Raw genomic sequence first — 86,982 nt, forward strand, 5'->3', positions numbered from 1 at the left:
AAGCCCGCTTCTCCGAGCGTGAGTGCGCGGGCAAGCTCGACGATATCGCCCGTAACCGGCAACTCGCAGAGGAGCAGCTTGCACGCATCGAAAGCGAAAGCCGCACCCGCGAGGCTGAGCTTGAAGCGACCGATGACCGCCGGGGTACCGAGGCCCTGCACACGGCGCTCGAACTGCGCACCCGCCGCGAGGCAGCGTTGGCCGCGCGGCGCGACGCGCTGGCCGATGCGGCCGCCGCCCTGAAGCAGGTGGAGGAGGCGCGCCTGCGCACCGAACACGAGGCTGCACCGATCCGCAGCCGCGTGGCCGAGTTGCGTCTGGCCCTGCAGGCCGCCGAGCTGTCGGTGCAGCAGTTCGAGGAGCGCCTGATCGAGGTGAAGGCGGATGAAGCCGCACTCACGCCCCTGCTTCAGGAGGGGCCGAGGGAAGGCAGTCTGCAGCGTGAGCTTGCCCGGCTTGCACGCGAGATCGCTGAACTGGGCGCGGTGAATCTGGCTGCGCTGGACGAGTTGAAGAGTGCAGCGGAACGCAAGGGCTACCTCGATGCTCAGACCGAAGACCTGCTGCAGGCGATCGACACGCTTGAAGATGCGATCCGTCGCATCGACAGGGAAACGCGCGAGCAGTTGCAGGAGACCTACAATACGGTCAATCGGCAGTTTGCGGCGCTGTTCCCGCAGCTGTTCGGCGGCGGACGGGCGGAGCTGGTGCTGACCGGCGAGGAGATTCTCGACGCGGGCATCCAGATCGTGGCGCAACCGCCGGGCAAGAAGAACGCGTCCATCCACCTGCTGTCGGGGGGCGAAAAGGCGCTGACCGCGATTGCGCTGGTGTTCTCGATGTTCCAGCTCAACCCGGCGCCCTTCTGCATGCTTGACGAGGTGGATGCGCCGCTGGACGATACGAACACCGAGCGCTATGCGAACATGGTCAAGCGCATGTCATCGCAGACGCAGTTCATCTTCATCAGTCACAGCAAGATCACGATGGAGTATGCACAGCAGCTTGTGGGGGTGACGATGCAGGAACAGGGCGTTTCGCGCGTCGTGGAAGTGGATATCGAAGAGGCGCTGCGCCTGGCCGATCCGGTCGCGGCGTAGGGCATACGGGGCAAGACGGAGTCTTTCGGAAAACTCATGGACAGCGAACTTCAGATCGCGCTGGTTGCAGTCGGAATCGGCGCGGTGGTACTGGTGGTCGGCTACAACAAGTGGCAGGAGCGCAAGCACCAGCGCAACGCCGAGCGCGCCTTCAGGTCGGAGCACCGCGATGTGCTGCTCGAGCCGCGCGCCGACGCGGAGGGTGGGGGCGGGTCGGCGCGCCGGGAGCCCGGCGAGTTCCGCGTGGACAGCGAGTCGGACAATGCTGCGCGGCGCGTCAGTGAAGCGCCCTTGCGACGCAGCGTGCCCGACCTGCCGCGTCTGCTGGACGCTCGCGCAGATTGCGTGATCCGGCTCGAGACGATCGAAGCGCTGGACGTTTCGCGCGTCTGGAACGAACAGATCGCCCAGCTCGCGGGCCTGAGCAAGCCGGTGCGCTGGTTCGGCTTCAAGGACACCGAGAACCTCTGGCAGCAGCTCGGCCCTGACAGCGAAGGCACGTGCAACTGGTTCTGTGCGGCGCTCCAGCTCGTGGACCGGCATGGATCGATCGGTGAAACCGACTTCATGCGCTTTACCGGCGGCGTGCAGCGCGTGGCGGATGCCTTGATGGCGCTCCCGCCGGGTTTGCCGCCGCGGGCCGAAACCCTGAAGCACGCCGCTGAGCTCGACCGCTTCTGCGCGGATGTGGATGTGCAGATCGGCGTGAATATCGTCGCCCGCGACGGCCAGTTCGAAGGCGGTGAGATCCGGCGCCAGGCGGAACGCCTCGGCCTGACCCTGGGCGAGGATGGCTGCTTCCATGCGATCGACGGCACCAGCAGCCAGTTCATGCTTGCGAACCTCGACGCCGGGCTGTTCTCGCGCGACAACCTCGACAAGCTTGTCACGCCCGGCATCACGCTGGTGATCGACGTCCCGCGCGTCGCGCACGGCGCCCAGGTCTTCGAGCGCATGATGCACACCGCGAACGAGCTCGCGCGCGCGCTCGACGGCGATGTGGTCGATGACAACCGCGCGCCTTTCGGTACGGATGCGGCAGCGCTGATCCGGGTGCAGATCGAGCAGTTTCAGGCACGCATGGCCGAGTCCGATCTTCCCGCGGGCAGTCCGCTCGCGCAGCGCCTGTTCTCGCACTGATGGATCTCTTCGATCAGGCATCGGGCGCCAGCGAGGGCGACCCGGAAGCGCGTGCGGCCACACTGCGGGCGGAGATCGCGCGCCACGACCACGCCTATTACGTGCTGGATGCACCGACCATTCCGGATGCGGAGTATGACCGCCTGTTCCGCGAATTGCAGGCGCTGGAGGCTGCGCATCCAGCGCTGCGCACGCCCGACTCGCCGACGGTGCGCGTGGGGGGCAAGCCGCTGGCACAGTTCCCCCCGGTGCGCCATCGCGTGCCGATGCTGTCGATCCGCACCGAGACGGACACCGAGGCGAGCGGCGCCTTCAGCTTCGACGCGCGGGTGCGGAGCGCGCTCAAGCTCGAGGATGCGAATCCGCCAGTGGAATACGCAGCCGAACTGAAGTTCGACGGCCTCGCGATCAGCCTGCGCTACGAGCAGGGCCTGCTGGTGCAGGCGACCACGCGGGGGGATGGTGAGACCGGAGAGGATGTCACCAGCAACGTGCGCACGATGAAGGCTGTCCCCTTGCGCCTGCGCGGCGAGGCGCCGCCGGTGCTCGAGGTCCGTGGCGAGGTCTACATGCGCCGCGTGGATTTCGAGCGCCTGAATGCACGCCAGGCAGAGGCCGGCGAGAAGACCTTCGTCAACCCGCGCAACGCTGCCGCAGGCAGCATCCGCCAGCTCGACCCCGCCATCGCTGCGCGCCGTCCCTTGTCCTTCTACGCCTACGGCCTGGGGGATGTGGAGGGCTGGCAGGTACCCGACACCCACGCCGGCGTGCTCGACGCGATCGCCGACTTCGGGCTGCCGGTGTGCGCGCACCGTGCAGTGGTGCAGGGTGCGCAGGGGCTGGCGGATTTCCACGCCCGCATCGCCGGGTTGCGCGACAGCCTGCCCTTCGACATCGACGGCGTGGTGTACAAGGTCAACGCGCGTGCGCTGCAGCAGCAGCTGGGTTTTGTTACTCGTGAACCGCGCTGGGCGGTGGCGCACAAGTACCCGGCGCAGGAAGCGGTGACGCTGCTGCGCGATATCGAAGTGCAGGTCGGTCGCACCGGGGCGCTGACCCCTGTGGCGCGACTCGAACCCGTGTTTGTTGGCGGGGTGACGGTCACGAATGCCACCTTGCACAATCAGGACGAGATCGATCGCAAGGATGTGCGCATCGGTGACTGGGTCATCGTGCGCCGTGCCGGTGACGTGATCCCCGAGGTGGTTGCGCCGGTGGTGGAGCGGCGCACGGCCGAGTTGCCACGCTTCGTACTGCTCGAGCGCTTTCCCGTCTGTCCGGTATGCGGCTCGCACGTCGTACGAGGCGAGGACGAGGCGGTGGCGCGTTGTACCGGGGGACTGTTCTGTCCTGCGCAGCGCAAGCAGGCCTTGCTGCATTTCGCGGGGCGTCGCGCGATGGACATCGAGGGCCTCGGCGACAAGCTCGTCGATCAGCTGGTCGATGCGGCGATCGTCAAGACGCCGGTCGATCTCTACCGGCTGGGCGTGCTCGCGCTGGCCAACCTGGAGCGCATGGGCGAGAAGTCGGCACAGAACCTGCTCGCGGCGATCGAGAAGAGCCGTGCGACGACGCTCGCGCGCTTCATCTTCGCGCTCGGCATCCGCAACGTGGGCGAGGCGACCGCACGCGATCTGGCACGGCATTTCGGCAAGCTGGACGCCCTGATGGCGGCCGACCTCGATGCCTTGCAGCGGGTGCCGGATGTGGGCCCCATCGTGGCGAATGCGATCGCCGCGTTCTTCGCCGAGCCGCATAACCGCGAGGTCATCGAGCAGCTGCGCGCTGCGGGCCTGCACTGGGAAGAGGGCGAGCCCGCCGTGGCCGCTGCGGGTGCGCTGGCCGGCAAGACCTTCGTGCTGACCGGTACGCTGCCGACGCTGACGCGGGACGAGGCCAAGGCGCTGATCGAGGCGCGCGGCGGCAAGGTCGCGGGCTCCGTCTCGAAGAAGACGCACTACGTGGTGGCTGGTGCGGAGGCCGGCTCGAAGCTCGACAAGGCGCAGGCGCTCGGGGTCGCGATCCTCGAAGAGGACGGCTTGCTGCGGCTGCTGAGCGAATCGGATACAAACGGTGGATGCGCACCGGCGCGGACGGGCGCATGATGGCGCCCGCTGCGTTGCGGCATCCTTTCAATCTGGGAGAGCAATAAGAAATGAAGAAGGTCACCAAGGCAGTGTTTCCGGTTGCCGGCATGGGCACGCGCTTCCTGCCCGCCACCAAGGCGAGCCCGAAGGAGATGCTGCCGATCGTGGACAAGCCGCTGATCCAGTACGCGGTCGAGGAGGCCGTGGCGGCGGGCATCACCGACATGATCTTCATCACCGGGCGCACCAAGCGCTCGATCGAGGACCACTTCGACAAGGCCTACGAGCTTGAGACCGAGCTCGAGGCGCGCGGCAAGAAGGAGTTGCTCGACATCGTGCGCAAGACGGTGCCGAAGGGTGTCAACTGCATCTACATCCGCCAGTCGGAAGCGCTCGGCCTTGGCCACGCGGTGATGTGCGCCAGCCATGTGGTGAGCGACGAGGCCTTTGCGGTGATCCTCGCGGACGACCTGCTCGACAACAAGGACAAGACGCCGGTACTGAAGCAGATGGTGGATGTTTACAACTATCACCGCTGTTCGGTGCTCGGCACCATGAACGTGCCCCGCGAGGAAACCCGCAGCTACGGCATCGTCAGCACCGAGTCCGACAAGGGGCAGGTGCAGCGTATGACCGGCATCGTCGAGAAGCCGAAGCCCGAGGATGCACCGACGACGCAGGCGGTCGTCGGACGCTACATCCTGACCCCGCGCATCTTCGACCACATCCGCGCGCTGAAGCCGGGTGCCGGCGGCGAATACCAGCTCACCGATGCAATCGCCTCGCTGCTGAAGGAGGAGGCGGTGCTGGCCTATCAGTTCGACGGTGTCCGCTACGACTGTGGCTCCAAGCTCGGCTACCTGAAGGCGACGATCGAGTTCGGCCTGCGCCATCCCGAGACCGGCGCGGAGTTCGCGCAGTACCTGAGCGGCCGCTTCGGCGCGGAAACGGGCGGCGGCAAGAAGAAGTAAGCGCGGGGGGCTTTCGCAGGTTCTTGGCGGACAAGGCCGCTTCTGCGCCAGAGTCCCCAGTCCGGTGGGGGTTTTCGCGGGCCTGCCCGCGAATGAATGCGCCGCTCGCTCCGATCTGCATGTAGATGGAGCGGAGCATTCGCGATGACTGGAAAGAAGAGGCCCCGGCGGGACAATCCCGGCGGGGCCTCGGCGCATTCGGTGCGGGTGCAGGGCTTGGGCGCTGCACCCGATGGCGGGCGATCCGGCTCAGGCGGCCTTGGCCGCGCGCTTGCGGTCGGTTTCCTTGAGGTGGCGCTTGCGCAGGCGGATGTTCTTGGGCGTGATCTCGACCAGTTCGTCGTCGGCGATGAACTCGATCGCGGACTCGAGGGTGAGTGCGATCGGCGTGATCAGGCGCACGGCTTCGTCGGTGCCGGAGGCGCGCACGTTGGTGAGCTGCTTGCCCTTGATCGGGTTGACGACGAGGTCGTTGTCGCGTGTGTGGATGCCGATGATCATGCCTTCGTACAGCGCTTCGCCCGGGCTCACGAACATGCGGCCACGGTCCTGCAGGTTCCACAGCGCGTAGGCCACCGCCTCGCCGTCGTTCTGCGAGATCAGTACGCCGTTGCGGCGCTCGGCCATCGGGCCGGCCATCGGGCCGTAGTCATCGAAGACGTGGCTGGCGAGGCCGGTGCCGCGCGTCATGGTGAGGAACTCACCCTGGAAGCCGATCAGGCCGCGGGCCGGAATGCGGTACTCGAGGCGCACGCGGCCCTTGCCGTCCGGTTGCATGTCCTGCAGCTCGCCACGGCGACGGCCAAGTTCTTCCATCACGCCGCCCTGGTGGTCTTCCTCGACGTCGACGGTGAGCATCTCGTAGGGCTCGCATTTCACCCCGTCGATTTCCTTGTACACCACGCGCGGGCGGCCCACAGCGAGCTCGTAGCCTTCGCGGCGCATGTTCTCGAGCAGGATGGTGAGGTGCAGTTCGCCCCGGCCGGAAACCTCGAACACATCCGAGTCGCCGGTGTAGTTCACGCGCAGGGCGACGTTCTTGAGCAGTTCCTTTTCCAGGCGCTCGCGGATCTGGCGGCTGGTGACGTACTTGCCTTCACGGCCGGCGAGCGGCGAGGTGTTGACCATGAAGTTCATCGTCAGCGTGGGCTCGTCGACCGCGATCGGCGTCATGCCCTCGAGGCAATCGGGGTCGCAGAGGGTAACGCCGATGTTGACCTGCTGAATGCCCGCGATCAGCACGATGTCGCCAGCTTCGGCCATCTCGGAGGGTTTGCGCTCCAGGCCTTCGAAGGTAAGGATCTGGCTGACCTTGCCCTTGCCGCGGTTCTCTTCGCCGTACATGACGACGACTTCCTGGTTGGGACGCACGCGGCCGCGCTTGATGCGGCCGATCCCGAGCTGACCCATGTAGGTCGAGTAGTCGAGCGAGCAGACCTGGATCTGCAGCGGACCGCTGGCGTCGACTTCCGGTGCAGGCACGTGCTCGAGGATGGCCTCGAACAGCGGGCGCATGTCCTTCCGCTCATCGCCCTCGTTGATCACCGCGAAGCCATTGAGGCCCGAGGCGTAGATCACCGGGAAGTCGAGCTGCTCCTCGGTGGCGCCGAGCTTGTCGAACAGGTCGAAGGTGTGGTTGATCACCCAGTCCGGGCGCGCCCCCGGACGGTCGATCTTGTTGATGACGACGATCGGCTTCAGGCCCAGCGCAAGTGCCTTGCGGGTCACGAAGCGGGTTTGCGGCATCGGACCTTCGACCGCGTCGACGAGCAGCAGCACGCTGTCGACCATCGACAGCACGCGCTCCACCTCGCCGCCGAAGTCCGCGTGGCCCGGGGTGTCGACGATGTTGATGTGGGTGTCGCCGTACTGGATTGCACAGTTCTTCGACAGGATGGTGATGCCACGTTCCTTCTCGATGTCACCCGAGTCCATGACGCGTTCTGCGACCTGCTGGTTATCGCGGAAGGTGCCGGACTGGCGCAGGAGCTGGTCGACGAGGGTGGTCTTGCCATGATCGACGTGGGCGATGATGGCGATGTTGCGAATGGCGCGGGACATGGAGGAGGGCGTGGGAAGTCTTTGAAAGGGCGAGGATTCTACCATGACGCACCGCAGCGCAACACGAAATCTCGAGGTCGCCTGTCCGCATGTTAAGATCCCGCGCCCGAATCTGAGAGGTCATCGAATGCTTGCGATCATTGGCGGTAGCGGACTCACACAGCTGTCGAACATGGAGATCGAGCGCCGGGAGGTCGCACGCACACCCTTCGGCGAGCCTTCCGGCGCGCTTGTATTCGGGCGTATGTGCGGCGACGAGGTGGTGTTTCTGGCGCGTCACGGCTATGGCCACACGATTCCGCCCCACCTCGTGAATTACCGCGCCAACATCTGGGCGCTGAAGGAAGCGGGCGTCACTGGCGTGGTGTCGGTCGCGTCGGTTGGCAGCATCCGCATCGACCTGCCACCCGGAACGCTGCTCGTGCCGCATCAGATCATCGACTACACCTGGGGGCGCGCAAGCACCTTCTTCGAAGGCGGCGACAGCCCCGTGCGCCACATCGATTTCACCCACCCCTACGATGACGCCTTGCGCCAGCGTCTGCTTGCGGCCATCCAGGCGGCAGGCGAGGCGGCCGTGGATGGGGGCGTGTATGCGACAACGCAGGGTCCGCGTCTGGAGACTGCCGCCGAGATCGATCGTTTCGAGCGCGACGGTGCGGACATCGTGGGCATGACCGGCATGCCCGAGGCCTCTCTGGCGCGGGAGCTCGATCTGCCGTATGCCGCGATCGGCGTGGTGGTCAATTATGCTGCGGGCCGTTCCGCAAGCGAGCACGGCATCCACTTCGATGACATCGAGCTCGTGCTGCAGGAATCGATGGTGCGGGTGCGCAACGTACTCGAGTGCCTGTGCAAAGTGTGAGGGTGAAAAAGATGAAGCGTCTCGAGAGCGCGTTCGAGCACGTGCTGTTCACCAGCCGGTGGCTGATGGCGCCAGTTTATTTCGGCCTGGTGCTGGCGATGGTGCTGCTGCTGGTGAAGTTCACCAAAGAGCTCTATGGATTGTTCGCCCACATCTGGTCCGCGACGGGCGGAGAGCTGATCATCGGCGTGCTTTCGCTGGTGGATGTGGCGCTGATCATGAATCTGCTGGTGATCATCATCTTCAGCGGTTACGAGAACTTCGTCTCGAAGATGGAGGATCTGCACTCGCATCGTGATCGCCCCGAGTGGATGGGCCACATCGGGTTTTCCGACCTCAAGCTCAAGCTCATCGGTTCGATCGTGGCGATCTCCGGGATCGAGCTGCTCAAGGCCTTCATGAACGCGCACAACCTGACCGACCGTCAACTCGGCTGGATGGTCGGTATCCATGTGACCTTCCTGTTCTCGGGGCTGTTGTACGCCGCCATGGACAGGCTGTCGGGGAAAGGGCACTGAAGCGCGGGTGCGCGCAGGCCTGCCCGCCGTTCAGATCTGCAGACGGTCGAGCAACTCGCGCTCGATCCTGAGCACCTGCGCATCCTGTGCGAGCACCTGCCCGGTGAGCAGGAAGGTGTCTTCCACGCGCTCGCCCAGGGTCGCGATCTTCGCAGTGTGCAGGCGGATGCCGTGATCGGCCAGCACCCCGGCTACGTCGAAGAGCAGGCCTGGCCGGTCGGCCGCGGTCAGTGAAAGCACGTAGTGACGCCCGGCCTCGTCGGGCAGGATGCTGACCTGGGGCGTGATCGGGAAGTGCTTGACCTGACGTGACATGCGCCCGCGTGAGGGACGCTCGGGAAGGCCGGGTTTCTGCAGGCGAGCGCAGAGTTCGTGCTCGATCAGGGTGACGATGTCTCGGTACGCGGCCTGCTGGCCCGGGTCCTGGAGCATGAAGCTGTCCAGCGCGTAGCCGTGGCGCGTGGTGTGCACCTTGGCGTCCAGGATCGTGAAGCCCATGCGACCGAAGAAGCCGGTCAGGCGTACGAAGAGATCCTTCTGGTCGCGGGTGAACACCATCACCTGCACGCCATCTTCGCCCTCGGCGACGCGCGCCTTGACCACCGGCTCGTTGGCGTCGCAGCGGTAATAGAGCACGCGCGTGTGCCAGGCGATCTCTTCCGCCGAGTGGCGCATGAAGTACACCGGGTCCAGTCTGGACCAGAGCGCTTCTTCGACGCCCGGCCGCAGGCCGTGAAAACGCAGCTGCCGGCGCGCATCTTCGAGGCGGTCGTCCAGTCCGAGCGCTTCCTGCGGTGTGGCGCCGCGCAGCAGGCGCCGCGTGGCGAAGAAGAGATCTTCCAGCAGTTTGCCCTTCCAGCCGTTCCAGACCTTGGGGCTGGTGCCGCGCACATCGGCGTGGGTGAGCAGGTAGAGCGCGATCAGGCGGCGCTCATTCGCCACCGTGTCGGCAAAGCGGCGGATCACCTCCGGGTCGGACGTGTCTTCCTTTTGTGCCACGTGCGACATCGTGAGATGGTGTTCGACCAGCCACACCACCAGTTTGGTGTCTTCCTCGGTCAGGCGGTGCTGCACGCAGAACTCGCGTGCATCGGCCATGCCTAGCTTGGAGTGGTCGCCCCCGCGGCCTTTGGCGATGTCATGGAACAGTGCGGCGACATAGAGCAGCCAGTGGCGCTCGAAGCCCATGATCAAACGGGTCATCAGCGGGTACTCGTGCGCATGCTCGCCCATCGTGAAGCGGCGCATGTTGCGCAGAACCATGAGGATGTGCTGATCGACGGTATAGACGTGGAACAGGTCGTGCTGCATCTGACCGACGATGCGCCGCCACGCGGGGATGTAGCGCGAGAGGATGCCGTACTCGTTCATGCGCCGGAATGCATGCAGCACGCCGCGCTTCTGCTGCAGAATCTGCAGGAACAGCGCCTGGTTTTCCGTGTTATTGCGGAATGCGGCATTGACCCGCTTGCGGTTCGACCATAGTGCCCGCAGCGTGCGCGCTGTCATGCCCTTGAGCTCGGAGCGCTGCTCAAGCAGCAGGAAGCATTCGAGCAGCGCCGAGGGGTGACGTTCGAACACGTCTTCCTCGCGCAGGTCGAGCAGTTCCCGCACTGCCTGGAAGCGAGGATTGATCACGATCGCGGCGCCGCGGTCGGGGCAGATCTCGCTGCCGTAGTTCTGCAGCAGCAAGGTGTTGAGCTGAAGCACCATCTTCGCGTTGACGTAGTAGCGCTGCATCAGCACTTCGGACGCCCGCCGCACCGCGGTGGCTTCGATGCCGAGGATGCGCGCGATCTTCTCCTGGTGGTCGAAGAGCAGGCGATCCTCGGCGCGCCCCGCGAGATGGTGCAGGCGGATACGGAGATGCTGCAGGAAGCGCTCGGCGTTGCGCAGCTCGCTTGCCTCGCCGCCGGTGATCAGGCGTCGGCGTGCGAGCTCCCGCCAGTTGCGCCCCAGGCCTGCGGCACGGGCGATCCAGCCCAGCATCTGGATGTCGCGCAGGCCGCCAGGACTTTCCTTGCAGTTGGGCTCAAGTGCGTAGGGCGTGTCGTTGAAACGTGCGTAACGCTGCTCCTGCTCGAGCAGCTTGGCCTTGAAGAAGGCACGCACGTCGAGACTCTCGCGGTAGCGACGCTCGAGCAAGGCGAAGAGTTGCGCGCTGCCGGTGATCAGCCTCGCCTCCAGCAGGCTGGTCTGCACCGTGATGTCGTCGGCCGCCGTGCTCAGGCATTCCTCTACCGTACGCACAGCGTGACCGATCTCCAGCCCCATGTCCCACAAGGCGCCGACCAGGGCGGAGAGCTTGCCCTGCATGGCTGCGTCCGGCGGTTCCTGCAGCAGTATCAGTACGTCTACGTCCGAGGCCGGGAAAAGCTCCCCGCGACCATACCCGCCGACTGCGACCACCGCGGCCTCGGTGGGCATGCCGCAGGCGGTCCAGAGCGCAGCGAGCTCACGGTCGACCAGTTCGGCACGGCCCTGCAGCAGGTTCGCCGTGTGCGGGTGTTCCTCATACGCGGCGCGCAGGGCTGCCATGCCCTCGGCAATCCTCTGCCGGGCAGCGGGGATGTGGTCCGGCAAGGGGCAGGTTGCGGTGTCGTTCATTCGGCTCGGTCGCCCGGCGTCTCTCAGGCGAAGCGTTCGGCAACCAGTGCGGGTGGAGGCGGGCATTTCTCGGACAGGGTCAGCACCTCGACGCCGGTTTCGGTGACCACGACCGTGTGCTCCCACTGTGCCGAAAGGCTGCGATCCTTGGTGACGATGGTCCAGCCGTCGGGGAGCTCGGAGATCGCCGCCTTGCCGGCGTTGATCATCGGCTCGATGGTGAAGATCATGCCGGGTTTGAGCTCGGGCCCGGTGCCGGCCTTGCCGTAGTGGAGTACCTGCGGATCCTCGTGGAACTTGCGGCCGATGCCGTGGCCGCAGAACTCCCGCACGACCGAGAAGCCGTTTCCTTCGGCGTGCTTCTGGATCACCGCGCCGATGTCGCCGAGTCGTCCGCCCGGTTTGACCGCGGCGATACCGAGCCACATGCATTCGTAGGTGATCTGGCTCAGCCGGCGGGCGATGATGCTCGCAGCGTTCGCTCCGCCCACGAGGAACATCCGGCTGGTGTCACCATGGAAGCCGTCCTTGATCACGGTGATGTCGAGGTTGACGATGTCGCCCTTCTTCAGCGCCTTGTCGCTCGGCACGCCATGGCAGACCTGGTGGTTGATCGAGGTGCAGATTGACTTGGGGTAGGGTGTATAGCCCGGGGGGGCATAATTCAGCGGCGCGGGCACGGTCCCTTGCACGTTCACCATGTAGTCATGGCACAGGCGGTCGAGCTCCGCTGTCGTGACGCCGGGCGCGACATGGGGCTCGATGTAGTCGAGTACCTCGGCCGCCAGCCGGCAGGCGACGCGCATTTTCTCGATCTCTTCTTCGGTCTTGATGACGATGCTCATTCGATGGTCTTCTGTTGCGGGGGCTGGAAGGTGTCTAGGCTAGCGCAAGCCACCCTTCCGCGGCAAACATCCATCCTGGAACATGTTGAGCGCAGCTTGCGACGCGTGCTAGTATCGCGGGCTTGTCTGCTTGGGCAGGCAAAATCCGCACGTCCTGCGGCAAAGGGGTCCGTACGGTGTGTGTCCGTCCTGGTGACGGCATGCTTCGGACGGCAGGAACTGCAGCGCCATGTTTGCACCCGCTCGGGTGTGGATGGGCTCGGCATCCGCAGGGCGGAGGTTCAACCCTTCGAAAACTTGGAGTATCAAATGTCCGTAACGATGCGTCAGATGCTGGAAGCCGGCGTCCACTTCGGTCACCAGACCCGCTTCTGGAATCCGCGCATGGCCCCTTTCATTTTCGGCCAGCGCAACAAGATCCACATCGTCAACCTCGAGAAGACGATGGTGAAGTACAACGAAGCCATGGACTTCGTGCGCAAGCTCGCGGCCAACCGCGGCAACATCATGTTCGTCAGCACCAAGCGTCAGGCGCGCGAGATCATCGCCGAGGAAGCGCAGCGCGCCGGCATGCCCTATGTTGACGAGCGCTGGCTCGGCGGCATGCTGACCAACTTCAAGACCGTCAAGCAGTCGATCAAGCGTCTGAAGGAAGTCGAGGCGATGATGGAAGACGGCTCGATCGAGCGTCTGTCCAAGCGTGAAGCGCTGACCGTTCGCCGCGAACTCGAGAAACTGCAGAAGTCGATCGGCGGCATCAAGGAAATGGGCGGTCTGCCGGACGCACTGTTCATCATCGACGTCGGCTATCACAAGATCGCCATCACCGAAGCGCAGAAGCTCGGGATCCCGGTCGTGGCCGTGGTCGACACGAACCACTCGCCCGAGGGTGTGGATTACATCATCCCGGGTAACGACGACTCCTCGCGTGCCATCCGTCTGTACGCCCGTGGCGTAGCCGATGCCGTGCTGCAGGGCCGCAGCCAGGTGCTGCAGGAAATCGTCGATGCCGGCGGCGACGAGTTCGTCGAGGTCGAGGAAGAAGGCGCGCAAGAGCAGGCCTGATCCTCAGCGAAGGGGGCCCGAGGGGCCCCTTTTGCAATCCGGGTGGTGGGCGCGGCCGGCGACATGCCAGCTGTAACCCGCCCCGGAAAGAATTCAGGCTTCCGCGCCCGGGTCATGTGCCCGTGCGGGGCGGTAGCCGCAACCCGAACGTCAACCCAGATACATTCAGGAGCTAGCATGGCGGAAATCACCGCAAGCATGGTCAAGGAACTGCGCGAGAAGACCGACGCGCCGATGATGGAGTGCAAGAAGGCACTGACCGAGGCCGGTGGGGACATGGCCAAGGCCGAAGAGATCCTGCGCGTCAAGCTCGGCAACAAGGCAACCAAGGCCGCGGCCCGCGTGGCTGCCGAAGGCGTGGTCGGCATCGACATCTCGGCCGATGGCAAGCTGGGCTCGATCATCGAGGTTAACTGCGAGACCGACTTCGTCGCCAAGAACGACGACTTCCTCGCCCTGGTGCAAAACTGCGCCGGTCTCGTGTCCGCGAGCAACCCCGCCGACGTCGCCGCACTGTCGGCGCTGCCGCTGGGCGAAGGTACCGTCGAATCGACCCGCAGCGCGCTGGTCGGCAAGATCGGCGAGAACATGTCGATCCGCCGTTTCACCCGCGTCGAAGCCAAGGGCCAGTTGTTCTCGTACATCCACGGCGGCGCCAAGATCGGCGTGCTGCTGGACCTGGTCGGCGGTGACGAGCAACTCGGCAAGGACATCGCGATGCACATTGCCGCCTCCAAGCCGAAGGCGCTGGACGCGTCGGGCGTTTCCCAGGATCTGATCGACGCCGAGCGCCGCATCGCGATCGAGAAAGCCCGCGCCGACAACAAGCCCGAAGCGATGCTGGAAAAGATCGCCGATGGCACGGTGCAGAAGTTCCTGAAAGACGTCACCCTGCTGGCGCAGGTGTTCGTCAAGGCCGAAGACGGCAAGCAGACCATCGAGCAGTTGCTCAAGGCCAAGGGTGCATCGGTCGCGAGCTTCGCGCTGTACCTCGTTGGCGAAGGCATCGAGAAGAAGGTCACCGACTTCGCTGCCGAGGTGGCCGAGCAGGCCGCCGCTGCCGCTGCGGCCAAGCAGTAAGGAGATGCAGATGTCCGCCGCCTACAAGCGCATCCTGCTCAAGCTCTCCGGCGAAGCCCTGATGGGGGACGACGCTTACGGGATCAACGAGGAGGTCGTCACCCGCATCGTGTCCGAAGTCGCCGAGATCACGCAACTCGGTGTCCAGGTCGGTGTGGTGATCGGCGGCGGCAACATCTTCCGTGGCATGAAGGGCGCGGCTTCCGGCATGGATCGCGCCACCGCCGACTACATGGGCATGCTGGCCACGGTGATGAACGCCATGGCCATCGCCGATGCCATGCGCCGCATGGACGTGCCTGCGCGTGTCCAGTCGGCGCTGCGCATCGACCAGGTCGTCGAGCCTTACATCCGCGGTCGTGCGATCCGGCATCTGGAAGAGGGACGGGTGGTGATCTTCGCCGCCGGCACCGGAAACCCCTTCTTCACCACCGATACCGCCGCCGCGTTGCGTGGGGCCGAGATCGGCGCCCAGATCGTCCTCAAGGCCACCAAGGTCGATGGTATCTACACGGCCGATCCCAAGAAGGATCCGCAGGCTCAGCGTTACCATCGCATCAGCTTCGACGAGGCCATCGGCCGCAACCTGGCGGTCCTGGACTCGACCGCGTTCGCGCTGTGTCGCGATCAGAAACTGCCGATCAACGTGTTTTCGATCTTCAAGCCCGGCGCGCTCAAGCGTGTGGTGATGGGCGAAGACGAAGGCACGCTGGTTCATTCCTGAACTCCGGAGAATGCGCGCATGATCCCCGAACTCAAGAAGACCGCCGAAGGCAAGATGCAGAAATCGGTCGAGTCGCTCAAGACCGACCTTGCCAAAATCCGTACCGGTCGTGCCCACGCCGGTCTGCTCGACCACGTCATGGTCGAGTACTACGGCTCCATGGTGCCGGTGAATCAGGTGGCGAACGTCACCCTGATCGACGCCCGCACGCTGGGCGTGCAGACCTGGGAAAAGCCGATGCTGGGCAAGGTCGAACGCGCCATTCGAGACAGCGACCTCGGCCTCAATCCGGCCAACATGGGGGAGCTGTTGCGTGTGCCCATGCCGGCGCTCACCGAAGAGCGCCGCCGCGACCTGACCAAGGTCGTGCGCCACGAAGGCGAAAACGCCAAGGTCGCGATCCGCAACCTGCGTCGTGATGCGAACCAGCAGCTGAAGGATGCCGTCAAGGACAAGGCGATCTCGGAGGACGACGAGCGCCGTGGCGAGGAAGAGATCCAGAAGCTTACCGACCGATACGTCGCCGAAATCGACAAGCTGCTCGCCCAGAAAGAGCAGGAACTGATGCAGATCTGATCCGCTTCCGGATCGGCTGCTCCCTTATGGGCAGAACAGGAGGCGGAGCATGAGCGGACGGTTCAGAAGTTCCACCCGGGACATCCCCGAGGTGTCGGCGGTACCGCGCCATGTTGCCGTCATCATGGATGGCAATGGGCGCTGGGCGCGCAAGCGCCTGCTGCCGCGTGTCGCCGGCCACAAGCGCGGGGTGGAAGCCCTGCGCTCGGTCATCCGCGCCTGCATGGAGCGTGGTGTCGAATACCTGACGGTGTTCGCCTTCAGCTCTGAAAATTGGCGCCGGCCGGCCGACGAGGTTTCCTTTTTGATGCAGCTGTTCCTCAATTCGCTGCAGAAAGAGGTCGGCCGCCTGCACGAAAATGGCATCCGCCTGCGCGTGGTTGGCGACCTCTCCCGTTTCGACGCAAAGCTCGTCGAGATGATTCACGCCTCCGAAGCCCGCACCGCCGCTAACACGCGCTTCACGCTCACCGTGGCCGCCAACTACGGCGGTCGGTGGGACATCATGAACGCGATCTCGCGTTTGATGGCCAGGCATCCCGGGCGGAGCGAAGCCTTCACCGAGGACGAGCTCGCCTCCGAGTTGTCGATGCATTACGCACCCGAGCCTGACCTGTTCATCCGCACGGGTGGCGAGACGCGCATCAGCAATTTTCTGCTCTGGCAACTCGCCTACACCGAGCTTCACTTCACCGATGTGCTTTGGCCTGATTTCGATGCGGATGCGCTGGACGAGGCGATCACCTCGTATCAGCAGCGCGAGCGCCGCTTCGGCCGTACCAGCGAACAGCTTCAGACGACACTACAGACACGGGGCGACAATGCTTAAGGACCGGGTGATCACTGCGATCCTGCTGCTCGCGGGGCTGCTTGGTGCGCTGTTCCTTCTGCCGCCGTTGGGCTGGGCGGTCGTCTGTTCCCTGATCTGCGCTGCGGCTGCCTGGGAGTGGGGAGGGCTCGCGCGCTTCGAGCGTCCGCTGCGCGTGAGTACCGCAATCATCTTCGGCGTCACCTGCCTGCTCATCGGGCACCTCGCCGGTCTTGCCGATGGAACGCTCGCCGGGGGAGCGCTACTGTTGCCGCTGTATCTGCTGAGCGCCGTGTTCTGGCTTCTCATCGCGCCCGTGTGGCTGGCGCGCAAATGGTCGCTGGCGAATCCGATGGCGGCCTCCTTGGTTGGCTTCGTCGTGCTTCTGCCCACTGCGCTCGCCATGATGCACCTGCGCCTCATAGGCCCGGGCGTGCTGCTCGGGGCGATGGCGGTGGTCTGGGTGGCAGACATCGCGGCCTATTTCTCCGGTCGGGCCTTCGGCCGCCGCAAGCTGGCGCCATCAATCAGCCCGGGCAAGACCTGGGAAGGGGCGGCCGGTGCTGCGCTTGCCGTGTTGCTGTTCGGGTTCGGTGTGCTCGTGGGGCTCGGGGCGAATCAACCCGGCGGGGCGCTGGTCATCGGTGTCGCACTGGTCGCCTGGACTGCGATCAGCATCGTCGGCGACCTGTTCGAATCGCTCTTGAAGCGTCAGGCTGGTCTCAAGGACAGCGGCGCCCTCCTGCCTGGACATGGCGGCATCCTCGACCGGATCGACAGTCTCACCTCCACGCTGCCGCTGGTTGCCTTTGCCGCGCTTTTGCTTGCGCGCTGACGCGGCTCAGCCGCCCTTCGTCGCCCCCGTTCTGGAACTCCCCACGACATGGTTCAATCCGCACTCCGGCGCCTGACCGTTCTCGGTGCCACCGGCTCGATCGGGCAGAGCACGCTCGACGTCGTTGCGCGCCACCCCGATCGATTCGAGATCTTTGCGCTCAGTGCCCAGCGTCAGGACGACAAGCTGCTCGCGCAGTGCCTGCAGTTTCTGCCTCGCTACGCGGTGATGGGCGACCCCGCTGCGGCTTCTCGGCTAGAGGGTGCCTTGCGTGCGGCGGGTAGCCGTACCGAAGTGCTCTGTGGCGAGCACGCGCTTGAACAGGTGTCGGCGGCGAGCGAGGTCGACATGGTGATGGCGGCCATCGTCGGCGCAGCCGGACTGCGGCCCACGCTTGCCGCCGCGCGCGCCGGAAAGAAGGTGCTCCTCGCCAACAAGGAGGCCCTGGTGCTGTCGGGTGCGCTGTTCATGGAGGCGGTGGCGCGCAACGGCGCGACCCTGCTGCCGATCGACAGCGAACACAACGCGATTTTCCAGGCGCTGCCGGCCGACTATACGCGCCGCCCCTCGGATGCAGGCGTTCGCCGCGTGCTGCTCACCGCCTCCGGCGGCCCGTTTCGCGCTGCGCCGCTGGACAGCCTCGCTGCGGTGACGCCCGAACAGGCCTGCGCACACCCGAACTGGGTGATGGGGCGCAAGATCTCGGTGGACTCCGCAACCATGATGAACAAGGGCCTGGAAGTCATCGAGGCGCACTGGCTGTTCGGCGCGCCGGCGCAGATGATCGAGGTCGTCGTGCATCCACAGAGCGTGATCCATTCGATGGTGGAATATGCGGACGGGTCGGTCATTGCCCAGTTGGGCAACCCTGACATGCGCACCCCGATCGCACACGCCATGGCCTGGCCGGAGCGTATCGAGGCGGGCGTGAAGCCGCTCGACCTGTTCGCGATCGCACGGCTGGAGTTCGAGCGTCCCGATCTGGAGCGTTTCCCCTGTCTGCGACTGGCCTTCGAGGCGCTGCAAGCCGGTGGCGCAGCCCCGGCCGTTCTCAACGCCGCCAATGAGGAGGCCGTGGCGGCTTTCCTCGACCGCCGCATCGGATTCCTGGACATTCCCGCCGTCATCGGCGAGACGCTGGAACGCAGCGGCGCGCTTGCGGTCGATTCGGTGGAGGCGGTATTCGCCGCCGACGCTGCCGCACGCGAGTGGGCGCGCGACCAGATCCGACTTCGCCAGGCTACCTGATGACACTGTTCGATTACCTGATTCCCTTTGCGCTTGCGCTGGGGCTGCTGATCCTCATCCACGAGTTGGGCCATTACCTGGTCGCGCGCTGGTGCGGGGTCAAGGTGCTGCGTTTCTCGATCGGCTTCGGCAAGCCGCTGATCCTCCGCCGCGCAGGGCGGGACGGGACCGAATGGGCGCTTGCGGCCTTTCCGCTCGGTGGTTACGTGAAGATGCTGGACGAGCGTGAAGGCACCGTGGCGCCGGAAGAACTGCATCGCGCGTTCAACCGGCAGAGCGTCTACCGTCGCTTTGCGATCGTCGCAGCCGGGCCGCTGGCCAATTTCCTGCTTGCCATCCTGCTTTACTGGGGCCTGTTCGTGGCGGGTACCGAGGAGCTTCGACCGCGCGTGGCCCTTTCCGATACTCCGGCGATCGCCCAGGCGGCCGGCGTTCGGGATGGCGATCTGGTGGTTGCTGTGGACGAGGAGCCCGTGGCGAGCTGGCAGGATCTGCGCTGGGTCCTGCTGCGTCATGCGCTCGATCAGCGCGAGATCGTCCTGCGTGTGCGTACGCTGGAAGACGTGGATGCCCTTCGTAATCTGAACCTGTCCGGCGTGGCGATCGATGAGGACGGCAAGGATCTGATCGAACGCATCGGGCTGAAGCCCTGGCGTCCGGAGATTCCCGCCGTGCTCGGTCGGGTTGCCGAGGGCAGCGCTGCGGCCCGGGCGGGTCTGCTGAGCGGCGACCGCGTGCTGTCGATCGCCGATGTACCGATCGGCCACTGGGGTGAGCTGGTACAGGCGGTACGCCAGGCGCCGGGAAGAGCGCTGTCGTTCGAGGTCGAACGTGGCGGCGAACGCCTGCGCTTCAGCGTTGTCCCGGAGTCGGCGGAGGAGGGCAGCGCCCGCATCGGCCGCATCGGGGTGGGCGTTGCCGAGCCTGCGCCGGGTGGCGTGCAGATGTTCGGCGAGGTGCGCTACGGCCCGCTCGAAGCGATCGGCAAGGCCGTGCGGCATACCTGGGAGACCAGCGTGCTCAGCCTCAAGATGATCGGCCGCATGTTTACGGGTGAAGTGTCCTGGAAGAACCTTTCCGGACCGGTGACGATCGCCGACTACGCGGGGCAGACCGCGCAGCTCGGATTGAGCCACTACCTGAAGTTCGTCGCCCTGATCAGCATCAGCCTCGGCGTGCTCAACCTGCTCCCCATCCCGGTTCTGGACGGGGGGCACTTGATGTACTATACGGCCGAAATCATCAAGGGCGGCCCCATCCCCGAGCGCATCATGGAGATCGGCCAGCAGATCGGCCTTGCACTCCTGGTCATGCTCATGGCATTCGCCTTCTACAACGACATCAACCGTCTCATTTCCGGCTGAATCCCGCATGAATCGCAAGCTCCTGCCCGGGCTCCTGATGGCCCTGTTCGCCGCTGCGCCGGCCCTCGCATTCGACCCCTTCATCGTCAAGGATATCCGGGTCGAAGGCATCCAGCGCACCGAGGCGGGCACCGTGTTCAACTATCTCCCGGTACGAGTGGGTGAAACCTTCACCGAGGGGCAGGCTTCCGATGCCATCCGTGCGCTCTTCGCCACGGGCTTCTTCAACGACGTCCGCATCGAGACCGAGGGCGACGTAATCGTCGTCGTCGTGGACGAGCGCCCGGCAATCGCCGACATCGACTTCGTGGGCGTCAAGGAGTTCGACAAGGATGCGCTCAAGAAGGGCTTGCGCGATGTCGGACTTGCCGAGTCCCGCATCTTCGATCGCGCGCTGCTGGAGCGTGCCGAGCAGGAACTCAAGCGCCAGTACCTGTCGCGCGGCAAGTACGCCGCGACGGTGACCACTACGGTCACGCCGCTCGAACGCAACCGCGTCGGCATCAACTTCGCGGTGGAAGAAGGCGGCGTCGCGAAGATCCGCCAGATCAACATTGTCGGCGCGAAAGCCTTCGACGCCGACGATCTGCTCGACCAGATGCAACTGACGACGCCGGGCTGGCTGACCTGGTACACCAAGAACGACCAGTACTCGCGTCAGAAGCTCTCCGCCGATCTGGAAACCCTGCGCTCGTTCTATCTCGACCAGGGCTATCTCGACTTCAACATCGACTCCACGCAGGTTTCGATCACGCCCGACAAGCGCGACATCTACGTCACGGTGAACATCACCGAGGGTGAGAAGTACACCGTCACCGGCGTGCGCTTTACCGGCGATCTTGTGTTGCCGGAGTCGGAGTACGTGGCGCTGTCGAAAATCCGCCCCGGCGACACCTTCTCGCGCGAGAACCTGACCGAGACCACCAAGGCGATCACTGACCGCCTCGGCAATGAAGGCTACGCTTTCGCCAACGTGAACGCCGCGCCCGAGGTTGACAAGGAGAAGCGTGAGGTCGCATTCACGGTGTTCGTTGACCCGGGTCGCAGGGTCTATGTGCGCCGCATCAACGTCGGCGGCAACACCAAGACGCGCGACGAGGTGGTGCGCCGCGAGATGCGCCAGATGGAAGGCGGCTGGTACGACGCGGCGGCGATCAACCGCTCGCGCACCCGCATCGACCGGCTTGGCTTCTTTGACGAGGTGAACGTCGAGACCCCTGCGGTCCCCGGCACCACGGACCAGGTGGATGTCAACTTCACCGTCAAGGAGCGTCCAACCGGCAACCTGATGCTCGGTGCGGGCTTCTCCAGCGCGGAAAACATCGTCCTGTCGGCTTCGATTGCACAGCAGAACCTGTTTGGCAGCGGCAATGCCTTGACCCTCGGACTGAACACCAGTGAGTCGAGTCGCACCCTGGCGCTCTCGTTTACCAATCCGTATTACACGGTGGACGGCGTGAGTCTTGGCTGGGATCTCTATCACCGCACCTACGATGCGGACGAACTCGATAGCGTGTCACCTTACAAGACGGTTTCGACCGGTGCCGGTATCCGCCTGGGCTGGCCGATTGCCGAAGATGACCAGATCAATTTCGGTCTGACGGCCGACCACACCGAGATCACGACCTACGCGTTGAGCCCCAAGCTCTACAAGGACTTCTGCCGCGACTTCGGTGGCTGCAACAACAGCGACGGCACCGGCGATGTGACGGTTACCAGCCTGATCGCGACTGTGGGCTGGGCGCGCGACAGCCGCGACAGCTTCACCTATCCGCGTTCGGGCACGTATCAACGGGTCTATGGCGAGTTGACGGTTCCGGTCGGAGATCTGCGTTACGGCAAGATCGGCTATCAGCACCAGCACTGGTTCCCGATCGGGCGTGATTACGCGCTGATGCTCAATGCAGATGTGGGTTGGGCGAAGGGCTTCGGTGGCAAGGAGGTTCCGTTCTACAAGAACTACTACGTCGGCGGTATCGGCTCGGTGCGCGGTTACGACCAGGGCTCGATCGGTCCCAAGTTCCGGGACACGGACGGGGACGTGACCTCGACCGGCGGTACGCGCAAGATCGTCGGCAATGCCGAGTTCTACTTCCCGATGCCTGGTGCAGGCAAGGACCGTTCGTTCCGCATCTCGGCGTTTTTCGATGCCGGCTATGTCTGGGGCGAAGACGAGCAACCCCTGGGCAGCGACCAGTTCGAGGAGCAGAAGCTGCGCTTCAGCGACCTGCGCTACAGTACCGGTCTCGCATTCGCGTGGAGCTCGCCGATCGGCCCGCTCAAGTTCAGCTTCGGTCATCCGCTCAACAAGAAGGACCAGGACGAAGTCCAGCGATTCCAGTTCCAGCTCGGCAGCGTGTTCTGACGCTGCGGGCGATCCAGTTTCATCCGGAGGCATAAGTGAAAGTCAGTACCCTCTCCCTGGTTGCAGCCGCGCTGCTCGCCCTCTCCCAGGCCGCCATCGCAGAAACCAAGATCGGTTTCGTCAACTCCGACCGCGTGATGCGCGAGGCGGCGCCGGCCGTGCGCGCGCAGCAGCGCCTCGAGAAGGAGTTCGAGAAGCGCGACCAGGAACTCCAGCGCATGGCGCGCGACCTCAAGTCGATGCAGGATGACTTGGAGCGTAACGGTCCCACGATGGGCGAGAATGATCGTCGTAACAAGGAGCGCTCGTTCACCGACCTGAACCGCGACTTCCAGCGCAAGCAGCGCGAGTTCCGTGAAGACCTGAACCAGCGTCGCAACGAGGAACTCGCCACGGTGCTGGATCGGGCCAACCGCTCGATCAAGGACATCGCCGAGAACGAGAACTACGACATCATCTTCCAGGAAGCGGTGTACGCGAATCCGCGCATCGACATCACCGACAAGGTCATCAAGGCCCTGTCCGACGCCAAGTAAGCACGGCAGGCGCATGTTCCGACTGCAAGAACTGGTTGACCGCCTCGGTGGCGAACTGCGCGGCGACGGCGACGTCGCCGTTGCGCGTGTCGCCACGCTGGAAAAGGCCGGGGAGGGCGACCTCGCCTTTCTCGCCAACCGCAAGTACCTCGCTCAGGTGAGGGACTGTGCGGCCAGCGCGTTGATCGTAGGCCCCGATTCCTGCGAACAACTCACCGCTCGGACGCTGATCGTCACCCCGGATCCCTACCTCTATTTCGCCCGCGTCGCGCAGATTTTCTCTCCGCAGCCCGCACCCCGTCCGGGTGTGCATCGGATGGCCAGCGTGGATTGCGTGGTACCGGCGAGCGTCGAGGTGGGGCCGGGTGCCTGCGTCGAAGAGGGAGTCGAGCTCGGCGAGGACGTGGTGATCGGGCCGAACTGCTTCGTCGGACGTGGTGCGCGCATCGGGCGGGGTACGCGCCTGCATGCGAACGTAACGGTCTACCACGACTGCGTGGTCGGCGAGGACTGCATCCTGCATGCCGGCGTGGTGGTCGGTGCGGATGGTTTCGGCTTTGCCCGTGAGCGATCCGGTGCCTGGGTCAAGATTCCGCAAACCGGGCGGGTCGTGATCGGCAACGACGTGGAGATCGGTGCGAACACCACCATCGACCGGGGTGCGCTCGACGACACGGTGATCGGCGACGGCGTCAAGCTCGACAACCTGATCCAGATCGCGCACAACGTCCGTGTCGGCGCGCACACCATCATGGCAGGCTGCGCAGGCGTCGCCGGCAGTGCGCAGATCGGGGCGCGCTGCATGATCGGCGGTCAGGCGGGCATCTCCGGGCATCTCGAGATCGCAGATGACGTCGTGGTCTCCGCATGGACCCTGGTTGCCAAGTCGATCAACAAGCCGGGCGTGTATACCGGGAATCTCCCCCTGCAGACCCATGGCGACTGGGTGAAGAACTTCTCCCACCTGCGCCACCTGGATGCGCTCGCGAAGCGCGTCCGCCAACTCGAACATAATCATCACGACGGTTCCGAAGACCGCAATCCGGGCTGAACGATCATGGACATCAAGGAAATCCTGCAGTACCTCCCGCACCGCTACCCCTTCCTGCTCGTCGATCGCGTGCTTGAGATCGAGCCGGGCGTGCGTGCGCGGGCGCTCAAGAACGTGACCATGAACGAGCCCTTCTTCCCGGGCCACTTCCCGCATCATCCCGTCATGCCCGGCGTGCTCATCATCGAGGCCATGGCGCAGGCGGCAGCGCTGCTTTCATTCAAGAGCAGCGGGGTCAAGCCCGATGAGAACTCGGTGGTGTACTTCGCCGGCATCGACCACGCGCGCTTCAAGCGACCGGTGGTGCCGGGCGACCAGTTGATCTTCGAGGTGGAGATCACGCAAAGCAAGCGCAACATCTACAAGTACAAGGCGCGTGCGACCGTGGACGGTGATCTCGCAGCCGAGGCCGAGCTGATGTGCGCGATCAAGACGCTATGATCGATCCGAGCGCCAGCATCCACGCCACCGCGATCGTCCATCCCGGCGCACGGATTGCCGCTGGCGTCCGCGTTGGCCCGTACTCGATCGTCGGCGAACACGTCGAGATCGGCGAACGTACCCGCATCGGCCCCCATGTAGTCATCGAGGGGCACACCCGCATCGGGTGCGACAACGAGATCTTCCAGTTCTGCTCGATCGGCGCCAGCCCGCAGGACAAGAAGTACGATGCCGAGCCCACCCGGCTCGAGATCGGTGATCGCAACACGATCCGCGAGTTCTGCTCCTTCAATGTGGGCACCAGCCAGGATGCGCACATCACGCACATCGGCAGCGACAACTGGATCATGGCCTATGTGCACATCGCCCACGACTGTCATGTAGGCAATCACACCACCTTCGCCAACAACGCCACGCTGGCAGGCCATGTACAAGTTGGCGACTGGGCGATCCTGGGCGGTTTCACCGGTGTGCACCAGTTCTGCCGCGTTGGTGCGCACAGCTTCTGCGGCGTGGGAACGGTGCTCCTGCAGGACCTTCCGCCGTTCGTGACCGTGGCGGGCAACCCGGCCAAGCCGCACGGCATCAACAGCGAAGGGCTGCGCCGCCGAGGGTACTCGGCCGAGGCAATCGCCGGCGTCAAGCGCGCCTACCGTACCCTCTACCGCAGCGGACTGTCGCTCGAAGAGGCTCGCCAGCGCGTGGCTGAGATCGCCGCCGCGCAGCCTGAAGTCGCCCTGTTCTCGGATTTCATCGCCGAATCCGGGCGTGGTCTCGTGCGCTGAGCACGCCGACCTTGCGATGACGGTCCGTATTGCCATGGTCGCCGGAGAAACCTCCGGCGACCTGCTTGCCAGCCATCTGATCCGTGCGCTCAGGCAGCATGTGCCCGACGCGGAGTTCTTCGGCATCGGCGGGCCCAGGATGCAGGCCGAGGGCTTCGAGGCGCGCTGGCCATGCGAACGGCTCGCCGTGCATGGCTACGTCGATGCGCTGAAGCGTTATCGCGAGCTTTCGGGAATTCGCCGCGACCTGCTGGGGCAGATCCTGCACGAGCGACCCGATGTCTTCATCGGGGTCGATGCGCCGGACTTCAACCTCTGGCTCGAAGGCAAGGCGCGCGCGGCGGGCATCGCGTCGATCCATTTCGTCAGCCCTTCGATCTGGGCCTGGCGGGGCGGCCGCATCAAGCGCATCGCGCGCTCGGTGTCACACATGCTGTGCCTGTTCCCGTTCGAGCCCGAACTCTATGCGCGGGCCGGGGTGCCCGTGACCTACGTTGGTCACCCCCTTGCCGACGTGTTCCCGCTGCAGCCCGACCGCGACCAGGCGCGGGTAGCCTTGGGTATTGCCGTCGCGCAACAGGTGGTGGCACTGCTGCCTGGAAGCCGGCAATCCGAGGTGCGCAATCTCGCTGCCACCTTCATCGAAACTGCCCGCCGGTTGCGCGAGCGGGCGCCGGATCTGCGCTTTCTCGTTCCGCTCGCAACGCCCGAGACCCGGCAGATTTTCGACGAGGCCATTGTCCGTTGCCAGGCGCAGGACGTGCCGCTCGAACTGCTTCCGGGCCAGGCAGTGGAGGCAATGACCGCGGCTGATGTGGTGCTGGTGGCGAGCGGGACGGCGAGCCTCGAGGCCGCGCTGCTGAAGCGACCGATGGTGATCACCTACCGCATCGGCAAGTGGCAGTACCGCCTCATGAAACGGATGGCCTATCTGCCTTGGGTCGGCCTGCCGAACATCCTGTGCGGGGATACTGTCGTGCCCGAACTGTTGCAGGACGATGCGACGCCCGAGCGGCTCGCCGAAGCGCTGCTTGCCTGGCTCCAGGAACCCGCCCGTCGGGCAGTGGTCGAGGCGCGCTTCATGGAACTGCACCTCAGCCTGAAGCAGGGTACCGCCCGCAGGGCGGCCGAGGCCATCCTGCCTTATCTTTCCCGCCCCGGGGCGTGAGCACGCACATGCGGACGCCGGACCTTTTCGACGAGATACCTGCCGGCCTGCCCGCGAGCGGTCTGGTGTGTGGAGTGGACGAGGCCGGTCGCGGGCCGTTGTGCGGGCCGGTGGTGGCCGCGGCGGTGATCCTCGACCCCGCGCGGCCGATTCCCGGCCTGAATGATTCCAAGAAGCTCAGCGAGGCAGCACGCGAGCGCCTCGCACCGCTGATCCGGGAGCGGGCGCTGGCGTGGGCTGTCGCGCAGGCCGATGTCGAGGAAATCGATCGGCTCAACATCCTCCACGCAACCATGCTCGCGATGCAACGCGCCGTAGACGGGCTGTCGCTGGCGCCGATCGAGGTGCTGATCGACGGCAATCGCTGCCCCCGCCTGCGCTACCCGGCGCGCGCCATCATCAAGGGTGATGCGACCGAGCCCGCGATATCCGCTGCTTCCATCCTTGCCAAGACGGCCCGCGACGAGGCCATGCGCGCGCTGGATGCCGTCTGGCCCCAGTATGGACTGGCTGCGCACAAAGGGTATCCGACGGCGGCGCATCTGGCGGCGCTGGAGGCGCACGGCGTGCAGTCCTTCCACCGGCGCAGTTTCGGGCCGGTGCGCAGGCTGCTCACGGCGCCGGGAGAGCGCTGAGCGGTGGAGATGAAGGCGATCCGTTCCCGCGACAACGCGCTGGTCAAGCACTGGCACGCGCTCGCCCACTCAGCACGAGATCGGCGCAAATCCGGGCAGACGCTGCTGGATGGCGCGCATCTGCTACGCGCAGCGCTGGATGCGGGCTGCCCGTTCGAAGCAGTGATCGTTTCCGAGAGTGGTCTCGAGCAGGCGGAGATCTCAGGCCTCTGCGCCGCGCTGCCCCCCGGCGTGCAGCGCTACCTGCTGACCGACGCCTTGTTCCGGCATGTGAGTCCGGTGGATACACCCGCGGGAGTGCTTGCGGTGGTGGAGCCCGCAACGGTCCTCGTCGACGAGGGCGGTGGGATCCTTCGCCCTGAAAGCCTGATCGCGCTGGATGCGGTGCAGGATCCGGGCAACCTCGGCACGATCCTGCGTACCGCCGCGGCGGCCGGAATCCGGCGTGCGCTGCTGGGTGAGGGCTGCGCCCACGCGTGGTCGCCGCGGGTGCTGAGGGCCGGAATGGGTGCCCATTTCGCGCTGCGGATCGAGGAAGGGCTGGATCTTCCCGCGCGCCTTGCAGGCTATCCCGGAGTGCGGATCGCAACTGCGCTCGGTGCGGGTGCGCGCCCGCTCTACGACCTCGACCTGCGTGGGCCGGTCGCCTGGCTCTTTGGTGCAGAAGGCAAGGGCCTGTCGCGGGAACTGCTGGCATGCGCCGACCAGCGCGCCGTAATCCCCATGTTGGGTGCCATGGAGTCACTCAATGTGGGTGCTGCCGCTGCGGTCTGCCTGTTCGAACAGGCCCGGCAACTGCGCAGCCGTTAAAAGCTTCACATTGGAGGGCGCCCGGGGCGTTGACGGGGGGACGGCACGCCCCGATGCTACACACTGATCCGGAGCAGCGCTCCGGCACACACCTAGACGGCCACAGGCCGCAACCCGGGTTGGAGACACCTTAGATGGCGAAATACCTCAAGACCGCTAAAGGGCAGGAGGAGATCAACTCGCGCACGCATGGGCTGGGCCTGCGCGCGCGACGCGTACTGATCCTCGTGGACGGTGAGCGTGACGCGGACGTGCTTGCAGCAATGAGCGGGGCACCCGATGTCGAGGACGTGCTCACGGTGCTCGTGGAAGGCGGCTTCATCGAAGCGAGCGTGGCGCCGCAAGCAGCTGCCACGGCGAGCGCTGCGGTGGTGGAGCCGATCCCGGCCCCGAAGGGCGCGGGCGCCAGCGCGGAGAAGGTAAGGATGGCGCGCGACTTCATGATGAACACGCTGCGTACCTTCCATGGTCCGTACGGCAAGCTCGACCTCGTCAAGCGTATCCATTCGTCCAATGCCGAGGACGAACTTCATGGCCTGTTCGACGAGTGGCTGGTTTCGATCACCGAAACCAGTATCGGGCGCAAGCGCGCCGACGAGCTTTCCGCCCGCTTGCGCGGGGTGCTGGCCGGGTCCTGATCCGGGCCGGCGCTTCAGCGCGGCAAGGTCAGTGCAGTTGCCTGATCTGCGGGCGAGCCGCCCGGCGTCCACTGCAGCAGGCCTAGCAGGGGCGCAGCGATGCGCTGGCGAAGCGCCTCCACGTTCTGCTCCCGGCGCAGCATTTCCGCATCGACACAGTTGCCGATCCAGCCGGCGAGCGTCAGCCCGCGATGTGTGATGGCTTCGACCGTCAACAAGGCGTGGCTGAGACAGCCCAGGCGCAGGCCGACCACCAGGATCACCGGCAGCGCAAGCTCGACCGCGAGGTCTGCGCTGTCATAGTCCTCCGCGAGCGGCACCTTGAAGCCGCCCACGCCCTCCACGAACACGACATCGGCCTGCCTGCGAAGCGCCGCAAGCGCATCGACCACCGGAGCCGGCTCAACCCTGCGGCCTTCCTCCGCCGCCGCGATGTGGGGCGCGATGGGTGCAGCGAAACACCACGGATTCAGCCGCTCCAGCCCGGGGTCGAAGCTGCCGGCCGCGCGCAACGCGGCCACGTCCTCATTCAGGAGAACGCCGTCGACCCGTTCGGCGCCTGCAGCCACCGGTTTCATGCCGAGGGCGCGCAAGCCTTGGTTACGTGCGGCCTGCAGCAGCGCACAGGTGGAGAAGGTCTTCCCGATTCCGGTGTCGGTGCCGGCGATGAACCAGGCGGGGGCGAGGCTTGCGGTGCCGGCTGGCGGGGTCATGCGCCGTCTCCGATCGGGGGGTTTGCGATCAGGGGTTTGCGTAGTGCGAGCAGAATGACATCGTAGGTCGCGGGTAGCAGCCCGTTGCTGCGCCGGTGGCGTTCGTACTGTGCCTGCAGTTGCATCCACGCCGCACGTCCGAGCGCTTCGCGCCGACGTCCATGGTCGACCGTCGCCGCCCCGATTGCCTTGATGTCGCGCAGCAGGCTGCGGAGGTCTTCAGCGCAGGCGTACATGGGCCGCGTGTCGAGCGCTTCTACGGCGAGCCCGGCAGTGGTCACGTCCTGAACCCAGCGGCTCGCGGGGTGGAATTCGATCGTGTGGCGAGCGTCGTCTATGCTGGCGAACGCATCGCGCAGTTCGTGCAGCGTTGCAGGCCCCAGCGTTGCGATCAGCGCGACACCGCCAGGGGCCAGTACGCGCGCGCATTCCGCCAGTGCACGTGCAGGATCGCACCACTGCATGGCGAGGCTGGACCAGACCATGGCAAGGCAGGCGTCTGCGAGCGGCAGGTGCTCAAGGTCGGCACACACGGGCATCAGGGTGGGGGTACGGCTGGCCGCCTGCGCGCCGTGCCGGCTGCGTGCGCGCTCGAGCATGGCGGGCGCGAGATCGAGCGCGAGCAGCGACGCACCCGGGCAGAGAAGCTCGATCGCTGCCTGCCCGAACCCGGTACCGCAGCCCGCATCGAGCACCCGCGCGTTCGGGCGAGGAGTGGTCGCAGTGGCGGTTTCGCGGCCGAAGACCTGCAGGGCCTGGCAGATCGCGCGCTGTATCTCCGCTGCGGCGTCGTAGCCGTCGGCGGCCTGGTCGAAGGCCCGGCGGATGCGGTGGCGTCGCACGCGATGTGCGCTCAAACGCACACGATCGTCGGTCGCGGCGGGATCGTCGCGCGAGGCCTTATCCATGCATGAAGCGCTCGATCAAGCGGGCGCAGTCCGCAGCATGCGACAAGGGCAGCGCGTGTCCGCCGGCCGGAAGGCGCGCCAGCTGCGCGTCGGGGAGGGCCTGCGCCAGCATTCGAGCGGCGGCAACGGGCATCAGCGCATCGTGTTCGCCGTGGATCAGCAGGCAGGGCTGTCGCACCTGCGCAAGCACTGGACGCAGATCTGCGCAGGCGAGCAGCTCGAGTCCCGCGCGCAGGCCGGCATGTTCGCCCGTTCCACCGCGGTGTTCCGGGGCGAGACAGGATTCGAGCTGGCCGGCAAGTACCTTGCGTGTGGCCTCACCCAGGCACTGCAGGGCGAGAAAGCGCCGCAGCGTGGCCTGTGGCGATTGCGCGAAGCCGCTGCAAAAGGCGCCCACGGTTTCCGCCGCCAGACCGGGCCATACCGTCGCGGGTTGCGCTACCGCTGCAGTGTCCGGCACCTCGGCCACGAAGCGTGCGGTGCTTGAGATCAGCACCAGTCGGGAGACACGCGTGGGATGGCGCGCAGCGATGTCGAGCGCGAGCAGGGCGCCGAGCGACCAGCCCACGAGGGTGGCCTGCTGCGGCAAGCGTGCGAGCAGGGCGTCGGACCAAGCGGCGAGCAGATCCTCAGGCGCGGCATGGCGCGCGGGTACGGCGCCGGCGTGCCCGGGCAGCGCAGGCGCCAGCACCGGCCGGTCGCCCAGCAGCGCGCGCAGCGGCGCCCACACTGCGGGCGACATCGCCCAACCATGAAGGAGGACAAGCGGCGGCGCTTCGCCGCGCGTGTCGTGCGAAGGCAAGCTGGCGTTCATGGGGTGAGGCGCTGTTCAAGACCGCACAAGGTTTCTGCCAGGCAGCGCACATCGTCCTCGCTGTGGGCTGCACTCAAGGAGATGCGCAGACGGGCCGTGCCCGCCGGAACGGTCGGCGGGCGGATTGCCGGCACCCAGAAGCCCGCCGCCTCGAGTGCGGCGGCGACTGCGAGGGCCTCGGCGTTGTCGCCGATCAGCACCGGCTGGATCGGCGTACGTGAGTCCATCAGGCGCCAGCGCACGAAACGGGCACGACTGCGCAGACAGGCGATCAGGTGTGCGAGCCGGTCGCGGCGCGCATCGCCGTCCTCGATCAGTTGCAGGCTCTCGAGCAGCACGTGCGCCAGCGCAGGGGGGGCACCGGTGCTGAAGAGATAGGTACGCATCTTCTGCAGTAGCCATTCGATCAGTTCTGCCTGACCCGCGATGAAGGCGCCTGCCACCCCGGCGGCCTTGCCGAGGGTTCCGATGAGCACGATACGCCAGGCTTCGGGGTGGGTCAGCACGCCCGCTTCGGCCAGTGCGCCGCGCCCTTGTGGTCCGAGTACGCCGAAACCATGCGCGTCATCCACGACCAGCCAGGCATCGTGGCGGGCTGCGAGCGCGAGCAGCGCGGCAAGTGGGGCTACGTCACCGTCCATGCTGAACACGCTGTCGGTGACGATGGCCTTGTGCCGCGCCGTGCTGCTGGCGAGCAGGTGCTCGAGCGTGGCCAGGTCGAGGTGGGGGTAGCGGCGCAGCTCGGCACGCGAGAGCAGGGCGCCATCGACCAGCGAAGCATGGACCAGGCGGTCGGCGAAGATTGCGTCGCCACGTCCGAGCAAGGCCGGCAGCACACCCGTGTTGGCCATGTAGCCGGTGGACAGGTAGAGCGCACGTTCGCAGCCCACGAAGCGTGCGAGCGCAGTCTCGAGCGCGTCGTGCACCGTGTAGTGGCCGCTCACCAAATGGGAGGCGCCGGCGCCGCTGCCCCAGCGTGCTGCACCGGCAGCCAGCGCCGTGGCGAGCCGGGGCTCCGCCGCAAGGCCCAGATAGTCGTTGCTGCAGAAGGCCCGCCGCGTGCCGCCATCCACGTTCGCCTGCGGTGCGCAGGGCTGCGCGTTGCTGCGCCGGCGCCGGCGCAGCGCGTTCTGATCGAGCGTGGCGAGTCCGACGCGCAGATCGTCGAGCAGGCTCATTGGATTGGCGTTGCCAGCATCGGCGTGCAGGCGAGTGGGGCGCAGGCGAGTGGGGCGCAGGCGAGTGGGGCGCAGGCGAGTGGGGCGCAGGCGAGTGGGGCGAACATCGGGGGCTTCACGCGGCCTCCCGATGGAGCGCTTCGGCGAGTGCCGCGGCCGCGCCGTCGGCGAGGTGGGCGATGTCCGCCTCATCCAGGATGTAGGGCGGCATGAAATAGACCGTATTGCCGATCGGCCGCAGCAGCACACCATGTTCCAGCCCGGCGGCGAAGAAGCGGTGTGCGAAGCCGGACGGTGCTTCGGCCACGTCGAAGGCTGCGATCATCCCGGTCTGACGCAGGTGGCGTACCGCGGCGTGGCTGCCGAAGCGCTGCGCAAGCGCCTCGCCCAGGAGGCGGGCGCGGCTGCGGTTGGCCTCGATCACCCCGTCCTCGGCGAAGATGTCCAGGGTGGCGAGCGCAGCGCGGCAGGCGAGCGGATTGCCGGTGTAGGAGTGCGAATGCAGGAAGGCGCGCGTGCTGCGGTCGTCGTAGAAGGCGCGGTAGATCTCGTCGCGGGTGAGTACCAGCGAGAGCGGCAGGTAGCCGCCGGAGATGCCCTTGGAGAGGCACAGGAAGTCCGGCCAGCCGACCTCGGTGTCGGGCCCCTCCGCAGGGCCGGCAACCTGCTCCCAGGCGAAGAAAGTGCCGCTGCGGCCGCAGCCGACCGCGATCTCGTCGGCAATCAGGTGCACGCGGTAGCGTTGGCACAGGGCGCGCGCCCGACGCAGGTATTCGGCGTCGTACATCACCATGCCGGCCGCACCCTGCACCAGCGGCTCGACGATCAGCGCCGCAATGCCCTCGTGGTGGGCTTCGAGATGGGCTTCGAGCAGGCCTGCGGCATGGTGCGCGAGTTCGGCCGGCGTCTCGCCCTCTCGCACCCGGCGGGTGTCCGGGCACGGCACGGTGTCTCCTGCGCGCACGAGGGGTGCGTAGGCGTCACGAAAGACCGGCACGTCGGTCACGGCCAGGGCGCCGACCGTTTCGCCGTGGTAGCTGCCGGCAAGGCTGAGAAAGCGGGTCTTGCCGGGGTGCCCCGCATTGCGCCAGTAATGCACGCTCATCTTGAGCGCGATCTCGGTCGCCGATGCGCCGTCCGAGGCGTAGAAAGCGTGCCCCAGCCGATGGCCGGTGAGCGCTGCCAGGCGCTCGGACAGCTCGACTACCGGGGCATGGGTGAAGCCGGCCAGCATGGCGTGTTCGAGAGTCTCGAGCTGCGCGCGCAGCGCAGCATTGATGCGCGGGTTGCAGTGACCGAACAGGTTTACCCACCACGAGCTGATGCCATCCATCAGCCGGCGCCCCTGCGCGTCGATCAGCCATGCCCCCTCTCCGCACACGATGGGCACCAGCGGCAGCGTCTCGTGCGTCTTCATCTGGGTGCAGGGGTGCCAGACGGCGGCGAGCGAGCGGGCGAGCAGGTCGTCGGTGCGGGACATCCGGATACGGTTGGCTTGAAAGGGCGCCCATGTTGGGCAAAGGGGGTAGGGCTGTCAATTGTCGATGGAGGGGCGGTGTGGAGGCCGGCGGTGAAGAGGGGCGAGGGTGCTGGGGCATGAAGGGTTGGAGAATCGGGGCATGAAGGGATGGGGGATGGGGACGGCACGGCCGCGTGGAGGGCGGTCTGGGTGATGACGCGCCGGATCCGATTCGCGTTAACATTCACCGGGTCCGGCCTCCGTGCCGCTTCCGCGAAGATTCTGCACATGCTCCTCGTCATCTCTCCGGCAAAAGCGCTCGATTTCGAAACGCCACCCGTCACGTCAACCCATACCCAACCCGATTTTCTCGACGATGCGGCCGAACTCATCTCCGTGCTGCGCGACTATTCGCCGGCACAGGTCGCCGAGTTGATGTCCCTTTCCGACGCGCTCGCGAGCCTGAACGTGGCGCGCTATGCGAGCTGGTCGCGGCCGTTCTCTCCCGCCAATGCGAAGCAGGCGGTGCTCGCTTTCAATGGCGATGTATACGAAGGCCTGGATGCGGCGAGCCTGTCGGCCGAGGATCTGGCCTGGGCACAGGATCATCTGCGCATCCTCTCCGGCCTGTATGGCGTGCTTCGTCCGCTCGACCTCATGCAGCCCTACCGGCTGGAGATGGGCACGCGGCTCGCCAGCCCGCGCGGAAAGAACCTCTATGAGTTCTGGGGCGAGCGCATCACTGCCGAACTCAACCGACTGCTGTCCCGCGAAGAGCAAGCGGGCCGCGAGCGGGTGCTGCTCAACCTGGCCTCGGACGAGTACTTCAAGTCGGTGAAGCCGAAGAAGCTGAACGGGCGCATCGTCACGCCGGTGTTCGAGGACTGGAAGGGCGGGCGTTACAAGATCATCAGCTTCTACGCCAAGCGCGCGCGCGGACTGATGAGCCGCTACGTGATCCGCAAGCGGATCGATGCGCTCGATGCGCTCGAGGGTTTCGATCGCGAGGGCTATGCGTTTGCGCCCGAGGCTTCGGAGGCCGACCGGCTGGTCTTCCGTCGCCGCGAGGTGTGAGGCGATGAAGATCAGCTGCGCCTTCGATTCGGGTGCGATCGAGGTTCTCAGCCTCGAAGACCCATCCAACATCCGCCTGCGCTTGCGCAGCGACAACGCGGCCGACTTCCACCAGTGGTTCCATTTCCGGCTCACGGGTGCCGCTGGCAAGCCTGTGCGCATGGTGTTCGAGAACGCGGCCAGCGCCGCCTACCCGGAGGGTTGGCCGGATTACCGATGCGTGGCCTCCTATGACCGCCAGAACTGGTTCCGCATCGCCACGACCCGCTACGAAGACGGGGCGCTGATCGTCGAGCATACGCCCGAGCGCGACACCCTCTATTACGCGTATTTCGAGCCCTATTCGCACGAGCGCCATCTCGATCTGGTCGGGCGGGTGGAGCAGTCGCCCTATGCCCAGGTACGCAACCTCGGCAGCACGGTCGAAGGGCGCGACCTTGACCTGATCGAGGTCGGGCGGCCTTCTCCGCGGCGCGTGCCGCTGTGGATCATCGCCCGCCAACACCCGGGCGAGACCATGGCGGAGTGGTTCGTCGAAGGTCTGCTCGAGCGCCTGCTGGACGGCGCGGACGCAGTGGCGCGCAAGGTGCGCGAACACGCCGTGCTGTACATCGTGCCCAACATGAACCCGGACGGCGCAGTGCGCGGCAACCTGCGCACCAATGCGGCGGGCTGTAACCTCAACCGCGCCTGGCGCGAACCCGACGCGGCGACGAGCCCGGAGGTGCTGCGGGTACGGTCCGAGATGGAGCGCACCGGCTGCGAGCTATTCCTCGACATCCACGGCGACGAGTCCTTGCCCTATGTGTTCTTCTCTACCGCAGAAGAGGTGCCGGGATATGGTGCCGAAGCGCTCGAGGCCCAGGCGCGCTTCATCGAGTGCTTCGCTGCGGTGAGTCCGGACTTCCAGACGCACGAGGGCTACAAACCCGGGCGCTTCGCGGACGAGCTGCTGACGCTCGCGAGCAAATGGGTGGCGCACCGCTTCGGGTGCGTTTCGCTGACGCTGGAGATGCCCTTCAAGGACAACGCCAACCTGCCCGATGGGCACGTGGGCTGGAATGGCGCACGCAGCAAGCGCCTGGGCGCGGCGATGCTCAATCCGATCCTGCGCCATCTGGAGGCCGGGCGCGCAGGCTGAACGAGCCCGCCCGGGCGATTGGGACAACCCACCCGGTCTTCAGCCCTTGCTTCCCAGTTCTGCGAGGATGGCGGTGGCGCAGGCCACACCCGAACGCACTGCGGACTCCAGCGTGGCCGGGTACTCCGAATCCAGGTAATCCCCCGCCAGCCAAAGGCCGGGCAGCGGCGTGCGCAGTCCCGGGCGCAGGATGCCCGGCCGGCAGGCAAACGTGGCGCGCCGCTCGACGATCACTTGCGACCACTCCGGGGCGGGGAGCCGCCGGCCAAGCTGGCGTTCGAGCTGGGCATGCACGGCCAGGATGAGCTCGTCGCGCGCCAAGGCTTCATGTGGGCCGCGCGCACTGATCACACAGGACATCAGCCCCTCCGCCCCCCCCAGCTGGCCGCGGTCGAACACCCATTGCGCGGGATCGGCGGGATCGCCTCCTGCGAGGCCGATCATCGGTTCGGGCAAGCGCTCGCCCTTGCCCAGGGCGAGGTAGACGGAAACGATCGGCTCATGCTCCAGCGCATCGATCTGCGCGGCCAGCCGGTCGCAGGCGCCGGTGGACGCAAGCAGCGCGCTGGCATGGTAGGGCGCCGTGGCGACGACGACGTGGCGCCAGGCCTTGCCCTGGCTGTCGCCGCCCAGGGCAAGCCCGCCCGCAACAGGCGAGATCGATTCGATCGCATGGCCGGTGCGCAGCTTGCCGCGGCGAACACCGATGTAGCGCGCTGCCGGGACCGGAAACAGTTCGGACAGGTCGGTGCGCGGCAACAGCAGTTCGCTCGCTGCCGCGCCGGCGGCCAGGCTGTCGCGCAGCACATTGGCAAATATCTGGGCAGAGGATTCCGCCACGGGGGTGTTCAATGCCGCCACGCACAGCGGCTCCCAGATCAGTGTGCGCAGTGCGGGCGTCTGGCGGGTCTCCGAGAGCAGGGCGTCGACATGCATCCCGGGGTCGTCCAGGCGGAAGTTGCGCTTCTTCAGCCAGCGCATCATGTGCAGCATCGCGAGGCGATCCCCCCAACCGAGTCCCTTTGCACGCAGCAGCCCCACCGCCAGATGGAAAGGGGCGGGCAGGGCGGCCGCCTTCAGGTGCAGGCGGCCGGGGACGTGCAGGGTCAGCGGCAGGTGCGCAAGCTGCTTGGGTGAAACCCCGGTGAGTCGCAGCAGGCGGGTGAGCTCGGTGTACGCGCCGATCAGGATGTGCTGGCCGTTGTCCACCCGCCAGTGGTGGTCCTTGTGCACCACGCGCGCCCGCCCGCCCATGGTGTGCGAGCGCTCGAACACCGTGACGTGCACCCCGGCCCGCGCCAGTTCGACGGCGCAGGCGAGCCCGGCGTAGCCCGCGCCGATGATTGCGACCTCGGGTGCGCTCATGCGCGGAACCAGGTGGTGCCGGCCAGCCAGACCTTGCGCAGCGGGGTCAGGGAGGTGCGGCGGTCCAGCACCTTGAAGCCGTCGGCGGCGATCTCGCGCAACAGCGTGCGGTAGATGGCGGCCATCACCAGCCCGGGGCGCTGCGCTTTGCGGTCAACCGCGGGCAGGTGGGCGAAGGCCTGATCGTAGAATTTCTCCGCACGCTCGGCCTGGAACGCCATCAGCGCCCTGAAGGGCTCGGAGTAGCGCCCCTCGAGGATGTCCCGAGCCGGGACCTCGAAGCGCTGCAGATCCTCGATCGGCAGGTAGATGCGGCCGCGGCGGGCGTCCTCGCCCACGTCGCGGATGATGTTGGTGAGCTGGAAGGCCAGCCCCAGATCGTGCGCGTACTTGAGCGTCTGCCGGTCCTGGTAGCCGAAGATCTCCGCCGCGAGCAGGCCGACGACGCTTGCGACGCGGTAGCAGTAGAGCTGCAGTCCCTTGAAATCGAGGTAACGGGTCTGGGAGAGATCCATCGCCATGCCGTCGATGATCTCGAGCAGTTGTTCCTGTGGCAGACGAAAGCCCTGCAACACGTCCTTCAGCGCATGACCGACCGGATGCGTGGGCACGCCACCGTAGATGCGCCCGACCTCCTGTCGCCACCACTCCAGCTTGGTCTGTGCGAGCGAGAGGTCATGGCATTCGTCCACCACGTCGTCCACCTCGCGGCAGAAGGCGTACAGCGCGGTGATCGCCCGGCGCCGCTCGGCGGGGAGGAACATGAAGCTGTAGTAGAAGCTGGAGCCGCTCTTTGCGGCTTTGTCCTGGCAGTAATCGTGCGGATTCATGCAAACTTTCCGTAGTTCAGGGCGCGCCAGCCCAGGCGCAGCCAGTCGCTGCGACCCAGCGTGGGACGGTGGCGGAACACATCGTAGCCGACGGCCTCGATGCGTTCGAGAATGTGCAGGCCGCCGAGCACGACCAGGCGCAGCTCCCAGCCGACCCGGCCAGGCAGGGCGCGCGCAAGCGGGGCGCCTTCGCGCATCAATGTGCGCGCCCGCCCGACCTCGAAGGCGAGCAGGGACTGCCACGGCCCGGTGACCGGGCTGCGGCCCCGCGCCAGCCCGTCCAGTTGTGCCTCGTCGACGCCGAAGCGGGCCATGTCGTCCTGCGGCAGGTAGATGCGCGCCTTGCGCCAGTCGATCGCGACATCCTGGCAGAAATTGATGAGCTGCAGACTGGTGCAGACGGCATCCGAACGGCGCAGGTTTTCCGCGCTGTCGGCACGGTGCAGTGCCAGCATGAGCCGACCCACGGGATCGGCCGAGCACCGGCAGTAGTCGCGCAGTTCGGCGAAGTCGGCGTAGCGTGTCTTGCCGACATCCTGCATGAAGGCATCGAGCAGGTCGCGCAGGGGTTGGACCGGAAGCGCATGCGCCCGGATCGCCTGACCCAGGCGCGCGAACATGGGCGCCAGCTCGGGGTCGCTAACCGCCTGTCCGTTTGCACAGGCCTCCAGCGCCTGACGGTAATCGTGCAGGCGGGCAAGCCGGTCCTGCGGCAGCGCATCGCCTTCGTCCGCCACGTCATCCGCGCTGCGCGCGAAGGCATAGACGGCCTCCACCGGCGCACGCAGGTGCGCGGGTAGAAGCAGGGATGCGACCGGGAAGTTCTCGTAGTGTTCGACCGGCATGGGGAGCGTGGCGCAGACGTCACCGCGGGCCGGTGAGTGCTGTACAGGAGCGCGGAGTATATCGCGCACCAGGCGGCGCTCGGCTGCCGGCAAGTTGTGCGGCATGCATCGCGCGGTGTGCATCGGTGCAACTTTTTGCGGTGCGGGATGACACAATCTCGTCTTCGCGTCGGCGCTTTCCTGCCGCGTTCAATCGGATGTTCTCCCATGCTGGAACTCGTCAGCCTTTCAAAGACGCTCCCCGGGCCGCCGCAGCGCGCCCTCTTCGACCGGCTTTCCCTGCGCGTCGAGGCGGGCGAGTGCGTTGCGATCGTCGGTGAGTCGGGCGTAGGCAAATCGACGCTGCTCAACTGCGTCGCCGGCTTGGAGCCGATCGACAGTGGCAGCATCCGGGTCGGCCCCTCGTCGATCGAGCGGCTGGAGGACGACGCGATGGCGCGCCTGCGGCGCAGCCACTACGGCTTCGTGTTTCAGGCCTTCCACATCCTGCCCCATCTGAACCTGTTGCAGAACGTCGCGCTCCCCTTGTGGTTGCTCGACACGCCTGCAGCGCAGGCCGAGGCGAGCGCTCGTGCGATGCTGGAGCGGGTCGGTCTGGGGGCGCGCGCCCTCGATGCGCCACAGCAACTCTCCGGCGGTGAAATGCAGCGCGTGGCGATCGCGCGCGCCCTGGTGCATCGGCCGCACCTGGTGCTCGCCGACGAACCCACTGGCAACCTCGACCCTGGTCGCGCCGCGGACGTGCTCGATCTGTTGCTGGGCCAGATCCGGGACTCGGGTGCGGCGGGGGTGCTGGTCACGCACTCGCGCGCTGCGGCCGCGCGTGCCGACCGTGTGGTCGAGCTGCGCATGGATGGCTTGCACGACATCACGGTTCGCGCATGAACGCATCACTGCGCCACGTCTTTCTTGCCAGCCTCCTGCGACGCCGGCTCGCCACCGCCTTGTCCCTGCTCGCGATCGCGCTCGGGGTTGCGCTCGGGCTGGCGGTACAACTGATTCACGGCGCGGCGCTCGATGAGTTTGGCCGCGGCATGCGGCTGGTGGCCGGCGAAGCCGATCTGCAACTGGTGGGGCCGCGCGACGGTTTCGATGAGGCGGTGTTCGTGGCGCTGGCGCGGCATCCCGCAGTGGCCGCGGCGAGTCCTATCCTCGAGGTCGAGGCCCGCCTGCCGGGGCGCGAGGACGCCCTGCGCATCCTCGGCGTCGACGTCTTTCGTGTGCTGCGCATGCAGCCGGGGCTGATTCCGCTCGCCGACGATGGGGCAGATGCAGGCGGGCGCTTTGCGGCACTCCAGCCGGGCAGGCTGTTCCTGAGTGACGACGCGCGTGCGCGCCTGCAGGAAGCGGATCGCAGCGGTGATGGTGAGTCGCAGCCGCCTGCGATGCGCGAGAACAGGGTGCTGGTGCAGTCCGGCGTGCGCAGCGTTACGCTAGAGGTCGCCGGGCGCGTCCCGGGTATGGCGGGGGTAATCGGCGTGATGGACATCGCGGCGGCACAGCAGGTGTTTGGCCGTATCGGCACGCTGAGCCGCGTGGATCTGAAGATCGCGCGCGGACTGAGCGTGCCCCAGGCCCTCGCTGCGCTGAACCCGACGCTGCCGCCGGGGCTCGCGCTGCGACCGCCGGAAGCCGCGGCGAGCGAGGTCGGCACGCTCTCGCGCGCCTACCGGGTCAATCTGACCATGCTCGCGGCCATCGCGCTGGTGACCGGCGCGTTTCTGGTGTTTTCGACACAGCTGCTCTCTGTTGCCAGGCGGCGCCGCGAGTTTGCCCTGTTGCGCGCGCTGGGGCTCGAGCGGCGCACGCTGATGCGCGGCCTGCTTGCCGAAGGGGCCGCGGTGGGCCTGGTCGGAGGGCTGCTCGGTGCGGCGCTTGGGCACGCGCTGGCCGCCGGCGCCTTTCATTTCGTGGGGGGAGACCTCGGCGCCGGGTTCTTCCGCGGCCTCGTACCCAGTCTGCACTTCGATACGCTATTGAGCCTTTCCTACCTTGTGCTCGGGGTATGCGCAGGACTGGCCGGGACCTGGCTTCCAGCGCGGGAAGCCGCTCGGGTCGCACCCGCACACGCGCTCAGGGCGGGGGAGCACGAGCGCGGCGGGCTGCCGCAAGGACACACCCGCAGCGGGTACGCCGCGGCGATGGTTGCGCTGGCGGTCCTGGCCTGCCTGCTGCCGCCGTTGCGGGGGATTCCGGTTGGCGGGTATGCGGCGGTCGTGTTCGTGCTGGCGGCCGCCGTGCTCGCGCTGCCGGTGATCGCGCGGCGCGTGCTGCCTCTGCTCGCGAGAGGGCGCACGGTGATCTGGCGGCTTGCACATGCGCGGCTTTCGGGCACGCCTGGGCAGGCGGTCGTGGCGGGTGCGGGGGTGATCGCGAGCGTGGCGCTCGCGGTATCCATGGCGATCATGGTGAGCTCGTTCCGGGTATCGGTCGATGACTGGCTGGCGCAGGTGCTGCCGGCCGATCTGTACATGCGTGCTTCGGTCTCCTCGGGCAGCGGATACCTCGATCCGGCAGCACTGGCAATGATCGCAGCGACCGAGGGCGTGGCGCGCGTGGATACGACACGGCTGATCAACCTGCGGCTGTCGGACGATGAGCCCCTGTTCAGCGTGCTGGCCCGCCCCTCGCAGGGCAACTGGGGGCTGCCGCTGGTCAGCGGTTCCATGGCGCCCCCGGCCCAGGCGGATGGATTGCCGCCGATCTGGGTTTCAGAGGCGGCGGCGGACCGGCACCGGCTTGCACGCGGGGCGGTTTTCGAGCTGCCGCTGGGTGGGCGGATGGTGCGCTTCATCGTTGCGGGGGTATGGCGCGACTACGCCCGCCAGCACGGTGCCGGTCTGATCGAAAGCGCAGATTACGTGCGCCTGACCGGCGATCAACGGGTGAATGATGCGGCCATCCTGCTCCAGCCCGGTGCGGCGCCGCCGGCGGTGGCCGAGGCCCTGCGCACGCGCTTCGGCGCGGAGCACGTGACGATCGCGCTCCCTGGCGAGATCCGGGCACTGAGTCTGGAGATCTTCGATCGCACCTTCCTCATCACCTATCTGATGGAAGCGGTTGCGGTGATGATCGGGCTGTTTGGCATCGCCACGACCTTCGCGGCGCTCGCGGTGACCCGCCAGGGCGAGTTCGGCATGCTCAGGCACCTCGGCTTCACGCGCGGGGAAATCGGCCGCCTGATCGCACTCGAAGGCGCGCTCACCGCGGCGCTGGGGGTGCTCGCAGGCCTTGTGGCTGGGGCGGCGATTGCCTGGATCCTGATCGAGATCATCAACCGCCAGAGTTTTCACTGGAGCATGGAGCTGGCGGTTCCCTGGGGAGCGTTGGCGCTTTTCGTGGCCAGCCTGATCCTGCTCGCGGCGCTGGTGGCCAGGCTCGCCGGCCGCCATGCGATGCAGCGCTCTGCCGTGCTGGCGGTGAAGGCGGACTGGTGAGGAACATGGGGATGCGGATGCTCGGGAAAGGATGGCCTATGGCGGGTAAGGAGAATGCACCGGGCAGGCTGCCGGGGGCCTTGCTGGCCTTCTGTGTCGCGGTGGCGGTACTGCTGAACCCCGCGGTCGCTCGCGCGCAGGCCGATAGGGACGATCCGGACTATCCGGCCGTGCGACCCGGAAGCGCTCTTGTGTTTCCGCAGGATTTCGGCGCGCATCCCGCCTATCGCACCGAGTGGTGGTACATCACCGGCTGGCTGCGGGATGAGGCGGGCAAGGCGCGAGGCTTTCAGCTCACCTTCTTCCGGGTGCGCACCCGCATCGGTGAGGACAATCCGAGCCGCTTCGCGCCCCGGCAACTCGTGCTTGCCCACGCCGCTGTGGCCGATGCCGGACACGGGCGCCTGCGGCATGCCGAGCGCTCGGGACGGGTGTTCCCCGGACTGGTCGAGGCCGAGGAGGGACGTACGTCCGTGCGTGTCGAGGACTGGTTCCTCGAAGGCAGTGCGGACTTGATGGGTGAATACCGGAGCCGGATCGAGGCCGAGGATTTCGCCTTCGAGCTGGAGTTTCACCCGGATCGACCACCGGTGGAGAACGGGCGCGGCGGGTTCAGCCAGAAGGCGCCCGATCCGCTCAACGCCAGCTACTACTACAGCCGCCCACAGCTCGCGGTGCGGGGCAGCCTGCGCGTGGATGGGCGGGACCATGCGGTGGAGGGCAGGGCGTGGCTGGATCATGAGTGGTCGAGCGAGATCCTTCCCGAGAATGCGCGCGGCTGGGACTGGGTCGGGATCAACCTGCACGATGGGGGCAGCCTGATGGGCTTCCAGATGCGCGACGCGAACGGAAACGCGATCTGGGGTGCAGGCACGGTCGGTGATGCACAGGGCGCAACGCAGACGCTCGGGCCTGAAACCCTGCGCTTCACACCCTTGCGCCACTGGCGCTCGCCACGCACCGGGATCGAGTACCCGGTCGAATGGGCGCTTGAGCTGAAGGACGGGTGCCGCTTCGTCATCCGCCCGCTGCTGGACGACCAGGAGCTGGACAGCCGCGCCTCCACGGGCGCTATCTATTGGGAGGGTGCAGTCCGCCTGTATGCGGTCGAACCCACCGGCGAAGTGCACAAGGAAATCGGCGAGGGCTATCTGGAGATGACCGGCTACGCCGAGCGCCTGCGCATGTGATGGCCCCCTCACGCGATCGCGCTGGCATGCACCCGCGCGCGCGTGACAGACGCCCAAGCGGCCGTGTGCGATGCGATAATGGAGCCCTTCCAATCTGGGCAGGAATGGCATTGTGATCCTCGTTACGGGCGGCGCCGGCTTCATCGGCGCAAATTTCGTACTCGACTGGCTGAAGGGTAGTGATGAGCCGGTACTCAACCTGGATGCCCTCACCTACGCGGGCAACCTCGAGAACCTGGCTTCCCTGCAGAACGATCCGCGCCACGTGTTCGTGCATGGCGACATTTGCGACCGGCCGCTGCTGGACCGCCTGTTCGCCGAACATGCGCCGCGGGCCATCGTGCATTTTGCGGCGGAGAGCCATGTCGATCGTTCCATTCACGGGCCGGGCGCGTTCGTCCGCACCAACGTGGAAGGCACCTTCACCCTGCTCGAAGCCGCGCGCGCGTACTGGTCCGGGCTGCCCGCGAATGCGCGCGAGGGATTTCGCTTCCTGCACGTGAGCACCGATGAGGTCTATGGCTCGCTGGGACCGAACGATCCGGCCTTCACCGAGACCAAGACCTACGAGCCGAACAGCCCGTACTCGGCGAGCAAGGCCGCCAGCGACCATCTGGTGCGCGCCTGGCATCACACCTACGGATTGCCGGTGCTGACCACCAACTGCTCGAACAACTATGGTCCCTGCCAGTTTCCGGAGAAGCTGATCCCGCTGATGATCGTCAATGCGCTCGCAGGCAAGCCCCTGCCGGTGTACGGCGACGGGCTCAATGTGCGTGACTGGCTCTACGTGGGGGACCACTGCAGCGCGATCCGCGAGGTGCTCGCGCGCGGGCGCAGCGGGGAAACCTACAACATCGGTGGCTGGAACGAGTTGGCCAACATCGAGATCGTGCGTACCGTATGCGGGCTGCTCGATGCCCTGCGGCCTGATCCAGCCGGAAGCCGTGAGCGGCTGATCGCCCACGTAACAGACCGCCCCGGCCACGATCGCCGGTACGCGATCGACGCGCGCAAGATCGAGCGCGAGCTCGGCTGGCGCCCGGCGGAAACCTTCGCGAGCGGCATCCGCAAGACCGTGGAATGGTATCTCGACAATCCGGCATGGCTGGCGAACGTGCAGAGCGGCGCGTATCGCGACTGGGTCAGCCGCAATTACGCCGAACGTGAGGCCGAGCAATGAAAATCCTGCTCCTCGGCAAGAACGGGCAGGTGGGCTGGGAACTGCAACGCGCACTCGCACCGCTGGGCGAAGTGGTGGCGCTGGATCGGCGTGGCACGGACGGACTGCATGGCGATCTCGAGGATCTGCAGGGGCTGGAAGCGACGGTGCGCAAGCTCGCGCCGGGGATCATCGTCAATGCGGCAGCCTATACGGCGGTGGATAAGGCCGAGACGGACGAAGCGCGGGCCCGGCGGATCAATGCCGATGCGGTTCGGGTGCTCGCCACCGAAGCCGGACGGCTCGGCACCCTGCTGGTGCATTACTCGACCGACTATGTGTTCGACGGCAGTGGCGCGCGGCCTTGGCGCGAGGATGCGCCCACAGGTCCGCTCTCGGTATATGGCCGCAGCAAGCTTGCGGGTGAAGAGGCAATTCGTGCGAGCGCATGCCGTCATCTGATCTTTCGCACCTCCTGGGTCCATGCTGCACGCGGGAATAATTTTCCCCGCACCATGCTGCGCCTGGCGGCCGAGCGCGACAGCCTGCGCGTGATCGCGGATCAGTTCGGCGCACCAACGGGGGCCGAGTTGATTGCCGACGTCAGTGCGCATGCGATCCGCGCAGTCCAGGCCGATCCCGGGCTTGGGGGCCTGTACCACTTGGCCGCCGATGGCGAGACCAGCTGGCACGGCTACGCGCAGTTCGTCATCGAACATGCGCGCCAGATCGGGGTGTTACTCAAGGTGCGTGAGATCGTCCCGATCGGTACGCGCGACTACCCCACCGCTGCCGAGCGGCCGCTCAACTCGCGCCTGGACACCGCGCTGCTGCGCAGCCGCTTCGGCCTCCAACTGCCCGACTGGCGCGATGGCGTGGCCCGCATGCTGCAGGAGATCGCGGGGCGGGAATCCAGCGTGTCGTGAAGGCATACCAGAAGAGACTGAAGGAACAGCACAGAGGACGCCATGACCATCAAGAGCGTGATTCTCTCCGGGGGCTCGGGAACCCGATTGTGGCCGGCTTCGCGCGAGAGCTATCCCAAACAACTGCTGCCGCTCACCGGTGAGCGTTCGCTGCTCCAGGAGACCGCGACGCGGTTGAGAGGCTTTACCGCCGCCGAGGTCGACCCGCGCCCGCTCGTGATCACGAACGAGGAGTATCGCTTCATCATCGCCGAGCAGCTGCGCCAGATCGGGGTGCGTTCGCCGCAGATCGTGCTCGAGCCCGTGGGACGCAATACCGCGCCGGCGCTCACGCTGGCCGCGCTCACCGCAGCGGAGGAGGGGGACCCCATTCTGCTCGTGATGCCGGCGGACCACGTCATCGGTGATCTGGGCGCTTTTCAGCACACGATCGCCGTGGGTGCGGCCGCGGCACGAAGCGGCGCGCTCGTGACCTTCGGCATCGTGCCCGACCGCGCAGAAACGGGATACGGCTACATTCGCGCCGGTGCCGTGCTTGCGGCGGGCGAGGGCGCGCGTACTCTGGAAGAGTTCGTCGAGAAGCCTGACCGGGAGACCGCTGAGCGCTACGTGTCCAGCGGCGAGTACTACTGGAACAGCGGGATCTTCATGATGAAGGCCTCTGTGTGGATGGCTGCCATCACCCACTTCAATCCGGACATGGCGCGCAGCTGCTCCGCAGCGATCGACGGGCGCAGCCAGGATGCCGACTTCGTGCGGCTGGATGCAGCCGCCTTCGAGCGCAGCCCGAGCGATTCGATCGACTATGCGGTGATGGAGAAGCTCGCGACAGCGTCGGATCTGGGGCAGGGCGTGGTCGTTCCGCTCTCGGCCGGCTGGTCCGACGTGGGGGCCTGGGATGCATTGTGGGCCGTGTCGGAGAAGGACGCCGATGGCAACGCCGCACGCGGCGAAGTGATTTTCGAAGGCAGCCACAATACCCTCGTGCACGCCGACAGCCGACTCGTCGCGGCGATCGGATGCGAGGACATGATCGTGGTGGAAACACCCGACGCGGTCATGGTCGCACACAAGACCCGCACCCAGGACGTGAAGAAGGTGGTCGCCCGCCTCAAGGCCGAAGGCCGCAGCCTCACCCAGAGCCACCGCAAGGTGTATCGCCCCTGGGGTTGGTACGACTCGATCGACGCCGGTGAGCGCTTTCAGGTGAAGCGGATCGTGGTCAATCCGGGCGCCAAGCTCAGTCTGCAGATGCACCACCATCGCGCGGAGCACTGGATCGTGGTGCGAGGCACGGCCGAGGTCACCAGCGGCGACAAGACCTTCCTGCTTGCCGAGAACGAGTCGACCTACATTCCGCTTGGACATACGCATCGGCTCTCGAACCCGGGCAAAGTGCCGCTCGAGATCATCGAGGTCCAGTCGGGCAGCTACCTTGGCGAAGACGACATCGTGCGGTTCGAAGACACGTACGGACGGGCGCCGGCGTGACGCCGCCCCTGGGTGGCGGCCAACTCGATGCACCTGCTGGTCTTTCGGACTGCAGGGCTCGGGGCATGCATGCCTGTGTATAATGCGTGCCGCTTCTCGGCACCGCGGGGATGGCGGAATTGGTAGACGCACTGGATTTAGGTTCCAGCGCCGCAAGGCGTGAGAGTTCGAGTCTCTTTCCCCGCACCATCAAGCGCAGCAAGGGTTCGATGGAACAAGGTCGGGATGTGCCGTAAGGTCGGACACATCCCGGCTCTGTTTCGCGTGCCCATGGATAAAAAGCGAAGAATCTGCGTTATGTTAACTTGAAAGTTGCAGCCGTAACGCCGCGGTCTTATAGTCGAGTCGTCTCCCACCCGCATGAGGATGGCCATGTCCAATGTGCCGCCTGGCGATCCGAGGGCTGAGTTCGACTTTCAGCCCCTTATCGACGCCCTGCTTGCCGGCGATCACAAGTTGGCCCTCACCGCGACGCAGGTTCTGATCGATCGGGGGTGTTCGCGCGAACGAATCGTCACCGAAGGCCTCGAGCATGCGATGAGTCGGCTCGATGACAAGTGCACGGTCGATAGCTTCAACCTGCTTGAGATCATGCTGGTCGGGCGCGCAGTGTCCGCGGTTGTCCGTGTGCTGTATCCGGACGGCTATGCCCCGACCGAGGGGCGCGCCACCTTCGTGATTGCGACACTCGAAGGCGATGTGCACGACCTCGGCAAGAACATCGTGCGGATGGTGCTCGTTGGCAAGGGCTTTCGCGTCGTTGATCTCGGGCGTGACTGTCCGGTGGAGAATCTTGTGAGCGCAGCGCAGCGCGAAGACGCGGTTGCCGTCCTCGTGAGTGGCCTGATCAGTCCTGTGGTCAGCCAGGTGCGGAAGGTTCGGCCAGCGCTCTCCGCTGCGGGGCTTGGCGAACTCCCAGTCGTCGCCGGAGGGGCCGCGCTGAAGCAGTTGCAGCCCCGAGCCCTCGATGTCGATTACGTGGCTGAGAATGCCTTCGACGGGGCGCGCTATCTCGAGCGGCTCGTGGAAGCCGATGAACGGTCATGAACAGCCTTGAGCGCATCCTGGCCGCAACCCGCTTTGAGGCCGTCGACCGCCCGCCTCTCGTACCACAGCTGTTCGGGCACGCTGCGGTGAATGCCGGCCTCAGCCTGCGCGCGTACCTCCATGACGGAGCAGCACTTGCATGTGCGCAGTTGGCGGAGCGGGAGCGCTACGGCACCGACGCAGTCTTCGGCTTCATGGATTTCGGGGTTGAGGCTGAGGCGCTCGGCGCAGGGCTGCGCTTCTATGAGGATCGCTACCCCGATATCGTGGATCCGGTGCTCATCCCGGAGGGGGACGCGAATTGCCTGACCCTGCCGGATCCGCAGATCTCCGGCCGGATGCCCGTGTGCCTGGATGGGCTGCGAAGGATGCGTGCTGCGCTCGGTGATAGCGCACTTGTCGCGGGCGCGGTGGCTGGGCCGATGACGCTGAGCGCCCAGTTGTATGGCATCGAAAGCGCCCTGTATGTCGCGATTGACGATCCCCAGCGCTTTTCGGCGACGCTCGATTTTTCGACCCGGCTGGCTATCCTTTTTGCGCGTGCGCAACTCAATGCCGGCGCACATGCCGTCGTCGTGTTTGATCCGGCTGCATCCCCTGCCGTTGTTCCGGCCGCATTCTTCCGTGCGCATCTCCTGCCGAGGCTGACGCAGCTGATGTCCGCATTGCGCCAGGAGGGCGCGGCTTTCACCTGGCTCAACATCGCCGGGCCGACCGCGGGCATCCTCGACTGCTATCCGCGTATCGGCGCCGATATCGCCACCTTCGACTATTACGTTGATGCTGACGAGGCGTGTCGGCTCCTGCCTCGCACCTGTCTTGCAGGCAACCTCAAATCGCTCGATTTCCTCGATGCCGAACCGGAGGCGGTCGAGCAGCAGGCGCGTGCCCTGGTTGCGACCTTCCATGCTCGCGGGGGCTTCCTGCTCTCGAGCGGCTGCGAAATTCCGCCCGAGGCGGCCTCGGCCAACATTTCCGCGATCGGTGCGGCGCTTCGCGGGGACTGAGCAGAATGGCCACCCTGCGCATTCGTGTCGACGGAACGCTACATGCGCTGGCCTTCGATCCTGCAGCCGGGGCAAGCCTGCGCGGTATCCTCGAACCGACGGATTACCGGGTGCGTACCGCCTGTCTTGGCCTGGGGGCATGTGGCCTGTGCCGGATCCGTGTGCTCCGCGGTGACGCCGGTGCGGTCACTGCGGTAGAGCGCGCACAACTGGATGAGGTCCTGCTTCTGGACGGCATCCGGCTGGCCTGCCAGTGCCACCCGATGGCCGATCTCGAGATCGAAGTGTTGAGCCTGGCTGCGCCGACGAACTGGCGTATGCCCGCGGGTGGGCTGAAAGGGTTCGGTCCGCTGCGCTGGACGCCTCCCCTGTCCGGGCATCACCGTGGTGCTCGTCCGCTTGGCGTCGCGGTCGACCTCGGGACCAGCCACATCAGCCTTGCAGTGCTGGATCTCGACAGCGGAAGGCCGCTCACACTGCGCTTCGGTCCGAACCCTCAGCGTGCCCATGGCGCAGACATCATGACGCGGCTGGTCGTGGCCGGCGATGCGGGCCAGGCCGAAACCCTCGCTGCACTGGCTCGAGGTGCGATCGGTGAAGCGCTTGGCGAGATCGCCCGCAGCGAGGGGATTGATCTGGCGCGCATTACCCGCATGACGGTGGTGGGCAACACGGCCATGTTGAGCCTGCTCGCCAACCGCAATCATCAGCAGTTGCTCGAACCTCGAAACTGGTTCGCTCCGGTCGACTGTGCTCCCGCGGACGCGGCCCTTTGGGCGCAGGAGTGGAGCCTCTCCCCCGGGGTTACGATCGAAGTCATTCCACCGCTTGCGGGCTTTGTGGGCTCGGATCTGCTTGCCGGCGTGGTCGCCGAGCGCATGCTGGAGCGCCCTGCTCCATGCTTGCTGATCGATTTCGGCACGAATTCGGAGATGGCCCTGTGGACAGGCAAGACCCTGTGGGTCACTGCCACCGCCGGTGGTCCTGCTTTCGAAGCCAGCGCCGGGCGCGACTGCATTCCTGCCGAAGCCGGCGCGGTCTACCGCGTCCGCGAGGGCGTGGGTGACGCGCTCGAGTGCGACATTGTCGGTGCCGACGAGGCCCGAGGGCTCTGTGGCTCGGGGCTGGTGGATCTGCTAGCGTGCCTGCTGCGGCGCGGGCAGATCAATACCATCGGGCGGTTCGCGGATGGCAGCGAGCGTTTCCATTTCGAAGCCAACGGGCGCGTTCTGAGCCTGGGTTGGCGCGAGATCGATGCGCTGCAGCGGGCGAAGGCTGCGATCGGCGCCGGCGTCGCAGTGCTATGTGAATGCGCGGGCATCAACCCCGCCGAACTGCGTCATCTCCTTGCCGCAGGGCTGTTCGGTCGCCACCTCGATCTGAAAAATGCAGCGCAGATCGGGCTGCTGCCCGCGTTGCCCGCGGGGCGTATCTCGCTCGCCGGCAACACGGCGCTGGCCGGTGCCTGTGCTCTGTTGTTCGCCGAGGGCGCAAGACAGATGCTCGCCGATGCGCGCGGATGCACCCGTTTCGTCAATCTGGGCAACACCGCCGCATTCGACGCGGCGTTCCTGGATCATCTCTTCCTTCAACCGATGAGCATTTCGTCATGAGCGGTCCGCTGCCCGATCCGCGTACGCCGGTCGACGCCGTGGTGCGCACGGCTCAGTATCTCGCTGGCATCGTGTCCTACGAAGGGCTGTGGCCCCAACTCGCACGGGTCGTGCACAACTTCTATGGCGCCGACATCGCTGCCTTTCTGGCACGCGATGCTGGCGGGGAAATTCGCTGCCTGCAATGTGAGCCGGAAAATACAGAGCTTGCGCAGGTGTGCGCTGAGTCGGCCAAGCAGGTGTTCGAAAGCGGCTTTCTCAGCACGGAGGCGCTCAGCCTGCCGGATCCGCACGAATCGATCTTGCTGCCGATCGGCAGGGAGCGTCAGCGCACCGCCTATGTTCTGGTCGCTGCGCACAGGGGGAGGACGCCCCTGCCGCGTGAGACGCTGGACCTCTATCTTGCCCTGGCGGGCTTGATCGAGACCACCCTGGACCGCATCGCATCGCAACACCGTTTTCTGAGCATGGCGGACAACGTGCCGGAACTGCTCTTTCAGATGGTCGAGCAGGATGGCGCGTGGCGCTTCAGCTACGCGAGTGGTGGCGCTCGTGCGGCCCTCGGCCTTCAGGCGCAGGATCTGCTTGACCGCCCCGCCCTGCTCTTTGCCGGATTGGACGACGGTCAGCAAACTCGATTGTCCGAGGCGCTTCGTGAAAGTGAAGCGGGCAGGCGCTTGCATATTCCACTGCGCTGGACTGCGCCGGATGGGAACCTGCGCCATCTGCTGCTCGATGCCGCCAGCGCCACCGGCGAGCAAGGTCGACCGGTATGGGATGGTGCATTGCGTGACATCAGTGAGCAGGTCCGGCTTGAGGAAGAAAGCCGCCGCAACCTGCTGCGCCTGAACAGGAGTATGGAAGACGCCATTCAGGCGATCGCAACCACGATCGAGAAACGCGACCCCTACACGGCTGGCCATCAGCGCCGCGTTTCGGATCTCGCGGCGCGGCTTGCCATGGCGCTGGGTATGCCGGAAGAGCAGGTCCATGGCATCCGGCTGACCGCGGCAATCCACGACATCGGAAAGATCCATGTGCCGGCCGAGATCCTCAGTTTTCCCGGACCGCTGCCGGAAATCGAATTTGCCCTCATCCGCACGCACCCGGAGGTGGGCTACCAGATCCTGAAAAACGTGGACTTTCCATGGCCTGTCGCAGAGATGGTCTATCAACACCACGAACATCTTGACGGGACGGGCTATCCGCGAGGCTTGCGCGGGGACGAAATCATGATTGGTGCCCGCATCATCACCGTAGCGGATGTAGTGGAGGCGATCGCGCTGTATCGTCCGTATCGTCCGGGTCTGGGCGTGGATACGGCACTTGACGAGATCACTCGCAACCGTGGCACACGCTATGATCCACAGGTAGTGGATGTATGCCTCGAACTGTTCAGGGACAGGGGTTACAACTTCCCGGACGGCGTAGATCTTGGCAGTCTGTTCTCGCGCCGGCCCTCACCCGCCCGAACGGAGGCATGAACGCTCGATGGCAGGCGTGGCGTTCCGGATTGCAGCCCCCTGCTCCTGCACGTTGCCCTGCCTGGGGTGAACGGACAACGCCGACCAAAGGCCGGCGTTTCTTGTCTGGTGGGCGGTACTGGGATCGAACCAGTGACCCCTGCCGTGTGAAGGCAGTGCTCTACCGCTGAGCTAACCGCCCGATCGGAAAATCTGATCGGTGTTCTGGAGGAGACAACGCGAACGTTGGTGGGCGGTACTGGGATCGAACCAGTGACCCCTGCCGTGTGAAGGCAGTGCTCTACCGCTGAGCTAACCGCCCGCCAGAAAAGAGGGCGCATTTTAGGAGGCGGCCAGGCTCGCGTCAAGCACATGCCATCAGAACATGCCATGAAATCGCAAGCCTTTGCGCAGCCAGTGGTGGTCGGTCTGGCGCGGCGCGGGAAAAACACAGGGGCGACCTCCTGTCTTCGGAGACGGCCCCTGGTGTACGACGCGTGGGATTACTTCTTGCCGGCAGGCTTCTGGGCACCCGTCACAGCCTTCACGGCCGCTTCGGTCGCTGCAGCCATATTGGCTTCAGCGGTGGTCGCAGCCTGTTTGGCAGCCTTCGAGGCGTTCTCGTACAGGGTACTTGCGCTCTCCATGGCCGACTTGACTGCGGCGAACACGCTCTCGGAGCCAGCAGGAGCCTGCTTTGCAGCCTGCTCCAGCATGTTGTTGAAGTTACGGTTAAGTTCGGCGATCTGATCTTCGAACAGACCTGAGACTTCTTCCTGGCCCTCGGTGGCGATCTGCTGCACGCTGCGGGCGTACGCAACGGCCTTGTCGATCATCGGCTTGGTCAGCTCGGCCTGCAGGCTGGCCAGTTGTTGGGGATCTTTTGCCTCGGCCAGCTTGCGGGTCGTGGCCACGCTGTCTTCCAGCACGGAGCGAACGGCGTTCAGGTTCAGTTCGGCAAGACGCTCGGCGCGCGACAGCGCGCTGTTGGCGAGCGCAACCAGCTTTTCGAGGTTGGCCTGGCTCACAGCTGCAAACTGCTCGGGGGACTGGATCTTCGTCATTTAAATGCTCCTTGGCTGGACAAGCGGATTGGATGATTCCTTGCAGCATCCGGAAGCGCAATGCTGCGCTGCAACAATCAGAATCCTAGTGCGCAGCGGAAGACATGTCAAACGTTTTGTGCACCGCACCATCGTCCCTGCTCGCCCGCTGAATCGTATCCTCAGGTCAGCGCTCGCTGGGGGCGCCTTTGGGCTTTCCAGCTGGCGTCGCAGGGTCTTCAGGGTCGATGCCCCAGTCCCCGTAGGTATACCAATCCTCGCCCAGCAGTTCGGAAGGATGTTGCGTGCGTCCCGAGCCATTCCCGCATCCCAGCGCGTCAGCCGGACAGTATTTGTCGCAGCCCCAGCAGATGCGCTCAGGGTTTTTGGGGTGTAGCGGGAATTTCTTCGCCATGGATTTCTCCAGCATGCGCAGGTCCACAGGCGCCAGTCCCGCGCCTGGAAGGTCCCAAAACGGTACTGGCCCGTTGCAAGTGCAAGCATGCAAAAGACAAAGCCCGGGGCAGGCCCGGGCTTCGGTGTTATTGGTGGGTGCTGACGGGGTCGAACCGCCGACATTCGCCTTGTAAGGGCGACGCTCTACCAACTGAGCTAAGCACCCGCGCTGCAACCCGGATCGGGCCGGATTCGCAAAGTGCATCAGTTTACCGAATCCTTGAGCCCTTTGCCAGCGCGGAATTTGGGTACCTTGGCCGCCTTGATCTTGATGTCCTTTCCCGTCCGCGGATTGCGTCCGCTGCGTGCGGCACGTTCTCCCACATAAAAGCTGCCAAAACCAACCAGCGTGACAGTCTCCGTGCGCTGGAGGGCTTCGGTCACGGCAGCGACTGTGGCCTCGAGCGCTCGTGCTGCATCAGCCTTGGTCATGCCTGCCTTTTCCGCAATGTTTGCAACCAGTTCCTGTTTGTTCACTTGACCCCTCCGGAGACGAACCGCATGGAAAAGAGTGCAGACCGGCCAGAACTGATGGCCACTGCAACCTGGATGACAGTTTGCATATGGGGAGTTTTATAGCGCGGTGAATTCCGCGCTGTCAACGCGCGTGTCCTGTCGTGTTGCCCAGAAGCACGATGGATGCAGGACGCATTGCACAAAAAAGCCGCACGCCGAAGATACGGCATGCGGCCTTCTTGCCGCTACCACAGAGACTGGCTTTCTCAGTGCGCGTGACGCGAGGATGCGGCCTCGTCCGAGGCTGGTGGCACGGCTGCAGCCTCGGGTTCCTCGGGCAGGGGTTCCGGGTTGCGTTCGAGCGCGAGTTCAAGGACCTTGTCGATCCACTTCACCGGCACGATTTCAATCGCGTTCTTGATGTTGTCGGGAATCTCCGCGAGGTCCTTGACGTTCTCCTCGGGAATCAGCGCGGTACGGATGCCTCCACGCACGGCGGCAAGCAGCTTCTCCTTGAGTCCGCCGATCGCCAGCACCTCGCCACGGAGCGTGATTTCACCGGTCATGGCGACGTCGCAACGCACGGGGATGCCGGTGAGCACGGACACCAGCGCAGTGGAGATCGCGATGCCCGCCGAGGGGCCATCCTTCGGAATCGCGCCCTCCGGCAGGTGAATGTGGATGTCGCTCTTTTGATAGAACTCGGGATCGATACCAAGGGAGCGCGCGCGGCGACGCACCACCGACAGCGCAGCCTGGATCGACTCCTGCATCACCTCGCCCAGCTTGCCGGTGGTGAGCACCTTGCCCTTACCCGGGAGTTGCACGGCTTCAACGGTAAGCAACTCTCCACCGACCTCGGTCCACGCCAGTCCAGTCACCTGGCCGATCTGGTTTTCCTTTTCGGCCATGCCGAAGCTGTGCTTGCGCACGCCGAGGAACTTGTCGAGATTCTTGGCGTTGACGACGATCTTGCTGCTGCGCGGCTTGAGCACGAGCTGCTTGACCACCTTACGGCACACCTTCGAGATCTCGCGCTCGAGGCTGCGCACACCCGCCTCGCGGGTGTAGTAGCGCACGATGTCGCGCAGCGCCTCTTCGGTGACGGAGAGTTCGTCCTGCTTGAGGCCGTTGTTCTTCATCTGCTTGGGCAGCAGATAGCGCTGAGCGATATTGACCTTCTCGTCTTCCGTGTACCCCGATAGCCGGATGACCTCCATGCGGTCGAGCAGCGCCGCCGGAATGTTCAGCGTATTGGCCGTGGCGACGAACATCACGTCGGAAAGATCGAAGTCGACCTCGACGTAGTGGTCCTGGAAGGTGTGATTCTGCTCGGGATCCAGCACCTCCAGCAGTGCCGACGAGGGGTCGCCACGGAAGTCCATGCCCAGCTTATCCACCTCATCCAGCAGGAAGAGCGGATTCTTGACGCCGACCTTGCTCATGTTCTGCAGGATCTTGCCCGGCATCGAGCCGATGTAGGTGCGACGATGACCACGGATCTCGGCCTCGTCCCGCACACCGCCCAGCGCCATGCGGATGAACTTGCGGTTGGTCGCCTTAGCGATCGACTGGCCGAGCGAGGTCTTGCCCACCCCCGGGGGGCCAACCAGGCACAGGATCGGCGCCTTGACCTTGTCGACACGCTGCTGCACGGCGAGATATTCGAGGATGCGTTCCTTGACGCGCTCAAGGCCGTAGTGGTCCTTGTCGAGCACCTTCTCGGCCTCGCCGAGGTCCTTGCTTACGCGCGACTTCTTCTTCCAGGGCAGGCCGATCAGGGTGTCGATGTAGTTGCGCACGACCGTAGCTTCGGCCGACATCGGCGACATCAGGCGCAGCTTCTTGAACTCGGCTTCGGCCTTGGCAAGGGCTTCCTTCGGCATGCCCGCCGAGCGGATCTTCTTCTCCATTTCGTCGAGGTCGGCGCCGTCCTCGCCTTCACCGAGTTCCTTCTGGATCGCCTTGACCTGCTCGTTCAGGTAGTACTCGCGCTGGCTCTTCTCCATCTGGCGCTTGACGCGGCCACGGATGCGCTTTTCGACCTGCAGGATGTCCAGTTCGCCCTCGAGCTGGCTCAACAACTTGTCGAGTCGCTCGGCCGTATCGGACATCTCGAGCACCTCCTGCTTGTGCTCGAGCTTGAGCGGCAGATGTGCGGCAATCGTGTCGGCCAGCCGGCCCGCGTCTTCGATGCCCTGCAGCGAGCCGAGGATCTCGGGCGGAATCTTCTTGTTGAGCTTAACGTACTGGTCGAACTGCGAGATGATTGCGCGCCGCATGGCTTCGAGCTCATGAGTGGCATGCTCTGCGGCCGGAACCGGGCGTACCGTGGCAACGAAAACGCTGCGCAGATCTTCGACCTTTTCGATGTGTGCCCGCTGCACACCTTCGACCAGCACCTTGATGGTGCCGTCCGGCAGCTTGAGCATCTGCAGGATGTTTGCGATGCAGCCGATGCTGTACAGGTCTTCGACCGAGGGTTCGTCCTTGGCAGCTGATTTTTGCGCCACGAGCAGGATGCTCTTGCCTGCCTCCATGGCGTTTTCGAGCGCCTTGATACTCTTGGGGCGGCCCACGAAGAGCGGGATGACCATGTGCGGAAACACCACCACATCCCGCAGTGGCAGGAGCGGCATTTCCATCGCTTCGTTGGGGAGGTCAGCAGGACCCGACATTTTTTCTTTCCTTAAGCAAAAGGTCACACCCATGTATGGGCGTGACCTGGAAATTCAAGCTGCGGGCCGTCGGCTCACGTCCTGGGGCCGGATGCGCGAAGCTGGGAGTCAGTTGCCGCCGGACACCTTCTGCTGCTCCGCATAGATCAGCAGCGGCTTGCCACCCTCTTCGATCGTGGCGTCGTCGACGACGACCTTCGTCACGTTCTCCATGGCCGGCAGATCGTACATGATGTCGAGCAGCGCCGATTCCAGAATCGAGCGCAGGCCGCGCGCGCCGGTCTTGCGACGGATCGCCTTGCGTGCGACCGCGTGCAGTGCCGCCGGACGGATCTCGAGCTCGACGCCTTCCATGGAAAACAGCTTCTGGTACTGCTTGACCAATGCGTTCTTCGGCTCCACAAGGATCTGGATCAGCGCCTCTTCATCGAGTTCCTGCAAGGTGGCGACGACGGGCAGACGGCCGATGAGTTCGGGGATGAGGCCGAACTTGATCAGGTCCTCAGGCTCGACCTGGCGGAAGGTGTCGGAGAGGTTGTTCGCTTCCTTGCTCTTGACCTCGGCGCCGAAGCCGATCCCGACCTTCTCGGTGCGGTTGCGGATGACCTTCTCCAGTCCGTCGAAGGCGCCGCCGCAGATGAACAACACGTTGGTGGTGTCGACCTGGACGAAGTCCTGATTCGGATGCTTGCGGCCGCCTTGCGGCGGAATGGACGCGATCGTCCCTTCGATGAGCTTTAGCAAGGCCTGCTGCACGCCTTCGCCCGACACATCGCGGGTGATCGACGGGTTGTCGGCCTTGCGCGAGATCTTGTCAATCTCGTCAATGTAGATGATGCCCTGCTGGGCCTTGTCCACGTCGTAGTCGCACTTCTGGAGAAGCTTCTGGATGATGTTCTCGACGTCCTCGCCGACGTAGCCGGCTTCGGTCAGCGTGGTGGCGTCGGCCATCACGAACGGAACTTCGAGCACGCGCGCCAGGGTTTGCGCGAGCAGGGTCTTGCCCGAGCCGGTGGGACCGATCAGCAGGATGTTGCTCTTTGCGAGCTCGACGTCGTCCTGCTTGGCCTCAATGTGGCGAAGACGTTTGTAGTGGTTGTACACCGCCACCGCCAGATTGCGCTTGGCCTTGGACTGGCCAATCACGTACTGGTCGAGGATCTCGCAGATCTCCTGCGGGGTTGGCAGGGCGTCCTTGAACTTCTCCGGATCTGCAGCGCCGACAACCTCATCGCGAATGATGTCGTTGCACAGCTCGATGCACTCGTCGCAGATGAAGACCGAAGGACCGGCGATCAGCTTGCGCACCTCGTGCTGGCTCTTGCCGCAGAAGGAGCAGTACAGCAGCTTGTCGCCGCCAGCCTTCTTGTCCGTCATGTGGGGGTTCTCCTGAATCAGGTGTCGTCGCGACTGGTGATCACCTTGTCGACCAGGCCGTACTCCACGGCCGCTGTGGCGGACATGAAGTTGTCGCGGTCGGTGTCCTTCTCGATGCGCTCGAGCGGCTGGCCGGTGTGCTTGGCCAGCATCTCGTTCAGGCGTGAGCGCAGGTAGAGGATCTCACGGGCGTGGATCTCGATGTCCGAAGCCTGGCCTTGAAAGCCGCCGAGCGGCTGGTGGATCATGACGCGCGAGTTCGGCAGGATGAAGCGCTTGCCCTTCTCGCCCGCCGCCAGCAGGAAGGCGCCCATGCTCGCTGCCTGGCCGATGCACAGCGTGCTGACATTCGGCTTGATGAACTGCATGGTGTCGTAGATCGCCATGCCGGCGGTGACCGAACCGCCAGGCGAGTTGATGTAGAAGTAGATGTCCTTGTCCGGGTTCTCGGACTCGAGGAACAGCAACTGCGCGACGATCAGGTTGGCGGTCACGTCATTGACGGGGCCGACGAGGAACACCACCCGCTCCTTCAGAAGGCGCGAATAGATGTCGTAGGCGCGTTCGCCGCGACCGCTCTGTTCGACCACCATCGGAACCAGGCCGAGACCGACCGGGTTCCAGTCGCTGCTTTGCTGGGGTGTTCCTTGCATCATTCGTCAGACCCTCTGCGGCATCAGGCCGCGTTGTTGCCCATCAGTTCGTCGAAGGCCACCGGGTTGTCGGTGGTCTCGGCCTTGTCGCAGACCCAGGCGACGACGTTGTCTTCGATGACCACGGCTTCGGCCTGCGCCAGACGTTCCGGTTGAGCGTAATACCAGCGCACGAGTTCCGAAGGGTCCTCGTAGCTCTGGGCCATTTCCTCGACCAGCGCGCGTACCTGTTCGGGTTTGGCATGCAACTCGTTGGCCTTGACCAGCTCGGCCATGATCAGGCCCAGCTTGACGCGGCGCTCGGCCTGCTCCGCAAACCAGGACGCGTTGACCGGGATGTCCTTGGTCTTGAGACCGCGCATCTCGAGGTCGCGGCGGGCGCTCTCGGCCAGTTGCTGCGATTCGGCCTGCACCAGCGCCTTGGGCACTTCGATCGGCGTGGCCGAGATCAGTGCCTCCATGACCTGTTCCTTGACCTTGGACTGGATGCGGCGCTTCACCTCACGTTCGAGGTTGCCCTTTACTTCCTCGCGCAGCTTTGCGACGTCGCCATCGGCAACACCGAGCGACTTGGCGAACTCTGCGTCCACCTCGGGCAGCACCGGCTCTTCGACCGCCTTCACGGTGATCTCGAACTGCACGGTCTGGCCCGCCAGGTGCTGGGCGTGATAGTCCTCGGGGAAGGTCATGTCGAAGGTCTTGCCTTCTCCAGCCTTGAGACCCACTACCGCAGTCTCGAAGTCCTTGAGCATGGACCCTGCGCCGACCACGAAGGGGAAGTCCTGCGCCTGGCCGCCATCGAACACCTCGCCGTCCTTGCGGCCGGTGAAGTCGATCACCACACGGTCGCCTTCGGCGGCAGCACGATCCACTGCCTTGAAGCTGGTACGCTGCTTGCGCAGGACTTCAAGGGTCTTGTCAACCTCGGCATCTCCAACCGCCAGAGTCGGGCGCTCGATCTTCTGACTGGCAAACTCCCCCACCACGATGTCCGGGTAGACCTCGAACACCGCGGTGAACTCGAGCGTGCCCTCGGGTGCGCCGTCCTTCGGCTCGATGCTGGGGTAGCCAGCCACGCGCAGGTTCTCTGCGCGCACCTTCTCGCCAAAGGCCTTTTCGACGGCAGCGCCGACGGCTTCGCCACGTGCCTGACCGCCATGGGTCTGGGCCACGATCTTCAGCGGCACCTTGCCCGGGCGGAACCCGGGCATCTTCACCGTGCGCGCCATGCGCTTGAGGCGAGCATCCACCTCCTTCTCGATGTCCGCCAGGGAAACGGCGATGTCGATACGGCGCTCGAGCGCGCTCGGGGTGACCTGGTTCTGCTCCATTAAATCGATCCTGAGAAGTCTTGAATAACCGCTCCCGCTTACTGTAGTGCGATGACGGGCACGAGCCCGGGGCGCATTTCGCCAGCGTGAGCACGATGTACGAAGTCGACGATTCTAGCACAGGCCCGGGACGCACCTGCAGGGCACGCGCACAGACGCAGGAGTACCCAATGCGGGCTTTGCCACCGGACCGAGGAGGCCCGCGTGGGGCGGTCCGCCAGACGGCGTAGAATCGCGGCCAAACCCCCTGGAGCCGCTCAGCATGTTCAGCCCCTTGCGTCCGATCTATCCCGTCGCCGGAATACGAGAAATCGAGGACAAACTCATCCCCAATGCACGCCCTCCGCTTATGGAACGTGCTGGGCGCGCAGCCGCGCAGGATGCGGTGCGGCTGATCATGAACCGGCCCGGCCCGATCCTGATCGCCTGCGGCCCGGGCAACAACGGCGGCGACGGCTTCGTGATGGCTCGCCAGCTCGCTCAAGCGGGACGCGAAGTGGTGGTGGCCTTCGCCGGAAAGGTCGAATCGCTTCCGCTCGAAGCCGCCAAGGCGCACGCGGACTACGTTGCTGCGGGCGGCAGCATCGTCTCCGACCTGCCTGCGGCCCCCGCCTGTGGCTGGGCACTGGTGGTCGACGCCTTGTTCGGCATCGGCCTCGCGCGGCGGATCGACGGGCGCTATGCAGACTGGATTCTCACCCTGAACGCGCAGCCTGTGCCACGCATGGCGCTCGACGTTCCGAGCGGGCTCGACGCCGATACCGGCCAGCCGAAGGGGGCCACTTTCCGCGCCACGCACACAACCACCTTCATTGCCCTCAAGCCCGGACTGCTCACCAATGATGGCCCCGACTATTGCGGGGAGGTCTCGGTACAGCGCATCGACGTGGATGCCGCTGCGTGGCTGCCGGCGAGCGGCCTTGCCATTGCCCCTTCGCTGTTCCGCACCCAGCTTCAGCCACGACCGCGCAACACCCACAAGGGGGTTTATGGCGACGTGGGCATCCTTGGCGGCAACGCTGGCATGGTGGGGGCAGCCTTGCTCGCGGGTCGCGCCGCATTGTGGCTCGGTACCGGCCGTGTCTACGTCGGACTTCTGGATGACCACGGCCCGGCCGTTGATTTTGCGCACCCCGAACTCATGCTGCGGCGGGCGCACCTCCTGCCCGAGCGGCTGAGTGCGCTGGCGGTCGGCCCCGGGCTTGGCACGCAGAACATCTCGGCCGGTGTGCTGGCGAATGCGCTGCGACGTGACATGCCATTGCTGGTCGACGCCGATGCGCTCAATCTCGTGGGCACCGATCCTGCGCTCGCCGCTACGCTCGGCGAGCGCCAGGCACCCACCATCCTCACCCCGCATCCGGCCGAGGCGGGGCGCCTGCTCGGGGTGAGCACGGCACAGGTGCAGGCAGACCGCCTGTGCGCAGCACTCGAGATCGCGCGCCGTTATCGCGCCATGGTTGTACTCAAGGGATGCGGCAGCATCATCGGCACTCCGGATGGGAGGTGGTACATCAACACCTCGGGACACCCCGGAATGGCCAGCGCCGGCATGGGCGACGTGCTCAGTGGCCTCGTGGTCGGCCTGCTTGCGCAAGGCTGGCCACCCGAGAAGGCCCTGATCGCCGGCGTGCATCTGCATGGCGCTGCAGCAGACCGGCTTGCACGTGAAGGCATCGGCCCGGTGGGACTCAGCGCCAGCGAGACCATCGATGCTGCGCGTGGCGTCTTCAATGCGTGGTTGATCGAGGCTCAACGCGAACCCGGTCCGAACGCGGGCTTGCGTCCCGAGCGCTAGGCGTGCGGATGCTAGAATCCGTAACCATAGATACCTCTCTTTTCAAGGCCCTCATGCTCTCCGAACAACTCCGCGTCGAAATCCAGCGCAATATTGCCGCCTCTCTCGCCGAGGACATCGGCACCGGCGACCTGACCGCTCGCCTGATCGGACCCGATACCGAAGCACGCGGGCGAGTGATCACGCGCGAGGACGCGGTGATCTGCGGCACGGCCTGGTTCGATGCAGCCTTCGCCGCACTGAGCCCTTCGGCCGTCGTGCACTGGCTGGTCAAGGATGGAGACTGCGTGCAAGCGGGGCAGCAGTTGTGCGAGATCATCGCGCGTGCCCGCGTGCTGCTGACGGCCGAGCGCACCGCACTGAACTTCCTTCAGTTGCTGTCCGGCACGGCCACCGTGACGCGCCGGTTTGTGGAGACGGTCGCTGGAACCAAGGCACGGATCGTCGATACCCGCAAGACCCTGCCCGGCCTGCGCCTGGCGCAGAAATACGCCGTCGCAATCGGCGGTGGCACCAATCACCGGATTGGGCTCTATGACGGGATTCTGATCAAGGAGAACCACATCATCGCTGCGGGGAGCATCCGCGAGGTGGTTGCCCAGGCCCGCGCCATCGCGCCCTCGAACGTCTTTATCGAAGTCGAGGTAGAAACGCTCGAGCAACTGCGCGAGGCCCTCGATGCGGGCGTGCGCATGGTTCTGCTCGACAACATGAGCCTTGAGCAGATGCGCGAGGCGGTTTCGATCACGGCGGGGCGCGCCGAACTCGAAGCGTCGGGCGGGGTCAGCCTCGACCGGGTGCGCGCCATTGCCGAAACGGGGGTCGACCGGATCTCCATCGGGACCCTCACCAAGGACGTGCGCGCACTGGATCTTTCGCTGCGTCACGTCGAAGCCTGAGAAGCCGGGGCGCAGAATTCACCGTGCTCGCCCTGCGCCTTCGTTGCCTTTCCCCTTGCCATTCCCTCAAATCGCCCTCATTGCGCTCAATTGCGTTGACGGGCGGTGCGGCGCCAGAGCATAATCCGCGCCCTCGCTGAACACCTTGAGGTCCCTGCAGGTCGCGCAGCGAGCGAGCCTTGGTGGTGAAATTGGTAGACACGCTATCTTGAGGGGGTAGTGGCGAAAGCCGTGCGAGTTCGAGTCTCGCCCAAGGCACCAGACGTAACGGCGCTGCTCACTGGCAGCGCCCCAACAAAAAGCCCGCGAGTCGTTCGCGGGCTTTTTGTTTCCTGCCGCCCCGGCCGGGACGCCAGGGAATGAAGCGGCGCTCAGGTGTGCTCGACAATGAAGCGCTTGATCGCCTCGACGTCAGGCGCCATGACCTCCACCCGCTGCGGCAGCTTCTCGATTCCTTCCAGGTCGGCAGGGCGCTCCGGCTCGCGGCCCAGCGCCTCCACGATCGTTTCGGCGAACTTGACCGGAAGCGCCGTCTCCAGCACGAGAACCGGTACCCCAGCGGGCACGTCGGCTGCACGCTCCCAAGCCACCTTCACGCCGTCAGCGGTGTGCGTGTCGATCAGTACGCCGTACCGCTCGAACACCTTGCGGATCGTGGCCAGGCGGTCTGCGTGACCGCTGGCGCCCGATGCGAAGCCGAACTCGTCAATGCGCGTGAATTCGGGCGAGCCGGAGAGATCGAACGCGCGGCCGGCATCCACTTCGGCCCACAGGGCTGCGACCTTTTTCGGATCGCGGCCGACGAGATCGAACACAAAGCGCTCGAAATTCGAGGCCTTGGAGATATCCATCGACGGGCTTGAGGTGACGTGCGTCTCCGCGGCCTTGCGCGGGCGGTAAACGCCGCTGCGGAAGAACTCATCGAGCACGTCGTTCTCGTTGGTGGCAAGGATCAGCTTGGCCACCGGCAGCCCCATCTGGCGGGCGATGTGACCTGCGCAGATGTTGCCGAAGTTGCCGGAGGGCACGCAGAAAGCGACCTGCTCGTCATTGCTGCTCGTTGCGGCGAAGTAGCCCTTGAAGTAATACACGATCTGCGCGGCGACCCGCGCCCAGTTGATCGAGTTGACCGCGCCGATCTTGTGCTTTGCCTTGAAGGCGTGGTCGTTGGATACCGCTTTGACGATGTCCTGCGCGTCGTCGAACATGCCAGTGACGGCGATGTTGAAGATGTTCTCGTCCTGCAGCGAATACATCTGCGCACGCTGAAAGGCGCTCATCTTGCCGTGCGGCGACAGCATGAACACCCGCACCCCTTGCTTGCCGCGCATTGCATATTCGGCCGCCGAGCCGGTGTCGCCAGAGGTCGCTCCGAGAATGTTGATGGACTCGCCGCGTTTTGCGAGCACGTACTCGAAGAGGTTGCCGAGCAACTGCATCGCCATGTCCTTGAAGGCGAGCGTCGGGCCGTTGGACAGTTCGAGCAGGCCGAAACGACCACGGCCGCCGGCGTCCTTCTCCAGCCAGTGCACCGGGGTGATGTCGCGCGCATCGTCGCCCTTGCGTACGTGGCGATAAACCTCAGCCGTGTAGGTCTTGTCGCAGATCGCCTTCAGGTCTGCAGGCGGAATATCGGTGATGAACTTCGACAGGATGACGAAGGCCAGTTCCGCATACGACAGCTTGCGCCAGCTGTCGAGTTCATCGCGTGTGACCCGAGGATAGGTTTCCGGAAGGTACAGGCCGCCGTCGGGCGCAAGACCGCCGAGGAGGATGTCGCAGAACTCGGGATTTGCAGGCTGGCCGGCATGGCCGCGGGTCGAGATGTACTTCACGTGGGCAGTCCTTCGATTGGCTGGAGGGTCGGGCGGGTTTGGCTGCGGGGGCGTGGCAGCCTGCGGCCGGAGCGCGCTCGCGCGCAAGGGCGGGATTCTAACCCAATGCCCGGGAAACGAATCCGCACGCCCATCCGCGCGTTTCGCAGCCGACACCCGCGACGCGCTACACGGGCTCCCCGCACTTGCCAACCCGCAGCCCACCCAAACCTGCACGGCGACCAGCCCGCAGTTCATCCCTTTGCCGTTATAATTGCGCCTTTTTAACAGGCGCTTATGCAGGTTCATCGCGGGATTCCCGAGCGCGCCGACACGGCGGCGGTGCTTACCATCGGCAATTTCGATGGCGTGCATCTCGGCCACCAGGCACTGCTCTCGCTGCTGACCGGAAAGGCCCGCGAGCTCGGCCTGCCGGCGGTGGTGCTCACCTTCGAGCCGCACCCGCGCGAGTTCTTCAGTCCTGACGACGCCCCTGCCCGCCTCGCCTCCCTGCGTGAAAAGCTGCTGCTGCTGAGCAGCGCTGGCGTGGATCGGGTGCATATCTGTCGGTTCAACGCCCAACGGGCTGCGCAGAGCGCCGAGAGCTTCGTTCGCGACACGCTTGTGCGCGGACTCGGTGTGCGCCACCTCTTCGTAGGGGATGACTTCCGCTTCGGTGCGCGCCGTCAGGGCGACTTTGCCATGCTGTGCGAAGCGGGCCGTACTCAAGGCTTCGGTGTCGAGGCGATGCCGACACTCGAAGTCGGAGGCGAGCGCGTCTCCAGTTCAGCTGTCCGCGCCGCCTTGTGCGCGGCAGAGCTCGATCGCGCTGCGCGACTGCTCGGGCGTCCGTACAGCATCGCCGGCCGTGTCAGCCACGGTGACAAGGTCGGGCGACAGCTGGGGTTTCCAACCGCCAATCTGCAGATGAAGCACCGCCGTCCGGCCCTGACCGGCGTATATGCGGTCAGCGTCGAAGGCCTGGTCGAGGACCGCATACACGGCGTCGCGAACGTCGGCGTTCGCCCGACGGCCACCGCACGTGGTCGCGCGCGGCTCGAAGTCCACCTCTTCGACTGGACCCAGAACTGCTACGGTGCGCATATACGCGTGCATTTCCTGCACAAGCTGCGCGAAGAACGCAAGTTCGAATCGCTCGACGCCTTGCGCGCGCAGATCGCGCGTGACGCGCTGTCCGCGCGCGACTGGTTCGCAGCGACAACTGACATCGCCTGATCCTGCGCAGGCCCGCCCACCTGAATCGTACCGACTCAACCGACTCCCGAATTCGCCATGGCCGACTACCGCAAGACGCTCAACCTGCCCGACACCCCCTTCCCGATGCGCGGCGACCTGCCCAAGCGCGAGCCGAACTGGATCGCCGACTGGCAGCAGAAAAAGCTCTACCAGCGCATCCGCAAGGCCAGCGCCGGCCGGCCCAAGTTCGTGCTCCACGACGGCCCGCCCTACGCCAACGGCAGCCTGCACATCGGCCACGCGCTGAACAAGATCCTCAAGGACATCATCGTGCGCTCGAAGACGCTCGCCGGCTTCGATGCGCCCTACGTGCCGGGCTGGGACTGCCACGGCCTGCCCATCGAGCACAAGGTCGAAGTCACCCACGGCAAGAACCTGCCCGCCGACAAGGTGCGCGAGCTCTGCCGCGCCTACGCCGCCGAGCAGATCGAGATCCAGAAGGCCGACTTCATCCGCCTCGGCGTGCTCGGCGACTGGGACAATCCCTACCGCACCATGGACTTCGCCAACGAAGCCAACGAGATCCGCGCGCTGGCCGAGATGACGAAGAACGGCTATGTGTTCAAGGGCCTGAAGCCGGTGAACTGGTGCTTCGACTGCGGCTCGGCGCTGGCCGAGGCGGAGGTCGAGTACGCCGACAAGCAGTCGCCGACGATCGACGTCGCCTTCCCGGTGGCCGAAGGTGACAAGCTCGCCGCTGCCTTCGGCCTGGCGAAGCTCGACAAGCCCGCCGCTGCAGTGATCTGGACCACCACCCCGTGGACCATCCCCGCCAACCAGGCACTCAACGCCCACCCCGAGTTCGACTACGCGCTGGTGGACGTCAAGCTCAAGGACGGTGACGAGCGCCTGCTGGTGCTGGCGAAAGAGCTCGTCGAATCCGCCCTGCAGCGCTTCCAGCTCGAGGGCACCATCGTCGCCACCGCCAAGGGTGCGGCGCTCGAGCTCATCGAGTTCCGCCACCCCTTCTTCGATCGCGCCTCGCCGGTGTATCTGGCCGAATACGTCGGCATCGACGCCGGCACCGGTATCGTGCATTCGGCACCGGCTCACGGCGTGGACGACTTCAACTCGTGGCGCGCCTACGGCCGCAGCAACGAGGAGATCCTGTCGCTGGTGATGGGTGGTGGCGAGTACGTGCCCGACCTGCCCTTCTTCGGCGGCATGAACATCTGGAAGGCCAACGCTGCCATCGTCGACAAGCTCGCCGAGGTCGGCGCCCTGCTCTCGCACGGCAAGATCACCCACAGCTACATGCACTGCTGGCGCCACAAGACCCCGCTGGTCTATCGCGCCACCGCGCAGTGGTTCGTCGGCATGGACAGGACCGCCGCCGACGGCTCCACGCTGCGCGAGCGCGCGCTGCGCGCCGTGGAAGCCACCAAGTTCTACCCCGGCTGGGGCCAGGCGCGCCTGCACGCGATGATCGCCAACCGACCCGACTGGTGCATCTCGCGCCAGCGCAACTGGGGCGTGCCGATCCCCTTCTTTCTGCACAAGGAAACCGGCGAGTTGCATCCGTGCACGGTCGAGCTGATGGAGGAAGTTGCGCTGCGCGTGGAGAAGGAAGGCATCGATGCCTGGTTCAAGCTCGAGGCAGCCGAACTCCTCGGCGCCGAGGCCGGCCAGTACGACAAGATCAGCGACACCCTCGACGTCTGGTTCGACTCCGGCACCACGCACAAGCACGTGCTGCGCGGCTCGCACAACGACGGCCATCCGGAGGGCCCGCGCGCCGACATGTACCTGGAGGGCTCGGACCAGCACCGCGGCTGGTTCCACTCCTCGCTGCTCACCGGCTGCGCGATCGACGGCCACGCGCCCTACCGCAGCCTGCTGACTCACGGCTTCGCAGTCGACGGCGCCGGGCGGAAGATGAGCAAGTCGCTTGGCAACGTGGTGGTACCGCAGGAGGTCACCAGCAAGCTCGGCGCCGAAATCCTGCGCCTGTGGGTGGCCTCGACCGACTACTCGGGCGAGCTTTCGATCTCCAAGGAGATCCTTGACCGTGTGGTCGAGGTCTATCGCCGCATCCGCAACACCCTGCGCTTCCTGCTCGCCAACACCGCAGACTTCGACATCGCCCGGGACGCGGTGCCGCTCGAGCAGTGGATGGACATCGACCGCTACGCGCTGGCCTTCACCCGTCGGATGGCGCAGCAGGCCGAAGCCGACTACGCGAAGATGGAGTTCCACCGCATCGTGCAGGCGCTGCAGGTGTTCTGTGCGGAGGACCTGGGCGCCTTCTACCTCGACATCCTCAAGGACCGTCTGTACACCACTGCCGCCGGCAGCTTGCCGCGCCGCGCCGCGCAAACGGCGCTGTGGCACATCACCCAGACGCTGCTCAAGCTGATGGCGCCGATCCTGTCCTTCACCGCAGAGGAAGCCTGGGCCATCCTGAACCCGGCCAAGGCCGGCGAGGAAGCCGATAGCGTGATGCTGCACACCTTCCACGCCCTGCCCGCGCAGGAAGGCGAAGCCGGCCTGATCGCGCGCTGGGAGACCATCCGAGCGGTGCGTAGCGAAGGCCTGAAGGTGATCGAGGCGCTGCGCACCGAAGGCAAGGTCGGCGCCTCGCTGCAGGCAGAGCTGGAGCTTGCGCTTACCGCCGACAAGTTCGCTGCTCTGGCGAGCCTGGGCGAGGATCTGCGCTTCGTCACCATGACATCCTCGGCCACCCTCACCGCAGTCTCCAGCGCCGAAGAGGAGCGCATCATCGCAACGCCCAGCGCGGCGCAGAAGTGCGAGCGCTGTTGGCACTACGTCGAGTCGGTAGGCGGCGACGCCGAGCATCCCACGCTGTGCGGGCGCTGCGTGAGCAATCTGTTCGGCAGCGGCGAAACACGCCTTCATGCCTGAGGCAGTGGCCACGATGCGCTCTCCTGCGCCGCGCAGTGCGCTGTCGTTGATGCTGCCCTGGCTGATCCTCGCCTTGGTGGTCGGCGTACTCGATCAGTTCACCAAGCAACTGGTGCTGGCGAACCTGCACTACGGCCAAGTGATCCCGGTCACCGGCTTCTTTGACCTCGTGTTGGTATTCAACACCGGCGCGGCATTCAGCTTCCTCGCCGAGCATAGCGGCTGGCAGCGCTGGTTCTTCACCGTGTTGGCGCTCGCGGTAAGCGGTTGGCTGCTGACGCTGATGCACCATCACCGCCACGAGAGGCTGCTGCCGGCGGCCTTCGCGCTCATCATCGGGGGCGCGCTCGGCAATGTGTACGACCGCCTGGTGCATGGCGCGGTCGTCGACTTCCTGCATTTCCACTACGCCGGCTGGAGTTGGCCGGCGTTCAACCTGGCCGACTCGGCCATTACCGTGGGCGTCGTGCTGATGCTGTGGGGCCAGTTCTTCGGCTCGAGCGGCGACGAGCAGCCCCGATCGGGAGCACCATCTTGAGCGAAGCGATCCAGGCCAACAGCCTCGTCACCCTGCATTACCGCATCTCGCTGCCGAGCGGCCAGCCGCTGATCAGCACCTTCAACGCCACCCCCGCAACGCTGCAACTGGGCGCAGGGGAGATGCTTCCTGCGATGGAGAAGCTGCTCGTCGGCTTGCTGCCGGGCACCCATCACGTGTTCGAGCTCGATCCCGAGAACGCCTTCGGCCCCTATCGCGAGGACCTCGTCGAGCGTGTCAAGCGCGAGCACATGCCCGATGAGGAGATCCAGCCGATGAGCATCATGGAGTTTGCCGCTCCCGACGGTTCACGCTATTCGGGTCTGGTGCGCGAGATTGATGACAGATCGGCACTGATCGATTTCAACCATCCGCTTGCAGGCAAGTCGATCCATTTCGAGGTGCAGGTCATCGGCATCTCCTGAACGCACCGGCCCCACAGAGACGAAAGAATGAACGACAAGGAAATCCTGCTCGCCAACCCGCGCGGCTTTTGCGCGGGCGTCGAACGCGCGATCGAGATCGTCGAGCGTGCACTGCAGCGCTTCGGAGCACCGATTTATGTGCGCCACGAGGTCGTGCACAACAAGTTTGTCGTGGACGACTTGCGCAGCAAGGGTGCCGTCTTCGTCGACGAGCTCGATGAAGTGCCTGCCGGCAACACGGTGATCTTCTCCGCCCACGGCGTGTCGCTCGCGGTACGGGAGGAAGCCGAGCGGCGCGGCCTGCGCGTTTTTGACGCGACCTGCCCGTTGGTCACCAAGGTGCACATCGAAGTGGCACGCATGCGCGAGCAGGGCAAGGAGATCGTCATGATCGGGCACAAGGGGCACCCCGAGGTCGAGGGCACCATGGGTCAGGCGCAGGGCGGGATCCATCTGGTCGAGAAACCGGAGGACGTGGCGGGTCTCGAGGTCGCGGATCCCGACCAGTTGGCCTACGTCACCCAGACCACCCTGTCGGTGGACGACGCGGCAGCCATTGTCAGCGCGCTGCGTGCGCGGTTTCCGAGCATCGTCGGCCCGAAGAAGGACGACATCTGCTATGCCACCCAGAACCGCCAGGATGCGGTCAAGTTCATGACCCCATACGCGGACGTGGTCTTCGTCGTCGGCTCGAAGAACAGCTCCAACTCCAATCGCCTGCGTGAAGTGGCAGAGCTGCGGGGCGTGCCTGCCCATCTGGTCGACAACGCTGCGGGGATCGACCCCGCATGGGTGGCCGGCAGACGTCGCATCGGTGTCACTGCGGGCGCATCCGCACCGGAAGTGCTGGTCGATGAGGTGATCGCGCGCCTGAAGGAACTCAGCGGTGCTTCGGTGCAGAACCTGGACGGCGTTCCTGAACGGGTCACCTTCCCGCTCCCGAAGGAACTGCAGGATCCGCACTGAACAGCGTCCAGATACCCGTAACCGCCACGCCGTTCACCTGCATCTCCGGTCCATCGGAGCGGTTCGGGTTGTGCCCCACCCAGGCCAAAGCGCTCGCTCAAAGGACCTCTGCGCGCACAGAGGGATAAGCGGATTTTCTTGCAACCCTCGAGCAATTTATGCTGTTTTCATCGCGTCCGTGATTTATTCCTCACTGTGCATGCGGAGAGCATCAGTATTTGACACTTATCAAATCCGCACCTGACGCTTACGTGATCTGATCGCCCGCCATCAGGGCACGGCGACCATTGCGATGGCTAGCGTTGCCCTCCACGATTCGCCAAGCTGAAGGGGAACTCGGTCATGCAAGCAGTGGCAACGCGCAAGCGCGAACGCTTCGGGGATAAATACCGAGGCATCATCCTGGCGGTCGGGTTCTTTCTGGTGCTGGACCTCACCGCGCTGATCATGAATTTCTACGTGTCGTCCCGGATTGAGGGCGATGCGATGCTGATCAACATCTCCGGTCGCCAGCGAATGTTGTCGCAGCAGGTCGCAAAATCGCTGTTCATCGTCCGTGATGAACTGCAGACCGGTAGCGACCCGAAGCCCGCGCTCGCAGAGCTGAAACAGGCCACGGAGTTGTTCGACGGGACCTTGCAGGCTTTTTCGACAGGCGGGAGCGTAATCGGCCCGATCGGTGAACTGGTTCGCGTCGATGCGCTTGAGCGCGAAGCAGAACGGAGCCTGCTTTCTGATTCGACGAGACTGTGGCACCCCTATCTCGCCGCAATCGCAGCAGCGCTGGGGCCCCAGGCAACGCTGACCGACATTGACAAGGCGGTCGAGTATGCGCGCACGAACAGCGCTACGCTGCTGGGGTTGATGAACAAGCTAACCGCGGAACTCGAAGGGAACGCGCAGCGCCAGGCGGCCATGCTGCGCTGGATACAGATCGCCGTGATCGTGCTCGCGCTCGGCAACTTCTTCTTCATCCTGCTCAATTTCGTCCGCAGCCTGCGTGCGAGCGATGCGGTTGCCGAGACCGCACGCGAGGAAACCGAACGCATCCTGGCGACGGTGAACGAAGGTCTTTTCCTGCTCGACAAGGATGGCCGGATCGGCTCCCAGATGTCTTCGGCACTGCCCGCGATCATGGGGCGGTCGATCGAGCGCGGCGCAGAGTTCATGCCCCTGCTCGAGAAAATGGTTTCGCCGGAGGTCTTCGCCTCCGCCCGAGACTACATCGGGCTGCTGTTCGGGAAACGTGTGAAGGAGGAACTCGTACGGGAGTTGAATCCGCTGCAGCAAATTGAGGTCTTCACATCAGGTGCATCCAGAAGCCCCCGCTATCTCACGCTCGCCTTCAACCGCGTGAAGCGCGATAACGAAGTCGAAAACCTCCTGGTCACCGTGATCGACGTGACCGAACAGGTGCGTCTGACGCGTGAACTCGATGAGGCCAGACGTGGGGCACGAAGCGAGATTGCCTCACTCCTTGCGACCTTGTCGGCCGATCGGGACTCCCTCACGCGGTTCCTCGATGAAACGGAGCAGACGCTCAATAACGTCAATGCGATCCTGCAGCAATCTGCACAGAACGAGAAAGAGTTGCGCCGACAGGTTACGGCTGTGTTCCGAAGCATCCACGGAATCAAGGGCGATGCCGCCGCGCTGGGCTTGGGCTTGTTCGAGAATCTCGCACATGACTTTGAGGACACGCTCGCCGAACTGCGCGACAAGACGGGCATCGGGGGCGAGGATCTGCTCAGCCTGCCACCGCATCTTGACCTCATGCTGGAGCGGGTCGATACCGTCAAGCAACTGCTTGCTGCAGTTTCAGACCGCAGCGATGACCATGCGCCCACGAAGAAACCGGATGCAACACAGGGCTTGCGTCAGAGCATCGAGTCGCTCGCTGACCGTATCGCTGCCGAACAGAAGAAGAAGGTGCGGGTTCGCACTGACCTGGACGGAATCAGCTACCTGCCTGATCCCTTGTTCAGGCAGGTGCGCGAAATTGCACTGCAGTTGCTGCGCAATGCGATCGTGCACGGCATCGAGCCCGCACCCGAGCGTGAGCGTGCGAACAAGCCGAGCGCCGGCGAGGTCTTCATTGGGCTCCGCAAGGCTTCAGAAGGAGGTTACGAACTGGTGTTTCGCGACGACGGGCATGGGATAGACCAAGAGAGGATCCGAGACGCGCTCCGCCGTTCGGGCGCCTGCAGCGAAGACGAAATCGCGCGGATGGACGAGCGCCAGCTTTACGGCAAGCTCTTCGAGCCAGGTTTTTCGACTGCCGCGACGGTCGATGAGCACGCGGGGCGCGGGGTCGGACTGGATCTGGTGGCCGAACGGGTGCGCGCACTGGGCGGGCGCCTGAAGCTGGTCTCCCGGCCGAAGCATTTCACCGAATTCAGTATCCGCTTTGCGGGTTCACCTAGCCCGGAGGGCGCTTAAATGAGACTGCTCATCGTGGATGACTCGAACGTGATCCGCTCCCGTATCGCCCGGGTGGTCGGCAGCGGCTCGCTGTCCAGTTGGCAGATTGTGGGCCTCGCCCGCAACGGCGCAGACGCGGTTCGCGTCTGCGAGGAACTTCGGCCCGACGTGGTGACCATGGATCTGACGATGCCCGAGATGGATGGAATCGAATGCATTCCTCGCATCCTGGGCGACAATCCCGACTTGATCATCCTTGTCGTCTCGGCGCTCTCCGATAAGGCCACTGCGATCGAAGCGCTGAAACGTGGCGCGCATGGCTTTCTGCACAAGCCGTTCACGGACGAGCAACTCATCAACGGGCTGACGCAAGTCGTTCAATAATCCTGCGAGACCTTCATGCCGAACATCAGCGAGAGCGAAATCAAGGTTTTTGTGGATGCGGTGACGCAGTACTTCCGCGCGCTTACAGGGGAAGCCGCGAGTGTGCGCGCATCCTATCTTTCCTCGGGAAACGAAACGCTCCCCACCCTCGATTACACCGGACTCATCACGGTATCCGGTGAATATCGCGGCGCAGTGTACTTCACGGCCGGTCACGCGCTCGTGCGCCAGTTGCTGAGCGCGATGCAGGAGCCCGACCACAGTGAATTGAACCTGCTCGATGCAGTAGGCGAAGTGGCCAACACCCTCGCTGGCAATGCCCGCAAGTTGCTCGGCGAGGCAATGGAAATTTCGGTGCCGGTAACTTTCCGCGGTAGCGTGGATACGCTGCAGGTTCCGGTGCGAGCGCGCCCCTTCGTCATCGATATCGAGTGGAAGCGGCATACGGCCACCGTAGTGGTCGACGTCGAACGCTGCTGAGCGTGGGTGGGCCCCGGTGCGGCCAGGGCCCTGGTTGTCGGATCAGTCCTCGATCTGCGACCCGATGATCCGGCGGTAGAACTCGTGGAAGTGCTGCATACCGTCCTCGAATGGTGACTGGTAGGGGCCGAACTCATTGCGCCCCGCCTTGTACAGGGCGAGCCGTCCGCGGTCCATGCGTTCGCCGATCTCGTCGTCCTCGACTGCCGTCTCCATGTAGGCCGCTTGTTCTGCCTCGACAAACTCGCGCTCGAACTCGACGATGTCTTCCGGGTAGTAGAACTCGACCACGTTCGTCGTCCTGTCCACATCGGTCGGAATCAAGGTGCTGACGACGAGTACGTGTGGATACCACTCCACCATGATGTTCGGGTAATAGGTAAGCCAGATCGCACCGTGCTCGGGCTTGTTCTCGCCGTAGTATTCCAGCACTGCCTTGTGCCATCTTGCGTAGGTTTCCGAACCAGGCCTCGCCAGCGATGTGATGCCCACCTGCTGGACGGAGTACCAGTCTCCGAACTGCCAGCTTAGGTCGTCGCAGGTCACGAAGTTACCCAGGCCGGGGTGGAAGGGTACGACGTGGTAATCCTCCAGATAGACCTCGATGAAGGTCTTCCAGTTGTAGTTGCACTGGTGGATCTCGACCTTATCGAGCTTGTAGCCGGAAAAATCCAGCGCTCGCGCCACCTTCATTCCGGCAAGGTCGGTTGCGGGCGAGCGCGGTCCCTTGAACAGCAGGCCGTTCCAGCACTCGAGCTCATCGCGCTTGAGACCCAGGCAGGGCTTCTCGGCGAAATGCGGCGCACCGATGAGTGCCCCCTGCTGATCGTAGGTCCAGCGATGCACCGGGCAGACCACATGTTCGGTCGTACCACTGCCCTGCAGCATGATCGCCTGGCGATGGCGGCAGACGTTGGACATCTGGTGTACGCCCATCTCGGTGCGAAACAGCAATTTGGCGTGGTCCAGCCACTCGAGCGAACGGTAATTGCCCGGCTCGGGCACCATCAGCTCATGGCCGACATAGCCCGGACCGGCGTCGAAGAGAAGCTTTTTCTCCAGTTCGAAAACCTTCTCGTCGAAGTACCATGAAACCGGCAGTTGGGATACCGCCTGGGCCAGCCGTGCCTTGGGAGCGATGTCGGACATCCCCGAACCTCCTCTTGCGGACAAGAAATCCGGAAAAATAAACGGGTTAGTGTAAGTCAGCCGCTGTTTGACCGCTACACCCGCATTCGGTTATTTTCCCGCTTTTACCGCGCCAGATATTGATCCATGCCAAAGTCGGCGTCCGCCCCAAAAACGTTCGAGGTCGCGGTTTCGGAACTCGAAGCCATTGTTCAGGAAATGGAGTCCGGCAGGCTTTCGCTCGAGGATGCGCTCGCCAGCTACCAGCGCGGCGTGAGCCTGATGCGCTTCTGCCAGACTACGCTTTCAGACGCGGAGCAGCGCGTGAAGGTTCTCGAAGGCGACATGCTGCAGCCCTTTGCGCCTGACAGCAGTGGTCAGTCCTCGACCGAGGCCGGGTCATGAGCACAGCGCCCACGCTTGCTGACTGGATGGCAGCAGTTCAGCACCGCACCGAGCATGCCCTGGCGTCGGCCCTGCCATCGCCCGCGCTTGCCCCGCGGCGGCTACATGAAGCGATGCGCTACGCAGTGCTCGGGGGCGGCAAGCGGGTGCGCCCCCTGCTGGCCCACGCGGCCGGCGAACTCACCGGCGGGGCACCTGAGGACGTTGACCGGGTGGCCTGTGCCGTTGAGTTGATCCACGCCTATTCGCTGGTGCATGACGACCTGCCGTGCATGGACGACGACGTGTTGCGCCGCGGCAAACCGACCGTGCATGTCGAGTACGACGAGGCTACCGCTCTGCTTGTGGGGGATGCATTGCAAACGCTGGCCTTCCAGGTGCTTGCGGAGCGCCCCATCTCCCAAGCGCCAGACGTGCAGCTCGAGATGCTCGCCCAGTTGGCCGCAGCATCCGGGTCGCGCGGCATGGCGGGCGGGCAAGCGATCGACCTGGCCTCGGTAGGCAGAAAACTCGGTCGGGAAGAATTGGAGTTCATGCACGTCCACAAGACCGGGGCGCTGATCCGCGCCGCGGTGTTGCTTGGCGCACGCACGGGTCCCGCCCTTGAGGACACTGCCCTGGAGCGCCTCGACCACTACGCTAAGATCGTCGGTCTGCTGTTTCAGGTGGTCGATGACATTCTGGATGCGGTGGCCGACACTGCCACGCTGGGCAAGACTGCGGGCAAGGATGCGGACAACGACAAGCCCACCTACGTAAGCCTGCTTGGCCTATCCGAGGCGCGCAGGCTCGCGGAGGACATGCTGTCAGATGCAAAGGCCTCGCTCCAGGGCTTTGGCCCCCGCGCCCTGCGCCTGGGGCAACTCGCAGACTACGTCGTGCATCGGGCCTTCTGAACGCCAGTACGCCGCGAACGTCAAAGAACGAACAAACCGAAAGCCGGATTCGACATGGCCCCCTACCCCAATCTGGAACGCATCGGCTCGCCGGCCGACCTGCGCAAGCTAGACCGCCGTGAGTTGGGCGCACTTGCAAGCGAGTTGCGCGCCTTCCTCATCGAGTCGGTATCCAAAACCGGCGGACACCTCTCCTCGAACCTTGGCACGGTCGAGCTGACGATTGCGCTGCATCATGTGTTCAATACCCCGGATGACCGCATCGTCTGGGATGTCGGCCATCAGACCTACGGCCACAAGGTTCTCACCGGGCGGCGCGAGGCCATGTCCGGGCTGCGTCACTGGGGCGGCATCTCGGGCTTTCCGCGTCGATGCGAAAGCGAATACGACACCTTCGGCACCGCGCACTCGTCTACGTCGATTTCCGCGGCACTGGGCATGGCCGTGGCCGCACGTGCGCGCAGGGAGGAGCGACGGTCCATCGCCGTCATCGGCGACGGTGCGATGTCCGCCGGCATGGCTTTCGAGGCGCTGAACAACGCCGGGGACATGGAAGACATCAACCTGCTCGTGATCCTCAACGATAACGAGATGTCGATCTCCCCGCCTGTTGGGGCGCTGACCAAGATCCTGGCCCGCATGATGTCCGGTTCGACCTACAACACCGCACGTCGCGTGGGCGAACGCGTGCTCGGCATGGCACCACCGGTGGCAGAACTTGCGCGCAAGGTCGAGGAATACGCGAAGGGCATGATCGGGCCGGGTACCCTGTTCGAGGAGTTCGGCTTTCACTACTACGGCCCCATCGACGGCCACGACCTCGACGCATTGATCCCCACTCTTCAGAACATCAAGAAGCTCAGGGGGCCCCAGTTCCTGCACGTGATCACGCGCAAGGGACACGGTTACAAGCTGGCCGAGGCCGATCCGGTGCTCTACCACGGAGTCTCGAAGTTCGATCACGTCGCAGGCATACAGACCGGCAAGGGGGCCGGAAAGCTCACCTATACGCAGGTTTTCGGCGACTGGCTCTGTGACATCGCGAAGCGCGATCCGCGCATCGTGGGCATCACACCGGCCATGCGCGAAGGGTCGGGTTTGGTCCGCTTTGCAGAGGAGTTCCCGGAGCGCTATTTCGACGTCGGCATTGCGGAGCAGCATGCGGTGACCTTCGCAGCAGGTCTGGCTTGCGAGGGGTTCGTGCCGGTGGTGGCGATCTACTCTACCTTTCTGCAGCGTGCCTATGATCAGCTCATTCACGACGTCGCTTTGCAGAACCTTCAGGTGGTGTTTGCCATCGACCGTGGCGGACTCGTCGGCGCGGACGGAGCGACCCATCATGGAGCCTTCGATCTTTCCTTCCTGACCTGCATTCCGAACCTCGTCGTGATGGCGCCGTCGGACGAGAACGAGTGCCGTCAGATGCTCTTCACCGCCGTGCAGCATCCGGGGCCGACAGCCGTGCGCTATCCGCGCGGTAGCGGAAGCGGCACGTTACCGCTGCAGACCATGAGCGCCCTGCCAATTGGCAAGGGCGAAGTGCGCCGCCATGGCCGCAACGTCGCCCTGCTGGCCTTCGGGAGCATGGTCAACCCGGCCTGCGAAGTGGGTGAGGAAATCGACGCCACGGTTGCGAACATGCGCTTCATCAAACCAATCGATGAAGCGCTCGTGACCGAACTGGCGGCTACGCACGATCTCGTCGTGACGCTTGAGGAGAACGCCCTCATCGGAGGGGCTGGCTCCGAGGTTTCCCGCGTGATCGAACTGCTGCCGGAGCGGCCACGCGTTCTTCGTCTCGGCCTGCCAGACCAGTTCGTCGATCACGGCGATCAGGCGCAACTCCTCGCTTCAGTCGGCCTCGACAAAGCCGGCATTCTCGCCAGCATCAGAGATGCGCTATCGACGCAATAGTTGAGTTGGCCGGGTGTGGGGGCTAACATCGCGTCGAATCTGCAATTATGTTGCACCACGACCACAGCGCCACACCTTAAGAAAAGACAGAGAACACGTATGAACTCCCCTTCCGAGCCCCTGATGGCGGACGTCCAGAGCAGCGCCGACAGCCGCCGCATCGCAATCAACAAGGTCGGCATCAAGTCGATCCGCCATCCGGTCAAAGTTGCAGACAAGGCCGGCGGCGTCCAGCATACGGTTGCTAGCTTCAACATGTACGTCGGACTGCCGCACAACTTCAAGGGCACGCACATGTCGCGCTTCGTGGAGTTGCTCAATGGTAATGAGCGCGAGATCTCTGTCGAGAATTTCGAGCCCATGCTGCGCACCATGGTGGAGCGCCTCGAGGCGGAAACCGGTCATGTCGAGATGCGCTTCCCCTATTTCGTGACCAAGACGGCGCCGGTTTCAGGTGTACAGAGCCTGATGGACTACGAGGTGTGCTTTACCGGCAGCATTTGTGAAGGTGGGCGCTACGAATTCACGATGCAGGTGGTCGTACCCGTGACCAGCCTCTGCCCCTGCTCGAAGAAGATCTCTGACTACGGTGCGCACAACCAGCGCTCGCACGTCACGGTCACAGCCGTTCTCAACGATCATCTCTGGATCGAGGAGATGATCGCGCTGGTCGAGGCCCAGGCCTCCTGCGAACTCTTCGGCCTGCTCAAGCGCCCGGACGAAAAATGGGTGACCGAGCGCGCCTACGACAATCCGAAGTTCGTCGAGGATATGGTGCGGGACGTGGCTGCACAGCTCACACGCGAGCCGAGGATCGACGCCTATACCGTCGAATCCGAGAACTTCGAGTCCATTCACAACCACTCGGCCTACGCTTTGATCGAGCACGACAAGCGCGGCGCATCGCTGGCTTCCTGAGCGGGTCTTTACGTCATACTTATGGCGTGATTACCCTTCGCAATGGCGCAGGGCGACGGGAATGCGTAATATAAGCGGTTTCTTAATTACCGGATCCGCTTCATGTCCAAGTCGTACCTCCAGATCACCAGCGACGTCACCAAGGCCCTGGGTACCCTGCGCAAAGAGATTCCACAGACCATGCAGGGCTTCAGTTCGATGGCACAAAGCGCGCTGAAGGATGGCGCATTGAGCGAGCTGCAGAAAGAGTTGATCTCGCTAGCCATCGCAGTCACGCAGCGCTGCGACGCCTGCATCGGCTTCCACATCAAGGCGCTCATCCGGCTGGGCGCAACCCGCGAGCAGATCATGGAAACGCTTGGCGTCTGCACCTACATGGGCGGCGGCCCGGCCCTGATGTATGCGGCCGACGCGGTCCGCGCCTACGAGCAGTTGCTGCCGAAGGACGAGTGATCGCACAAGTGCACCCCCGAGAACGCAAAAAGGCGTGACCCCGTGTTCACTTTTCGGTGAAAGACACTATAATGTCGAGCTTCGAGCGGAGAGGTGGCAGAGTGGTCGAATGTACCTGACTCGAAATCAGGCGTAGGTGCAAGCCTACCGTGGGTTCGAATCCCACCCTCTCCGCCAGAGAACACGCTGAAACCCGCACTGCCGTTGGCTTTGCGGGTTTTTTGCTTTGGGCAAGCCGCCATTCGAAAAACCATCGGGCTTTGTCACCGCGTGGGAATAAGCACCGTCGGCCCGATTGTGCCATCCGCAGCGCGCCGAGGAGCACCTTCTGCCACGGATGGTGGTGGCGGGCGCTGCCAGCGAGGGTACCGGTCAATGCATCTTCAGCGACAGGGTGATGGAAGCCACACTGTCGGCGTTTCAAGTTGGCTGACCTTTCAAGAGGACTTTCACTTGATCGCCGGGCTTTCTTACAAGGCCGCCATCGTTACCGGCTCCACCAGCGGAATTGGGCGCTTGTACGCTCCCCATGAGCGCATCGTGAATGAGAACGCCTGCTCGTTCGCTGAGTGGCCCAGGGTCCAGGGATGGGTTTCGGATGACCCGCAACGATAGGCCGCTGTAAATCGTAAGCAGAACTTCTACCAGAACAGCAATGCCTTCTGGATCATCGTCAAACCCTGCGGATCGTCGTACCTCCTTGACCGCGAGCGCAAGGCTATGGCGAATCACGGCATCCGCATCACGCACGACCTTTCCAATCTCCAGGTTTCTTCCGGCCTCCGCGAGAATCTCCACCTTCAAAGCGGCGATCTCAGGGTTCAGTTGCGCGCGCATTGCACTGGCAATGCGGTCGCGTACCAGCGAAGAGGATCGCCCCTCGCGGCGCAGCATCTCCATGAGCTCGATCTGCCCAGCGAGATCCCTGCACACGATGGCAGCGATGATCGCTTCCTTGCTCGTGAAGTAATAGTAGATGTGTCCAGGGCTCATGCCCGCTGCTGCAGAGATTCGTGAAATGCTGGCAGAATGAAAGCCGAACTTTCGAAAGCAATCGGCAGCCGCAAAGAGGATCTGTTCCCGCCTTGTCTCCACGCGGACCTGCTTTCCACTTAGCGGCATAGAGGCCGCTTACCAGCCATCAGACCATCCCTAGAGGCGCCGCCGTTCGCACTCTTCGCAGCGGGATTTCAGATTCGGCCTTTGGGGTACCAATTCGGGACAGCACCAGAGCCAGAAAAGGGCACACCCTGCAATTCAGGCGCGCTCAGGTTTCTTCGCCGCGCACGTCCGACAGCGTCTTCCCGGTCCACCCCTTGAACGCCCGCCTGAAATTGCTGACGCTGCTGTAGCCGAGCAGGAAGCCGATTTCCTTTGGCGTGAGCGCAGTGTGCTTCAGATACTGAACCGCCAGGTCGTGCCGTGTCTGATCCAGGATCTGCTGGTAGCTCATCTCCTCTTCCACCAGCCGCCGGCGCAAGGTCCTTGCCCCCATCTTCAGGTGCTGGGCCATCTCGTCCAGGGTCGGGAAATTGCCCGGATTGTTCATCAGGTAATTGCGTATGGTTTCGGCCAGAATCGTCTTGTCGCGATTCTTGGCGGCCAGCAGCTCACAATTGCGTGCGCACAGTTTGAAGACTTCTTCATTTGCGAGACTGATCGGATCCTGTAGCCGGTTGATGTCGAAGACGATCACGTTCCTCGGCTGATTGAAATAGATCGGGCAATTGAAGCGGCGGATGTATCTCGCAAAATCAGTCGGCTGCGAGTAGGTCAGGTGCAACTCCAGCACTGGAAACGGACGATTCGTGAGTGAGGAGGCCAGCTCGATCGTCTGGCTGATGAACTCCTCGATCCCGAAGCGCAGCACATCACTCAGCCTGTGCACATCCTGGATTTCAGAGAACCAGCGGCCGTTGGCGATATAGTTTCGCGAAGCAAAGACATGCTGCTCGTTCAGGTCGCGATAGCGGTCATAGAGTTCTCGCGATGCCTTCAGGTTGGGTGCGCTCAGGGCGGCATAACCCAGAATGCCAAGATCGCTGATCTTGAACTCCTGTCCGAGACTGATCCCCAGATGCGGATCACCCGTAAGCTCGAGCATGTTGAGGATGATCTGGCGGTACTGGGGCGGCCGCGGGCGGCCATGAGGATCATCCAGCCGATCGGTCCTCAGCCCCGTGCCCGCGAGCACCTGCTCGGCCGCGAAGCCGCGATGCTGCATACGCTCGAGGTAGAAATCGATCTTGCTCTTTGGTTTGAGGTCTCGCATGGCTTTCTCCTGCGGGCACCCTGACAGACACATCAAGTCGCGCGCCCTGGTCGGCATGGCCGTATTTGATCAGCGGCGGCACGCGACCGCATCACCCGATCGAATTAAGTTCAACGACGGCCGATTCGGACGCGTATATGGCCAGCGGTGTAGACCACGCAGCGCCATTGCCGGAAAAGCGCGTTAGTGGGGTCGTCTCAGAAAACGGAAAATAAAGCACGCTAAGCGTGCGTGGAGGCTGGCACCCAGCGGTACAGCGTCGGAATGGACACGCCGAGGTTCTTGGCCACGTCCTTGGGCGGCACCCCGCTGGCCAGCAGCTTCTTGGCCGACTCGATCTTGCTGTCGGTCATCTTCGGCTTGCGGCCGCCTTTGCGGCCGAGCTGCTTGGCGACTTCCAGCCCGGCGCGGGTGCGCTCGACGGTCAGCTCGCGCTCCATTTCGGCAAGGCTCGCCATGACGTGGAAGAAGAACCGCCCGGATGGTGTGCCGGTGTCGATGGAGTCGGTGAGGCTCCTGAACTGGACACCGTGCTTGTGCAGCTCGCCGACCAGATCGACCAGTTGCTTGACCGACCGGCCCAGCCGGTCGAGCTTCCAGACGACCAAAGTATCGCCTTCGCGCAGCATTTCGAGCGTCTTGGCCAAGCCAGGCCGGTCTGCCCGCGTGCCACTCACCTTGTCCTCGAAGACCTTTTTACATCCGGCCTTGCTCAAGGCTTCGCGTTGCAGCTCCAGGTTCTGATCCTGTGTCGAGACGCGCGCATAGCCAATCAACATGGCTTGTCTCGCACCCGGTCGATGCGTTCCTGCATCGCCTGCATGACTTCTTCGTGGGTGTAGGACCTGGCGTTGGGGTCGTTGGCTTCCCGCAGGGCTTCCTCGACCTCGCGGGTCATCCGCTCGTAATCCTCCGGCCACAGCGCTTGCTCCATGCGCAGCGACGCCTGGCCCAGCAGATGCAGCAGGCCGAACAGCCGCATGTCGTTGGTGGCGACGATGTGCTCCCGAATCCGCTCCTGGATCGCCTCACTGGCCTGATGCGCTTCCGGTGAAGCCGTGCCTTCGTAGTCGGCTGGGAATCCCGCTTCCTCGGCGATCCGCGCCCAGGCGCTCGCCAGAGCCTCGATGCTGGGCGGACTCATTTGCTCATCCACTTGTGCAGCAGGCGCTTCTTCAGGGAGGCGCGTTCTTGCGGGTTGCGTCCCTTGTGGTTGGCGATGCGATCCGCCGTGGCGGCCTGGCGCTTGACGGGCCAGTAGGAGCAGCCATCCTTGCCCATCGACCAGACGCTGCTGACCTGGTTTTCCAGCAGAGGCAGATGGGCGCTCAGGGCGTCCGGCGACGCGCCGGCCAGCGCCGTGCGTTCGCAGGTTCGCCAGCGCTGATGCCAGAGCTTCTTGTCCTCGCGCTCGCTGCGGCAGGTCGTGTGGCCCGACGATGGGCGTTTTGCGGCGGCTACGGCTCATTGCGTCGTTCCGTCAAGGTTGGAGCACATAGACGCTGGCACTCCAGTAGTGATTCTTGTGTTTTTGTGGTCCCGACCACCCCATCGCGACGAGTTCCTTTGCAATGAGGCGATTCATGATGCCGTGCCCGACCAGCAATACGGAGCCGGCCTTGGCAAGATCGACCAACTTCTCCGCCGCCATCTTGGAACGCGCTTGCGTGGCCCGAAAAGAATCGGAGCCTCGGGAATAACCGAAGAACCAAGCAAGGCGGAAAAATGCCGCCCACATAGCCGGCGGCAGGCGCGGACGCCGCCAAGTCGCAAATGGAAGCGTTGCCTCGCAAAATACCGCATCAGTGACCGATGGCATCTGCCCCAATGCCTGTACCGATAACAATGCACGAGGAAGAGTGCTTGCCGCGACACAGGAAGCAGAAGAGGCCAAATCCAGGCTGATGGCAGGTATGCTTTCGGCGGCAATCTCAGAGCGGTTGTAGGATTCAATCCAGCGCCCCATCTCCGCTGGCGCAATCCATCCTGTTCCAGGCAGCAATGGCTTGCCATGGCGCATGAGAATAATTTTCGTCATGGCGCCACTCACCGGAAATCGGCCGCCTCGTCGTCGTCATCCTGACGCACAGCAGGCAGTTGCTTGAGCAACGCCGGCAGCCATTCCTGCACCGTCTCCCACACCACATCGAGGTTGATGTCGAAATAGCCGTGGGCCATGCGGTTACGCATGTTGCGCATGCTGCGCCACGGCACGTCGGCATGCGCCTGGGTGAACTCGGCATAACCGTCCATCACCTTCGTGGCGGCTTCGCCGATGATGATGAGGCTCATGATGACGGCTTGTTGGGTGCGCTTGTCGGCCAAGAAGTCATCCTTGGCCATCCCTTCCACGAAGCTGCGCGCATCAGCGGCGGCCTGCTGGATGTGATCGAGGTAATCGGGCAGGCGGTTCTCGCTCATATCGGTTGCGCCTCCGCGAGCACCTTGGCCCGGAACTTCGGCGGCAGGTCGCCGGGAGTCAGCAGATCGACGTCAACGCCGAGCAGCGATTTCAGTTCTTCTTCCAAATCGCCCAAGTCCAACAACGTGGCACCGGGCAGCGCATCGACCAACAGGTCGAGGTCGCTGCCATCCCGGTCGGTGCCATGCAGCACCGAGCCGAAGACGCGCGGGTTCGCGGCGCGAAAGCGGCCTACCGCTTCACGCACTGCGCTTCGCTTCATGTCAAGCACAACAGACGGTCGCATGGGCATTCTTTCTTATCGAAACTCGTTTAGATGGTATGCAATCAAGAATATAGTTTCAAGAACTATTTTCGAGAATCGCAATGCCTTGATTCCCGTGCCGCGTGTCGTTTTCAGAAGACGGCTGCACCGAACGTCAGAAGCCAGCTGCACTACAGCAGCGGATGAGGGGGATCCATCAGGCAACAACGGGGCGGCGGCCGAGAACTGGCAACCGAAGGGGCTCAGCGAGCGCCCCTCGTTTTTCGGCACGCCCACCAGTCGTCATAATGCGGCGAGCGCTTATTCAGCCTCTGTTCCGTGTCAGCAGTGTCTAGGCATACCGGCGCTGTTTAGGGCATGGGGGAGCGGGCATTGGACTCCTCCCGTCGCCCCCCAAGTGCAATTACCTCATCAAAACATGAGGCCAACCTTGAAACATTACGATCGTAATGTTATGGTTCAACGATGTTAAAAAACGTACATCGGCCAAAGCGGCCAGAACTCGTAAAAGCACTGCTACTTGAGGCCGGCGCACAGCTGCTGGCAAGCGGTGACCAACTTTCAATTGGCGCTGTTGCCGATCTGGCCGGTGTGACGAAGGGCGCTGTGCAGCACCACTTTCCTACGCGCGAGGCGCTGGTGATCGCGCTCTACGAGCATTTGGCCGCAACGTTTCAAGCCGCAGTCGCGGACGACGATTCCGGAGCCTCAGCCGCCTGGCGCTACGCGCGTCCCGTGCTTGCTGCGCAGGACGACCAGCCATCAGACCATGGCAAGGCTTTGCTAGCCACATGCGTGGTTGAGCGGGCCGTCGCATCGAAATGGGCCGCATGGGTACAGGCTGAACGTGCCCAGGACGGGCCGAATATCAATAAGTTGCTGGCCCGCCTTGCCGTCGATGGGCTGTGGCTTTCCGAAGTGCTCGGCATCTACGACTTATCACCAGTCGAACGCGAGGCACTGACGCAGGCGATCCACCAACTTGCAGAAGGCGTTTAAATGTCCCCGTATTTGACGCTATCCATTTCCATCGTGGCTGAAGTTATAGCGACCACCGCGCTGAAGTCATCCGATGGATTTACCCGGCTGTGGCCGAGCGTCGTCGTCATCGCCGGCTACGCAGTCGCGTTCTACTTCCTGTCGCTCACGCTCAAGTCCATTCCGACCGGCACCGTTTACGCCATCTGGGCAGGCGCCGGAATCGCTCTCGTCACACTGCTGGGATGGGTTGTCCACAAGCAACCCTTGGATTTCCCTGCGATCCTCGGTCTTGCCCTGATCGTGTCCGGTGTTGTGGTCATCAACGCATTCTCGAATAGCAGCGGCCACTGACCGAAGGTAGCGCTATTGCTAGGGAACACAGACGCTGAACAATCACGTTACGCCGTGTCTTCGCAGACCTCGATACGCTGCGGCGACGCCAGGTTTCAGCCTCTACGCTCCGTGTTTTAGACTCCGCCCCCTTGTGACAACTTCGGCAGCGTAGCCCACAGGGCTGGAATCTCGGGCGACTCCATTTATGCGGCTGAACCGCGGGATAACAGCTTTATACCGTCTGGTCGCAGTTCGCCCTTGGGCGACACATGCCGGTAGAGTGTCTGCCGGGAAATACCAAGCTCTTCGCAAAGATCGCTTACCTTGGTTTCCGGCTGCCCCATGCTAGCCATCGCCAGGCGTAACTTGGCGGCGGTCATCTTGAACGGCCGGCCACCTTTCCTGCCGCGTGCCCGCGCCGAGGCCAAGCCAGCGATCGTGCGCTCTGCAATCAGCTCGCGCTCGAATTCAGCGAGTGCGGCAAAGATGCCGAAGACCAGCTTTCCGGCGGCAGTCGTGGTGTCGATGGCTGCGCCGTGGCCGGTCAGCACCTTGAGGCCGACACCACGTCCGGTCAGATCGTGCACGGTGTTGATCAGGTGGCGCAGGTCTCGACCGAGCCGATCCAGTTTCCACACCACCAAGGTGTCCCCAAACCGCAACGCTTTCAGGCAGGCCGCCAGGCCAGGGCGATCCTCGCGCTTGCCCGACGCCTGGTCTTCGTAAAGATGGGCTGGATCAACACCGGCCGCGATCAGCGCGTCGCGCTGCAAGTCAGTGGCCTGGGATCCGTCTGCCTTCGATACCCGCATGTAGCCAATCAGCATGCTCCACCTGTCACATATACGTTCGATTATGTGACAGTGTGAGTCTGAAAGCTCTAGTCGTCAAAAATTGTCACTTAACCCGTCATTTAGTCTAAGGCCTGCAAACGGCCTTTAGGGTTAGTAATGTGACAAAAATTCTGGCGGGATACCCTCCTTGGCAAACGTGTCGCGCAAACGCTCCAAGGATTCAGGGTCGCGTCGCCCGCAGGATGCCAGAGCGAACAGCGAGCGGGCCGTCTCCGGGTCCCTCTAGGTCAAGATGGTTGTCGCCTCGATAGAATCTGAAACCCGAGGGCGATAACGGAAGAAAGAAGTGGCCAGGTACGGACAAGCATTCAAGGACA

The 86,982-nt window shown here is 64.6% G+C and carries 80 protein-coding genes, 6 tRNA genes and 1 pseudogene (1 of these 87 cut by a window edge); 55 read left to right on the forward strand and 32 right to left on the reverse strand.

Going from position 1 to position 86,982, the window contains the following annotated elements; all coding sequences use genetic code 11:
- The 4 genes in view from smc to galU are tightly spaced (at most 50 nt apart) and all read left to right on the forward strand, a layout consistent with a single transcriptional unit that may run on beyond the window.
- Window positions 1-1,100, forward strand: partial view of a chromosome segregation protein SMC gene (gene smc, locus ACPT9U_RS03175; protein ID WP_435749847.1) — the end only. Its footprint begins 2,449 nt before the window's first position; 1,100 of the gene's 3,549 nt are visible here — the last part of the coding sequence; its start codon lies off the left edge, out of view; its stop codon occupies window positions 1,098-1,100.
- Window positions 1,101-1,136: 36 nt separating this feature from the next.
- Entirely contained in the window at window positions 1,137-2,240 is a 1,104-nt protein-coding gene (locus ACPT9U_RS03180) for a cell division protein ZipA C-terminal FtsZ-binding domain-containing protein (RefSeq protein ID WP_435749848.1), read from the forward strand.
- Window positions 2,240-4,345 (forward strand): NAD-dependent DNA ligase LigA, encoded by a 2,106-nt coding sequence (ligA, locus tag ACPT9U_RS03185; RefSeq protein WP_435749849.1) that lies wholly within the window; start codon window positions 2,240-2,242, stop codon window positions 4,343-4,345. Before ACPT9U_RS03180 ends, ligA begins: the two co-directional genes overlap by 1 nt.
- A 50-nt stretch (window positions 4,346-4,395) precedes the next feature.
- Window positions 4,396-5,298: a UTP--glucose-1-phosphate uridylyltransferase GalU gene (gene galU / locus ACPT9U_RS03190; RefSeq protein ID WP_435749850.1), complete on the forward strand. Its 903-nt coding sequence runs from the start codon at window positions 4,396-4,398 to the stop codon at window positions 5,296-5,298.
- 249 nt (window positions 5,299-5,547) lie between these two features.
- Here galU and typA read toward each other — a convergent pair whose 3' ends face one another.
- On the reverse strand, window positions 5,548-7,359 hold the full coding sequence (gene typA, locus ACPT9U_RS03195; protein ID WP_418362731.1) for a translational GTPase TypA: 1,812 nt from the start codon (window positions 7,357-7,359) through the stop codon (window positions 5,548-5,550).
- Between the two features lie 127 nt (window positions 7,360-7,486).
- On the opposite strand from typA, the gene ACPT9U_RS03200 reads away from it, so the two are divergent.
- A complete protein-coding gene (locus ACPT9U_RS03200; protein ID WP_435749851.1) occupies window positions 7,487-8,224 on the forward strand; it encodes an S-methyl-5'-thioinosine phosphorylase in 738 nt (245 codons plus the stop codon).
- A gap of 11 nt (window positions 8,225-8,235) precedes the next feature.
- Window positions 8,236-8,742, forward strand: a complete 507-nt coding sequence (locus ACPT9U_RS03205) for a TIGR00645 family protein (RefSeq protein ID WP_418362733.1) — start codon at window positions 8,236-8,238, stop codon at window positions 8,740-8,742.
- 30 nt (window positions 8,743-8,772) lie between these two features.
- Here ACPT9U_RS03205 and ACPT9U_RS03210 read toward each other — a convergent pair whose 3' ends face one another.
- Together ACPT9U_RS03210 and map are read right to left on the reverse strand one after the other, a co-directional pair.
- On the reverse strand, window positions 8,773-11,349 hold the full coding sequence (locus ACPT9U_RS03210; protein WP_435749852.1) for a [protein-PII] uridylyltransferase: 2,577 nt from the start codon (window positions 11,347-11,349) through the stop codon (window positions 8,773-8,775).
- A gap of 23 nt (window positions 11,350-11,372) precedes the next feature.
- Window positions 11,373-12,194 carry a type I methionyl aminopeptidase gene (gene map / locus ACPT9U_RS03215; RefSeq protein ID WP_435749853.1) on the reverse strand — a complete coding sequence of 274 codons (822 nt, stop codon included), beginning with the start codon at window positions 12,192-12,194 and terminating at the stop codon, window positions 11,373-11,375.
- A gap of 309 nt (window positions 12,195-12,503) precedes the next feature.
- On the opposite strand from map, the gene rpsB reads away from it, so the two are divergent.
- From rpsB to ACPT9U_RS03300, 17 genes are all read left to right on the forward strand, one after another.
- Window positions 12,504-13,259 carry a 30S ribosomal protein S2 gene (rpsB, locus tag ACPT9U_RS03220; protein WP_435749854.1) on the forward strand — a complete coding sequence of 252 codons (756 nt, stop codon included), beginning with the start codon at window positions 12,504-12,506 and terminating at the stop codon, window positions 13,257-13,259.
- A gap of 177 nt (window positions 13,260-13,436) precedes the next feature.
- Window positions 13,437-14,339, forward strand: coding sequence for a translation elongation factor Ts (gene tsf, locus ACPT9U_RS03225; protein WP_418362737.1), 903 nt, complete (start codon window positions 13,437-13,439; stop codon window positions 14,337-14,339).
- A 10-nt stretch (window positions 14,340-14,349) separates the two neighbouring features.
- Entirely contained in the window at window positions 14,350-15,063 is a 714-nt protein-coding gene (gene pyrH / locus ACPT9U_RS03230) for a UMP kinase (RefSeq protein ID WP_418362738.1), read from the forward strand.
- An 18-nt stretch (window positions 15,064-15,081) separates the two neighbouring features.
- Window positions 15,082-15,639, forward strand: coding sequence for a ribosome recycling factor (frr, locus tag ACPT9U_RS03235; RefSeq protein WP_418362739.1), 558 nt, complete (start codon window positions 15,082-15,084; stop codon window positions 15,637-15,639).
- 49 nt (window positions 15,640-15,688) lie between these two features.
- Window positions 15,689-16,468, forward strand: a complete 780-nt coding sequence (gene uppS / locus ACPT9U_RS03240; protein WP_435749855.1) for a polyprenyl diphosphate synthase — start codon at window positions 15,689-15,691, stop codon at window positions 16,466-16,468.
- Window positions 16,461-17,282, forward strand: a complete 822-nt coding sequence (locus tag ACPT9U_RS03245) for a phosphatidate cytidylyltransferase (protein ID WP_435749856.1) — start codon at window positions 16,461-16,463, stop codon at window positions 17,280-17,282. The genes uppS and ACPT9U_RS03245 overlap by 8 nt, the downstream gene beginning before the upstream one ends.
- A gap of 48 nt (window positions 17,283-17,330) precedes the next feature.
- Complete coding sequence (ispC, locus tag ACPT9U_RS03250; protein ID WP_435749857.1) at window positions 17,331-18,530, forward strand: 1-deoxy-D-xylulose-5-phosphate reductoisomerase; 1,200 nt, start codon at window positions 17,331-17,333, stop codon at window positions 18,528-18,530.
- A complete protein-coding gene (gene rseP, locus ACPT9U_RS03255; protein WP_435749858.1) occupies window positions 18,530-19,894 on the forward strand; it encodes an RIP metalloprotease RseP in 1,365 nt (454 codons plus the stop codon). The genes ispC and rseP overlap by 1 nt, the downstream gene beginning before the upstream one ends.
- A gap of 7 nt (window positions 19,895-19,901) precedes the next feature.
- Window positions 19,902-22,259: an outer membrane protein assembly factor BamA gene (bamA, locus tag ACPT9U_RS03260; RefSeq protein WP_435749859.1), complete on the forward strand. Its 2,358-nt coding sequence runs from the start codon at window positions 19,902-19,904 to the stop codon at window positions 22,257-22,259.
- A 35-nt stretch (window positions 22,260-22,294) separates the two neighbouring features.
- Window positions 22,295-22,795 (forward strand): OmpH family outer membrane protein, encoded by a 501-nt coding sequence (locus ACPT9U_RS03265; protein ID WP_418362745.1) that lies wholly within the window; start codon window positions 22,295-22,297, stop codon window positions 22,793-22,795.
- Between the two features lie 13 nt (window positions 22,796-22,808).
- Entirely contained in the window at window positions 22,809-23,846 is a 1,038-nt protein-coding gene (gene lpxD, locus ACPT9U_RS03270) for a UDP-3-O-(3-hydroxymyristoyl)glucosamine N-acyltransferase (protein WP_435749860.1), read from the forward strand.
- Window positions 23,847-23,852: 6 nt separating this feature from the next.
- The gene (gene fabZ / locus ACPT9U_RS03275) at window positions 23,853-24,287 is read left to right on the forward strand and encodes a 3-hydroxyacyl-ACP dehydratase FabZ (protein WP_435749861.1); all 435 of its coding nucleotides are present in this window, start codon (window positions 23,853-23,855) and stop codon (window positions 24,285-24,287) included.
- Window positions 24,284-25,072 (forward strand): acyl-ACP--UDP-N-acetylglucosamine O-acyltransferase, encoded by a 789-nt coding sequence (gene lpxA / locus ACPT9U_RS03280; RefSeq protein WP_435749862.1) that lies wholly within the window; start codon window positions 24,284-24,286, stop codon window positions 25,070-25,072. Before fabZ ends, lpxA begins: the two co-directional genes overlap by 4 nt.
- Before the next feature lie 16 nt (window positions 25,073-25,088).
- Window positions 25,089-26,240: a lipid-A-disaccharide synthase gene (gene lpxB / locus ACPT9U_RS03285; RefSeq protein WP_435749863.1), complete on the forward strand. Its 1,152-nt coding sequence runs from the start codon at window positions 25,089-25,091 to the stop codon at window positions 26,238-26,240.
- Window positions 26,241-26,248: 8 nt separating this feature from the next.
- Window positions 26,249-26,875: a ribonuclease HII gene (gene rnhB / locus ACPT9U_RS03290; RefSeq protein ID WP_435749864.1), complete on the forward strand. Its 627-nt coding sequence runs from the start codon at window positions 26,249-26,251 to the stop codon at window positions 26,873-26,875.
- A gap of 9 nt (window positions 26,876-26,884) precedes the next feature.
- On the forward strand, window positions 26,885-27,685 hold the full coding sequence (locus ACPT9U_RS03295) for a TrmH family RNA methyltransferase (protein ID WP_435749865.1): 801 nt from the start codon (window positions 26,885-26,887) through the stop codon (window positions 27,683-27,685).
- A gap of 134 nt (window positions 27,686-27,819) precedes the next feature.
- Window positions 27,820-28,323, forward strand: coding sequence for a hypothetical protein (locus tag ACPT9U_RS03300; protein WP_435749866.1), 504 nt, complete (start codon window positions 27,820-27,822; stop codon window positions 28,321-28,323).
- 14 nt (window positions 28,324-28,337) lie between these two features.
- On the opposite strand, the gene bioD is transcribed toward ACPT9U_RS03300, so the two are convergent.
- The 5 genes from bioD to bioA form a co-directional block, all read right to left on the reverse strand.
- Window positions 28,338-29,036, reverse strand: coding sequence for a dethiobiotin synthase (gene bioD / locus ACPT9U_RS03305; RefSeq protein WP_435749867.1), 699 nt, complete (start codon window positions 29,034-29,036; stop codon window positions 28,338-28,340).
- Window positions 29,033-29,944 (reverse strand): methyltransferase domain-containing protein, encoded by a 912-nt coding sequence (locus ACPT9U_RS03310; RefSeq protein WP_435749868.1) that lies wholly within the window; start codon window positions 29,942-29,944, stop codon window positions 29,033-29,035. The genes bioD and ACPT9U_RS03310 overlap by 4 nt, the downstream gene beginning before the upstream one ends.
- Window positions 29,937-30,758 (reverse strand): alpha/beta fold hydrolase, encoded by an 822-nt coding sequence (locus tag ACPT9U_RS03315; RefSeq protein ID WP_435749870.1) that lies wholly within the window; start codon window positions 30,756-30,758, stop codon window positions 29,937-29,939. Before ACPT9U_RS03315 ends, ACPT9U_RS03310 begins: the two co-directional genes overlap by 8 nt.
- Window positions 30,755-31,936 (reverse strand): 8-amino-7-oxononanoate synthase, encoded by a 1,182-nt coding sequence (gene bioF, locus ACPT9U_RS03320; RefSeq protein ID WP_435749871.1) that lies wholly within the window; start codon window positions 31,934-31,936, stop codon window positions 30,755-30,757. Before bioF ends, ACPT9U_RS03315 begins: the two co-directional genes overlap by 4 nt.
- A 115-nt stretch (window positions 31,937-32,051) precedes the next feature.
- Complete coding sequence (gene bioA / locus ACPT9U_RS03325; RefSeq protein WP_435749872.1) at window positions 32,052-33,416, reverse strand: adenosylmethionine--8-amino-7-oxononanoate transaminase; 1,365 nt, start codon at window positions 33,414-33,416, stop codon at window positions 32,052-32,054.
- Between the two features lie 267 nt (window positions 33,417-33,683).
- On the opposite strand from bioA, the gene yaaA reads away from it, so the two are divergent.
- Window positions 33,684-34,469 (forward strand): peroxide stress protein YaaA, encoded by a 786-nt coding sequence (gene yaaA, locus ACPT9U_RS03330; RefSeq protein WP_435749873.1) that lies wholly within the window; start codon window positions 33,684-33,686, stop codon window positions 34,467-34,469.
- Between the two features lie 4 nt (window positions 34,470-34,473).
- A complete protein-coding gene (locus ACPT9U_RS03335; RefSeq protein ID WP_435749874.1) occupies window positions 34,474-35,610 on the forward strand; it encodes a M14 family metallopeptidase in 1,137 nt (378 codons plus the stop codon).
- A 39-nt stretch (window positions 35,611-35,649) separates the two neighbouring features.
- Here the strand turns inward: ACPT9U_RS03335 and hpnE are convergent, their stop codons facing one another.
- The 3 genes from hpnE to hpnC are packed head-to-tail and all read right to left on the reverse strand — an operon-like array spanning window position 35,650 to window position 38,650.
- The gene (hpnE, locus tag ACPT9U_RS03340; protein ID WP_435749875.1) at window positions 35,650-36,975 is read right to left on the reverse strand and encodes a hydroxysqualene dehydroxylase HpnE; all 1,326 of its coding nucleotides are present in this window, start codon (window positions 36,973-36,975) and stop codon (window positions 35,650-35,652) included.
- Window positions 36,972-37,805, reverse strand: a complete 834-nt coding sequence (hpnD, locus tag ACPT9U_RS03345) for a presqualene diphosphate synthase HpnD (RefSeq protein ID WP_435749876.1) — start codon at window positions 37,803-37,805, stop codon at window positions 36,972-36,974. Before hpnD ends, hpnE begins: the two co-directional genes overlap by 4 nt.
- Window positions 37,802-38,650, reverse strand: coding sequence for a squalene synthase HpnC (hpnC, locus tag ACPT9U_RS03350; protein ID WP_435749911.1), 849 nt, complete (start codon window positions 38,648-38,650; stop codon window positions 37,802-37,804). Before hpnC ends, hpnD begins: the two co-directional genes overlap by 4 nt.
- A gap of 207 nt (window positions 38,651-38,857) precedes the next feature.
- Between hpnC and ACPT9U_RS03355 the strand changes: the two genes are divergently transcribed.
- The 11 genes from ACPT9U_RS03355 (at window position 38,858) to ACPT9U_RS03405 (ending at window position 52,007) form a co-directional block, all read left to right on the forward strand.
- The gene (locus ACPT9U_RS03355; RefSeq protein ID WP_435749877.1) at window positions 38,858-39,535 is read left to right on the forward strand and encodes an ABC transporter ATP-binding protein; all 678 of its coding nucleotides are present in this window, start codon (window positions 38,858-38,860) and stop codon (window positions 39,533-39,535) included.
- Entirely contained in the window at window positions 39,532-42,087 is a 2,556-nt protein-coding gene (locus tag ACPT9U_RS03360) for an FtsX-like permease family protein (protein WP_435749878.1), read from the forward strand. Before ACPT9U_RS03355 ends, ACPT9U_RS03360 begins: the two co-directional genes overlap by 4 nt.
- Before the next feature lie 38 nt (window positions 42,088-42,125).
- Window positions 42,126-43,277 carry a lipocalin-like domain-containing protein gene (locus ACPT9U_RS03365; RefSeq protein ID WP_435749879.1) on the forward strand — a complete coding sequence of 384 codons (1,152 nt, stop codon included), beginning with the start codon at window positions 42,126-42,128 and terminating at the stop codon, window positions 43,275-43,277.
- Window positions 43,278-43,389: 112 nt separating this feature from the next.
- Entirely contained in the window at window positions 43,390-44,460 is a 1,071-nt protein-coding gene (gene rfbB, locus ACPT9U_RS03370; RefSeq protein WP_435749880.1) for a dTDP-glucose 4,6-dehydratase, read from the forward strand.
- Entirely contained in the window at window positions 44,457-45,365 is a 909-nt protein-coding gene (rfbD, locus tag ACPT9U_RS03375) for a dTDP-4-dehydrorhamnose reductase (protein WP_435749881.1), read from the forward strand. Before rfbB ends, rfbD begins: the two co-directional genes overlap by 4 nt.
- A 42-nt stretch (window positions 45,366-45,407) precedes the next feature.
- Window positions 45,408-46,856, forward strand: a complete 1,449-nt coding sequence (locus ACPT9U_RS03380) for a mannose-1-phosphate guanylyltransferase/mannose-6-phosphate isomerase (protein WP_435749882.1) — start codon at window positions 45,408-45,410, stop codon at window positions 46,854-46,856.
- A gap of 104 nt (window positions 46,857-46,960) precedes the next feature.
- A tRNA-Leu gene (locus ACPT9U_RS03385) sits at window positions 46,961-47,045 on the forward strand.
- A gap of 183 nt (window positions 47,046-47,228) precedes the next feature.
- A complete protein-coding gene (locus ACPT9U_RS03390; protein WP_435749883.1) occupies window positions 47,229-47,903 on the forward strand; it encodes a cobalamin B12-binding domain-containing protein in 675 nt (224 codons plus the stop codon).
- Window positions 47,900-48,910 carry a uroporphyrinogen decarboxylase family protein gene (locus tag ACPT9U_RS03395; RefSeq protein WP_435749884.1) on the forward strand — a complete coding sequence of 337 codons (1,011 nt, stop codon included), beginning with the start codon at window positions 47,900-47,902 and terminating at the stop codon, window positions 48,908-48,910. Before ACPT9U_RS03390 ends, ACPT9U_RS03395 begins: the two co-directional genes overlap by 4 nt.
- 5 nt (window positions 48,911-48,915) lie before the next feature.
- Window positions 48,916-50,523, forward strand: a complete 1,608-nt coding sequence (locus ACPT9U_RS03400) for an ASKHA domain-containing protein (protein WP_435749885.1) — start codon at window positions 48,916-48,918, stop codon at window positions 50,521-50,523.
- Entirely contained in the window at window positions 50,520-52,007 is a 1,488-nt protein-coding gene (locus tag ACPT9U_RS03405) for an HD-GYP domain-containing protein (RefSeq protein WP_435749886.1), read from the forward strand. Before ACPT9U_RS03400 ends, ACPT9U_RS03405 begins: the two co-directional genes overlap by 4 nt.
- Before the next feature lie 106 nt (window positions 52,008-52,113).
- Here the strand turns inward: ACPT9U_RS03405 and ACPT9U_RS03410 are convergent.
- The 10 genes and pseudogenes from ACPT9U_RS03410 to tig all read right to left on the reverse strand — a co-directional run bounded on the left by ACPT9U_RS03410 (window position 52,114) and on the right by tig (window position 59,980).
- Window positions 52,114-52,188 (reverse strand) — tRNA-Val (locus tag ACPT9U_RS03410).
- 45 nt (window positions 52,189-52,233) lie between these two features.
- Window positions 52,234-52,308: transfer RNA gene (locus ACPT9U_RS03415), tRNA-Val, on the reverse strand.
- Window positions 52,309-52,489: 181 nt separating this feature from the next.
- The gene (locus ACPT9U_RS03420) at window positions 52,490-53,050 is read right to left on the reverse strand and encodes a phasin family protein (RefSeq protein WP_418362773.1); all 561 of its coding nucleotides are present in this window, start codon (window positions 53,048-53,050) and stop codon (window positions 52,490-52,492) included.
- A gap of 166 nt (window positions 53,051-53,216) precedes the next feature.
- Window positions 53,217-53,459, reverse strand: coding sequence for a DUF3079 domain-containing protein (locus ACPT9U_RS03425; RefSeq protein ID WP_435749887.1), 243 nt, complete (start codon window positions 53,457-53,459; stop codon window positions 53,217-53,219).
- 116 nt (window positions 53,460-53,575) lie between these two features.
- Window positions 53,576-53,651 (reverse strand) — tRNA-Val (locus tag ACPT9U_RS03430).
- Window positions 53,652-53,689: 38 nt separating this feature from the next.
- Window positions 53,690-53,980: pseudogene (locus ACPT9U_RS03435) on the reverse strand (HU family DNA-binding protein); the annotation flags it as partial.
- A 227-nt stretch (window positions 53,981-54,207) separates the two neighbouring features.
- A complete protein-coding gene (gene lon, locus ACPT9U_RS03440; protein WP_435749888.1) occupies window positions 54,208-56,619 on the reverse strand; it encodes an endopeptidase La in 2,412 nt (803 codons plus the stop codon).
- Window positions 56,620-56,727: 108 nt separating this feature from the next.
- Complete coding sequence (gene clpX, locus ACPT9U_RS03445) at window positions 56,728-57,996, reverse strand: ATP-dependent Clp protease ATP-binding subunit ClpX (protein ID WP_435749889.1); 1,269 nt, start codon at window positions 57,994-57,996, stop codon at window positions 56,728-56,730.
- A gap of 17 nt (window positions 57,997-58,013) precedes the next feature.
- The gene (clpP, locus tag ACPT9U_RS03450) at window positions 58,014-58,652 is read right to left on the reverse strand and encodes an ATP-dependent Clp endopeptidase proteolytic subunit ClpP (RefSeq protein WP_418362777.1); all 639 of its coding nucleotides are present in this window, start codon (window positions 58,650-58,652) and stop codon (window positions 58,014-58,016) included.
- A 20-nt stretch (window positions 58,653-58,672) separates the two neighbouring features.
- Window positions 58,673-59,980, reverse strand: a complete 1,308-nt coding sequence (gene tig, locus ACPT9U_RS03455; RefSeq protein ID WP_435749890.1) for a trigger factor — start codon at window positions 59,978-59,980, stop codon at window positions 58,673-58,675.
- Between the two features lie 262 nt (window positions 59,981-60,242).
- On the opposite strand from tig, the gene ACPT9U_RS03460 reads away from it, so the two are divergent.
- From ACPT9U_RS03460 to ACPT9U_RS03470, 3 genes are all read left to right on the forward strand, one after another.
- The gene (locus tag ACPT9U_RS03460) at window positions 60,243-61,778 is read left to right on the forward strand and encodes an NAD(P)H-hydrate dehydratase (protein WP_435749891.1); all 1,536 of its coding nucleotides are present in this window, start codon (window positions 60,243-60,245) and stop codon (window positions 61,776-61,778) included.
- Between the two features lie 53 nt (window positions 61,779-61,831).
- Complete coding sequence (gene nadC / locus ACPT9U_RS03465) at window positions 61,832-62,677, forward strand: carboxylating nicotinate-nucleotide diphosphorylase (RefSeq protein WP_418362780.1); 846 nt, start codon at window positions 61,832-61,834, stop codon at window positions 62,675-62,677.
- A 176-nt stretch (window positions 62,678-62,853) separates the two neighbouring features.
- Window positions 62,854-62,938, forward strand: a tRNA-Leu gene (locus tag ACPT9U_RS03470).
- Between the two features lie 110 nt (window positions 62,939-63,048).
- Here the strand turns inward: ACPT9U_RS03470 and thrC are convergent.
- Window positions 63,049-64,512, reverse strand: coding sequence for a threonine synthase (gene thrC, locus ACPT9U_RS03475; protein ID WP_435749892.1), 1,464 nt, complete (start codon window positions 64,510-64,512; stop codon window positions 63,049-63,051).
- A gap of 276 nt (window positions 64,513-64,788) precedes the next feature.
- On the opposite strand from thrC, the gene ACPT9U_RS03480 reads away from it, so the two are divergent.
- The 8 genes from ACPT9U_RS03480 to ACPT9U_RS03515 all read left to right on the forward strand — a co-directional run bounded on the left by ACPT9U_RS03480 (window position 64,789) and on the right by ACPT9U_RS03515 (window position 73,824).
- Complete coding sequence (locus tag ACPT9U_RS03480; RefSeq protein ID WP_435749893.1) at window positions 64,789-65,727, forward strand: bifunctional riboflavin kinase/FAD synthetase; 939 nt, start codon at window positions 64,789-64,791, stop codon at window positions 65,725-65,727.
- A gap of 57 nt (window positions 65,728-65,784) precedes the next feature.
- A complete protein-coding gene (gene ileS, locus ACPT9U_RS03485; RefSeq protein ID WP_435749894.1) occupies window positions 65,785-68,610 on the forward strand; it encodes an isoleucine--tRNA ligase in 2,826 nt (941 codons plus the stop codon).
- Window positions 68,603-69,148 (forward strand): signal peptidase II, encoded by a 546-nt coding sequence (lspA, locus tag ACPT9U_RS03490; RefSeq protein ID WP_418362784.1) that lies wholly within the window; start codon window positions 68,603-68,605, stop codon window positions 69,146-69,148. The genes ileS and lspA overlap by 8 nt, the downstream gene beginning before the upstream one ends.
- Window positions 69,145-69,573 (forward strand): FKBP-type peptidyl-prolyl cis-trans isomerase, encoded by a 429-nt coding sequence (locus tag ACPT9U_RS03495; protein WP_418362785.1) that lies wholly within the window; start codon window positions 69,145-69,147, stop codon window positions 69,571-69,573. Before lspA ends, ACPT9U_RS03495 begins: the two co-directional genes overlap by 4 nt.
- Before the next feature lie 27 nt (window positions 69,574-69,600).
- A complete protein-coding gene (gene ispH / locus ACPT9U_RS03500; protein WP_435749895.1) occupies window positions 69,601-70,539 on the forward strand; it encodes a 4-hydroxy-3-methylbut-2-enyl diphosphate reductase in 939 nt (312 codons plus the stop codon).
- Window positions 70,540-70,881: 342 nt separating this feature from the next.
- Complete coding sequence (locus ACPT9U_RS03505; RefSeq protein WP_435749896.1) at window positions 70,882-72,978, forward strand: ATP-binding protein; 2,097 nt, start codon at window positions 70,882-70,884, stop codon at window positions 72,976-72,978.
- Window positions 72,979-73,344, forward strand: a complete 366-nt coding sequence (locus ACPT9U_RS03510) for a response regulator transcription factor (protein ID WP_418362788.1) — start codon at window positions 72,979-72,981, stop codon at window positions 73,342-73,344.
- Between the two features lie 15 nt (window positions 73,345-73,359).
- On the forward strand, window positions 73,360-73,824 hold the full coding sequence (locus ACPT9U_RS03515) for a chemotaxis protein CheX (protein ID WP_418362789.1): 465 nt from the start codon (window positions 73,360-73,362) through the stop codon (window positions 73,822-73,824).
- A gap of 42 nt (window positions 73,825-73,866) precedes the next feature.
- Here ACPT9U_RS03515 and ACPT9U_RS03520 read toward each other — a convergent pair whose 3' ends face one another.
- Entirely contained in the window at window positions 73,867-74,973 is a 1,107-nt protein-coding gene (locus ACPT9U_RS03520) for an aromatic ring-hydroxylating oxygenase subunit alpha (RefSeq protein ID WP_435749897.1), read from the reverse strand.
- A 126-nt stretch (window positions 74,974-75,099) separates the two neighbouring features.
- Here ACPT9U_RS03520 and ACPT9U_RS03525 point away from each other — a divergent pair, with 126 nt between their 5' ends.
- From ACPT9U_RS03525 to ACPT9U_RS03550, 6 genes are all read left to right on the forward strand, one after another.
- Window positions 75,100-75,357, forward strand: coding sequence for an exodeoxyribonuclease VII small subunit (locus tag ACPT9U_RS03525; RefSeq protein WP_435749898.1), 258 nt, complete (start codon window positions 75,100-75,102; stop codon window positions 75,355-75,357).
- Complete coding sequence (locus ACPT9U_RS03530) at window positions 75,354-76,253, forward strand: polyprenyl synthetase family protein (RefSeq protein WP_435749899.1); 900 nt, start codon at window positions 75,354-75,356, stop codon at window positions 76,251-76,253. Before ACPT9U_RS03525 ends, ACPT9U_RS03530 begins: the two co-directional genes overlap by 4 nt.
- A 54-nt stretch (window positions 76,254-76,307) precedes the next feature.
- Window positions 76,308-78,167 carry a 1-deoxy-D-xylulose-5-phosphate synthase gene (gene dxs / locus ACPT9U_RS03535; RefSeq protein ID WP_435749900.1) on the forward strand — a complete coding sequence of 620 codons (1,860 nt, stop codon included), beginning with the start codon at window positions 76,308-76,310 and terminating at the stop codon, window positions 78,165-78,167.
- A 99-nt stretch (window positions 78,168-78,266) separates the two neighbouring features.
- A complete protein-coding gene (gene folE2 / locus ACPT9U_RS03540; protein ID WP_435749901.1) occupies window positions 78,267-79,085 on the forward strand; it encodes a GTP cyclohydrolase FolE2 in 819 nt (272 codons plus the stop codon).
- A gap of 102 nt (window positions 79,086-79,187) precedes the next feature.
- Window positions 79,188-79,538, forward strand: a complete 351-nt coding sequence (locus ACPT9U_RS03545; RefSeq protein WP_435749902.1) for a carboxymuconolactone decarboxylase family protein — start codon at window positions 79,188-79,190, stop codon at window positions 79,536-79,538.
- An 87-nt stretch (window positions 79,539-79,625) separates the two neighbouring features.
- Window positions 79,626-79,715, forward strand: a tRNA-Ser gene (locus ACPT9U_RS03550).
- 243 nt (window positions 79,716-79,958) lie between these two features.
- Here the strand turns inward: ACPT9U_RS03550 and ACPT9U_RS03555 are convergent.
- The 8 genes from ACPT9U_RS03555 to ACPT9U_RS03590 form a co-directional block, all read right to left on the reverse strand.
- Complete coding sequence (locus ACPT9U_RS03555; protein WP_435749903.1) at window positions 79,959-80,633, reverse strand: TetR/AcrR family transcriptional regulator; 675 nt, start codon at window positions 80,631-80,633, stop codon at window positions 79,959-79,961.
- Between the two features lie 172 nt (window positions 80,634-80,805).
- Window positions 80,806-81,810 carry an AraC family transcriptional regulator gene (locus ACPT9U_RS03560; protein ID WP_435749904.1) on the reverse strand — a complete coding sequence of 335 codons (1,005 nt, stop codon included), beginning with the start codon at window positions 81,808-81,810 and terminating at the stop codon, window positions 80,806-80,808.
- Window positions 81,811-82,031: 221 nt separating this feature from the next.
- Window positions 82,032-82,589 carry a recombinase family protein gene (locus ACPT9U_RS03565; protein WP_004118524.1) on the reverse strand — a complete coding sequence of 186 codons (558 nt, stop codon included), beginning with the start codon at window positions 82,587-82,589 and terminating at the stop codon, window positions 82,032-82,034.
- Window positions 82,583-82,954 (reverse strand): hypothetical protein, encoded by a 372-nt coding sequence (locus ACPT9U_RS03570; RefSeq protein WP_435749905.1) that lies wholly within the window; start codon window positions 82,952-82,954, stop codon window positions 82,583-82,585. The genes ACPT9U_RS03565 and ACPT9U_RS03570 overlap by 7 nt, the downstream gene beginning before the upstream one ends.
- The gene (locus tag ACPT9U_RS03575) at window positions 82,951-83,091 is read right to left on the reverse strand and encodes a hypothetical protein (protein WP_435749906.1); all 141 of its coding nucleotides are present in this window, start codon (window positions 83,089-83,091) and stop codon (window positions 82,951-82,953) included. The genes ACPT9U_RS03570 and ACPT9U_RS03575 overlap by 4 nt, the downstream gene beginning before the upstream one ends.
- Before the next feature lie 199 nt (window positions 83,092-83,290).
- Window positions 83,291-83,848 carry a histidine phosphatase family protein gene (locus ACPT9U_RS03580; protein ID WP_435749907.1) on the reverse strand — a complete coding sequence of 186 codons (558 nt, stop codon included), beginning with the start codon at window positions 83,846-83,848 and terminating at the stop codon, window positions 83,291-83,293.
- A gap of 8 nt (window positions 83,849-83,856) precedes the next feature.
- A complete protein-coding gene (locus ACPT9U_RS03585) occupies window positions 83,857-84,231 on the reverse strand; it encodes a HepT-like ribonuclease domain-containing protein (protein WP_435749908.1) in 375 nt (124 codons plus the stop codon).
- Entirely contained in the window at window positions 84,228-84,494 is a 267-nt protein-coding gene (locus ACPT9U_RS03590) for a nucleotidyltransferase family protein (protein ID WP_016487057.1), read from the reverse strand. Before ACPT9U_RS03590 ends, ACPT9U_RS03585 begins: the two co-directional genes overlap by 4 nt.
- 468 nt (window positions 84,495-84,962) lie before the next feature.
- On the opposite strand from ACPT9U_RS03590, the gene ACPT9U_RS03595 reads away from it, so the two are divergent.
- Both ACPT9U_RS03595 and ACPT9U_RS03600 read left to right on the forward strand, forming a co-directional pair.
- Complete coding sequence (locus tag ACPT9U_RS03595) at window positions 84,963-85,496, forward strand: TetR/AcrR family transcriptional regulator (RefSeq protein WP_213705023.1); 534 nt, start codon at window positions 84,963-84,965, stop codon at window positions 85,494-85,496.
- On the forward strand, window positions 85,497-85,829 hold the full coding sequence (locus tag ACPT9U_RS03600) for an SMR family transporter (protein ID WP_213705022.1): 333 nt from the start codon (window positions 85,497-85,499) through the stop codon (window positions 85,827-85,829). It abuts the gene before it with no gap.
- 185 nt (window positions 85,830-86,014) lie between these two features.
- Here ACPT9U_RS03600 and ACPT9U_RS03605 read toward each other — a convergent pair whose 3' ends face one another.
- Window positions 86,015-86,638, reverse strand: coding sequence for a recombinase family protein (locus ACPT9U_RS03605; protein WP_213705021.1), 624 nt, complete (start codon window positions 86,636-86,638; stop codon window positions 86,015-86,017).
- Window positions 86,639-86,982 lie beyond the last annotated feature (344 nt).

Origin of the sequence: Thauera sp. AutoDN2 (assembly GCF_051280715.1) — a bacterium.
Classification (GTDB): domain Bacteria; phylum Pseudomonadota; class Gammaproteobacteria; order Burkholderiales; family Rhodocyclaceae; genus Thauera.

Bases quoted from the DNA above. Each gene is read 5' to 3' on its own strand.
- ACPT9U_RS03180 (WP_435749848.1), top strand. From the start codon at position 1,137: ATGGACAGCGAACTTCAGATCGCGCTGGTTGCAGTCGGAATCGGCGCG.
- ligA (WP_435749849.1), top strand. From the start codon at position 2,240: ATGGATCTCTTCGATCAGGCATCGGGCGCCAGCGAGGGCGACCCGGAA.
- galU (WP_435749850.1), top strand. From the start codon at position 4,396: ATGAAGAAGGTCACCAAGGCAGTGTTTCCGGTTGCCGGCATGGGCACG.
- typA (WP_418362731.1), bottom strand. From the start codon at position 7,359: ATGTCCCGCGCCATTCGCAACATCGCCATCATCGCCCACGTCGATCAT.
- ACPT9U_RS03200 (WP_435749851.1), top strand. From the start codon at position 7,487: ATGCTTGCGATCATTGGCGGTAGCGGACTCACACAGCTGTCGAACATG.
- ACPT9U_RS03205 (WP_418362733.1), top strand. From the start codon at position 8,236: ATGAAGCGTCTCGAGAGCGCGTTCGAGCACGTGCTGTTCACCAGCCGG.
- ACPT9U_RS03210 (WP_435749852.1), bottom strand. From the start codon at position 11,349: ATGAACGACACCGCAACCTGCCCCTTGCCGGACCACATCCCCGCTGCC.
- map (WP_435749853.1), bottom strand. From the start codon at position 12,194: ATGAGCATCGTCATCAAGACCGAAGAAGAGATCGAGAAAATGCGCGTC.
- rpsB (WP_435749854.1), top strand. From the start codon at position 12,504: ATGTCCGTAACGATGCGTCAGATGCTGGAAGCCGGCGTCCACTTCGGT.
- tsf (WP_418362737.1), top strand. From the start codon at position 13,437: ATGGCGGAAATCACCGCAAGCATGGTCAAGGAACTGCGCGAGAAGACC.
- pyrH (WP_418362738.1), top strand. From the start codon at position 14,350: ATGTCCGCCGCCTACAAGCGCATCCTGCTCAAGCTCTCCGGCGAAGCC.
- frr (WP_418362739.1), top strand. From the start codon at position 15,082: ATGATCCCCGAACTCAAGAAGACCGCCGAAGGCAAGATGCAGAAATCG.
- uppS (WP_435749855.1), top strand. From the start codon at position 15,689: ATGAGCGGACGGTTCAGAAGTTCCACCCGGGACATCCCCGAGGTGTCG.
- ACPT9U_RS03245 (WP_435749856.1), top strand. From the start codon at position 16,461: ATGCTTAAGGACCGGGTGATCACTGCGATCCTGCTGCTCGCGGGGCTG.
- ispC (WP_435749857.1), top strand. From the start codon at position 17,331: ATGGTTCAATCCGCACTCCGGCGCCTGACCGTTCTCGGTGCCACCGGC.
- rseP (WP_435749858.1), top strand. From the start codon at position 18,530: ATGACACTGTTCGATTACCTGATTCCCTTTGCGCTTGCGCTGGGGCTG.
- bamA (WP_435749859.1), top strand. From the start codon at position 19,902: ATGAATCGCAAGCTCCTGCCCGGGCTCCTGATGGCCCTGTTCGCCGCT.
- lpxD (WP_435749860.1), top strand. From the start codon at position 22,809: ATGTTCCGACTGCAAGAACTGGTTGACCGCCTCGGTGGCGAACTGCGC.
- fabZ (WP_435749861.1), top strand. From the start codon at position 23,853: ATGGACATCAAGGAAATCCTGCAGTACCTCCCGCACCGCTACCCCTTC.
- lpxA (WP_435749862.1), top strand. From the start codon at position 24,284: ATGATCGATCCGAGCGCCAGCATCCACGCCACCGCGATCGTCCATCCC.
- lpxB (WP_435749863.1), top strand. From the start codon at position 25,089: ATGACGGTCCGTATTGCCATGGTCGCCGGAGAAACCTCCGGCGACCTG.
- rnhB (WP_435749864.1), top strand. From the start codon at position 26,249: ATGCGGACGCCGGACCTTTTCGACGAGATACCTGCCGGCCTGCCCGCG.
- ACPT9U_RS03295 (WP_435749865.1), top strand. From the start codon at position 26,885: ATGAAGGCGATCCGTTCCCGCGACAACGCGCTGGTCAAGCACTGGCAC.
- ACPT9U_RS03300 (WP_435749866.1), top strand. From the start codon at position 27,820: ATGGCGAAATACCTCAAGACCGCTAAAGGGCAGGAGGAGATCAACTCG.
- bioD (WP_435749867.1), bottom strand. From the start codon at position 29,036: ATGACCCCGCCAGCCGGCACCGCAAGCCTCGCCCCCGCCTGGTTCATC.
- ACPT9U_RS03310 (WP_435749868.1), bottom strand. From the start codon at position 29,944: ATGGATAAGGCCTCGCGCGACGATCCCGCCGCGACCGACGATCGTGTG.
- ACPT9U_RS03315 (WP_435749870.1), bottom strand. From the start codon at position 30,758: ATGAACGCCAGCTTGCCTTCGCACGACACGCGCGGCGAAGCGCCGCCG.
- bioF (WP_435749871.1), bottom strand. From the start codon at position 31,936: ATGAGCCTGCTCGACGATCTGCGCGTCGGACTCGCCACGCTCGATCAG.
- bioA (WP_435749872.1), bottom strand. From the start codon at position 33,416: ATGTCCCGCACCGACGACCTGCTCGCCCGCTCGCTCGCCGCCGTCTGG.
- yaaA (WP_435749873.1), top strand. From the start codon at position 33,684: ATGCTCCTCGTCATCTCTCCGGCAAAAGCGCTCGATTTCGAAACGCCA.
- ACPT9U_RS03335 (WP_435749874.1), top strand. From the start codon at position 34,474: ATGAAGATCAGCTGCGCCTTCGATTCGGGTGCGATCGAGGTTCTCAGC.
- hpnE (WP_435749875.1), bottom strand. From the start codon at position 36,975: ATGAGCGCACCCGAGGTCGCAATCATCGGCGCGGGCTACGCCGGGCTC.
- hpnD (WP_435749876.1), bottom strand. From the start codon at position 37,805: ATGAATCCGCACGATTACTGCCAGGACAAAGCCGCAAAGAGCGGCTCC.
- hpnC (WP_435749911.1), bottom strand. From the start codon at position 38,650: ATGCCGGTCGAACACTACGAGAACTTCCCGGTCGCATCCCTGCTTCTA.
- ACPT9U_RS03355 (WP_435749877.1), top strand. From the start codon at position 38,858: ATGCTGGAACTCGTCAGCCTTTCAAAGACGCTCCCCGGGCCGCCGCAG.
- ACPT9U_RS03360 (WP_435749878.1), top strand. From the start codon at position 39,532: ATGAACGCATCACTGCGCCACGTCTTTCTTGCCAGCCTCCTGCGACGC.
- ACPT9U_RS03365 (WP_435749879.1), top strand. From the start codon at position 42,126: ATGGCGGGTAAGGAGAATGCACCGGGCAGGCTGCCGGGGGCCTTGCTG.
- rfbD (WP_435749881.1), top strand. From the start codon at position 44,457: ATGAAAATCCTGCTCCTCGGCAAGAACGGGCAGGTGGGCTGGGAACTG.
- ACPT9U_RS03380 (WP_435749882.1), top strand. From the start codon at position 45,408: ATGACCATCAAGAGCGTGATTCTCTCCGGGGGCTCGGGAACCCGATTG.
- ACPT9U_RS03390 (WP_435749883.1), top strand. From the start codon at position 47,229: ATGTCCAATGTGCCGCCTGGCGATCCGAGGGCTGAGTTCGACTTTCAG.
- ACPT9U_RS03395 (WP_435749884.1), top strand. From the start codon at position 47,900: ATGAACAGCCTTGAGCGCATCCTGGCCGCAACCCGCTTTGAGGCCGTC.
- ACPT9U_RS03400 (WP_435749885.1), top strand. From the start codon at position 48,916: ATGGCCACCCTGCGCATTCGTGTCGACGGAACGCTACATGCGCTGGCC.
- ACPT9U_RS03405 (WP_435749886.1), top strand. From the start codon at position 50,520: ATGAGCGGTCCGCTGCCCGATCCGCGTACGCCGGTCGACGCCGTGGTG.
- ACPT9U_RS03420 (WP_418362773.1), bottom strand. From the start codon at position 53,050: ATGACGAAGATCCAGTCCCCCGAGCAGTTTGCAGCTGTGAGCCAGGCC.
- ACPT9U_RS03425 (WP_435749887.1), bottom strand. From the start codon at position 53,459: ATGCTGGAGAAATCCATGGCGAAGAAATTCCCGCTACACCCCAAAAAC.
- lon (WP_435749888.1), bottom strand. From the start codon at position 56,619: ATGTCGGGTCCTGCTGACCTCCCCAACGAAGCGATGGAAATGCCGCTC.
- clpX (WP_435749889.1), bottom strand. From the start codon at position 57,996: ATGACGGACAAGAAGGCTGGCGGCGACAAGCTGCTGTACTGCTCCTTC.
- clpP (WP_418362777.1), bottom strand. From the start codon at position 58,652: ATGATGCAAGGAACACCCCAGCAAAGCAGCGACTGGAACCCGGTCGGT.
- tig (WP_435749890.1), bottom strand. From the start codon at position 59,980: ATGGAGCAGAACCAGGTCACCCCGAGCGCGCTCGAGCGCCGTATCGAC.
- ACPT9U_RS03460 (WP_435749891.1), top strand. From the start codon at position 60,243: ATGTTCAGCCCCTTGCGTCCGATCTATCCCGTCGCCGGAATACGAGAA.
- nadC (WP_418362780.1), top strand. From the start codon at position 61,832: ATGCTCTCCGAACAACTCCGCGTCGAAATCCAGCGCAATATTGCCGCC.
- ACPT9U_RS03480 (WP_435749893.1), top strand. From the start codon at position 64,789: ATGCAGGTTCATCGCGGGATTCCCGAGCGCGCCGACACGGCGGCGGTG.
- ileS (WP_435749894.1), top strand. From the start codon at position 65,785: ATGGCCGACTACCGCAAGACGCTCAACCTGCCCGACACCCCCTTCCCG.
- lspA (WP_418362784.1), top strand. From the start codon at position 68,603: ATGCCTGAGGCAGTGGCCACGATGCGCTCTCCTGCGCCGCGCAGTGCG.
- ispH (WP_435749895.1), top strand. From the start codon at position 69,601: ATGAACGACAAGGAAATCCTGCTCGCCAACCCGCGCGGCTTTTGCGCG.
- ACPT9U_RS03505 (WP_435749896.1), top strand. From the start codon at position 70,882: ATGCAAGCAGTGGCAACGCGCAAGCGCGAACGCTTCGGGGATAAATAC.
- ACPT9U_RS03510 (WP_418362788.1), top strand. From the start codon at position 72,979: ATGAGACTGCTCATCGTGGATGACTCGAACGTGATCCGCTCCCGTATC.
- ACPT9U_RS03515 (WP_418362789.1), top strand. From the start codon at position 73,360: ATGCCGAACATCAGCGAGAGCGAAATCAAGGTTTTTGTGGATGCGGTG.
- ACPT9U_RS03520 (WP_435749897.1), bottom strand. From the start codon at position 74,973: ATGTCCGACATCGCTCCCAAGGCACGGCTGGCCCAGGCGGTATCCCAA.
- ACPT9U_RS03525 (WP_435749898.1), top strand. From the start codon at position 75,100: ATGCCAAAGTCGGCGTCCGCCCCAAAAACGTTCGAGGTCGCGGTTTCG.
- ACPT9U_RS03530 (WP_435749899.1), top strand. From the start codon at position 75,354: ATGAGCACAGCGCCCACGCTTGCTGACTGGATGGCAGCAGTTCAGCAC.
- dxs (WP_435749900.1), top strand. From the start codon at position 76,308: ATGGCCCCCTACCCCAATCTGGAACGCATCGGCTCGCCGGCCGACCTG.
- folE2 (WP_435749901.1), top strand. From the start codon at position 78,267: ATGAACTCCCCTTCCGAGCCCCTGATGGCGGACGTCCAGAGCAGCGCC.
- ACPT9U_RS03545 (WP_435749902.1), top strand. From the start codon at position 79,188: ATGTCCAAGTCGTACCTCCAGATCACCAGCGACGTCACCAAGGCCCTG.
- ACPT9U_RS03560 (WP_435749904.1), bottom strand. From the start codon at position 81,810: ATGCGAGACCTCAAACCAAAGAGCAAGATCGATTTCTACCTCGAGCGT.
- ACPT9U_RS03565 (WP_004118524.1), bottom strand. From the start codon at position 82,589: ATGTTGATTGGCTATGCGCGCGTCTCGACACAGGATCAGAACCTGGAG.
- ACPT9U_RS03570 (WP_435749905.1), bottom strand. From the start codon at position 82,954: ATGAGTCCGCCCAGCATCGAGGCTCTGGCGAGCGCCTGGGCGCGGATC.
- ACPT9U_RS03575 (WP_435749906.1), bottom strand. From the start codon at position 83,091: ATGGGCAAGGATGGCTGCTCCTACTGGCCCGTCAAGCGCCAGGCCGCC.
- ACPT9U_RS03580 (WP_435749907.1), bottom strand. From the start codon at position 83,848: ATGACGAAAATTATTCTCATGCGCCATGGCAAGCCATTGCTGCCTGGA.
- ACPT9U_RS03585 (WP_435749908.1), bottom strand. From the start codon at position 84,231: ATGAGCGAGAACCGCCTGCCCGATTACCTCGATCACATCCAGCAGGCC.
- ACPT9U_RS03590 (WP_016487057.1), bottom strand. From the start codon at position 84,494: ATGAAGCGAAGCGCAGTGCGTGAAGCGGTAGGCCGCTTTCGCGCCGCG.
- ACPT9U_RS03595 (WP_213705023.1), top strand. From the start codon at position 84,963: ATGTTAAAAAACGTACATCGGCCAAAGCGGCCAGAACTCGTAAAAGCA.
- ACPT9U_RS03600 (WP_213705022.1), top strand. From the start codon at position 85,497: ATGTCCCCGTATTTGACGCTATCCATTTCCATCGTGGCTGAAGTTATA.
- ACPT9U_RS03605 (WP_213705021.1), bottom strand. From the start codon at position 86,638: ATGCTGATTGGCTACATGCGGGTATCGAAGGCAGACGGATCCCAGGCC.